Here is an 86,277-nt window from a genome sequence, read left to right on the forward strand (position 1 = left end):
GTGGCGATCAACAAGGACGCCGAGGCCCCGATCTTCGACCTGGTCGACTACGGCGTGGTCGGCGACCTCTTCGACGTCGTCCCCGCCCTGACCGAGGAGATCAACACCCGCAAGGGCTGAGCCTGTTCAGTTCGCAGCCCGGCCACGCGGTATCCGCGCTGCCGGGCTGCGGGCCTTCACCGGAGTCGGCGCAGGGCGGATGCGAGGTCGTCGAGGTGCCGTGACACCGGGCCCAGGGTGAGCAGGCCACTGCCCGCTCCTGCCAACTCGTCGGCCGCCGGAGTCAGTTCGGCGTGGGCGCGTTCCATCGTCTCTTGGTCGTCGACGGCGATCGCCGCCCGGCCCGCCAGACACCACAGGGCTTCGAGCAGCAGGTCACGGGGTGGGTCCGGGAGAAGGCGCAGCGCCTTCGCCGCCTCGCCGCGGCGGCCTTGGGACAGCAGCACCAAAGGGCGGGCCCAGGGTTCGTAGGGCCCCCAGTCCGTGTTCTCGTCGTTCTCGTCGGCCTCGTCGCTCTCGCCGCTCTCGTCGTTCTCATGCAGGCCTCGGTCGCTTCGTCCGTCCGGAGGGAGTGGCTGTCCGTGGCGCAGGCACAGCAAGGCCAGCGGCAGCAGTCCGTCCGTCAGGCCCGGCATACCCGCGCCGTCCAGTCGCGCCGCGGCCTCCCGGTAGGCGGCTTCGGCTGCCTGGGTCCGGCCTGTCGCCGCGAGCCGCAGCGCCGCGTACCACTGGGTGAACACCCCTACCAGCGGCAGCTCATGACGTACCGCCAGGAGTTCCGCGGAGGCCGCGTGGCCGTCGGCGCCCGGGAAGTCCGCGAGCGCGCTGCGGGCCTGGAGACGGATGAGGTGGCCGAGGACCTCGTGGGTGACAAGGCCGTTCCGGGTGGACAGGGCGACGAGTTCGGCGCCGATCGCGTCCCGGTGCGCGGCAAGACCCGTGCGGTGGAATGACTGCATGAAGCGCCCGTTGAGGGCGAAAGCGAGGAGACCGGGATCGTCGAGGCTGCGGGCGATCTCCTCTGCCTGGTGGGCGGCCTGGCGTCCGCGCGCCGATCCGGTGCCGCGTGACTCCAGAGCGATCGTCGCCAGGAGGCGGGCCCGCGCCGCCGGGTGGGCGTCAGGACGGAGCGCGGCCAGAGTGCGTTCGGCCGCCGCAACGACCTGCGCGGCCTGCCGTGGGTCGTCGACGCGGGTCCAGATCGCCGGGACGTCGTACGCGCCGATCACTCGGGCGGTGAGTTCCGCGTCGCCCAGTTCCTCCGCCGCCTCGATGGCCGCCACGCGGTGCTCACGCGCCGCTCCGAGGCCGCCGCCTCCGGTCACCGCCAGGTTGCGCAGCAAGCCCACCGTCGAGTCCAGCCTGGCGCGGGCGCCCGACGCCACGGTCCGGTCGTAGGCGGTGGCGGCCCGGGCCCACACCCGTTCCGCCGCTCCCCCGGCCACGAACGGGCCGGGATCGAGGTGGCGGGCCTGGCCGAGGATGTCCGCCTCCAGGCGGCGAAGACCCGGGCCGGGGTCCACCCCCAGCTGCTCCCCCAGGAGCGCGCGGGCCCGGCGCAGGACCGCGAGCGCGTCGCCCTGGCGGCCGCAGCGGTAGAGCGCGAGGGCGAGGAGCCGCCAGGCGTCCTCGCGCCAGGGGTGCTCGGAGACGTGCGCGTCGAGCTCCGGCACCGCGTCGGCGGCACGTCCCAGGTCGAGGCGTACCTCGGCCCGGCGCTCGACGGCGTGCAGGCGCAGCTCGCCCAGGCGGGAGCGCTCGATGCGGGCCCAGGCCTCATCGGCGAACTCGGCGTAGGCGGGGCCCCGCCACCACCCGAAGGCCTCCTCCAGGCGGTCGAGGGCTTCCTGCGGCGGCAGGGTGGCGGCGTCGGTCACCGCCTGTTCGAAGCGCCAGGCGTCCACCGCACCGGGCTCCGCGCGCAGGGCGTACCCCGGGCCCTCGGTCACCAGCAGCCGGGCGGGTGTGCGGGGCGGGCGCTCCGGCTCAAGGGCGCGGCGCAGCGCGGCCACGAAGGTACGTACGGCCCCTACCGCGTCCTGGGGCGGATCCACCCACAGGTCGTCGACCAGGCGGGCGACCGGGACGACGCGGCGGCGGGCGACGATCAGCCGGGCGAGGACCGCGCGGTGTCGCGGCCCCTTCAGCGCGACGCCGCCCCCGGCGCCGTCCCAGGCCGACACCGGCCCGAGCACCCCGAACCCGACCTGCACGCTTGACCACCCATTCCGCCCCGTCCGCGGGCATCGACCCTGGTCACGGTAGCGCGCTCATCGGATGCTCATCGGCTCCCGGCAGGCTCGGAAGCACCTGTTCCACCGAGTACCCGTTCCGCCACCGCGAAGGACGCGACCATGACCCCTGCCATCGAGAACTTCAGCTACCGGCGTGTGCCCGCCTCGGAAGGCGTCTCGCTGAACGTGGCCGTCGGCGGCTCGGGCCCGCCGCTCGTGCTGCTTCACGGCTTCCCACAGACCCATCTGATGTGGCGACATGTCGCGGCCGACCTCGCCGCTGACCACACGGTGATCTGCCCCGACCTGCGCGGCTACGGGGAGAGCGACAAACCCGCGGAGATCGACGGCACCACGTATTCCAAGCGCACCATGGCCGCCGATGTCGTCGCCGTGGCCCGCGCCCTTGGCCACGACCGTTTCGCGCTGGCCGGGCACGACCGCGGCGCCCTGGTCGCCTTCCGTGCCGGGCTCGACCACCCCGGCACGATCACGCACCTGGCCTGCCTCGACGTGCTGCCCACGCTCGACATGTGGGACGTGATGCACGGCGTCACCGCAGCCGTCGGCTTCCACCTGTATCTGATGGCCCAACCCCCGGGTCTTCCCGAGCGGTTGATCGCCGCCGCGCCGGACGCGTTCTTCGGCCACTTCCTCGACATCTGGACGAACGACCCGCGGGCGATCCCCGCAGACGTACGCGCCGCCTATCTTGACGCCGGCCGCGCCGCGGTGCCCTCGATCGTGGCCGACTGCCGCGCCTCCGCCGGTATCGACGTCGACCACGACCGGGCCGACCGGGACACCGGCAGCACGCTGCGGATGCCGGTTGCCGTGCTCCAGCAGGACTGGGGCGCCGCGCTCGGCTTCGACGCGGCGGCCCTGTGGGGTGCCTGGGCGCCGGACCTGCGGCACACCCCCGTCACCTGCGGCCACTTCATGGCCGAGGAAGCGCCCACCGAGATCGCCGACGCGCTGCGGGACCTCCTCACCCGCTGAGGGCCGGTCCGGTCTCCCCCTCCGCGTAAATGCGTTGGAACCCTCCGGTCCTGCCGCATAGCGTTTCCCGGCCGAGCGACGGACCCGTCGCGCGACGGACTTGAGGAGAAGCGCAATGGGTTACAGCGGATGGGCCGACGAGCGGTTCGGGGCGGTCGCGGACGCCTTCTCGCGGAACTTCGACGAGTCCGGTGAACTCGGCGCGTCCGTCGCTGTGTTCGTCGACGGACGCCAGGTCGTCGATCTGTGGGGCGGGGTCGCGGACGAGCGGACCGGTCGCCCGTGGGACGAGCACACGGTCGTTCCGGTGTTCTCCTGCGCCAAGGGCGTCGTCAGCGTCTGCGTTCACCTGCTCGCCCAGGAGGGCCGTGTGAATCTCGACGCTCCGGTGGCCCTGCACTGGCCGGAGTTCGCACGCGGCGGCAAAGAGGCGATCACGCCGCGCATGATCCTCGCGCACCGCGCCGGGCTCCCCGCCCTGGACCGCACCCTGAGCTTCGACGAGATCGCCCGGTGGGCGCCGGTGGTCGGCGCGATCGAGGAGCAGGAGCCGCTCTGGGAGCCGGGTGCCGCCCACGAGTACCACGGGCACACCTTCGGCTTCGTCCTCGGCGAGCTGATCCGCCGCGTCACCGGCCTCACCCCGGGCGCGTACTTTCGCCAGGCCATCGGCGACCGCCTCGGGCTGCGGACCTGGATCGGCCTGCCCGATGAGGAGGTCGCCCACCTGGCCCGGCTCGTCGAGGCGGAGGGCAGGCCGGGGAATCTCGACCCCGAGTCCCTGGTCATGCGGATCGTGACGATGAACGGCGCCTTCGCCTTCCCCGGCCTCGACGTGCCGCACGGCTGGAACGACCCGGCGCTGCTGCGCGCCGAGATTCCCGGGGCGGGCGCGGTGTCGTCGGCGCGGTCACTGGCGACGCTGTACGCGGCCGCGGCGACGGGGGTCGACGGCTCGGCACGGCTGCTCACCCGGGACACCGTGACGGACGCTGTGCGCGAACTCACCGCGGGGCCGTCCTGGTCCGGCTTCCCCGACCTCGGCGCCCGCTGGGGTTCGGGCTTTCTGCTCGACGCCCCGCGGTTCCGGCCGATGCTGGGCGCGCGGAGCTTCGGCAACGACGGATCGGGCGGTCAATTCGCCTTCGGTGACGACGAGTTCGGCGTGGGCTTCGCCTACACCGCGAACCGGATGATCGGCCATGGCGACGCACGGTCCGCGCGGCTCATCGCGGCGGTCAGGGAGTGCTTGCCGGGGGCGTGAACCGCTGGTCGGCATTCAGCCCCACCGGCCGTGCAGAACCGGTTGATGTCCGATATGCCGGTAAGGAAGCCATGCGTTCCGGCGGCGGCCGGGTGCGTATGCTCACCGACTCGAACCGAAATTCCGTTCGCGGTTTTCTGTTATCTCCGAACGCTCACGCGATCTCCCAGGTGTAAGGCCAGAACGTGCCGACGAAGAAAGCGAGTGAGGCATTCCATGATCGGTGAACACGATCCTCTGGTGACGGCGGCGCAGACCGGGGACCAGCAGGCGCAGGACGAGCTGGTGGCCGGGTACCTGCCGCTGGTCTACAACATCGTCGGGCGGGCGCTCGACGGCCATGCCGACGTGGACGACGTCGTGCAGGAAACCATGCTGCGGGCGCTGGCAGGACTGGGCTCGCTCCGCGACCCGGCGAGCTTCCGGTCCTGGCTCGTGGCCATCGCCATGAACGAGATCCGCAGGCACTGGCAGCAGCGTGCGTCCGGGCAGAAGAGCCCGAGCCCGCTCCACGAGGCACACGATGTCGCGGACCCCGGTGCCGACTTCGTCGACCTGACCATCATCCGGCTCGGTCTGGTCGGCCAGCGCCGGGAGGTGGCCGAGGCCACGCGATGGCTGGACACCGACGACCGCGCACTCTTGTCGCTGTGGTGGCTGGAGGTCTCCGGCGAACTCACCCGGCCGGAGGTCGCCGCCGCCCTGGAGCTGCCGACGCAGCACGCCACGGTCCGCGTACAGCGGATGAAGACGCAGCTGGAGACGGCCAGGATCGTGGTCCGCGCGCTGGCCGCTGCGCCCCGGTGCCCGTACCTGAGCGAGGTGGTGGCCCCTTGGGACGGCACGCCTTCCGCCCTCTGGCGCAAGCGCCTGGCCCGGCATGTCCGTGACTGCGCGGTGTGCTCGGGCCACGGCGCGGGCCTGGTGCTCGCCGAGCGCCTGCTGGTGGGCCTCGCCCTGGTGCCGCCGTCCGCCGCGCTGGCCGCACCCGGCGCGATACGCGCGGTGAGCGCCGCCGACGCGCACCACCTGGCGACCGACCCGCACCACCTGGCGACCGGCTCACCGCACATATCGCCCGACGCGCACCCCACAGCGGCCCACGCGTACGAGATATCCGGCTCCCGGAGCGCCCCGGCGAGACACGCCGCCAAGCGCCGCCGGACGCCGCGCAAGGGCCGGACCGTGGCCGCGGGGGTGGCCGTGCTCGTCGTCGCGACCGGCGTCATCTACTCGGCCACGCGCCCCTCGGACGACGAGCAGACGGAAGCACAGTCGCTCACCGCCTCGCAGCCGCCCTCCCCGGCAGCTCCCTCCACCTCGGCCGCCGAGCCGAGCAAATCCCCCTCCGCCTCTCCCAGCAAGACGCGCAAGCCGTCCCCCAAGCCCACGCCGTCGAAGACCAGGGCGCCGAAACCGAAGGCGACCCCGAAGCCCACCCGCACCAGCAGCGCTCCCCAGGCACCAGAGGCGCCAGAGGCCCCGGCGGGCAACTCGTACAGCCAACAGGTCACCCGGCTCGCCAACGCCGAGCGCGCCAAGAGCGGCTGCGGCCCGCTGACCCTCAACAGCAAGCTGGGCGACGCGGCGCAGGGCCACTCCGACGACATGGCCGAGCGCGACTTCTTCGACCACACGAATCCCGACGGCGAGGACCCCGGCGACCGGGTCACGGCAGCGGGCTACAAGTGGAGCACCTACGGCGAGAACATCGCGGCGGGCCAGCGCACCCCGTCTGCCGTGATGGACTCCTGGATGAACAGCTCCGGCCACCGCGCCAACATCCTCAACTGCTCTTTCAAGGAGATCGGCATCGGTTACCGGCAGGGCAGCGGCGGCCCCTGGTGGACGCAGAACTTCGGCGCGCGCTGACCATGGCTCCCGGGAGCCTCGGACACGGGATTCGACGGGCGCGGGCGCCTTCGTTCGAATAGCGTGAAATCCACAGGAAACTGCCGGAACTGGAGGCCCTCGCGATGGCTGCGTACCCGGAAGGCACGCCCTGCTGGGCGGACGCGATATTCCCCGACGTGGAGGCCGCGAAGAGCTTCTACGGCGAAGTGCTCGGCTGGACGTTCGACGCCGGCTCGGAAGAGTTCGGCGGCTACACGCAGGCACGCTCGGACGGCAAGGCCGTGGCCGCGGTCATGCCGCAGTTGCAGGGGACGGACGGGCCCGCCGCCTGGAACCTCTACTTCGCGTCGCCCGACATCGCCGCGACGGTCGCGAAGATCCGTGACAACGGCGGAACCCTCGCCATGGAGCCGACGGAGGTCGGCGAGTTCGGCACCATGGCGACGGTCAAGGAGCCCAGCGGCGCGTACTTCAGCGTCTGGCAGCCGAACACCCACCAGGGCTTCGAGAAGATCGGTGAGGCGGGCGCCTACTGCTGGGCGGAGCTCACCACGCGGGACCCGGCGGCGACGGACGCGTTCCTCCCCTCCGTCTTCCCCTTCGAGGTGAAGAGGATGGACGTCGACGACGTCGACTTCAGCGTCTTCCAGGTCGACGGAGACACGGTGCTCGGCCGGCTCAGGATGACCGAGGACTTCCCGCCCGAGGCGCCGCCGTTCGTCAACGTGCACTTCGCCGTGGACAACTGTGACGCCGCGATCGTCACCGTCACCAAGCTGGGCGGCCAGCTGCTCTTCGGCCCGATGGACAGCCCGTTCGGGCGCTTCGCCACGGTCGCCGACCAGCAGGGCGCCACCTTCAGCATCATCGACCTGACGACCACCGAGGGCGAGATGCCCTCGTTCAGCTAGAACGCCCCGAAGCTGCGCCTCGTAGCCTCCTGGCCTAATACGCCCGGAAGCTACGGCGTCCGCGTGAACGCACGGCGGTAGGAGCGCGGCGGTACGCCACGGCGGCGTACGAACTGCTCGCGCAGGACGGCCGCGCTGCCGTATCCGACCCGGTGGGCGATCTCCTCCACCGGCAGGTCCGTGGTCTCCAGGAGTTCCTCGGCGCTGCTCAGCCGCAGGTTGACCAGCCAGGCGTGCGGAGTGGTACCGGTCGCCGCGGTGAAGCGGCGGGCGAAGGAACGCCTGCTCATCAGGGCGCGGCGGGCCAGCTCCGTGACGGGCAGCGGCTCGTGCAGGTGCGCGCGGGCCCAGGCGAGCACCTCGGCGAGACGGTCGTCCCGGCAGTCCTCCGGGACGGGGGCGGCGAGGTACTGGGCCTGGCCGCCGTCGCGGTGGGAGGGCAGGACCAGGTCCCGGGCGATGGTGTTGGCCGTCGCCGCACCGTACTCGCGTCTGAGCAGATGCAGGCTGAGGTCGAAGCCCGCGGCGGCTCCCGCGCCCGTGACGACCTGCCCTTCGTCGATGTACAGCGCCTCAGCCTCGACGGTGACCTCCGGATACCGCCCGGCAAGGAGCTCCGCGAAGCGCCAGTGAGTCGTGGCACGCCGCCCGTCGAGCAGCCCCGCGGCGGCCAGCGCGAACGCGCCGACACAGTGACCCGCGACAAGCCCGCCCCGCTCGTGAGCCGCGGTGAGCGCGTCGAGCACGGCGGGGGCGGGCGGCGTGCGGAAGTCGGCCCAGGGCAGGGCGATCACGAGGTCGGCGGTGGCGAGCCGCTCCAGGCCGTGCTCCACGGTGATCGGCACCCCGGCATCGGTGCGGACCTGACCCGGCCGGTCGGTGCACAGGACGAAGTCGAAGCGGGGCAGGCCCGGGCCCCGTTCGTCGAACACCTCGGAGACGATGCCGGCGCCGAGGATGCCGACGCCCGTCGGGGCGTAGGCGGCGATGGTCACGAAAGGCGGCATACGGAAGTGTGGCACGTAGGTGGCACGTTTCCTGCGATCAGTGGCAGAAGGGCCACTCGTCGCGAGGTCCGCCGCCCGGAAGACTCATCGGCATGACGAACACACAGGCAGCCGCACAGACAGCCGCGACAACGGACGCCCCGCTCGGCCGCAGCGCCGTCTACACGATCCTGACCACCGGCTACACGGGCTCCACGGGCCCCGGAGTCGCCGCCACCGTCTCCTACGTCCACGACGCGGACCGGCATGTGATCGTCGACCCGGGCATGGTGGCGAGCCGGGACCGGATCCTTGGCCCACTCGCGGAGTTGGGCCTCGGTCCGGACGACATCACCGATGTCGTGCTCAGCCACCACCACCCCGACAACACCATGAACGCCGGCCTGTTCGGCCGGGCCCGGGTCCACGACCACAAGGCGATCTACGAGAACGACCAGTGGACCGACCGGGACGCCGAGGGCCATGAACTCGCCCCGTCCCTGCGGCTGATCCGCACGCCGGGGCACAGCCGCGAGGACATCACCCTGCTCGCGGGCACGGCCGAGGGGACGATCGCGTTCGTGGGCGACCTGTGGTGGCGGCCGAACGGACCGGTGGACGATCCGGTGGCCCCGGACCACACGACGCTGCGGACGTCACGGCTGCGGGTACTCGCCGCCGCCGATGTGATCGTGCCGGGTCACGGTGGTGCGTTCGAGGCCGACGAGACGGCGCCCCTCTAGCCGACGACACGGCGCCCGTCCGGGAGCCGCACGCCGTGTTCTCACAGCCTCAGACGCCGTGTTCTCACAGCCTGCGCCAGCGCGCCGAGGCGAAGGAGAAGACGCCGAAGAGGATGAGCCCGGCCGCGACGGCGGCCAGGAGCCATGGCCCTGCGGGGGTGTGCGAGAAGCTGCGGAGCGTCGCGTCCACACCCTTGGCCTCGTCGGGGTCGAACTGCACGGCCGCCGTCACGATGAAGATGCCCGCCGCGGTGAACACGGCCCCGCGTGCGACGCCGCCACTCACGCCCAGGGCCGTGACGACCTGGCGTGAGCGGCCCTTGAGGGAGCCGAGGTCCAGCTGCCGCAGGAAGCGGCGCATCATCGCCCGTACGGCAAGGACGACCCCGACGCCGATCAGCACGCAGCCCGCGGCGCCCACCAGGAGGCGGCCCTGGGGAAGTTCCAGCGCGGACTTCGTCCAGTCCTGCGACTTGGCGTCGCCGCTCGAACCCTGGCTTCCGCCGGCGGCGTACACGGCGGTCGCCCAGCAGACGACGGCGTAGAAGACAGCCCTGCCGCCATCGAGGGCCCGCGACGCGGTCTTCCGTCGCGGCCCGTGCCTCCCCACCGCGCGGGCGCCCCGCCACAGCGCCATGCAGCCGAACCCGACGACCAGCGCCCACAGCATCACCTCGCCGAAGGGCTGCTCGGCGACCTGGGCCAACGCGCCCTGCCTGTCGGCCTGTTCACCGCCGCCGCCGAGGGCGATCTGGAGAGCCAGCGCGCCGATGAGGGTGTAGACGACACCTCGTGCGACGAAGCCCGCACGGCCCGCCGCTGTCAGCGATTCCTTCTCCGCCGAGCGGCGGACCGCGGCCTTCTTGGTCCAGCCGCGCGGGTGCAGTCGAGACGGCGTCATCATGTCCTCCCCAGAAACGCGGGCACGCCGTACGCGCCCGATCTCCGAGTGCCCCCGTCAGTGCCGGACCATGCCTGACGGCCCGAGCACGGGGATGTCGGCTGCCGTCTCAGAGCAGCGCACCGCCGGGACCGAACCCCCGAGGTGGAGCGGCGATGTGAGGGCACTCCACGGCTCCCGGCGCGAAGTCGAGACCTGTCTCCTCCGCCATCGCGGCGAAGAACTTCTTGCCGTCGGCGGACTGCCGGGAGGTGGTCCACGCGTAGGCCGGCCAGGGGTCCGTGGCGCGGTGGAGCGCCTCGCGGCCCAGGCCCATGCCCTGCCAGGGGCCCGCGATCGCGATGGTGTTGACGTGGGCGGCACCGCATGGATGGCACACCTGGAAGGCGAGGTGGCCGATGTTCCGGCCGTCTCCGTCGAGGAGCGTGATGACCTGGCAGCCCGCCGCCACCGTCGCCGGGGCGCATCGGTAGGTGACGGCCCGCGGGCAGGGAGGAGGCCGTCTTCGGAAAGACATTGCGAGCACACTAGCCACAGGTATCGACCCCCGTATATCCCCGTACCGGGTGGCTTTTCATGCCAGGAGGGGCACATCGGTCGTAGTCGGGGAGGGGCGCATCGGGCAGGCGTCAGACCGGGCGTCGCGGTTCCATCAGGCGGGCGAGCAGGTCGTCCAGGCTGACCAGGCCCGTGAGCCTGCCCGACTCGTCGCAGAGCACGGCGAGCGAGGCGCGGCGGCGGCGCAGTTCCTCGACGGCGTGGGCGATGGTGTCGTCGGCGGCGAGCTCCGGGACGGGGCGTGCCAGTTCGCGGGCGGTCAGGGCACGGCTGCGGGCGCGGGCCACCAGGGCGTCGCGGGCGTGCACCGAGCCGAGGACAGTGGCGCCGTCCCTGACGAGGAGCCGGGTGCGGTCGCTCGCCGCGGCCACCTCCAGGACCTCGTCGATGCTCGCGGCAGCGGGCACGGATGTGATCTGCGCGGCCGCTGTCCGGAGGTCGCCCACCGCGGTCAGCGGCACGGTGAGCGAGGTGGTGATGAGACCGGAGTCGGCATCGCTGATCAGGCCGAGCCGCCACGACTCCTCGACCAGGTGGGCGAGTTGCTCGCGGTTGTGCACCGAGGTGAGCTCGTCACGCGGGGTGACCCTGCACAGCCGGACGAGCGCGTTGCTGACCTTGTTCAGGAGGGTGAGCAAGGGGCGTACGACCTTGACGACGGCCCGGAAGGGCGGGGTGAGCAGCATCGCCGAGCGCTCCGGGTGGGCGATGGCCCAGGACTTGGGGGCCATCTCGCCGACGACCATGTGCAGGAACACCACGACGACCATGGCGAGCGCGAAGGCGATGCCGTAACTGAGCCCGGCGGGCAGGCCCAGTTTCGCCAGGAGCGGGTCGAGTTCGTGGGAGATCGCGGGCTTGGAGACCGAGCCGAGGCCCAAGGTGCAGACGGTGATACCCAGTTGGGCCCCGGCGAGCATGAGGGACAGCTCGCGCATGCCCGCGAGCGCGGACCTGGCGCCGCGCTGCCCGGCGGCGACCGCGCGCTCCACGCGGTGCCGTTTGGCGGCGACGAGCGCGAACTCCGCGGCGACGAAGAAGCCGCTGGCGATCAGCAGCAGGACGGTGACGAGGAGGGCCAGGGGGAAGCTCATGCGGAGGCCTCATCGGCGGTCGGTGCGTAAGCCTGCGGCAGGCGCTCGATCCGTACGCGCTCGGGGACGTGGCGGTCGAGGGCGAGTACGGCGACGACGACGCGGCTGCCGTCGGGCAGCTCCACGGTCAGGCGGTCACCGATGGCCGGGAAGCGGCCGAGCCGGTCGACGATCAGACCGGCCACGGTGTCGTAGTCGTGCTCCTCGGGCAGGTCGATGCCGGTCGCCTCGGCCACCTCGTCGAGACGGCGGCCCGCGTCGACGAACCAGCCGGCGCCGTCCGCGACCGCGAGTTCGACGACCGTGTCGGACTCGTCGGCGATGTCCCCGACGAGCTCCTCGGCGATGTCCTCGTACGTCACGATGCCCGCCACTCCCCCGTGCTCGTCCAGGACGACCGCGAACTCGTCGTCCCGCTCGCGCATCTGCGCCACCGCGCCCGGCAGCGGCAGGGTGTCGGGCAGCAGCAGAGGGCGGCGGGCCTGTTCGCCCGCCGTGGCGCGGTCGAACAGGCCCGCGGGCAGCAACATCAGTTCACGCACGCCGAGGACGCCCGCGACGTCGTCCGGGTGATCGCCCATGACCGGGTAGTTCGAGTGCCCGTGCTCGGCGATGAGCCGCACGGCCTCGTCCGCCGTGGCGTCCTTGCGCACGAAGGTGACGTCCGCCCGTGGCACCATCACCTCGTCCAGGGTGCGGTCGGAGAACTCCAGGGCGTGGTCGAGGAGTTGGGCGCTCTCGCGCGGCAGCGAGCCGTGCTCGTGGGACTCGCCGATGAGGTGGCTGAGCTCTTCGAGCGTGGCTCCGTGGTGCAGCTCCTCGACGGGCTCGATACCGATCCGGCGCAACAGCCGGTTCGCCGCGCCGTCGAAGACGCGGACGACGGGGCCGACGACCTTCAGATACGTCAGCGTGGAGGCGGCGAGGGACTTCGCGAGCCGGTCGGGCACGGCGAGCGCGAGGTTCTTGGGAGCGAGCTCGCCGAGGACCATTTGGAGCACGGTGGCGACGACGAAGCCGATGACCACGGAGAGGGCGGAGACGACGCCTTCCGAGAGGCCGGTGCCGTCCAGGGCGGGCTTCAGGAGCCCGGACACGGACGGCTCGGCGAGGAAGCCGACGACCAGACCGGTGGCGGTGATACCCAGCTGGGCGCCCGACAGCATGAACGAGAGCCGCCCGAGAACCTGGACGGCGCGGGCCGCCCGCCTGTCGCCCGCTGCGGCCTCGCGGGCCAGGGCGAGGCGGTCCGCGGCCACGTACGCGAACTCCTGCGCTACGAAGTAGCCGGTGCCCGCGGTCAGGACGACGACCGCGAGCAGGCCGAGGAGGGCGGACAGCAACAGGGGCTCCGTTCCGATGAAGGGGCGTGCCGGTCATTCTCGGCGCGGCCGGGGCGCCCCGCCACGCCTCACTTCTACACCCACTGTAAAAGAATCGCAAAATGACCACCCCGTTCCGGTGCGTCCGCGGCCGTGTTCCCTCATGCGTCCCTTCGGCGCAGGCGCCGCCCGGCCACCCCCAGGAGCAGCAGGGTGTACGCGGCGACGACGCCGAGCGAGGGCCAGGCACCGAGGCTGCCGACCGTCTCCGCGCTCGCGTCCGAGGTCTGCGTGAGCTTCTCCAGGGCGGCCGTCGGCGTCGCCCCCGCGACCCAGGGCCGGAGGTCACCGAGCAGCGGGCCGAACAGGGACGGCAGCAGGAGGACACCGACCACCGTGACGACGGCTCCGGCCGTGTGCTTCAGGAGGGTGCCGACCGCCAGGCCGGTGAGTCCGACGAGCGCGAAGAGCCCCGCAATGCCGAACAGCGCGGGCAGCGGCTCCCCTTGGGCGTACGCGCCGTCCTCCAGGACCGCACCGCCGAGCAGATAGGCCACCATGCAGGAGACGAGCCCGGTGGCGTACAGCAGGCAGACCAGCAGCGTCGCCTTCGCGGCGAGCACCCGGCCACGGCGCGGTACGGCGGTGAGGGTGGCGGTGATGGTGCCGCTCGCGTACTCGCCGCACACGGTCAGCGCGCCCACCGTGCCCGCGACCATCAGCGAGACGACGCTGAGGGTGAGACTGCCGCCGAGCACCGTGTCGTCGGGCTGGAGACTGCCGCTCAGGCCGACGAACACCGCGCCGACGACGGTCAGCAGACCGGTCGTCAGGAGCGTCCACCGGGTGGAGCGCAGGGAAGCGAACTTGGTCCACTCGAAGGCCAGGGCTTCACGGAAGCCGGGGGCGGCCGCGGTCTTGGTCGGGGTCTTGCTCGGGGTCCTGGTCGCTGTCGTCGTCATCGGACCGGCTCCTTCGCCTCGGACGTCTCGGCTTCGTACGTTGTCGTCGCCGTGCCCCGGTACTCCACCGCGGCCCGCGTCATGTCGGTGTAGATCTCCTCCAAGGTGGAGAAGGCCGGGGTGAGTTCATGAATGGCCAGGCCTTGCGTGCGGGCCAGCTCGCCGATCTCGGCGGGCCTCAGGCCGCCCACCCGCCAGCCGCCGCGCGCGTCCAGGCGCACGGACGCGCCCGCCGTCTCCAGCAGGGCCCGCATCCGCCGCGCCTCGGAGTCGGGCGTACGCAGCAGGGTGGCGCCCTGGGAGTTGGTCTCGATGAAGTCCCTCATGTCCGTGTCCGCGAGGAGCCGGCCGCGGCCGATCACGATCAGGTGGTCGGCGGTCAGTTCCATCTCGCTCATGAGGTGACTGGAGAGGAACACCGTCCTGCCGTCCAGGGCAAGGGACTTGAGCAGGTCGCGGATCCAGCGGATGCCCTCGGTGTCCAGGCCGTTGACCGGCTCGTCGAGGATCAGCACCCCGGGGTCGCCGAGCAGCGCGGACGCGATGCCCAGGCGCTGGCCCATGCCCAGCGAGAGCCCCTTCGCCCGCCGGTCGGCCACGCTCGTGAGGCCCACCGCCTCGAGGACCTCGTCGGTCCGGCCGGCGCCGATGCCGTTGCTGCGGGCCAGGCCGACGAGGTGCTGTCGCGCGGTGCGTCCGCCGTGTACCGCCCTGGCGTCCAGGAGCGAGCCGACCTCCCGCAGGGGCGCCGCGAGGCGGTCGTAGCGCCGTCCGTTGATCGTGACTGTGCCGCCGCTCGGCGCGTCAAGACCGAGGATCATGCGCATGGTGGTCGACTTTCCGGCGCCGTTCGGGCCGAGGAAGCCGGTCACGCGGCCGGGGCGGACGGTGAAGGTGAGCCGGTCCACGGCCGCCTTGCCGCCGAAATTCTTGGTGAGTTCCCGTGCTTCGATCATGCCGTCGACGCTACGGAGAGCGTGCGCCCCGGACATCTGCCGCCGGGAGTCGGCGACTACTCCCCTGGGAGTAGCGGGCGCCGGGTCAGCTCTCGCCCGCGCGCACCAGGCCCGTCTCGTACGCGAGCACGACCAGCTGTGCCCTGTCCCGCGCCCCGAGCTTGGTCATCGCCCGGCTGACGTGCGTCTTCGCGGTGAGCGGCGACATGAGGAGGCGCGCGCCGATCTCGTCGTTCGCCAGGCCGCGGCCGACCAGCGCGAGCACCTCGCGCTCCCGGTCGGTCAGCGGTTCGAGGAGCCGCAGCGCCTCGGCCTCGGGTGCCTTGAGCCGCGCGAACTCCTCGATGACCCGGCGGGTGACCGCGGGCGCCAGGAGGCTCTGCCCGGCGGCGACGGTACGGATCGCGGTGCGCAGGTCGTCCGGTTCGATGTCCTTGAGCAGGAAGCCCGCGGCTCCCGCGCGCAGCGCCTCGAAAACGTACTCGTCGGCCTCGAAGGTGGTCAGGACCAGGACGCGTACGGCGTCGAGGGTGCGGTCGGCGACGATGCGGCGCGTGGCTTCGAGGCCGTCGGCGCGCGGCATGCGGATGTCCATCAGGACCACGTCGGGGCGAGTGGTGCGGGTCAGTTCCACCGCCGCGACGCCGTCCGCCGCCTCACCGACCACGGCCAGGTCGCCGGTGAGGTCGAGCAGGGCGCGAAAACCCGCGCGTACGACGGTCTGGTCGTCGGCGAGCAGCACTCTGACCCGGTCGCTCACGCCGCTCCTCCTTCAACAGGCGGCATGCCGCCTTCAACGGGCAGCATGCCGCGCACCCGCCACCCGCCGCCCCGCAGCGGGCCCGCTTCGAGGCCGCCGCCCATCGCGGTGGCCCGCTCCCGCATGCCGATCAGGCCGTATCCCTCGCCGGCGCCCCCAGAGGTGCCGGGCCCGTCGTCCGTGATCTCCACGGCGAGGCACTCGCCCGTCACGGCCACGGACACCGCCACGTACCGGGCGCTCGCATGCTTGATCACGTTGGTCAGCGCCTCCTGGGCGATGCGGTACGCCGCCAACTCCACCAGCCGCGGCAGCTCACGGCCACCCGTGTCGGCGTGCAGCGACACCTGAAGACCGGCGCCGCGCGCCGTCTCCACCAGTTCGTCGAGCTGCGCGAGGCGGGGCGCCGGGTCGACGGAGGCCGTCCGCCGTCCCTCGCGCAGCACGCCCACCGTGGCCCGCAGTTCGCGTACCGCCTCCTTGCCGGACGTCCGCACCTGCCGCATCGCCGTCCGCGCCACCTCGGGTCTGCTGTCGAGCGCGTCCAGGGCGAGGCCCGCCTGCACGGTCATCGCCGACACGGTGTGGGCGATGACGTCGTGCAGTTCGCGCGCGACGCGCACCCTCTCCTGGTCGACCTTGCGCCGCGCCTCGCGCTCCCGGTCGGCCTCGGCGCGCTCGGCCCGGTCGGCGTACTCCTTCAGCAACTCCCGTCGTCCGCGCACCACTTCGCCGAGCAGCAGCGGCACGAGGGGCCACAGCATCTCCAGGAGAGGGGCGCCCTGGGGCTGCGCCACGTCTTTGCCCGCGACAATTGAAACCGCCCCCGAGACGAGGGCGGCGACCCCGGCGGTACGCAGCGTGCGGCGCCGGTCTCCCTCCACGGCGAGGGCGTACAGCGCGACCATCACCGGCAGATTGAGCAGCTCCCCGATGTGCCCGTAGAGCGCCCAGCCCGCGCAGGCCGCACCGGTGACCACAGTGACGGCGACCGGCCACCGGCTGCGCACCAGGAGCGTCGCGACGGACACGGCGAACAGCAGCCACGTCAGCCAGTCGGCCTGCCGGTGTCCGGGGCCGTTGACCGCCGCGTCCAAACCCGTGAGGAGCGCGACGACCGCGGCCACGGCCACGTCCGTGAGCTGCGGAGGCAATGGCCGCCGGCTGCGCCCCGGCGAGAAGCGGGAGATGGTCACGGAACTCACGATAGGAGCAGGACACGGCCGATGCGTACGCCGACGGGAGTACCCCTGGCCCCTTTCGAGAGCGTGCTCGGCTACGCGGGCGTCGACTGGTCGATCCCCTTGATGGGCTTCGTCTTCCTGGTCGCGGGTTCTGGAGGGCCTGACCAGAACGGGCGGAGTGATCACCTCGGCGGGCATCGTGCTGGCCGCGACGTTCGCGGTCTTCGCGGGGCTGCCGCTGGTGAACGATGGCGCAGATGGGTGTGCTGGTCGGCATCGGCGTCCTGCTCGACACCTTCCTCGTCCGTACGGTCCTGGTGCCGGCCATCGCCCTGGGCCTCGGCCACTGGTTCTGGTGGCCGGGCCGCCTCTTCCACGACCTGCGCCGGGAAAGGGCCGCCGAGTCCGAGACACCGCGCGCTCAGCACCGCATCCGGCGCGAGAACCTGCCTGAGGGGCACCCAGCCCAGCAGCCGGGGCTCGCTCGACGCGGCCCCGGCCGGTGGGTCTCAGCTGCGCCGGATCCGACCGTGCCGCCGCAGGTCCCAGGCCCCGAACACGGCACGTTCCACGGCGAGCAGCAGAGCGAGCGCGATCGCCGCGGCGGCGCTCCACCCCACGTCGGGCAGCCAGAGCAACGCCATGGGGAGTGTGCCGCCGAGGGTCGAGGGCAGCCACCAAAGGAGCGCCGCGACGCACAGAGCAGCGGTGACCCACGCGAGGGCGGTGGCGATGATCCTGCGTCGGGCGCGGGCCGCGGCACGCCGTCCGCGCAAGCGGAGCAGGGCCGGGGCGACCACGCACAGGAACAGCGCTCCGGCCAGGGCGGCCATGGCCCACGGCAGGGCGACGGCCAGCCGGTCGACCGGCGTGGAACGGGGATCCGCGCCGGACAGCAACTGCGCCGCCCCGACGGCGGCGTCGCCGAACTCCTTGGCCCGCAGCTGGTGGTAGGCGTTCTGCAGGACGATCACGGCCCTGCCGCTGTCGGGCAGCATGACCACCATGGCCTGGAAGCCCGGCAGCGCCCCGTCGTGCCAGACCATGCGTTCACCCGTGCCCTTGAGCGTGCCGACCGACCAGCCGAGGCCGTAGCGGCCCGCGTGGCTGTCGACGTGGCCCCGGTGGGTGTCGGCGATCCCTTTAGCCGACAGCACCCGCCGACCGTCCAGCCGGCCTCCGCCCAGCTCGGCGAGGGTGAACCGGGCCAAGTCCCGTACGCTGCCGCCCACATAGCCGTACGGCACACCCGACGTGTCGTACGGCGCGTCGAACGGCATCTGGGTGCCGAAGACGGAGCGGTGGCCGGGCGCGACCCGCTCCCGCGCGAAGTCCCCCTCGGTGGCGACCGCGTGCTCCATGGTGAGCGGTTCGAGGATCCTCTCGTGCAGGTAGGTGCCGAACGACCGCCCCGACACCTCTTCGACCAGTGCCCCCAGTACGGCGTAGCCGGCACTGGAGTAGGCGTACGAACCGCCGGGCCGGTCGGCGGGCTCGACCTGCGCCAAGTCGCGGACCGCGCCCGAGAGAGCGCCCGGCGCGTTGTCGTAGCGGTCCCCGACCTCGCCCGACGCGGAGGCTGGGATGCCGCTGGTGTGAGTGAGCAGGTGCCGGACAGTGATGCGGTCGGACATGTCACGGTCGGCGAGCCGGAACCACGGCAGATAAGTGCGCACCGGCGCGTCGAGGTCCACACGGCCCGCCTCCACCTGCTGCATCACGGCGAGACCGGTGACCGGCTTGGACAGCGACCCCCAGAGGAAGGGGGTATCGGCCGTGACCGCCCGTCCGCGGCCGTCCTCACCGAAGCCGCGCTGGTGCACGACGCGGCCGCCCTCGATCACGGCGAGAGCGGCACCAGGCGTGCCCGTCGCGTCCAGCCGGCCGCGGACGAACGCGTCCACCCCCGACCAGTCCGACGCGTCGGCCGCCGAGACAGGCGGGGCGAGGCCCACGATCACTCCCACGACGAGCATCGAGCCCAGCAACTTGCCTAATCGCGCACGCCAGTTGCGTCCTAGTGCCCCTACCGCCCTTGCCGTTTCCTCTGCCATGTCCGCGGCCACCCCCTGTCGACGTCCCAATGTTTTCACCATACGAGCATATGGTAAAACGCTCCGCAAGATCCGGCGGATACCCTGGCGGCATGCCGAAGGTCGTCGATCACCAAGCCAGGCGCATCCAGGTCGCCGACGCCGTACAGAAGTTGGTCACCGAAGAGGGGCTCGACCGGGTCACCGTGGCGCGGACCGCCGCGACTGCGGGCTTCTCCGTCGGCCACGTGCAGCACTACTTCGCCACCAAGGACGAAATGCTGCTCTTCACCCACGAACGCGTCATCCACAAGATCCTCGAACGGGTTTCCGCCCTGAGTGAGCGCGCCACACGCCAGCGACTGCCGATCCGTGACGTGGTCGTCGACGGACTCGGCGCATGGCTACCGGCGGACCCCCACCGCCGCTCGGCACACCGCGTGATGCTCGCGTTCCTGGGCCGGACCGTCGACAACCCCCGCCTGGCCCACTCCCACACCGAGACGGGCCGTCTCATCCGCTCCATGCTCGCCGCGGCCGTCCGCAACGGAAAGGAGTGCGGCGAGGTCCCGGCCGACACCGACCCCGACCTCGCCGCACTCGAACTCCACTGCCTGACCGAGGGACTTGCCCTGCAGCTCGGATCCGATCCCGGACCCGCGGACACACGGACCGCCCTCGCTCTCCTCACCGCACGCGTACAGGCCGTCTTCCCCGGCCGCTGCCGCCAGTACGGCTGACCCGCGGCGCGGTCAGTTGGTGAGGGTGACGCAGGGAAGGCCCACGCTGCCGCCGCCCCGGAAGCCCTCCGCGCAGAGCCTGGTGCCCGCGGGGAAGTGGCGCTGCGGGTAGGCCTGGTCCCGGTAGGTGCGGAACTTGGCGACGTCCTCCGTCTTCGTGTTCGCGCTCCAGCCGTTCGTGGTCCACACGCGCGCGCGGATCCGGTTCGGCTGGTTGGTGTTGGTGACCGACACCTCGACCCTGCCGAGGTAGGTGCCGCTGTCGTAGGTCCTGATGCAGACCGAGTGGTTGCACCACTCGCCGTCGGCCACCGCCGACGGCCCGCTGACGATGACACAGCCGAGCGCGGCGGCCATGGTGCCGATCCCCGCGACGATCTTCCTGGTGATGCCGTGCATGATGAGTGCCCCTCAAGCCTTCGTCATGGCCCGGCCTGCGTGCCGGGTCCCGGCCGTCCAACGCGAGCGCAAGATCATCAGTTACGCGGCGTCCCCCGCCCGTCTCCACGGGGAAACGGCCGCGCATCAGCAGGGTCTGCGCCACTCCCCCAGGTTCAGCTTCTTGCGCATGGAGGACAGGCCGAGGCGACGCGACTGGGCACAGAACCTCTCGTTGGGCACGGCGTACTCGACGTGCAGGACCGCCTTGCCCGCCGCGACGAAGGGGGTGAGGGAGGCGCACTCGTCGTACTGGGCGCACTCCTCGTTGACGGCGAAGTCGAAGTCCCGCACCAGCTGAGGGATCTGCGGAAGGTCGTTCTTCAGGCCGACGGACAGACCGCGGTCGTGCGCGAGGCGGGCGACCATCCGGTTGAAGGCCAGTTGATGGCGTGCGGTCAGGGGGAATCCGGTGCGGTTGAGATAGCTGTCGAGCAGGTCCGGCTCGACCGCGTCGAAGCCCTTGCGGCGGCACATGTCGAAGCGCTCCGCGAGAAGTGGACGCAGCGTGTCGAGGCGCCGGATGTCGAGCCACCGCTCTCCCTTCCAGCCGTTGGCGCGGCCGAGGAGGGAGGCGGGGTAGTCGGCGCTGTCGGGGCGGAAGGACTCCCAGGCACCGGCGTTGATGTAGCAGATGACGCGGCGCCCGTCGCGGTGCAGTCGGGCCACGTCGGACGCGCGGTTCTCGAAGCCGTCGATGTCGTAGACCGGGACGTCCACGCGCGGGTCGACGCGGCCGTCGAGCTGCCACTGCCAGGTGGTGCCCGGCCGGGGCCGCCAGCGGTCCGGGGGGCCGCCGCCCCGCTCCGCCGACGAGCAGCCGACGAGCAGTCGGCGAGCAGCCGGCGAGCAGCAGAACGGCGACGAGGAACAGGCCCAGCCGGGCGCGGTGCCTCACGTCGCATCTCCGGCGGCGGCGCGGTGCCTCACGTCGTACCTCCGGCCGCGGCGCGGTGCCTCACGACGTGCTTCCGGCCGTGGCCGGGGGCGGCGGCTGTGTCCAGGGGTTGGGTCCCGCGCCGGGCACCGCGCAGTGCACCCCCGCGCCCCGCTGCACGGCGGTGCGCCCGGCAAGGCGGGCCAGCGCCGGCGGCACCCCGTAGACGAGGTGGCAGAAGCGCTCGGGGGAGTGCCTGGCCGTCCAGGACGGGGCGGCGAACGAGCCCAGATACGTCGTCCAGTGCCCCTCGAACGTGACGAGCAGGTCGGCGGCGCGGGCGTAACCGGGCGCCGGATGCACACCCGGGTTGAGGACCACGGTGTCCGCGCCCCGCCCCCGCGCCGCGCGGACCATGCGCCGGCAGTGCCGCAGCTCGCGGCGGCCGGGGGCGACCCGGTCGAAGAAGCAGCCGTCCACGCCGTACCAGGCCCGGTGCCGCTCCAGGTCGTCGGTGACGGCGCCGAGCGGCCGCTCCCCGTACGCCGTGTCGACGTACCCGAGCACCCGGACACCCGCCTCGCGCAGTGTCCGAGAGGCGGCGGTGAAAGCGGGGTCGGGGGTCGCGCCCGGGCCGTCGGCGACGTTCAGGACGATGCCGTACAGCTGGGGCGCGGCCGCCACGAGCGTCTGCCAGGCCTCGGGGTCCGCGGCCGGGTGGACGTACAGCGGCACCAGCAGGGTCATCGCGGGTCCCCGCCCCCCTGCCCCGGCTTGTGACCATCCTGCCCCGGCTTGTGACCATCGCACCTCGCCTACCTCACCCTCCCGCACGACCGCGGAAGGCACAGGCGCGTCCTCGTCGCCCACGCCCTGGTACAGCGCGTTGCCCCGATTCCGCGTCGGGCGTGCCACGCCCCGCGTTCCCGGGCAGCGAAGGGCCATACCCGACCGCGCGGCGGCGCACGTGCGGGCGCGCGTGCTGCGCTCGGCGCTCGCCCACGGCCCCCGCCCCCGCGGCTGGCCGGGCTTCCTGCAACCGATCCGCCGTCCGGCACCCGCGTCGGCATCGCGAAGGCCACCAGTGCCGAACCTCCGCCCCGGGGAACCCAGTTGCTGTACGCGGGCGTCGTCGGCCGGGACGCCGTCGCGCTGTTCCACGACGGCCGTCGCGTCGTCCGCTACGCGGAGCCCGCCGCCTCGCCGGGCGCCGCGTCGCTGGACATCTCCCGTTCCGATGAATCCGACGTGACCACGGCGGCCGCGCTCGTCGTCAGCCGCACGGCGGGCAAGGTCCGCTACCTGACTGCCCCTTGGGTCGCCGAGGCGCGGACGCGCGACCTGCTGACCCCCGACATCACTCCCGCGCATCTCAGCTACACCCCGCTGCCCGGCAGCGGCGGCGCCCCCGCCCGGCAGCCGCAAGGTCGAAGGGATCGAGGTGACCGGTGATGTGGAGGTGACCGATGAAGGGCGCAGACTGGCCGTCAAGGCTCCCCGGAGCCCCGACGTGAACCGTACGGGCACGTCTCACGGACGATGAGAGACTGGACGAGGTCGGACGGCGTACCGTGCGCTGAGGCGAGCCGGGGGTCGGACGGTGCCGACGGGCAGCCTTGCGGAGGCAACCGCCCCCGTCCGCGTCCGCCGGTCACCGAGATGTCGAGGAGTCGACGTGCCCTTCCGCGATGGCCACCGCCCGGCGCTCGAGCCGATCAGGCCCGTCCAGCAGCCGCGTGCCGCCGTGCTCCTGCTGCACGGCGGCCGGGAACACGGGACCGCCGCACCCCCGGCGTGGAATCTGCCGGGCGCGCGGCTGCGGCTCTTCGAGGGCGCGATCCGGCGGTCGACACAGCAGGGCTCGGTACTGATGGGGCGGGTGCGCTACCGCGTCCGGGGCTGGAACGGTGAGCGGGCGGACGCCGCGCAGGACGCCCACCGGGCCCTGAACGAGCTCGAGTTGCTCACCGGTGGCGTGCCCACCGTCCTGGTGGGGCATTCGATGGGGGCCCGCGCCGCTCTGCGCGCCGCCGGAAGTCCGCTGGTGCGCGGGGTGGTCGGCCTCGCGCCGTGGTGTCCCGCCGGGGAGCCGGTGGCGCACCTGCGCGGCCGTCGCGTGGTGCTGCTGCACGGGGACCAGGACCGTACGACCGACCCGGGGTCCTCCCTGGACTTCGCGGCGCGGGCCGGTGCGGCGGGAGCCGAGGCGGCCACCGTGCTGATGTACGGCAGTGACCACGCCATGCTGAGACGCGCCACCGCATGGCACGACCTGACGGCGAGGGCGGTGGCCGGGCTTCTGGGCATCGCCGAGCTTCCTCCTGAGATCGCCGACCGGTCTTCCCCCACCGGTTGAACGCGTGTCTGCTGCGAGGACGACCGATGGTGACCGCTGGCGGTAGCGTGGAAGGGCTCCGTGAATTCCTCAACTGGAGCATGAGAACAGTCCTGTTGCCGGCATTCGGTGTGCCCAGTACCGCTGCGCCGCCAGGACAGGGTGGCCGGTGCCCTGAGCCTGCTCCACGACCTGCCGACCGCCGGCTCAAGCTCTCCGACGTGGCACACCAGGTCCTGAACGGCGCCGTCGCGGACACGCTGCTCGACCCCGATCGCTGAGCCCGGGCGGCCGAGGCCTCGACCTGCCGCGCGGCCCGTCTTTCCTTACGCTGGAGGCAGAGGTGAGGAGGGCCGTCATGTCCGCCGTCGCCGTGCACGAGGCAGCGCTGCGCGAGGGTCCTGTCCTCCCGTACGCCGAGGTGGGCGACTCATCGGGTACGCCGGTCGTCCTGGTCCACGGCTACGTCGACTCCTGGTGGACGTTCGAGCCGCTGCTGCGGCGCCTGCCCTCCTCCCTGCACGTCTACGCGCCCACGCAGCGAGGCCACGGCGACGCCGACAAGCCGCCGGGCGGCTATCTTCCCGAGGACTTCGCGACCGACCTCATCGCCTTCATGGACAGCGTCGGGATCGAGCGCGCCGTGCTCGTCGGTGCGTCGAGCGGCGGGGTGCAGGCGCGCATCGTCGCGGGCCGGTATCCCGACCGGGTGGCCGGGCTCGTACTCCTGGGCGTGCCCGTCACCCTCGCCGACAAGCCGGCGGCCACCGAACTGTGGGAGATCGTGAGGAAGTTGGAGGACCCGGTGGACCGTGGCCTCGTGGAGCGGTTCGCGCTCGGCATGACGGCCGAGCCCGTCGCTCGCGGCTTCCTGGAGACCGTCGTCGGGGAGAATCTGAAGGCACCCGCCCGCGTGTGGCGTGAGACGCTGCGCGGCCTCCTCGAGACCGATCTGCGGGCGACGCTGTCCGGGATCCTCGTACCCACGCTGGCCGTCTGGGGCGACCGCGACCCGATTCTGACGCGCGAGGAGCAGCAGACGATCCTCGACACCGTCCTCGGCTCCCGGCTGATCGTCTACGAGGGGGTGGGGCACGTCACGTACTGGGAAAGGCCGGAACGGGTGGCGAGGGACATCGCCGCCTTCGCCGACGGCGTCGGCTGATCGTCAGGGCCACATCCGCGGCGGCCCTGCCGTGCTCGCCGTATTACTTGCGGGTGCCATCGGTGGACGCACGTGCTGTCCTGGCCATAGGGCGCCGGGCCGCCGAGCGGCGACTCTCCTCGCCGCCTCATCGCACCCCACACCCCCCCTCATCGCCCCCTCATGACACAAGGAGCGTTCCGCCATGGCGATCTTCATGCATGCTTCCCTGCCGGGTGTCACCACCGATCAGTACGACACCCTCAACGCCAAGCTCCAGGAAACGCCGGAGATCTTCGACGGCTGCATCGCCCACGTCTGTGTCCCGAGCGGCGATGGTCTGGACATCTACGACATCTGGGAGTCCGAGCGGCACATGCGGGCCTTCTCCGAGAAGATCATGCCGGTGGCGGAGTCGGTCGGTCTGTCCGGCCCCGGAGGCGAGCCCGATTCGTCCTCCGTGCACAACTACTGGATCCCCGGAGCCTGAAAGCTCCGAGAAGTCGCCCGCCCGAGCAGGCCCGGACCGCTCGGGCGGGCGAGCGATAAAGCCAATTTCAAAGCTTGACCACAAATTCCACACATCCTCTCTTCATACTGGCGCCAATGGTCTAGATTGACCGTGCTTCAGCTGTTCAGACATGAAGCGACCATTAATGATCTCCAGGCGCGACGCTACGGAATGCCGGTCCACAGGGGTCCTTGGGTGCTGGGGAGCACCCAAAGGTTTCGACGGGTTTCCGCGCACCTCGGGACTTGGGAACAGCTGAGGTGCCGGGTACGGGGGGCTGGGCCTCCCGAGGGGAGGAACAGCGCGGCGCGGGGGGCGGGGGTGCCTCCTGCGGGAACAGTGTTCGGCGAACACGTCGAGCCACTGGTGACCTGTGGGGGGTCCTGTGCAGCAGGGGGAATTAGTCAGCCCGTTTCCGTCGGCGCGCGGGCGTCTGGCGAACGGGGCAATCAGACGACCCGCGAGCGACTGGGAGCAGCGGTACCGCCGCACCGTGATCATCAGCGATACCGCGGCCACGTTTTTCGTGGTGGCGGCGATCGGCAGCTTCTTCGGGGCCCGGGACGCGGCCAACTGGCACGAGAAGTGGGGAATTCTCGCTTTCGGCACCGAGCTCCTTGTACTGGGAGCGCTTGCGGTGAGCCGGTCATGGGCTCCGGCGGTTCTCGGCCAGGGTGCGGAGGAATTCCGCCGGCTCGGCCGCTCACTCTTCACGGCGGTCGTCGTACTGTCGCTCGGCGGCATCGCCCTGACCTCGCGCAACATCAAGCTCTGGATCTTCGTCGCGATCCCGGCGATCGCGCTCATCACCATGACCGAGCGGTATCTGCTGCGCCTCTGGCTGCACAAACAGCGGAAAGAAGGACGGTGTCTGCGCCCGGTGCTCGCTGCCGGGAGCCCGGCCACCGTGCGCGACCTGATCACCCGGACCCGCAAGTCCCCGCACCTGGGCTGGCGGGTGGAGGCGGTCTGCACGCAGGACGGTCTCGGGCTCGATGGTGACCAACTGGACGGGGTGCCGGTCGTCGGCCCACTGACGGACGTCGCGGGCCACGTCAGCCGCGACGGCTACCGCGTGGTCGCGGTGACACCGGACCCGCACTGGTCACCGGACCGGCTGCAGCGCCTTGCCTGGAACCTCGAGGGCAGCGATGCCGAGATGGTAGTGGCCCCGGTCCTCATGGAGGTGGCGGGACCGCGGCTGCACGTCGACGCGGTGCTCGGCATCCCGCTGCTTCGGGTCAGCATGCCGACCTTCACCGGGGGGCGCCGGGTGGTCAAAGGGGTCGTCGACCGGACGGGCGCGGCGCTCCTGCTGATGCTGTTCGCGCCGCTGATGGTGCTCGTCGGGCTGCTCGTCCTCGTGGACAGCCGGGGCGGAGCGTTGTACCGCCAGCGCAGGGTCGGCAAGGACGGGCACGAGTTCACCATCTTCAAGTTCCGCACCATGGTCACCGGGGCCGACGGGGCACGTGCCGAGCTGGCCGACCGCAACGAAGGCGCGGGGCTGTTGTTCAAGCTCCGCCGGGATCCACGGGTGACCCGGGTGGGGGCGGTGCTTCGCCGCTACTCGCTCGACGAACTCCCGCAGCTCTTCAACGTGCTCCTCGGCTCGATGTCACTCGTCGGCCCACGGCCTCCACTGCCGGAGGAGTCAGCCGCGTACGGCCCGGACATCCGGCGGCGGCTGCTGGTGAAGCCCGGGCTCACCGGCCTGTGGCAGATCAGCGGGCGCAGCGACCTGCCGTGGGAGGAGGCGGTCCGCCTCGACCTGCGGTACGTGGAGGACTGGTCGCTCGCCCTGGACACGGTGATCTTGTGGAAGACGCTGCGGGCGGTGCTCCAGGGACAAGGGGCCTACTGATGCGACTCATGCGATGGACGCGCGGGGGCCGTGGTCCGGCCGGCGCACGGAAGGCGGGCCGGAAGGCCGCGCCTGGGGGGAGGAACGGAATATGAGGGTCAGCGTCTTAGGGCTCGGCTATGTGGGCTGTGTGTCGGCCGCATGCCTGGCCGGCATGGGTCACGAGGTCATCGGGGTGGACGTCAACCAGGTGAAGGTCGACCTGGTCAACGACGGCAAGGCCCCGGTGGTCGAGGAGCGAATCGGCGACCTCGTCGCCGAGGCCGTGCGGACCGGAGCGTTGCGCGCCACCGCCGACGTCCGCGAGGCGATCATGGGCAGCGATGTGTCGCTGGTCTGCGTGGGTACGCCGTCGGAGCCCAACGGCAGCCTGTGCACCACGTACTTGGAGCGGGTCACCGAGCAGATCGGCGCCGCCCTGGCCGAGCGGGGCGGGCGGCACACCGTCGTGTTCCGCAGCACCATGCTCCCCGGCACCTGCCTGAATCTGCTGGTGCCGATCCTGGAGAAGTACGTCGGCGGCACGGCCGGGGTGGACGTCGGGGTCGCGGTCAACCCCGAGTTCCTGCGTGAGGGCACGAGCGTGCGGGACTTCTTCGATCCGCCCAAGACCGTCATCGGTGAGCTCGACGAGGCCAGTGGCGACGTGGTGGCGGCGCTGTACGACGGCCTGCCCGGCGAGGTGTTCCGGGTGCCGGTCCCGACGGCCGAGGCCATCAAGTACGCGGACAACGCGTTCCACGGCCTAAAGATCGGCTTCGCGAACGAGCTCGGCGCGGTGTGCCACGCGCTCGGGGTGGACTCGCACCAGGTGATGGACGTGTTCCTGGCCGACCGGAAGCTGAACATCAGCCCGGCCTATCTGCGGCCCGGTTTCGCCTTCGGTGGTTCCTGCCTGCCCAAGGATCTGCGCAGTCTGGTCCACGCGGCGCAGCGGGCCGATGTCTCGGTGCCGATCCTCTCCCACGTGCTGCCCTCCAACTCCGACCATCTGCAGCGCGCGGTGGAACTGGTCGAGCGCACCGGCAAGCGCCGGGTGGGCCTGTTCGGGCTCTCCTTCAAGCCCGGCACCGACGACCTGCGCGAGAGTCCGCTGGTCGAGTTGGCGGAGAGACTCCACGGCAAGGGTTACTCCTTGCGGATCTACGACGCCAACGTGAGCCTCTCCCGGCTGATCGGCGCGAACCGCGAGTACATCGAGACCCGGCTGCCGCACCTCGCACAGCTGATGGCGGACTCCGTCGACGAGGTGCTCGAGCACGCGGAAGTGTGCCTGGTCGGAACCAAGGACCCGGACGTTCTCTCGGCGCTGCCCCATGGCGACGGACCGGTGATCGTCGATCTCATCCGCCTTCCCGACGCCGACACGCGCCGGACAGAACCGGGGTACATAGGCCTTGCTTGGTAACACAGCTTTTGGTGACACGACCGGCGGCGACGGGACGGGCCGTCGGGCGCTGATCCTGGTGGAGAACCTGTCCGTGCCGTTCGACCGGCGGGTGTGGCAGGAATGCACGACGCTGCGCGACGCGGGCTGGACGGTGGACGTCATCTGCCCCCGGGGGAGCAAGCGGGACACGGAGCCGGAGGCGGAGATCGACGGGGTGCGGATCCACCGCTACCCGTTGCGTGCGGCCACCGGTGGTCCCACCGGCTATCTGCGGGAGTACGGATCGGCGTTGTGGCACACGGCCCGCCTTGCCCGCAAGGTCGGCCCGGTCCACGTGGTCCACGCCTGCAACCCGCCCGACCTGCTGTTCCTGCCCGCGTTGCGGCTCAAGCGGCTCGGCGCGCGGTTTGTCTTCGACCAGCACGACCTGGTGCCCGAGCTGTACCTCTCCCGGTTCGACCGCGGCGAGGATCTGCTCTACCGCGCCGTGTGCGCCCTGGAGCGGGCGACCTACCGGGCCGCGGACATCGTCCTCGCCACGAACGAGAGCTACCGCGAGGTTGCGGTACGCCGTGGCGGCAAGCGGCCCGAGGATGTCTTCGTGGTGCGCAGCGCGCCCGCGGTCGAACGGTTCCAACCGGTGCCGCCCGAACCGGAGTTGAAGCGCGGCAAGCAGCATCTGCTGTGCTATCTGGGCGTCATGGGCCCGCAGGACGGCGTCGACTACGCCCTGCGGTCCCTGGCGAAGCTGCGCGACAACCTCGGGCGGACCGACTGGCATGCGGTGTTCGTCGGCGCCGGTGACGCCTTCGACGCGATGGTGGAGCTGTCCCGGCGACTCGGACTCTCCGAGCAGGTGCAGTTCACCGGGCGCATCCCGGATGCCGAGCTGGTGCGCTATCTGTCCACCGCAGACGTGTGCCTCTCCCCCGACCCGCGTAATCCGCTCAACGACGTGTCGACCATGAACAAGGTCATGGAGTACATGGCGATGGGCAAACCGATCGTCTCCTTCGACCTCAAGGAGGCGCGCGTCTCCGCCGGTGACGCCGCCGTCTACGCGCCCGCCAACGACGAGACCGAATTCGCCGAGCTCATCACGCTGTTGCTCGACGATCCGGAGAAGCGGGCCCGGATGGGCAAGATCGGCCAGGAGCGGGTCGGCGGAGAGCTGTCCTGGCAGAACTCCCAGCGATCACTGCTCGCCGCCTACGCCGCTGCCTGCCCCGACCAAAGACGTGTCGGTTGCGCCCCGAGCCGGATGGGGAGGAGGCGGCGACGTTGAGCGACGACACCATACGTCTGGTCACGGTCGGGCGGATCTTCCGCAGGCGCTGGCGGCTGCTGGCCGTCGTCGCCGTGGTGGGCGCACTCGTCGGCTACGGCGCCTCGGTGGTGGTCTTCCCGCCGCGCTACACGGCGTCGGCATCGGTACTCCTGCCGGGGGCCTGGGAAGAACGCGAACTGGTGACCCAGGTGAACGTCGCGACCAGTTCGTCGGTGGTCGACCGGGTGGCCGACACGCTCGACTGGACCGGCGGCGACGGCAGCGAGCTCATCGACCAGGTGAGCGCCAAGGCCGCCGAGGGCAACATCGTCAAGATCTCGGGTACGGCCGAAACCCCGGAGCACGCACAGGAGCTGGCCGACCAGGTCGCCAAGGAATTCGTCACCTTCGCCACGCGCGTCGCGGGCGGCAGCACCGACCCGGCAAGGGCCTCACGGCCCGAGGCGCTGCGCAAGAAGGTCGAGGAGACCAACCGACGCATCACCGAACTGGCCAAGGCGGCGGACCCGGGACAGACCGTGGAGAGCGTGCAGGCCCGCACCTCGCTGGAGAAGCTGCGCAGCTCTCTGGAGGAGGCCATGCAGAAGCTGGAGGAGGCCGACCCGGCGACCGGCAAGGCCGGCATGGTCGTCATGGGTCCCGCGGCCCTGCCGACCGGTGAGGCACCGCCGACCAGGACGCAGCTCATGACCGGCGGGTCGCTGCTGTTCCTTCTGGTCGCGGTCATCGCCCACCTCACCGCGGCACGGTCGAATCGGCGACTGCGCACCGAAGCGGAGATCGCCGCGGCGCTGCGCTCGACGGTGATCGGCACCGTCGATGTATCCGGTGAACGAACCGCGCTCCGGCCGCGAGGCCATGGCCCATGGGCCTGGGCCCGCCGTTTCCTCGGCGTCGACACCCGGTGGGACATACCGACCCCGGTGGCATCCGGCGACGAGGCCGGCAGACAGCTCCGCTACCGGCGGGTGTGCGCCCGCCTCCGGATCCAAGTGCCCGGTGCGCGAGGGCTGTTGGTGGTCGTCCCGGACGGCGACGAGACCGGCCGTCAGGCCGCCGGGCAGCTCGTCGCCGAGGCCAAGAGCGATCCACAGCTGCGGATGGTGGAGGTCTCGGTGGCCCGGCCGACGGTGCCGGACCGGGACACCGAGTCCGGGGCGCTGGTCGTCCTCAGTGCGGGCAGTTGGACCGCGGGTGAGCTCTCCGGCATCGCCGAGGCGTGTGCGGACGGCAGGCACGAGGTCGTCGGCGTCGTCGTCGCCGGCACGGTGAGGACCCGTCCCACGCGGCCCGTCGGACATCCTCCGGAGAAGGCCGCTCCGGCGCTCGCCGCTCGCGGCCAGGCGACGGGAGGTTCGGCATGACGACGAACACGACCTCGGAGTCGTCGACAGCCGCTCCGCTGCTCAACCTGCAGGCATTGGTGGTGTCGGTGCGCAGGCGCCGTCGCCTCTGGTGCACCCTGGCCCTGATCGGGCTGCTGATCGGCGCGGCGGTGGCCGTGCTGCGACCGCCGCCGCCGGCCGCCATGGCCAAGGTACTCGTCGCGCATCAGGACGATCAGCCGAACGACACCGGAACGCTGATCCGCACCGACGTGGAGGTGCTGCAGACCACGCGGATCGCCGAAAAGGCCCTGAAGTCCCTCAAGTCTTCGGTGAAGCCGGAGGACTTCTTGCAGGACTACCGGGGAACCGGCGTGACCAACAACCTGCTGCAGATCGATGTGACGGGTGACAGCGACGCGGAAGCGGTTGCCCGTGCCAAGGCGTTGGCGGACGCGTTCATCGCGGATCATGTGCGGCGGATGCAGGAAACCGCGAAGGCCGAGTCCAAGGCCCTGCGCGATCAGCGCGACCGGATGCGCAAGGAACTCGCCCGGGTCAACGAGTCGATCGGGGGCAGGACCCTGGAGACCGACCCGGAGTCGTCCGCGAGCATGGAGTCGCTCTTCGCCCGCCGGGCCGAACTCACCTCCCGCATCGCCGACTTCGACCAGCGCGCCGAGGACGCGCGCGTGGGCACACCCCGGATCATCGCCGGCACGCAGATCGTGGACGACCCACGCGCGGTGGAGCACTCCGTGCCCCTGGCCGCTGTCACCAACGCCGGCATCGGGCTCGCTCTCGGGCTCGTCATCGGGCTCGCGGTGGCCGCAGTCGGTTCCGTGGTGGCGGACCGTCCGGTTCTGCGCCGGGAGATCGCGGCGAACCTGGGGGCCTCGGTCATCGCCGAGCTGCGCCGCGTACACCGTCGGCCGGTCAAGCTGTGGCAGCTCCGACGGACCCGCGCGGCACGCGAACGGCTCATATCGACCCTGGCCCGCACCGTGCGTGACTCCGGGGAATCGGTGTCGCTCCTCGAACTGGGCTGTGCGCACAGCACGAGTGTGATCGCCCTGGACCTCGCGGGGGCACTGGCGGCGGACGGGCCCGTGGTGATCATCGATGGTCTGCCGGCCCTGGAGCGCGCCGCCCGCGGCCAGGAGCCAGGAGGCCCGGCCGTGGTCAGCGGCGATCGTGCCGCGGACGTGCCGCCTCAGATGCGCAGGCTCGGCGTCGGCTCGGTCGCGCCGGGCACGGCGTGGACCGGCTTGCAGGACCTCGGTTCCCAGACCGTGCTCGTCGTACGTGCCGGGCACGGCAGCACCGCCTGGCTGCACACCGTGGCACGGCAGCTCGCGGACCTTCTCATCCCGGTGATCGGTGTGGTGCTGATCGACCCCGATCCCCGGGACCGGACCGACGGCACCCTGTGGGACGGCCGGCACACCGCGCTGCGCGGCCACAACGAACGCCTTGCCCGGCAGAACGCGGCAGGCCGGCAGCTGACGGAGCAGCCGTCGTGGGCAGTACGAGTTCCGGACAGCGACCAGGAAGCGCGGTAAGACATGTGTGGCATCGCAGGCACATACCGGTGGCCGGACGGGAAGGTCGTCGCCGACCGACTCACCGACACCCTCGCCCACCGCGGTCCGGACGGGGCCGGCCGCTACAGCCACTCCGCCGGTGACGGCGAAGTGCACCTCGGGCACCGCAGGCTCTCCATCATCGACCTGTCCGAGACCGGCGCCCAGCCGATGGTCAAGGACAGCCTCTCCCTCACCTACAACGGCGAGCTCTACAACGCGCCCGAGCTGCGTGCCGCACTGGAAGCCTCCGGAGTGCGCTTCCGCGGCACCTCCGACACCGAAGTGCTCCTTGAGGCCTGGCGGCGCTGGGGCACCGACTGTCTGCCCAGGCTGCGCGGCATGTTCGCGTTCGGGATCTTCGACGAGCGGACCGGTGAACTGGTCCTCGCCCGCGACCAGCTCGGCATCAAACCGCTCTTCCTGCTCCGGCGCGGCGAAGGTCTGATGTTCGCCTCCGAGCTGAAGGCGCTCGCCGCCGTGACCGGCGGATCGTTGCGGGTGGACGACGCCGCGCTGGTGGCCTCGCTGCTCTACTACTGGGTGCCGGACTCGCGGTGCGCGTTCCGCGAGGCGGAGAAGCTGCCGCCGGGGAGCTGGCTCAGGTGCCGGCCCGACGGACGGGTGGAGCGCGGGCAGTACTGGAACCTCCGTGACGTCGCCGCCGAGGGACAGGAGCGGGCCCGCAGCGGCGAACTGCCGGACCTGGCCGCCGTCGTCGAGGAGTCGACCCGGCAGCACCTGCTCTCCGACGTGCCCGTGGCGACCTTCCTCTCCGGCGGTCTCGACTCCAGCTATCTGACCGCGCTCGCGGCCCGCGACCGACCCGGGATCTCCGCGTACACGATCGGATTCCGCGCCGAGGACGCCAAGTTCGAGGCGATGCCGGACGACCTGCGCTATGCCCGGCAGGTGGCCGAGCAGTTCGGCGTCGACCTGCACGAGATCGAGATCGCCCCGAACGTGCTCGACCTGCTGCCGCGGATGACGCACCACCTGGACGAGCCGATCGGCGACCCCGCCGCGATCAACACCTTCCTGATCTGCTCGGCCGCCCGGGAGGCCGGGGTCAAGGTGATGCTCTCGGGGATGGGCGCCGACGAGCTGTTCGCCGGTTACCGCAAGCACCTGGCCAACCTGCTCGCGGTCCGCTACCAGCGCGTCCCGCGGCCGCTGCGGCGCGGCCTGTCCAGGGCCGTGGACCGGCTGCCGGTCGCCACGTCCCGCCGGGGGTTCCGCTCGGTGCGCTTCGCGAAGCGGTTCCTCTCCTTCGCCGATCTGTCGGAGGAGGCCGCGTTCCGGCGCAGTTACACCATGTACGACCAGGACGAGCTGCTCGCCCTGGTCAATCCGGACCTGGCAGGGACGGTCGAGGACGTGCTGACCGAGCACGCGGACATCTACCAGGACAACGAACTCGACGACTTCGTCAACCGCATGTGTCTTGGCGACGCCCGGATGTTCCTGCCGGGCCTCAACCTCGCCTACACGGACCGTTCGAGCATGGCCGCTTCGACCGAGGTGCGGGTGCCGTACGTGGACGTCGAGGTGGTCAAGGCGGCGTTCGCCGTGCCCGGTGACCACAAGATCGTCGGGCGGCAGAGCAAGGCCGTCCTCAAGGAGGCGGCCATCTCGATCCTGCCCAGGGAGATCGCGTACCGGCCCAAGGGCCTGTTCAGCGCCCCGCTGCGGGCCTGGATGAGCCGGGATCTGGCACCGCTGGTGCGCGAGGTGGTCAACGACGGTGTGCTCGTCGGTTCCGGGATCCTGCGCCGCGACGCGCTGGAGCGGATGGTCGCCGAGGACGCCGCCGGGCAGCGGGACTTCTCCAAGCACCTGTGGCATGTGCTGACCCTCGAGTACTGGTATCGCGGCGCGACCTCTGGCTCCGGCCAGCAGCAAGTGGCTTGACGCCGTTGGACGTTGTCGGCGTTGGATTTTGACGGCGTTGGATTTTGAAGCAAGAGGAGCTCGGGTGAAGCAGGTTGTACAGAACTACAAGAGTGGTGAGCTGGCGCTGCTCGACGTGCCGGTTCCGGGGTGCAAGCCGGACGGTGTGCTGGTCCGCAGCGCCTACTCGTTGATATCCACCGGTACCGAGCTCATGAAGGTGTCAGAGGCCGGCATGTCGATGGTGGGCAAGGCCCGCTCCCGGCCTGACCAGGTGGCCAAGGTCATGCAGAGCGTGGCCACCAACGGGGTGCCCGCCACCTACCGCAAGGTGATGGGCAAGCTGGACTCCTACACGCCGCTCGGCTATTCGCTGTGCGGGGTGGTCGAGCAGGTCGGCGCCGGGATCGACGACGTGAAGGCCGGCGACCTGGTGGCCTGCGCCGGCAACGAGCACGCGCTGCACGCCGAGCTGAACTGGGTGCCGAAGAACCTCTACGCCCCGGTGCCGGACGGACTCGCGCCGCGGCACGCGGCCTTCGGCACCGTCGGGTCGATCGCGATGCAGGGCGTCCGCCGCGGCGAGCCGCAGCTCGGGGACGTGGCCCTTGTCATCGGCCTCGGTCTCATCGGGCAGTTGGTGGTGCAGCTTCTCACCGCCTCGGGGGTCCGCGTCGTCGGGGTCGATCCCGACCCGGCGCGCTGCGAGCTCGCCGAGCGCTCGGGCGCCGCGGCCTGCGGAGACCCCGCGTCCGCCGCCGTGGAAGCCGCCGTCGCCGATCTCACCGAGGGCTACGGCGTGGACCAGGTGTACCTGGCCGCCGGCGGTGGCAGCAACCAGCCCGTCGAGCTGGCCGCCCACCTGAGCCGGGACCGCGGCCGGGTCGTCGACATCGGCAAGTGCAGCCTCGACCTGCCGTGGAACGCGTACTACGAGAAGGAGCTCGACGTCCGCTTCTCCCGCAGCTACGGCCCGGGGCGCTACGACCCGGCGTACGAACTGGAGGGCAGGGACTACCCGATCGGCTACGTCCGCTGGACCGAGCGCCGCAACCTGGCGTGTTTCCTCGATCTCGCCGCCCGGGGCCGCGTCGACGTGGAGCCCTTGATCTCCCACATCGCCGCCTTCGATGACGCCGTGGAGACCTACCAGAGCCTGAAGGACGGCGAGTTGAAGGCCGTGGCCGTGCTGTTCCGCTACCCCGAGCAGACGGCGGAAACGGAAGCGGAGGCCCCGGCGGTGGCCGTGCCCGCGGTGAAGCGAGGGGGCGGCCAGGTGTCCGCCACGCCCCGGGCCACCAAGTCGCCCGTACGCCTCGCGTTCGTCGGCGCGGGAAACTACGCGACGTCGATGCTGCTGCCGCACCTGGCGCGGCGCGACGGCGTCGAGTTGTCCACGGTCGTCACCACGACGGCGCTGTCCGCGGCCAACGCCAAGCGGAAGTTCGGCTTCGCCGACGCGACGACCGATCTCGACGCCGTGCTCGGCGACCAGTCCATCGACGCGGTGTTCGTGGTCACCCGGCACAGCTCGCACGCCGACCTGACCCGAAGGGCATTGCTCGCCGGCAAGTCGGTGTTCGTGGAGAAGCCCCTGGCGCTCTTTGAGGACGAGCTGACGGGCGTGCTCGCGGCGGTGGAGGAGTCCGGCAACGACCGGCTGCAGGTGGGCTTCAACCGCCGGTTCTCGCCGCTGCTCCAGGAAGCCAAGCAGCGGTTCGGCGCCCGGAGCGGCCCGGCGAACCTCCGCTATCTGGTCAACGCGGGCCGGTTGCAGAACGGCAGCTGGTACCTCCAACAGGGCGCCGAGGGCTCGCGGTTCGCCGGCGAGGGCGGGCACTTCATCGACACGGCGAGCTGGCTGCTCGGGGCCGACCCGGTCTCGGTGTACGCGGTCGCCACGTCCGGCAACGAAGACCTGCAGGTCGTGCTGCGCTACCCGGACGGGTCCACCGCCACCATCAGCTATGTCACCACCGGTGCGCCCGGCTTCCCCAAGGAGACGCTGGACCTCGTCGGGGACGGCAAGGTGTTGCGGCTCGACGACTTCGTCCGTGCCTCGGTCCACGGCCCCAAGCGGTGGATCAGTTCGCGGCTGCCCAAGGCCCGGGACAAGGGCCAGAACGCCGAACTGGCCGCGTTCGTCAGGGCCGTGCGGACCGGTGGGCCGATGCCGGTACCGCTGGAGTCCCTCGTCGCCACGACGGCGGCCACCCTCGCCGTGCAGACCGGCCTGGTGGGCGGCGTGCCGGTGGCGCTGACGGGGGCGCGATGACCGTGAACTCGGGGAATCCGGTCTGGTACCTGCGGCGGCTGTCCCGGATGGGCCCGCGGGAGGTCGCGGGCCGGGTGGGCGACACCGTGCGCAGGCGCCGGTGGCGCTCGGCGCGGCCGCAGTGCCCGAACGTGCGCGGCGCCCGTTTCACCGCGGTACTGCCCGCCGCGGCGCTCGCCGCGGTGCCGCCGGACGCCGCGAAACGTCTGGTCGACGCGGCGGAGCGGCTGATGGCCGGGCACGCCGAGTACTTCGGGGTGCCCCGCGACGACCTGGTCGACCCTGACTGGTGGTACGACCCGAAGACCGGGCGCCATGCCCCGTGGGGCTATGCCTTCGACCTGCCGTACCGCAACGAGGACGCGGTCGGGGACATCAAGCAGATCTGGGAGCTGTCCCGGCATCAGTACCTCACCGTGCTCGCCGCCGCCTACGCGGTCACCGGCGATGAGCGGTACGCCGAGCGCGTGGCCGAGCACCTGCGGTCCTGGTGGGCGGCCAACCCTCCGCTGCGCGGCGTGCACTGGATCAGTGGCATCGAGCTGGGCATGCGGCTGCTCTCCTGGGTGTGGGTCCGCAGGCTGCTCGACGGCTGGCCGGGCGCGGCCGGTCTCTTCGAGGACAACCCGGTGGCGCTGAACCAGATCTGGCACCACCAGCGCTGGCTGGCCGGATTCCCCAGCCGGGGCTCTTCGGCGAACAACCACATCATCGCCGAGGCCGCCGGGCAGTTCGCCGCGGCCTGCGCGTTCAACTGGTTCGCCTCGTCGGAGCGCTGGCGGGACGACGCGCTGCGGTCGCTGGAGCGGCACCTGCGCGGCAACACCTTCCTCTCCGGGCTCAACCGCGAGCTGGCGAGCGAGTACCACGGGCTTGTCCTCGAGCTCGGCCTGGCCGCGGTGGCCGAGGCCGATGCCGCCGACGTGCCGGTCCCCGCGACCGTCCGCCTGGTGCTGCTGCGGATGACCGACGCGCTCGCGGCCGTCGTGGACAACCGGCTGCGGCCTCCGCGCCAGGGGGACGCGGACGACGGACACGGTCTGATCGTGGACGGCGCGGGCACCGACCGCTGGTCCTCGCTGCTCGCGACCGGGGACGCGGTGTTCGGCCGGCTCGCCTGGTGGCCGGCGGTGACCGGGACCGACGTGCGCACCCCGCTGCTCGCCGCGCTCATCCGGCCGTACGCGAAGGACGGGACCGCACCGGCCGTGGCCCGCCCCTCCAGCAGACCGGGCCACTTCGCGGACGCGGGCATGACCATCCTGCGCGGTCCGGACGAGATCTGGTGCCGTTGCGACGGTGGTCCGCACGGCTTCCTCTCCATCGCCGCGCATGCCCACGCGGACGCGCTGTCGGTGGAGGTCCGGCAGGACGGGGTCGACGTACTCGCCGACCCGGGGACGTTCTGCTACCACGGGCAGCCCGAGTGGCGGCAGTACTTCCGCTCGACCCTCGGCCACAACACCCTGGAACTGGCCGGCGCCGACCAGTCCGTCTCCGGCGGCCCGTTCCTGTGGATCCGGCACGCCCGCAGCCGCGTCCTGGCCGCGGGCGGCACGGACACCTCCGACGGGGGTGTGACCCGCTGGAGCGCCGAGCACGACGGATACCGGCGTGCCCATGGCGCGGTGCACCGCCGCCGGGTGGAGCTGACCGCCGCGAGCCAGGAGCTGCGGGTGATCGACGAGGTGCGCGGCGGGCGCCGGGCGGCCGTGCGCCTCGCGTTCCACCTCGGCCCGGCGATCGCCGCGGACCTGGTGGGGAACTGGGCGGTGCTCACCTGGACCCGGGAGGGCGAGGACCGTTTCGCGGTGCTCGACCTGCCCGAGCAACTGTCCTGGCACGCACATCACGGCGAGAGCGATCCACCGCGGGGTTGGTACTCCCCCGGCTTCGGGCGCAAGGAACCCGCCACGACACTGATCGGCACCGGCTTCGCCGACGGCACGCAGGGGTTCACGACCGTGCTCAGGTTCCGGGGCTAGGGGGCTGTGGGGATGAAGGGGAGGAACTGGGTGTTACCGGCGGCGGCGCTCACCGTGCTGCTGGTGACGACCGGCTGTGAGAGCTCGCCGGGCGACCGGGCGGAGCCGACCCCTGCGTCGGCCAAGTCCGGGGCCCGAGCCGTGGCCCGGGTGTGCGCCGAGCCCGCGGCCGGGCCGACGAAGGCGCCGGCGGGCGCGGTGACGGTCGACCCCAAGGTGGTCAACGACCTGGCAGCGAAGACCAAGAGCAGCCCCGCGAACACCACGTTCTGGCTCCGCCCCGGCAAGCACACGCTCGAAGCGGGCCGCCACGCCCAGGTCATCCCCAAGAAGGGGAACCGCTATCTCGGCGCACCGGGCGCGGTGCTCGACGGCCGGAAGAAGAATCAGTACGCGTTCGGCGGCGATGCCCGTGACGTCACCGTCCGCCACCTGACCGTGCAGGGTTTCGTCGCGCCGCACGACCAGGGCGTGGTCAACCACGACTCGGCCGACGGATGGGTGATCGAGCACTCGACGATCCAGTACAACTCCGGCGCCGGGCTGATGGCCGGTGCCCGACAGCAGGTCCGCGCCAACTGCCTGCGCAAGAACGGGCAGTACGGCATGAACGCCTACAAGGGCACCGGCCCTCTTCGCGACCTGGTGCTCGAGGGCAACGAGATCGTGGGCAACAACACCGGTGACTGGGAGCGGCGGCGGGAGGGCTGCGGCTGCACCGGGGGCGTCAAGTTCTGGGCCGTCGACGGCGCCGACATCCGTGGCAACTGGGTGCACGACAACCGCGGAACCGGACTGTGGGCGGACACCAACAACAACGACTTCCGGATCGAGGACAACGTACTCGAGGCCAACGACGGTGCCGCGCTGATCTATGAGACCAGCTACAACGCGGTCATCCGGAAGAACACGATCCGGCGGAACAACTGGGTCGAGGGCCGTAAGGGGGCCTCCGGCGGCGACGACTTCCCCTTCGCGACCCTCTACCTGTCCGAGTCCGGCGGCGAACCACGGGTCCGGGCCCGCACGGACAAGATCGAGGTCTACCGGAACCTCCTGGAGAACAACTGGTCCGGGATCACCCTGTGGGAGAACGCCGACCGGTTCTGCAACAGCCCCGCCAACACCTCGTCCGGCGACTGCACGTTGCTGGAGAAGAACACCGACCGCTGCGCGCAGCCGAAGATCGCCACCGCGCCGCTCTACGCCGACTGCCGGTGGAAGACCCAGCGGGTGGACATCCACACCAACCGGTTCGTCCTCGACAAGTCCGTCCTCAAGTGCACGGCGATGTGCGACCGCATGGCGGTCCTCGCCAACTACGGCACGTATCCGAAGTGGTCGCCGTACAAGGGCGAGCGGGTGGCCGACGCGATCACCCACAAGCAGGGCAACCGCTGGCGCGACAACGTCTACATCGGACCGTGGAAGTTCGTCGCCCACGACCCGAGCCGGGTGCTCGACTTCAGGCAGTGGCAGGGCACGCCGTACGAGCAGGACACGAGCAGCACCCTCCGTGTACGGGCCGGTGATTGAGATGCGTCAGGACCTGCGGCGCGGTGGACTGCCGGGCGGAGCGGACACCACGGGCACGCGGCCCGGCGTCGAACCGCGCTCCGGCGTCGAACCGCCCCCCGGCACGCCGAAGCTCGTCGGGACCGTGTGGGGGTTGCTCATCCTCAACACGCTCGGCTCCGCAGGGGCGGAGACCGTCATCCCGCTGCCCCGCTCCCTCATCCAGCTGGTCACGATGGGCGCGCTGGTCGGCGCGTTCACGCTGGCGCTCGCGCTCAATCTGCGGCTGCGCATCCACGCCAGCGCCTTCCTGCTGCTGCTCACCCTGCTGCTTGTGCCGAGCGTGATCTCCAGTCTGCAACTGGCGTCCGGGTTCGGCGCGTTGTTCCGCTGTACCCGCCTTGCTCTCTTCGTCGGCACGCTGTGGCTGCTCAGCCGCTGGTGGGACGGCAGCGAGACGTTCGTCCGGCACCACATCCGCAGCTACTTCGCGGTGCTCGGGTCGGTCGCCGCCGGCGCGGTCATCTCACCGGGCGCGGCCATGCCCGACGTCTACGGGGGACGGCTGGTCGGCGCGTTGTGGCCGCTCACCCCGCCGCAGATCGGTCAGTACGCCGCAGTGATCATCGGGCTCACCGTGCTGCTCCTCCTGGGGCGCAGGACCGACAGGGTCAGCGCGGCGGTCATCATCGTGCCCTCGCTCGTCCTGCTCGCGCTGACCCATACCCGCACGGCCACGCTCGGCATGCTCATAGGACTCGTGCTGGCGATCGGCTCGCTCGTCTTGACCAGCGCCGCCGCCCGCCGGTTCTTCACCTGGTCGGTGGTCGTCGCCACGGTGGCCGCGGTGGGGTTCGCCCCCCTGCTGCGGGCGTGGTTCCTGCGCGGACAGAGCCAGGAGTACCTCACCAGCCTCACCGGCCGGGCCAAGGTGTGGGACGCCCTCCTCGCCGCACCCCGGACGACCGCGGAGAAGCTGTTCGGCATGGGTCTGGGCGACAAGTCCTTCGGCGGGCTGCCGATCGACAACAGCTGGCTGGCCGTCTACCACGAGCAGGGCTGGGCGGGCGTCACTCTCGTGACGGCGTTCATCACCATCCTCGGCGGCGTCGCGTTGCTGCGACCGCCGTCGTTCGCGAGGGCCTGCGCGATCTTCCTGATCAGCTACTGCGCGATCGCGTCGTACACCGAGGCCGGTCTTGGCGACGCCTCGCCGTATCTGCTGCATCTGGCCCTGGCCGCCTCGCTCCTCGCGACCCCCGCGGCGGCCACGCCCCTGGCGAAGCCCGCGGTGCCCCGGCGACGTATCCCGCGATGGGCCCAAGATCGGAGGCGACTGTGAGCATGCACGTCCTCGTGGTGCACAACCGCTACGCCTCGGCGCAGCCGAGCGGCGAGAACAAGGTCGTCGACCAGGAGGTGGCGCTGCTGCGCGCCGCCGGCCACCGGGTCGAGGTGTTCGAGCGGCGCAGCGACGACATCGGCGCCCGCTCCCTCCCCTCCAAGGCGGCGGTGCCGCTGCTCGTGCCATGGAACCCTGCGGTCCGCAAGGAGCTCGCCGCCCGGCTGCGCGCCGAGCGGCCGGACGTCGTCCACGTCCACAACGTCTTCCCGCTCCTGTCGCCCTCGGTCATCGCCGCCTGCGCCGACGCCGACGTGCCCGTCGTGGCCACGCTGCACAACTACACCCAGGTCTGCCCGCCCGGCACACTGCAGCGGGACGGCAGGCCGTGCACCGAGTGCGTCGGGGCGGTGGCGCCGCTGCCCGCCGTCCGGCACGGCTGCTACCGGAACTCCCGGCTCGCGACGGTGCCGCTCGCGCTCAGCCTTCTCGTCAACCGGCGGCGGTGGTGGTCCGGCGTGGAGCGGTTCTTCTGCATCTCCGCTGCGCAGCGCGACGTCCTGGTGCGGTCCGGCATGCCGGCCGAACGCCTCGCGGTGAAGCACAACTTCGTGCCCGAGCCGGAGATCCGCCGCGAGGGCGCGGGCGAGCATCTGCTCTATCTCGGCCGCCTCGCGGAAGCCAAGGGCGTGCGGCTGCTCATGGCCGCGTGGGACGAGCTCGCCGCGGACGGCGGCGTGGGCGTGCCACTCGTGGTCGCCGGTGCGGGGCCACTGGAGCAGGAGATGACCGCCTGGGCCGCGGGCCGGGACGACGTGCGCTGCGTCGGCCTGTACGACACGGCGGAGAGCCAGAAGGCCATCGCGCGGGCGGTGGCCGTGGTGGCTCCCTCGACGTGGCTGGAGGCGTTCGGCCTGGTGGTCGTGGAGGCGATGGCGGCCGGGGTACCGACCGTCGCCGCCCGTCACGGCGCCTTCGTCGAGCTCGTCGAGGACGGCGTGAGCGGGCTGCTGCACCGGCCGGGCGATGCTGCCTCGCTCGCGGACTGCGTACGCCGGGTCACGGCCGATACGGCCCGCAACCAGGAAATGGGCCGGGCGGCCCGGCGCCGTTACGAGCAGGGGTTCAGCCCTGCCGTCGGCCTCGAGCGCCTGGTGGAGGGGTACCGCTCCGCGATCGCGGGTCGGTCAGCACTGGCTCGCGGCGGGGACACCCGCGCGAGCAGGGGGGATGGGGACAGCAGATGACACGATGCCGACTCTGCGGCTCGGAGGCGATGGCGAGCGTTGTCGATCTCGGGGCGACGCCACCATGTGAGAGCTTTCTCGCCGCGGACCAACTGGACAAGGCGGAGCCGGCATACCCGCTGCACCTGCGGGTCTGCACCGACTGCTGGCTCGCGCAGATTCCTCCGCTGATCACGCCGGAGGACACGTTCAGCGAGTACGCGTACTTCTCGTCCTTCTCGACCTCCTGGGTGGAGCACGCGCGCACGTTCGTCGCCGACGCGGCGGCGCGGGTGGGGCTCGGCCCCGACGCCTTCGTCGTCGAGGTCGCGAGCAACGACGGCTACCTGCTGAAGCACGTGGTGGACCGGGGGATCCGCTGCCTCGGCATCGAGCCTTCGGTGAACGTCGGCGCCGCGGCGCGCGATGCGGGTGTCCCCACGCTCACGGAGTTCCTCGGCCCGGACACCGGCTCGGCCGTCCGCGCCGAACACGGCCCGGCGGATCTGGTCGTGGCCAACAACGTGTACGCGCACATCCCGGACGTGGTCGGGTTCACCGAGGGGCTGCGCGCCCTGGTCGCCGACGACGGCTGGGTCTCCATCGAGGTGCAGCACCTGCTGACCCTGATCGAGGAGAACCAGTACGACACGATCTACCACGAGCACTTCCAGTACTACACGGTCGCGTCCGCGATCCGGGCGCTCGCGAGCGGTGGACTCGCCCTGGTGGACGTCGAGTTGCTGCCCACGCACGGCGGCTCCATCCGGCTCTGGGCCCGGCCCGTCGAGGCGGCGGGCGAGCCCACGCGGCGGGTGACCGACGTGCTGGCGCGGGAGAAGGCCGCCGGACTGCAGGAGCTGTCGGGCTACACCGAGTTCTCCGCCCGGGTGGCCAAGGTGCGCCGCGATCTTCTCAAGTTCCTCATCACGGCGGCCGAGCGCGGTGAGACGGTCGTCGGCTACGGCGCACCGGGCAAGGGCAACACCCTGCTCAACCACTGCGGCATCCGGCCCGACCTGCTCGCGTACACGGTCGACCGCAACCCTTACAAGCACGGCAGGTACACCCCGGGCACCCGCGTCCCGATCCTGGCGCCCGAGCAGATAGCCGCCGACCGGCCGGACTACGTGCTCGTCCTGCCCTGGAACCTGCGGGCCGAGCTCGTCGAGCAGCTGTCCTACGTACACGACTGGGGCGGCCGTCTGGTCTTCCCGATCCCGGAACTCAGCATCGTCGAGGCCCCATCTGGAAAGGCCACAGCATGAAGGTCGTACTGTTCTGCGGCGGTTACGGGATGCGGATGCGCAGCGGTGCCGCCGACGACGTGCCCAAGCCGATGGCTATGGTCGGCCCCAGGCCGCTGATCTGGCATGTCATGCGCTACTACGCGCACTTCGGGCACACGGAGTTCATCCTGTGCCTCGGATACGGCGCCCACCACATCAAGAACTTCTTCCTCAACTACGAGGAGACGACGTCCAACGACTTCGTGCTGCGCGGCGGGCGGACCGAACTGCTCTCCACCGATATATCGGACTGGACGATCACGTTCGCGCAGACCGGCATCGAGTCGCCGATCGGCGAGCGGCTGCGCCGGGTGCGGCACCACCTGGACGGCGACGAGATGTTCCTCGCCAACTACGCCGACGTGCTCACCGACGCCCCGCTGCCGCAGATGATCGACCGGTTCGCCCGGCGTGACGCCGGCGCGTCGATGATGGTCGTGCCGCCGCAGTCCTCGTTCCACTGCGTGGAGCTGGGCGAGGACGGCCTCGTGGGAGGCATCACCGCGGTGAGCGACCTGCCGCTGTGGGAGAACGGCGGCTACTTCGTGCTCCGTCAGGAAGTCTTCGACCACATACCTGAGAACGGCGACCTGGTCGCCGACGGGTGCGCCCAACTCGCCAAGCAGGGACGCCTTGTCGCGCACCAGCACCGCGGTTTCTGGAAGCCGACCGACACCGTGAAGGAGCGGGCCGCGCTCGACTCCGCCTACGCCCGGGGCGACCGTCCATGGGCCGTGTGGGAGCGGGACAGCGCCGGGGTGGGCGCGTGATCCGGCTCGGGTCCGGGCGCCTGGACCGGATCGTCGCGGTGGGCGCGCACTGTGACGACATCGCCATCGGCGCCGGCGGCACGCTCCTCACGCTGTGTCTCGCGAGGCCGGGTGTCCGCGTCGACGCGCTGGTGCTCTCCGGCGGTGGCGGAGAGCGCGAGCAGGAGGAGCGTGCCGCGCTCGCAGCCTTCTGCCCGGGCGCCGACCTGCGGCTCACGGTGCTCAAGCTGCCGGACGGCCGGATGCCCGTGCACTGGGACGAGGCCAAGGCCGCGGTCGAGGAACTGCGCGGGCAGACCGAGCCGGATCTGGTCCTCGCCCCGCGCACCGATGACGCACACCAGGATCACCGCGGCCTGGCGCGGCTGATGCCCACCGCCTTCCGCGACCACCTCGTACTCGGCTACGAGATCGTCAAGTGGGACGGCGATCTCGGCCGCATGACGGCGTACCAGCCGCTGTCGCCGGAGACCGCCGAACAGAAGGTGCGGCTGCTGCAGGAGCACTACCCCTCGCAGCGGCACCGGCCCTGGTACGACCGGGAGGCCTTCCTCGGTCTCGCGCGGATTCGCGGCATCGAATGCCACGCGCGTTACGCCGAGGCGTTCGCCGTCACCAAACTCACGCTCGATCTCGGCACATTCGATCTGGGGGAATGAACCTTGCGCGTACTGCTCACCGGCCACCAGGGGTACCTGGGCACCGTGATGGCCCCGGTCCTCACGGCCGCCGGACACGAAGTCGTCGGCCTCGACGCCGGTCTGTTCGCCGACTGCGTGCTCGGCCCGCCGCCCGCCGACCCGTCGGGGCACCAGGTGGACCTGCGCGACGTCACGGCCGAACATGTCGCCGGCGTGGACGCCGTGATCCACCTGGCCGCGCTGTCCAACGACCCGCTGGGATCGCTCGCGCCGGAGCTCACCTACGACATCAACCACCACGCGTCCGTACGCCTTGCCCGGCTGGCCCGCGACGCCGGAGTACGGCGCTTCCTGTACGCGTCGACCTGCTCCGTCTACGGCGCGGCGGGGGGCGGCGATCTGGTGGGCGAGGACGCCCCGCTGCGCCCGGTGACGCCGTACGCGGAGTCCAAGGTGCGGGTGGAGGACGATCTGCACGCGCTGGCCGACGGCGACTTCAGCCCGGTGTTCATGCGCAACGCCACCGCCTTCGGCTACTCCCCCAGGCTGCGCGCCGACATCGTGCTGAACAACCTGGTGGGTCACGCGCTCCTGTCGGGTGAGGTGTTGGTGCTGTCCGACGGCACCCCCTGGCGCCCTCTGGTGCACGCCGCCGACATCGCACGGGCCTTCGCGGCCGCACTCGCCGCGCCGCAAGAGGCGGTGCACGACCGGGCGTTCAACATCGGCAGCGAGGTCAACAACGTCACGGTCGCCGAGATCGCCGAGCAGGTCGCCGACGCGGTGTCCGGCGCGAAGGTGGTGATCACCGGGGAGAACGGCGCCGACCCGCGGTCCTACCGGGTGGACTTCTCGCGGTTCCGCGCCGCGATTCCCGGCTTCGACTGCGCGTGGACGGTAAAGCAGGGCGCTCTCGAACTCGCCGACGCCTACCGGAAGTTCGACCTGACCCGGGAGGACTTCGAGGGGCGCTTCACCCGCCTCGCCGTACTGCGCGCGGCGTCCGAGGCCGGCGCCGTCGACGACACCCTGCGGCGGCGCCGGTGACACATGTACAAGAAGGCACCGGCGAGGAGATGCACGCGCTGGTGGAGCGGCTCTACCCGCTCTGCCGGAGCATCACAGGCGACGGCGTGCGCGCCACCCTGGACATCGTCGGCGAGTACGTCCCGCTGCAGGTGCACGAGGTGCCGACCGGGACGCAGGTGCTCGACTGGACGGTGCCGCAGGAGTGGAACATACGAGACGCGTACGTCGCTGACAGCGCCGGCAACCGGGTCATCGACTTCGCCGCGTCCAGCCTGCACGTGCTCGGCTACAGCGTGCCGGTGTCGGCGACCATGCCGCTGTCCGAGCTGCGCGAACACCTGCACACCCTTCCGGACCACCCGAGTTGGGTGCCGTACCGCACCAGTTACTACAAGCCGGAGTGGGGTTTCTGCCTGGCCCAGGAGACCCTGGACGCGCTGCCGGACGGTGAGTACGAGGTGCGCGTCGACTCGACGCTCTCGGACGGCCATCTCACCTACGCCGAGCACGTGGTCCCGGGGCAGGTCCCGGACGAGGTGATCGTCTCCTGCCACGTCTGCCATCCGTCGCTGGCCAACGACAACCTGGCCGGTATCGCGGTGGCGACGTTCCTGGCAAGGGAGTTGGCCAGGACGACGCCGTACTACACCTATCGGTTCATCTACGCGCCCGGCACGGTCGGGGCCATCACCTGGCTGGCCCGCAACAAGGAGCGGGTGGAGCAGGTCAAGCACGGCCTCGTGCTCGCCTGCGCCGGTGACGCGGGCCAACTGACGTACAAACAGAGCAGGCGCGGCGACGCGGAGATCGACCGGGTGCTGCGGCACGTACTGCGATGCTCCGAACGTCCGCACCAGGTGAAGGAGTTCACTCCGTACGGTTACGACGAGCGGCAGTACTGCTCCCCCGGGTTCAACCTCGGCGTGGGCTCGCTCAGCCGGACCCCGTACGCGGACTACCCGGAGTACCACACCTCGGCGGACAACCCGGGCTTCGTGCTGCCGGAGGCGATGGCGGACACGCTCGCCGTCTGCCGCGAGGCGTTCGCGGTCCTCGACCGCAACCGGCGCTATCTGAATCTCAGCCCTTACGGCGAACCGCAGTTGGGCCGCCGCGGGCTGTACGACGCGCTCGGCGGGCGCAGCGACACCAAGCAGGCGCAGATGGCCACTCTCTGGGTGCTCAACCTCTCCGACGGCGAGCACAGTCTGCTCGACGTCGCCGAGCGGTCCGGGCTGCCGTTCGACGCCGTCGCCGTCGCGGCCGACGCCCTGCACGGCGCCGGGCTGATCAAAGCGTGACGCCGATGACCACCGGGGAGGAGAAGACGGCCCGGCCCGCAGCCCGGCGGGCCATCCTCGGCCGGCTGTCCTGGGGCCTCGCCGACCAGGCGGCCTCCAGCCTGTCCAACTTCGCGGTGGGTATCTACGTGGCCCGCTCGCTGGGGCTGACCGCGTTCGGCGTGTTCAGCCTGGCCTGGGTGACCTACGGAGTGGTCCTCAGCGTCTCCCGCGGCCTGGCCACCGACCCGCTCGTGGTGCGCTTCAGCGGCGTGTCCGACACGTCCTGGCGCGGGGCGGTGGCCCGCTCATCGGGTACCGCGCTGGGCGTCGGTGCCGTCATCGGCGCCGCGTGTCTGGTGATCGGCCTCGCTCTCGGCGGCCAGGTGGGGCCCGCGTTCGCCGGGCTCGGCCTCATGCTGCCGGGGCTGCTGTTGCAGGACGCCTGGCGGTACTCGTTCTTCGCCGCGGGCAACGGCCGAAAGGCGTTCGTGAACGACGTCGTGTGGGGCGTCGCGCTCGTGCCTGCCATGGTGGTGGCGGCCCGCGCGGGCAGCGTGACCGCTTTCGTGCTCGCCTGGGGCGCGTCCGCCACGGTGGCCGCCGTGTACGGCTGTTTCCAGTCCGGCATCCGGCCCCGGCTCACCGGAGCGCGCGAATGGCTGCACGAGCACCGCGACCTCAGCTACCGGTACCTGGTCGAGAACGTCGGCGTCAGCGGTGCGAGCCAGCTGCGGGCCTACGGACTCGGCGCGATCGTCGGGGTCGGCGCGGTGGGTGTCATCCGGGGAGCCGAGCTGCTGCTCGGCCCGTTCCTCGCCGTACTGATGGGGCTGACGCTGGTCACCGTCGCGGAGGCGGCGCGGATGCTGCGCCAAGCCCCGCACCGGCTCGGCAGGTTCTGCCTCTTCCTCGGCGGTGGGCAGGCCGTCGGCGCGCTGCTGTGGGGCTCGGTGCTGCTGCTGATGCCGGACAGCCTCGGCGAGTTCGTGCTCGGTGACGTCTGGAGCTCCGCTTCGGCGATCATCGTGCCGGTCACGCTCGGCGTCGCGGGCGCCGGCCTCGGCACCGGCGCGGCGGCCGGGCTTCGGGCGCTCGCCGCGGCCCGGCGCAGCCTGCGCTGCCAGCTGTTCGCCTCATCCTTCTACGTCGCCGGCGGGCTCGGCGGGGCGGTCCTGGCCGGCACGGTCGGCTCGGCCTGGGGTGTCGCCGCCGCGGCCGCCTGCAGCTCCGCCGTGTGGTGGCTGCAACTGCGGTCCGCTCTGCGCGAGCGCCGCCAGAACCCCCTTCCCGAAGTGAGGACGCAATGACCGCCCATCCCCGGTTGAGCATCGGCCTGCCCGTCTACAACGGCGAGGAGTATCTCGCCGAATCGCTCGACGCCCTGCTCGGCCAGACCTACGAGGACTTCGAGCTGGTCATCACCGACAACGCCTCGACCGACAAGACCCAGGACATCTGCCGCCAGTACGCAGCGCGGGACTCGCGCATCCGGTACATCCGGCTGCTGCGGAACATCGGCGCCGCGCCGAACCACAACTACGTCTTCACCCAGTGCCACGGCGAACTGTTCAAGTGGGCCTCGCACGACGACCTGTACGCCCGGGACCTGCTGCGCCGCTGCGTGGAGGCGCTCGACGAACGCCCTGACGTGATCCTCGCCCACGCCGACCAGGCGGTCATCGACGGCGAAGGCAAGGTGACGGTCCCCTACGAGTACACGCTCGCCACCGACTCGCCGCATGCACCGGAGCGCTTGCGCAGCATGCTGTTCGAGCCCGGCGGCGACGACTTCTACGGGGTGCTGCGGGCCGACGTGCTGCGCCGGGTGAAGCCGCACGACAGCTACCACCACGCGGACCGCACGTTCGTCGCCGAGATCGCCCTGCACGGGCCCTTCCACCAGGTGCCGGAGCTGCTGTACTTCCGCCGCGACCACCCCACCCGCGCCGAGCGGGCCAATCCGTCCAAGCGATCGAGGTGCGTCAACCTTGACCCGCGCAGGGCGGGCCCCCTGCACCCGACGCCCCGGCTCCTCGCCGAGTACGTCTGGGGCTTCGTCGCGGCGATCCAGCGGGCCCCGTTGTCCGCCGCCGACCGGCGCGCGTGCCACCGCCACCTGGCCGCGTGGATGGCCAGCCGGGTCCGGCCGGACGCGGGTGAGCGGGTCGAGGACCGTGCCCCGGTCGATCCGGACCTGATCACCGTCTCCGTCGACGCCCTCGTCGCCGGCCGAGAGGGGAGGCAGGCGTGACGTCCAGAGACGAAACTCCCACGCGCGTCGGGGTGTTCGGTCTGCTCGGCTCCGGAAATGTCGGCAACAACGGGTCGCTGGAGGCTGTGCTCGGGTACCTGCGCGCCGAGCACCCGGACGCGGTCGTGGACGCGATGTGCGGCGGACCCGAGGACGTCGCGACCCGGTACCGGATCCCCGCGACGCGGTTGAACTGGTACCGCGGGGAGTACCGGACCGCGTCACGTGCGGGCGCGATCGCGGCCAAGGGTCTCGGCAAACTCGTCGACGCCGTCCGCACCGCCGCCTGGGTACGCCGGCATGACGTGGTGATCGTGCCGGGCACCGGCGTCCTGGAGACCACGCTGCCGCTGCGGCCGTGGGGCTTCCCCTACTCGTTGTTCCTGCTCTGCGCGACCGGCCGGCTGTTCGGCACCCGGGTCGCGCTGGTCAGCGTCGGCGCGGGGCCGATCGGCAACCGGCCGACCCGGGCCCTGGTGCGCCGGTCGGCACGGCTTGCCGCATACCGGTCGTACCGGGATGACCAGTCCCGCGACGCGATGCGGGCGATGGACGTGGACACCGCGCGCGACAAGGTCTACGAGGACCTCGTGTTCGCCCTGCCGACCCCGCCGGCGAGCGTGCCGTCGGGCACGCCGGGCCCGGTCTGCGTCGGCGTCATGGACTTCCACGGCAGCAACGACGAACGCGCGAGGGCCGTTCGGATCAACCGGCGCTACCTCGACGGGATGACCGCGTTCGTCCGCGCGCTGGTCGAGGACGGCAGGCCGGTCCGCCTTGTCACCGGCGACGAACTCGACCGGCCTGTGGTCGACGCGATCCTCGACGCGGTGGACTCGCCGCTGGTCACCGCCGCCGAGACGGCCTCCCTCGACGACCTGATGAAGGAGATGGCGGCCGCCGACACCGTAGTGGCGACCCGGTACCACAACCTGATCTGCTCACTGAAGGTCGGCACACCGTCCCTCGCCATCAGCTACTCGGCGAAGAGCGACGCGCTCATGGCCCGGATGGGTCTCGGCGCGTACTGCCACCCGGCCCGCGACGTGGACGCCGAGCGGCTGCTCGACAAGTTCCGGGCGTTGGAGCGGAGTTCGGCAGAGGTGAGGCGGACTCTCGCCGAGCAGAACCTGCTCGCCGCTCGGCGCCTGGAGGACCAGTTCACCGCGTTGACCGCTGCCTTGTTCCCGGCGGCCGACCACACCCTGCGGGGGGCAATATGAAGGCGACCGAAGTCCCGGCGATCGAGGGCGCGTACCTCTTCGAGCCGACGCCGTACGCCGACGAGCGCGGTTTCTTCTGCCGCACCTTCGACGCCGACGTGGTCAGCTCGATGGGCATCGATCCGTACGCCTTCATCCAGGACAGCCTGTCCCGCTCGGTCCGGGGCGTGGTGCGCGGTCTGCACCTGCGCTCGGGCGCGGGAGAGGCCAAGCTGGTGCGGTGCTCGAACGGGAGCGTCTTCGACGTCGTCGTGGACCTGCGGGCGGGCTCGCCGACCTACCTGGGCCGGGCCTTCTTCGAGCTGTCCGGCGAGACACAGGCGACCCTGTACATCCCGGCGGGGTGCGCGCACGGCTTCCAGGCCCTGACCGAGACCGCCGACACCTCGTACCGGATCGACCGCCCGCACGATCCTGCCGAGGACGTGACGATCGCCTTCGACGACCCGGAGCTCGCCATCGACTGGCCGCTGCCGGTCACATCGATGTCCCAGCGGGACCGGGAGGCGCCGAGCCTCGCCGAGGTTCTGAAGCGGAAAGAGGGCTGAAGTCTCCGTGGACACCGAAGAGTTGCATCTCCCCAAGTCGCGGCTGGCGAACGAGCGGCTGCACGCCGTCATCCCCGGGGGCGCGCACACCTACGCCAAGGGCGACGACCAGTACCCCGAGAATCTGGCCCCGGTCATCAGCCACGGCCACGGCGCCCACGTGTGGGACGTCGACGGCAACCGCTACATCGAGTACGGCTCCGGTCTGCGGTCGGTCAGCCTCGGCCACGCCCACCCGCGCGTGATCGAGGCGGTGCGGCGCGAACTCGACCGCGGCAGCAACTTCGTCCGTCCTTCCATCGTGGAGGCCGACGCCGCGGAACACTTCCTGGCCACGGTGCCGACCGCCGAGATGGTGAAGTTCGCGAAGAACGGCTCCGACGCCACCACCGCCGCGGTACGCCTCGCCCGCGCCGCCACCGGGCGCCCGCGGGTGGCCATCTGCGGCGACCATCCGTTCTTCTCCGTCGACGACTGGTTCATCGGTACGACACCGATGTCCGCCGGCATTCCCGCGGCGACCACCGATCTCACGGTGTCCTTCCCGTACGGGGACCTGGCCGCGACGGAAGAGCTCCTCACCCGGTACCGGGACGAGATCGCCTGCCTGATCCTCGAACCGGCCACCACCCACACCGAGCCCCCGCCCGGCTACCTCGCGGGCCTGCGCGAGCTGGCCGACCGGCACGGCTGCGTACTGGTCTTCGACGAGATGATCACCGGCTTCCGCTGGTCCGAGGCGGGCGCCCAGGGCCTGTACGGCGTCGTCCCCGACCTCTCCACGTTCGGCAAGGCGCTGGGCAACGGGTTCGCCGTCTCCGCGCTCGCCGGGCGCCGCGAGCTGATGGAGCGGGGTGGGCTGCGGCACTCCGGCGAGCGGGTGTTCCTGCTGTCCACCACGCACGGGGCCGAGACGCACTCACTGGCCGCCGCGATGGCCGTGCAGACCACCTACGCCGAGGAGGGCGTCACCGCCCAACTGCACGCCCTGGGCGCACGGTTGGCCGCCGGCGTCCGTGAGGCCGCGGCAGGCATGGGCGTCGGCGACCACGTCGTCGTCCGGGGCCGGGCCAGCAACCTGGTCTTCGCCACCCTCGACGAGTACGGACAGCCGTCGCAGCAGTACCGCACCCTGTTCCTGCGCCGGCTCCTCGCGGGCGGAGTGCTCGCCCCGTCGTTCGTGGTGAGCAGCGCGCTCGACGACGCCGACATCGACCGCACCGTCGAGGTGGTGGCCCAGGCATGTGCGGTGTACCGCAAGGCACTTGACGCCGGTGACCCCGCTCCCTGGCTGGCCGGGCGACCGGTGAAGCCGGTGTTCCGCCGCTTGGCCTGAGGTCAGCGCGGCTCGCGTCGACGGCCCTCGGCACACCGGTCGATGAGCCACGCGCTCACCGGCACCACGGCCAGGGCGGTGCACCAACCGCCCAGCACATCGGTCGGGTAGTGCGCGCCCAGGGCGACCTGCGCCCAGCCCATGGCGGCGCCGGCAACCAACGCCGCGACGAGCACCAGCAGCGCGCCGGCCGTCCTGCCCAGACCGAGCCAGCCGACCGCGAGCAACGCCACCGCGAGGGCGAACGCGGTGAAGAAGGCGGTGTGCCCGCTCGGATAGGAGAGGTTGCCGTCGCCGTGGATGGTGCGTCCCACCAGGGGCTTGACCCACGACGTCGTCGCCACGGTCACGCCGACAGCGGCAACGACGAGCACCCCTGCGCGGAGCCACCGAAGCAGCAGGCAGCCCGTCACGGCGGCCACGACGAGCGTGGCCGCTCCGGCGGGCTCCCCCAGGAAGTCCGTGGCGAGAGCGACGTGCCGCCACGGGGGCCGCACACTGTCCGCCGTCGGCTGGACGATCCATCGGTCCACCCTGCCGGGCCGGCTGTGGCCCGCGTACATGACCCCGAGCACGACGACCCCCAGCACGGCGAGGGCCGCGACCGCCCCGAGCCAGGCACGCAGCGCCGGGGGCAGCACTCCGGGCACCACCCGCCCCCTCACACACCCACCGCATCCGGCCGACCCCCGGTCGACTGCCGAGCCCCCGCCACTACCGCGATGCCGCACCCCCGAGTACCGTCCGCTGCCACCGCCGACATCACCCTGAGCAGCCCAGAACTCGTCAGCCTCCGCATCACCCTAACCAACAAGCCGGTCGAGGCACGGCAGTTGGCCGACGCCGAGAGGCCGGTCCCGAACAACGCCCGGTAGGTGCGGCCGCGAAGGGGGCAGCCGGGTGGATTATTGTGCCCTCCTATGAAGATCCTGATCCTCGGCGGCAGCGGCTACCTCGGCAGGGAGGTGACCCGGAGGGCGCTGGATGACGGGCATCGGGCCGTGGCGACCTACGCGACCCGGCCCGGCGATGTCCCGGGCGCCCATTGGCAGTTCGTCGATCTTCTCCAGGACGACTCGGTGACTGCAGTGGCCGAGGTCGTACGGCCTGAAGTGATCGTCAACGCAGTTCACCGTCGGTATGAGTGGGCCACCACGGCCGAAGGAGCGGTGCGCGTCGCCCGGCTCTGCGCAGCCCGTGGGATACGCCTGGTCCATGTCTCCAGCGACGCCGTGTTCTCGGGCGACCGGGACCATTACGACGAGAGCTGCCCGCCGGATCCGATCACTGCGTACGGCGCGGCGAAAGCGGCGGCGGAAGCCGCGGTCAAGGTCGTGGCACCGGACGCGGTCGTGGCCCGTACCTCATTGATCATGGGCGACGGCAACAGCGGAGAGGAGACCAAGGTGCACGACCTCGCGACCGGTCGCCGTGACGGGGTTCTGTTCACCGACGACATCCGCTGTCCGGTCCATGTGTCCGATCTGGCCGCTGCGCTCCTTGAGCTCGCTGCGTCCTCCCGCCGGGGGGTGCATCATGTGACCGGCACTGACGCGGTCAGCCGTCATGAGCTCGGTCGACTCATCGCCGACCGGGACGGGTTGAACGCCTCAGCACTGGTTACGGCCCGCCGTGCCGACAGCGGCATCCCCGGTCCGCTCGATGTACGGCTCGACTGCAGTTCCACTCAGCGGCACCTGCGCACCCGGCTGCGCGGGGCGCGTGAGTTCCTCGCTGAACCGTTGACCGGCACAGCCGCGTCGCCCTACGGGTGAAACCGCCACCGGCCTTCGGAAACGACGTCTACCTCTGATCCCCTGACGCGCACAGCTGTCTCGTCGTCGAGGAAGTAGAGGGGGAAGTCGGCGCGCGCGACGATGCGGTCGGCCCAGACATCGTCACGTTCGGGAAAGTCCTTCGAGTGCAGGTGCGGCTTCAGATACCAGTCGAAGAGGCCGAAGGGCGGCTGCACGGTCCTCGCGCCGAGCCTGTGCAGGTCCACGGCGTCCCCTATGACGTCGGCGGAGTGTGCGGTGAGATTGCGGCTGAAGATCATCGATCCGGCACTGACTCCTACGTAAACCCTGTCCTCCAGGGCCGCCAGGAAGTCGTCGGCCAAGCCGTTGCCGGTGATACTGCGCGCCAGGTGGTACTGGTTGCCGCCCTCGGCGTAGACAACGTCAGCGCGGAGCAGCCGATCACGCACCATTTGCTTCGGCAGACCGTTGAGTTCGAGGATGTCGAACTCCCGCCAGCCAAGAGCATGCAGGTGGCTCATGCTCCTGACGAACCACCCGTGGTCCCCCGGTTCGGCGACGGACGCGGTGGGGATGTGGACGAGGTGCGCCGACTCGAACGGCTTCCCCAGCATGTCCCGCAGCGCTTCACGCAGCGACGCGTTGCGCAGGCCGCTCGCGGTCAACATGAGCTTCACCAGATGGTCCCATCCCTGTGGATGTCACGATGCGCGGATCATGAGCGCTGAAAGGTGGCGCCGGGCCGGGCCGGCCGGGCGCTCGGCGCCTGCCTCGGCGAAGAGGGCGGGTCAGCTCGTCTCGTCCGGGACCACAGCAGCAGTCCTACAACGGCGAGGAGGAATCCACTGGCCGTCAACGTCACCGTCACCGAGCTGATCTCGGCGACAGCGGCGACGGCCGTGGCGCCCACGGCGCCGACGACGGCTGACGCCGAGCGATAGAACTGCCAGGCTCGGCCCATGTCCTCAGGTGCCGTGTACGTCTGTGTGACCAGGAGCCGCTGGCGCATGGCGAAGGCCATGTTCGCGGCGGCGGACAGCGCAAGCAGTATGGTCGCGGCGAGGAACGAACCCCACAGCGCAGCGGCGCTGTAGGCCCCGCCCATGAGGACGAGTTCCAGTCCCAGGGAGGTCGAGGTCCGCTCGGCTGCCCGCGCCGTGAGCAGCGAGCCGACGACGAGTCCCGCGGCCATACAGGCCTCCAGGAAGGAGTACGAGCTGGCGGTGCCGTCGAGTTCGGTGAGTGTCCAGACGACCAGGAGTCCGTTGAAGGCGTTGATGGGCAAGTAAGCGAGCGGTGCGATCAGTACCGCTGATCGGCCGGCACTCGCAGGGAGATCGCGTACCCAGCGCAGTGTCGAGCCGCGTGGACGTTCGGTCTGTTGCGGTGCCGGGTCGTCCGCGATGCGGCGAGTGGCGAACCAGAGCAGGATCGCGCTCACGGCGAAGCTCGTCGCGTCCACGGCCAGTGCCGTGGTGAGACCCCACATGTCATAGGTGACACCCGAGAGACACAGGCCCGCGGTCAGCGCGAGGGTCGTCACGACCTGGTCGGTCTTGTGGGCCCGTGTCCGGTCTGCGGCGCAGTTGTCGACCAGCACGATGCGCGCCGGTGAGTAGTAGAGCTGGACAGCCTCGATCAGGGCGATCAGGGCATAGACAGCGGCCATGCCGTAGGCGAGGGCCGGGAGCATGCCCAGGACCAGGACAACGCGACAGGCGTCACCGCCGACGGCGATAAGCCGTTGCCGGCGCAGGGACCCCGAGCGGTAAACGAACATCCCAAGGGCATGGATCAGGCCCCGCATACTCAGGACTGCCACAGTGGCCACGGGTGATCCGGTGCGGTCCCACACAGCGACGCCGAGGGCCACGACGTAGAACTGGTCGCCGACGGTCGAGGTCAGGCGGCTGAGACTGAGGAGGGAGAGCTCACCCTTCACCGCGTGCCTCCATGGACCAGCGGGCGCACACTGTCTCGACGCGCCGGGCCAGCTGGTCGCCGTCCTGACCAGTGACGACGAAGTGGGCGGCCGCGTCGGTGGAATGCTGGGACTGCGTCATGACGTCGCCCTCGGCCACGTAGATCCGGCGGTGCGGGATCCACTTCTCGGGGAAGTCCTGCAGCGAGTTCGCGGCGATGACAGTGCCCGTTCTTCGGTAGAAGGTGATCCAGGCCGCGAGTTGGTGGGCGTAGCCGCTCACGGCTACCTGCTGGCCGCTTTCCAGGCGTAGGAGTGAGTGGAGCAGGTTGACTCCATAGGCCGCCTGTACGGAGGGGATGACGCCCGCTCCGCCGGGCCGGCATGCCATTTCGCAGAACACGATGTCGCCGGAGGGGGTGACGAAGACCTCCAGATGCCCGACGCCGTGGTGCAGGCCGAGTGCCTCGACGACCTTGCGGTTGATCCCCTTGATGCGGTGGATCAGCTCCGAGTCCTGCTCCATCACCGATACCAGGGCGTCTTGTGTGGTGAAGCCGGTAGTCGGTGTCCGATAGGCGCTGACGGAGGCGAGGGCCACCTGTCCCTCGACCACGAGTGAGTCGCAGTGGTACATCGGCCCGTCGATGAACTGTTCGATCTCGAAGTCGCTGGGGTCGTCCACCAGTTGGCGAGAGATGCTGTCAGCGGTGGCGGGGAGGTCCACGACGTAGGTCTGCGCCGATCCGCTGCCCCGTCGGGGCTTGATCACGCAGCGACCGTGCTCGGCGACGAACGCAGTGGCCTGGGCGGGCGAACGCAAGGCGGCAAAGGAGGGGACCTTGACGCCGTGGGCGGCGACACGTTCCTTCATCACCACCTTGTCCCGGAATCCGAGAGCGTGTTCAAGGCGCATTCCTGGTATGTCCAAGGCGTCGCGGATCCTGGCCGCGGTCAGGACGCGGTCCTCGGAGACGGTGGCGATGCCTCCCAGCGGGTGGGCTCTGTGCCAGTTCCGCGCGGTGGTCAGGCAGTCGTCGTCGTTCCATTCGGTCACTGACGACAGCGCGTGGTAGTCGGAATCGGGAATCGCTGCCGCGAAACGCTTGTGGGTGATGACGTGAAGGCGATGGTCGGCGGGGTCGAGCACCGGCCCGTCGGGAGTCAGGTAGTTCCGGTAGCGAATGGAATTGAGCAGGAGGAGGTTCACGCTCGTCTTCACCTCACCGTTTCGAGTTCGAACAGCTGGGACACGGCTTCGGCGCTCTTGCGCGCCTGTTCCTCGGTGTCGGTGTGCAAGAACACCACTCCCGCCATGCGTGAGGAGTGGATGGTGCCCGTGACGGTGTCGCCCGGCCGCAGGCGGATGTCGACGCCGATGACATGGTCCAGCGCGTGGAACTCGGCTTCGGTGGTCATGCGCGACACGTGGCCCAGCCTGACGGGAAGTTCGCAGGTGCTGACGATGCCGCCACGATGCTGCGGACGGACGTGGACGGGCCGGTTCAGTTCCGTCTGGATGAAGGCCTCCCACAGGTCGACCCCGTATTGCAGGGAGATCTGGGCGGCAACTCCTCCGCCGCCGGGCCTGCATGCGATCTCACCGACCACGAATCCGGTGCGGGTCCGGAAAAGCTCGAGGTGCGTCACTCCGCGATCCAGTCCGAGCGCGTCGACGGCCGCGTCGTGGAGTGCAGTCGCCTCTCGGTGGACCGGACTGTCCTCGGGCACATGCATGGACCCGATGATCCGGTCGAGGTTGTGCAGCAACGGATCGAAGTACCGTGCCACGGAGAGGAACTGAGTCTGGCCGGCCTCCACAACGGCGTCGCAGTGGTATTCGCCGTCCATTTCCACGAACGACTCGACCAGCAGGGGGCAGTGAACGCCCCGCAGGCCGACGCCACTTGGCGAGTCGAGCAGGTCGGCGAGAGCCTCCGCGGATGCCACAGCGAAGGTGTTGACCGATCCGGAACCGCGAACCGGCTTGACCACGACCGGCCAGCCGAGCTCTGCGGCCGCCCGCTCGATCTGTTCGACGCCGAAGACCCGGCGGTGTGGCGCGATCGGCATGCCCGCGTCTGCGAGTTTCCTCTTCATGGCGTACTTGTCGGTGAAGACGTTCACTGTGTCGAAGGAGGTGCCCTCGAGGCCCAGGGTGGCGCGCAGATAGGCGGCTATGGGCAGGGCTCGCTCCGAAGCGCCGATCACGGCGTCCACGGGCCGTTCACGGGCCAGCCGCAAGGCGGTGCTCTGGACGCGGGACAGGTCGTCGAGGGTGTCGAGGACGTGCACTTCGGTGGCAGCGGAATAGAGGCCGGCGTACTGCGGCTCCGTAATGACGCGCAGCCGGGTGTCCGGGGTGTTCTCGATGACGGATATCGGCTCTGTCTTCGAGGAGTTGACGAAGAGGACCTCAGTGGTTTCCGGCATGGCTCGACAGGCTCTCCGTTCGCGGATGGACGGCTGCATGGATGTCGCGTTCGAAGCGGGCGGAGGCACACGCCTGCAGGAACCTCGTCACGTCCCCTCCCAGGACGGCCGCATCGACACGCAGGGACGCGGTCCCGATCCAGCCGTCACGGGGTGTGAGGGGCGTCAAGGTCGCAAAAGCGGGGACGTTGGCCGGAGTGCGGTAGTACGGGAATTCCAGCACCGTGGTACACGCCCCGATCTCGCCCCTCTTCCCGTGTCCTGTCAGCGCCCCGGACAGCAGGAGTTCGTAGGGATTGACACGCGTCGCGGACTGAAGCATGGACGTCGAACCGGAGAAGCGCGCGTTGATCTCCAGGACGGTTACGGTTGCGTCGTCGTGGAGCACGAGGTCGATGTTGGCGACGGCAGTGCTGCCCACCGCTCGTGCGGCCGCAACGGCCGTCCGTACGAGAGCCGCATGGTCGGCCCCGTCCCACGGGTAGGGGCAGATCTTCAGTTTGCTGCGCGGATGCTGGGGCGATGTGCCGAGCTCGCCTTTGTGGATCGGCGGATAGACGGCCTCCCCCTCCGGGTGAGAGACGACGTCGATGGAAACCTCGGTGCCCGAGAGCAGTTCCTCCTGCAGCACCGGAAAGGACAGCGTGGAGGTATCGAGCTGCTCGCCGGGCCGCACGACACGGTTGAACTCGCCCGATGCCCCGGTAACCGGCTTGACGTAGGAGGGCCGGTCGGCGCGTCGCAGGGCGCGGTTCAAAGAGCGCGCGCTGTTGTGCAGGGTGCCGGGCGCCACCCGCAGGCCCGCGGCACCGAGCACCGCCTTGGTCCGGCTCTTGTCCGCGCAGAGCTCGGCGGTCACCGTGTTCTGGCCGATGAAGGCGACGCCCGCTTCGGCGCATACGGACGCCAAACGAGAATCGCGTACGGTCTCCAGGTCGTATCCCGCTGTGCTGAACAGAGCACGAACATCGCCCGTGCGCAGGGCCAGGGCCGTCACGGACCGGCGGGCGGCCGCGAACGCCTCCTCCCCGGCCGAGGCGGCACCCGGTGGATCGCTCTTGTTGAACAGGACGCGGGGCTCGCACCGCAGTGACGCCGCGGCCTGCTGGATCAGGTCGAGACGGTCCGGACGGGTGACGAGGATCTGGCCCCGGTTCATGCCTGGGCCGCCCCGTCGTCCAGCAGCCCGAACTGGAGCGCGTACAAGAGAGCCACCGAACTCAGGCAACCGGGGACCAGCCCCTTTCGGATCAGGCCTCCGATCTCGTCGACGGGGTGCCACTGTTGGCTGCTGGACTCGTAGGAGTCCCGGGGCTCGCCCAGGTAGCGGTCGGCGCGGGCCAGGACGAAGTGGAACTTCTGGTCGGACACGCCGTCCGAGGCGTTACCGGTGTAGAAGTGACGCAGCTGCCCGGCCTGCCAACCGGTCTCCTCCAGGACTTCGCGCGCGGCCGCCTCCTGGATACCTTCGCCCGGGTCCACCCCACCGGCCGGCACCTCGAACCCAATGGTGTCGGTGATGAAGCGATGACGGTGCAGGAGCAGGACGCCCTTGTCCGGGTGGACGAGCACCACGGCCACAGCCGGAGGAACCGACACCACGTGGTGGCGATAGGCCTCTGCCTGCGGCGGAGTGACGTCGACCAGGTCGAGCGAGACCCATCGGCTGGAGTACAAGGAGCGGCGGGCACCGGCTCGCCAACGTTCGGCTGCGGGCAGGGCGTGCGCATCGTGGTCCACGGGCAGTCCAAGGGGTCGGTGTCGGAGGGTGGGGGTGCCGATCAGGCGAAGAGGGCCCGGGCGACCACTCGTACGGCGTCGTCGGAGGTGAGCCCGGGTTTCCATCCGTGCGCCGCCAAGGCCTTGGGGAACACGCGCACGGTGGGAACGTCACCGCTCCAGCCACGCTCACCGCCCGTGAAGGAGACAACGGGGTCGCCCCCGGGCTGCTCTTGGCCCACGAGGCGGGCGACCTCGGCCGCGGTCGTGGTGTCGTAGTTGCAGACGTTGAAGACGGGACACCGCGGGGTAGCGTGCTGCGCCGCGGCCATCAGGGCGTCCACGCAGTCCTCGACGTGCAGGTAGCTGCGCTCCTGCGTGCCGTCACCGAGCACCCTGATTTCGTCCGGGCGGGCCGCCAGTTCGCTGACGAAGTCATGGATGATGCCCCGCCGCATGCCGTCGCCGATGATGTTGGACAGTCTGCAGATCGCCGCGTTCAGCCCCAGTTCATCGGCGTACGCGCGCAAGAACGCCTCCGCGGCGACCTTGCCGGCGGCGAATCGGCTGGTGGGTCGCAGCGGGCTGCTCTCCTCATCGAGGAGCCCGTCCCGCGCCGCCTGTCCGTAGACGAGTTGACTGGAGGTCAGGACGACGGTGGTGCCGGGGTACGGGACGAGTGCCTCCAGAAGTGCCACCGTGCCGCCCGCGGTGATGTCGAAGTCCGCGGTGCGCGCGGCTCGATCGCCTCGGTTCTCGGTGTTCGACGAGAGGTGGTAGACGGTCGGGTGCCCGGGCACGAGGTCGGCGAGGCGTTCTGTGTCGCGGATGTCCGCCTGGTGGTAGGCGAGTTGGGCGCCGAGGTCCAGGTCGTGCAAGCGGGTGGCTTCGTTCCATGGGACCTGGTCGACGACGGAGACGGGATGCCCCTGCCGGACCAACTGGTGTGTGAGGGCCGCGCCGATGAGTCCCGCGCCACCGGTGACCATGACGTGTGAGGTTGCTCTGGACATGGAGTGTCCTTTCAGGGCTGTGTGAGGTTGCGGTGCCAAGGCCGGCCTCAGGGACGGGACAGCCGGTGTCCGGCAGGGTCGAAGCGAAAGGGTTCTTCGATGAAACCGGCGGCCTGCGCCAGGGTCCGCACCTCGGCCTGCGCGGACGGCGGAACGTGGAGCAGCACATATCCGCCGCCTCCCGCGCCGAGCAGCTTTCCCCCAGTGGCCCCGCAGGCCCGGGAGTCCGCGTAGAACGCGTCGACCTGGGCCAGGGAGACCTTGGCGCTCAAGCCCCGTTTGAGTTCCCAGTGCTCGTGGAGGATGGCCCCCACGGCGTCGCAGTCACCGGCGGACAGCGCCTTGATCATGTGTCCGGTCAGTGCCTTGATGGCGTGGAGCCGGTGGAGCACCCGCTCGTCGTCGGCGCGCGATCCGCTGTCCTGCGCCTTGAGTATCGAGCTGGCGTCCCGCGTGACGCCCGTGAAGAACAGCATCAGTTCAGCGTCGAGCTGCCGGCGCGTGCGGGAGGAGACCTCGATCGGCTCCACCGTGGTGGTGCCGTCCTGGTGAAAGCGCATGAGTCGGAAGCCGCCGAGGGCGGACAGATAGTGGTCCTGTCTGCCGACGGGCCTCCCCAGCGCGCCCATCTCGATCTGGGCAGCCGCCTCGGCCAGGTCAGCAGGGGTGTCGGCGGTTCCCGGGGCCAGGGCGCCGACCATGGCCACACAGAACGCGGCCGAGCTGCCGATACCGGTGCCTCCGGGGGCATCTCCCATGGAAACGATCTCCAACGGGCGGCCGTCCCAGTGTCGTTCGACGGCTGCCCGTGCGAAGGGGTTGTCCAGCGACGTCAGATCCGATGACCCGGCACACTGGTCCAGGCAGGCTCTGGCACCGCTACGGACGGCGGCCGTCGTCCGGGACAGAGAGGTCATGACCGCGACCCTGCGGTCGATGGCCCCGCCCAGGACCAGTCCCTCGTACCGTCGCGCGTAACTGGGGAGATCCGTGCCACCGCCGGACAGGGAGATCCGCAGCGGCGCGCTGCTGATCAGCATGGCCGGGGTGACGTCAGACAAGCGTCGAGCAGGGCGAGGCGAGAGGGGGTGCCGATGTCGTAGCACTGTGCGCCCACATCCAGGCCGGCCAGCCTGTGCCGCTCGAGCAGGAGGTGGAAGACCGTGCCGAGATCCAGCGGCTCGGCGCTTCCGCGGAACTGCTCGATGACACGGCGCCGGATCACGGCTGTGCCGGTGTCGATCAGTCCGCCGGGAATCTTGCGGGACTTGTCGTACCCGTGCACGCGCCCGTCGCGCAGTGAGACGTTCGGTTGGACGTCGGGAATCGACGCCGTGAGCGCCATCAGCGCATCGGCGTCGGCAGGAAGGTGCGCTGCGAGCGAGGCGTGGTCGAAGGGGGCATAGGTGTCCCCGAGCAGGACGAGGAACACCTCGTCCAGAAAGGGCAGGGCGTCCACCAGGGCTCCCGCCGTACCCCGGGCCGTCGCCTCAACACTGACCGTCGCCTTGAGGAAGGGGTAGGCGTCGCCCACGTGCCGTTCCACGGTGTCGGAGAGATGCCCCAGGCAAAAGTGCACGCGGCTGAAGCCCTGTTCGACCAGAGGGTCGATGATGTGGTCCAGCAGAGGGCGTCCGGCCACGGGTTGAAGGGCCTTGGGAGTGGTGCCCGCCAGGTCGCCCAGGCGCGTGGCCCGTCCACCGGCCAGGACCACGGCCTGCAACCTGTCGGCCGTCACTGGGCTCCTCCGGGGGTCTGCCCGCGTGGTCGCGGTGAAAGGCGTCGTTGGGGGATTCATGCGAGCGCCGTCAGGAGTTCGGCCGCCTGGGTGAGGTCGGCGACGGAACCGAGGTAGCCCACGGGGGGCTCAAGGGGCGCACTACCGCGGCCGGTTCGCACGTGTACGGACCTGGCGCCGGCGGCGGCTGCCGCGCGGAGGTCGCTCTCGTGGTCGCCGACCATGGCCGCCGCGGCGGGAGTCTCCTGCAGAGTGGCGAGCGCATCGAGAAGCAGTCCCGGCATCGGCTTGCGGCAGGCGCAGTCCGATTCCGGTGTGTGGGGACAGTGGTGTACGGACTCGATGTGCGCGCCCGCCGACCGCAGTCCGGCCCGCATGCGAAGGTGAATGTCGTGGAGCCCCTGCTCGTCGAGCAAGCCGCGTCCGATGGACGCCTGATTGGTCACGACGGCCAGGCGCAGCCCCGCCCTGTTCATGCGGCGGCATGCGGCGCGCGCTCCGGGCAACCACTGCCAGTCGGCGGCTCGGCGAATGTGCTCGGGCCGGTTGACGTTGAGGACCCCGTCACGGTCCAGCAGCACGGCGCGCAGCCTCATCCGACCGTCACCAGCTCGGGTGAGCTCACGGCGGCGTGGGCACGCAGCGCTCGGGTGAACGCGTGACAGATGCCCAGGTGCAGGGTCTCTATGATCCCCGGGTCGGCACTGTCGACGAGAACCGCGGCGTCCACCTGGTCCCCCACCGCCCCGCCGTCGTGTCCGAGCAGACCGAGGACGGACATTCCGACGCGGCGGGCCGCCCGCACCGCCTCCACGATGTTCGGCGAGCGCCCGCTCGCGCTGATGACGACCAGTACGTCCCCGGGGCGGGCCTGTGAGTCCAGTTGACGGCTGAACACCTCGGCGTAGGAGGTGTCGTTGGCGTAAGCGGTCAGCACGGCGATGTCGTTCAGGGTGGCCGCCCGTAGGCCGTGTCCCCGTTCGGGCTTCGTGTTCTTCGTGATGTCGCACACGAAATGTGAGGCGTTGCTGGCGCTGCCGCCGTTACCCACCACGAACACGGCCGCATCGCGGTCGTATGCCTCACGGAGCAACTCAAAGGCGCGCTCCTGGCTGTCGAGTGTGCTGGCGAGCAGCGACGCCAAGAGCTCGGTGGAGAAGTCCTCGAGAAGGCATGCCGACATCTGATGCATGGGCGAAACTCCTGCGCTCGGGGGCACACGGCCCTGGGGCAATCGGAAGTGGAGCAGACGGACGGCGGGCCGGGGCCATAGGCCTCACCGGCAACACCTTCACCATAGAAACCGGCCGAACGACAGGTCAAGAGAAACCGGTCGACTGGCTTAAAATTTTGAACACCCAACTTCCTTGCGCACAAGGCAACTTGGGTGCCCGACGATGATGAAGGTCACCGGCTCCGGGTGGCGCGGATCAGCCAGAGCGTGGCCGCCAGACACATAACCGAGACGGCACACAACAACAGCGGCACCATACGAACCCCGGCCCCCTCGATGCCCTTGCCCAGCAGCGGCCCGGCCGCCACACCGCCCACCATGGATGCCGCGATCACCACGGCTCCGGCTCGGCGGGCCCGCGGCGCCGCCTGGTGCAGCCAGGGCAGCCCCGTCGGGAAGATCGGCGCGATGAACAGGCCGACCCCCGCATAGGCGTAGGGAGCCAGCGCCGGCACGGCGGCCAGGAGCAGACAGACCGTCATGCCCACGCAGGAGACGGTGATGATGGCCGGTGCGGAGAAGCGCAGGGCGATCGGCACCACGAGAAACCGCCCCACGGTCATCATCAGCCAGTACACGGACGTGGCTGTCGCGGCGACACCCGCGCTGTATCCGACGGTTTCCAGGTGCGTGGGCTCCCAGCCCCCGACACCGGCCTCAATGCCGACGTGCAGGACGTACAGGGCGACGAACACCGCGAGGACCGACATCAGGCTGCGACCCAGGGGCGAGCCCGCGCCCGGGTCCCGGGCGCGGCCCGGGGCGTCCGCGAGGCGGTCCCGAACACCCCTGAGACACAGCAGCAGCGGCAGGTTGGCCAGCGCGAAGCCGAGGAAGACCGCCGCGTAATGCCCGGACCCCACCGCGCCGATGAGACCGGGACCCAGGATCGCGCCCACGCCGAAGTGCGCGTTGAGCACGTTCAGCATCGCGGTCGAGCGCCGGCCGAAGCCGACGGCGAACAGCTGGTTGAGCCCATAGTCGACGCCGCCGAACCCGAGACCGGCACACAGGGCCGCCGCCAGAGCGACGGGCCAGTTCGGGGCCAGTGCGAAGGCGGCGGCGCCCAAGGACATCAGCAGGTACGAGGCGCCCAGGAGGCGCCGATTACCGACCCGACCGAAAAGCCGATCAAAGAGCAGCACGCCGGTGACGCCGCCGATGAAGTGCGCACTCAGGCCCAGCCCCGCAGCGGACGGCGACAGCCCGAACTCCTCGCGCAACGCCGGGATCGAGGGCCCGTACAGCGCCTGGAGCGCCCCGATGAGAACGAATCCCACACACGAGGCGATCACGGCGGACGGACTGAACATGGGTTGCCCGAAGTCTCGTTGAGAGGTCCCGGCTGCGGTCTGCTGGTCGGTCACGCGGACTCCAGGTGACGGATCACGTTGTCGAAACTCTCAACCTCAGGGTAAAAACCGGTCGAACGGTATGTCAAGCCTACGGTCGAACGGCTTGAAGGCGAGCCATGGCCCCCTCCGCACCCCGAGACCACCCCGGCCGGCCCCCTTGCCGCCCTGCGCTCAATATTGCCATGTTTGGCAATCTGAAGGCACACTATTTGCCATGACTGAACCGACCTTCAGCATCGTGATCCCCTACAAGCAGCGGCTGACCAATCTCCGCCTTGCCCTGTCGGCGCTGGCCGAACAGACCATGGACCCTTCGCGGTTCGAGGTCGTCATCGGCGCGACGGAGTACAGCCCGGAGTTCGTCTCGCTGATCCGGGAGTTCTCCGAGCGCCTCAGCGTCGTGTCGGTGCTCAGCGCCGAAGACGGCTGGAACATCTGCCGGGCCAGGAACCTTGCGCTGCGCCATGTGCGCGGGCAGGTCACCCTCTTCCTGGACGCGGACATCGTGCTGCCGACTCGCTTCCTGGAGAACCTGTACACCCGGCACTACGCGCACCGGCAGAACATCTGCGTCGTCGGCCAGACCATCGGCTACGACGCCGATGATGAGGTCGGGGCCGCCGAGGTCGCCTCCTTCGACCACTACCGGCACCGGCTCGCGCAGCTCGAGACGCAGGACCGGGTGGTCATGGACGTGCGATGGAACGCCGATCACCAATCCGCCATCGCGCGATTCCCCTGGGTCTTCGTGCGCGGCGCGGTCATGGCCATCCCCACCGCGACCATCCAGGAGCACGGGCTCACATTCGACGGAGGCTTCCAGGGCTGGGGGCCCGAGGACCAGGAGTGGGCCCTGAGGGTCTGCCTGACCGGGACGCCCATCGTCCTTGGACAGGAGGTGTACGGCATCCACCTGCCGCACCCGCGCTCCATCGGCGACAACGGGGATTCGGCGTGGCGCAACAACCGCTACTACCTGGCCAAGTGGCCCCGCCGGGAACTGGAACTCGCGCTGGCCTTCGGCTGGCTCGAGACGGACCGGATCATGCCCGAGGTCCTGGATGAGCTCGACGCCGTCTCCGCCGGGCTCGGCGCGGGCCTCACCCTGGGAGCGGTCAAGGGCACGGAGGACGGCCGCACGACACTGGTACTTGGTGCCGCGGTTGACCACGGCACCAAGACGCCGGCTCCTGCGACCGCCGCGCTCTTCGGTCCCCGCACCCCGCTGACCGTCCTGCCCCTCGTCGGGTTCGGCCTGCCGTGGGCGGACGGCGAGATCGACGAGTGTCGCATCCTCGCCCCGATCACCTCACTGAGCGAGCGCCTTCGCAAGGCCGTGGTGCGCGAGGCGGAACGCGTCGCACTGCAGGTCCGCTTCTAGAGCGCCGCACGGTACACCGAGACGTGGCTGCGGCTGGCCGGGCCGAACGGCGACCGGTCCCAGTCGGCATAGCGTGCCTCCAGGCGCAGCCCCGCCAGCGAGGCCATCAGGTCAAGCTCATTGGGCCAGCAGTACCGCTCGGAGTGGGGGCGCAGGTGAACCCCATCCGCGTCGAGGGTGATCGTCTGCCGCAGGAACGTCTGCGCGTTGCGGTCGTGGGTGTGGACCGAGAGGGTTGCGGAGTCCTCCGTCACCTCATTCACCGTCAGCGGCTTGGTGCGGTCATGGCGAGGCGGGTCGGGGACGTAGCACTCGATGACGAAGGCGCCGCCCGGCTCCAGCACCTTGGCGACGTTGCGGAAGCAGGCGGCCTGGCGGTCGGCGTCGCACAAGTTGAAGAGCGTGTTGTAAACGAGGTAGACGAGCCGGAACGGCCCCTCGGCCTGTACCTCGGCCATGTCGCCGACGGTGGCGGTCACACGGTCGCCGCCCGGTTTGGCGAGCATCTTGTCGATCATCGCCGCGGAGGCGTCGATCCCCTCGGTCTCGACCCCCTTCGCCGCGAGCGGCAGCGCCACTCGACCCGTGCCGACGGCGAGTTCGAGAGCACGCCCGCCCGCGGCGAGGGGAGCAAGGAACTCCACCGCCTCCGACGGGTCCAGGTCCGTGTTCTCGTCGTACGTCTCCGCCCACAGATGCCCGAAGAATGCCGGGTCATCGAACCGGGACATAAGCTCCCTCACTTCTCCTCAGCGGTCGGGCGGCTCTTGCCTCACCCGACAGTAATTATTGTCAACAGATTGGCAATTGACAATGTCAACACGGCCACACCTCCAAGGGACCTCACAAGCCTGACGCACACTCAGTCAGCAGCCTTTGAGGGTTTGACGATGCATTGCCAAACCCTCCTCGGTTATGGCAACGTTTGGAAGCATCGGGGCCCTCACCGCTGCCAACCAGGAGGCGACACGTCCATGACCAACCCAGCAAAGACGCAAGCAGCGGAAGCCGTCCCGTGTCGGCGGATACTGGTCGGCGTCTGCGGCATGGGGATCGGCCACGCATCCCAGCAGTGGAATCTGATCGCCCAGTTGCGGCGCCGGGGGCACCGTGTCGCCGTCATCAGCTTCAGCGACGGAGCCACGGCGCTGCGGGACGCCTTCCCCACCGTGCCGATCATCGAGCCGACCCACTTCCCCGGCGGCTGGCTGACCGTCGGCGCGGCCGGAGTGGACATCACCGCGAGTGCGGCGGCGGGCAGGACACAGGATCCGCGCGGTGACGCCTGGGGCTTCGGGGTCTGCGAACAGGTCCTCGAGCAGCTCGGCGGAGTGCCGGACACCGTCTTCACCGACTACGAGCCGGCCAGCGCCCAGGTCTCGTACATGCTCGGAAGCCGACTGATCACCACGGAGCAGCAGAGCAAGTTCCTCCTGTACCGCACCCCGGACGTCGGCGCCTTCACACGCCTCGAGGAGGCGGCTCGGCTGCGCTACTTCTTCCCGGCAGCGGACGAGCGGATCGCGTCGTCGTTCTTCCCCATGGAGTGGGATCGGGACGAGCGATTCGAGGGGCAGGTCCTCGAACCCATCCTGCGCCCGGACGTCCTGGAACTGTCTCCCTCGGTCGACTCGTCGTCCGTACTCGTCTACATGTCACCCTACGGCCCCATGCGCCAGAGCCCCGAGGAGGCGTTGCGGGTCCTGGCTCGCTTCCCCGAGATCAGGTTCAAGGTCTTCGCGAAGACACTGCCCCCCTCGGGCCCTGCCAACGTGGAGCTCATCCCCTTCGACCGGGCTGAGTTCACCAAGGCCCTCTCCTGCGCCTCGGCCGTCATCTCCACCGCCGGGCACCAGCTCCTGTCGGAGTGCGTCCACCTCGGCAAGCCGGTACTCGGCGTTCCCTTCGACAACTACGAGCAGAGCTTCAACGCGAAGATGCTGGAACATCTCGGCATCGGGATGCGCACCCGCTCCATCGACACCGAGGTGATCCGCGAATTCCTCGGTCGGCGCGAGGAGTTCTCCGAGCACACGGCGAAGCTGGCCGCGCGGCAGTTCGACGGCGGATCGGCCAGACTGGTCGAGCGGCTGGGGCTCTGAGTCGCAGGGGCCCTCTCGCCCCGCGGAACGGACCGGCGCGACGGGCTGTGCGGGCGACCGCGCAGCCCGTCCGTTTGCCGGCACCACCACCCCACTCCACGCACCGGACCAGCTCAGGAGGATCTCTTGACCATCGCAGTCCCCGCGGACTTCCGCCCCGCCATCGACACCGCCCTAGTCCGCGCACTGGTCGACGCCCAGTTCCCCGAGTGGGCCGACCTGCCGCTGAAGCGCGTCGAGCCGGGAGGGTCGGACCATGTGATCCATCGGCTCGGGACGGAACTTGCGGTGCGCATGCCCTGCCACGCGGGCCCACTCGGCCATATCGCCAAGGAGTTCACCTGGCTCCCCCGGCTCGCCCCGCACCTCCCCCTGACCATCCCGGCCCCCGTCGCACAGGGGCGCCCAGGCTTCGGCTACCCCTGGCCCTGGTCGGTCTTCCGCTGGCTGGAGGGAGAGGACGCCACCGCCGAGGCGCTCGGCGACTCCCTCCCCGTCGCGGCTGAACTCGCCGAGTTCCTTGGCGCTTTGTGGGGGTTCGGGGAAGTATGCCTACCCACGCCGGACGCCGCCAGGGATCTGGCCCAGCAACCACTGGCCACCCGCGACCGCTCGACGCGCGCCGCGATCGCACAGGTCTCCCACGTCTTCGACGCCGACGCGATGACCGCGGTGTGGGACGCGGCCCTGACAGCTGATCCCTGGGGCCGACCGCCCGTGTGGTTCCACGGCGACTTCCACACCGGCAATCTGCTGACCGTGGACGGGCGGCTCAGCGCGGTGATCGACTTCGGCGGCCTGGGGTTCGGTGACCCGGCGAGTGACCTGATGATGGCCTATACCCTCCTGACCTCCACCACCCGGGCAACATTCCGCGCGGCGCTGGGCACGGACGACGCCACATGGGCGCGGGGGCGAGGATGGGGCCTGACGAGCGGACTCGGCTCGTACACAGCCTATGCCGAACAGTCACCCCGGATCGCTGCTGTGACGTCCCGTCAGATCGAGGCGGTCCTCACGGACTGGGCCGAGAGCTGAGTCCCCGGTCGCCCGTACCGGAGGGGCCGGCCGCACCGGCCCCTCCCCCTACCAGTCCACCGACCCCTCGTCGCCGATGAAGGCACCGGTGGGGCCTGTGTCCGGGAGTGTGGCGAGGTCGACGATCGCCCGCGCCCCGTCACGGACATGGCGATCACCGCGGTGTCCGTTCATGTCGGTCGCCGTGTAGCCCGGAGTGGCGGAATTGACCTTGACGTGGGCGTACGCCGGGTCACGGCCGAAGGCCCGGGCGTACTGGACGGTCAGCATATTGAGTGCGGCCTTGGAGCTGGTGTATGCCATCCTCACCTCCGCGTCCCCTGGCAGATCCGCGCCGGCTGCCGTCAGCGTCATGGAGGCCGTGGTACTGGAGACGTTGACGATGCGCGGCGCGGGGGCACGGCGGAGCAGAGGCAGGAAGGCGTGAGTGACCGTGACCACGCCGAACACGTTGACCTCGAACTGCGCACGCAGATCAGCCGCGGTGGTCTCCACGGCCCGGCTCCCGGCGAAGACCCCGGCATTGTTGACGAGGACGTCGAGGCGCCCGTGACGCTCACCCACGGCCTGGGCGAGGGCCCGGACCCCATCCGGATCGGTGACGTCGAGCGGGACGACGTCGGTCTCGGCCCCCTCCTCGGCAAGGGCCCGCCGGGCCGCCTCGCCGCGCTGTGCCCCGCGGCTGCCCAGCAGTACTGTCAGCCCCAGGTGGGCGAGTTGGCGCGCGATCTCCCGGCCCAGGCCCCGGTCGGCCCCGGTCACCAGCGCCACACGGCGGGCGGCAGCACTCACCGCGGCACCGACGCCAGCGAGACGCCGCGAAGTTCGTCGGGGTGGCTCTCGAACCAGTCGATGGTCCGGCGGATGCCCTCCTCGAGGCGGACCGTGGGACTCCACCCCAGGATCCGCTGGGCCCGTTCGATGGTGGGGCGGCGGCGGGGCGGGTCGTCCTGAGGCAGCGGATCGTGCTGGATCGCTGTGCGCGACCCTGTCAACTTCATGACGACGTCGGCTAGTTCACGGACCGTGAACTCCTCGGGGTTGCCGAGGTTGACCGGCCCGGCGTCAGTGGAGTCGAGCATCGCCAGCAGCCCTCGGACGAGATCGTCGACGAAGCAGAAGCTGCGGGTCTGGGCGCCGCCGCCATAAACGGTGAGCGGTTGCCCGTCGAGGGCCTGGGTGATGAAGTTGGTGACCACGCGGCCGTCCTGCGCGCTCATCCGAGGCCCGTAGGTGTTGAAGATGCGCACGATCGCGGTGTCGGTGCCCTGGCTGCGCCGATAGGCCGTGGTGAGCGCCTCCGCGAACCGTTTCGCCTCGTCGTAGACGCTCCGTGGGCCGATCGGATTGACGTGACCCCAGTACTCCTCCGGCTGCGGGTGAACCGCGGGGCTGCCGTAGACCTCGCTGGTCGAGGCGAGCAGGAACCGGGCTCCGTGGGTGCGCGCGAGGCGCAGTGCGTGCTCGGTGCCCCGGCTGCCGGCAGCCAGCGTCTGCAGCGGGCGGCGCAAGTAGTCCGGTGGCGAGGCGGGGCTCGCCAGATGGGCTATGGCGTCCACCGGTCCTGGGATGTCGAGCGCCAGGCTGACATCGCACTCCACGAAGCGGAAGGACGGGTGGTCTTGCAGGTGCCGCAGGTTCTCCGGTCTCCCGGTGGACAGGTCGTCGACACAGACGACGCTGTCACCCCGGGCGAGCAGGGCGTCGCACAGATGCGATCCGAGGAATCCGGCCCCTCCGGTGACGATGACTCGCATGTTGCCCTCCATGGTCGGCTGTTCACTGTTCCGCAGCGGCTGCGGGCTGCCCTGTTCGGCGTAGTCGCGAGACGTTGACGGGACGCGTCGTGGCTTGCGTGCGGACGCGTCAGGCCAGGGCGGGAGTCACGATGCGCGGCACCTGCGCAGCGAGACCATCGCCCGGTCGCGGAGCCCCGTCCGGGCGCCAGCGGACGCGAGCAAGGTCCAGGCGGGCCGTACCTTCGGTGTAGAGCATGAACGGCACGTCCACATGACGCAGCTCGCAGCCGACGTCCTCCAACACGCGCAGCGGGATCTCGACCCTGGCCCACTGCCGCTGCTCCGCGTCGGCCAGCAGCGAGGTGAGGTTCAGCGCGGGCTGGCCGGGAAAGTCGTCGTGGCAGGCCAGGTAGAACGGGTGCGTGGGCCGCTCGAGGACCCGGACGTCGAACTCCATGACGCCGTTTTCCCCATATCCGCGCAGATCGGACGGGGCGCCCGAGGTGGCATGCGCGTAGACGAAGGCTGGGTAGTCGCGCCCCTTGAACCACAGGGCGAGCGCGTCGGGTCGGTCGGGGTCCCCGAGCGGTTGGCTGCGTACGACGAGCGAGTCTGCGGGGTGCTCGAAGGAGACGTACGGTCGCGACCAGGTGTTGTGCCCGCCCACCCGGAAGCGGAAGGCCTCCCGCCCCGCGCCGAGTACCTCCAGGGGGCCGGCGGCCACGGGCACCGGCGTGCGGTCCTCGAAGGTGTCCAGGGGCAGTGGTTCGGGCGGGGAGGCGGGGCCTTGGTAAAGGCGCAGCCCGTGGCCGTAGGGGAACAGGGGTGCGTGCTCGCCCTCGGGGGCCTGCTCCTCAGCGGGGACTTGGTACGCCGGGATGTGCGCGGGAATGCGGTTGACGGCGTACGAACGGGGGGTGCGTGGCCAGGAAAACCCGAGCTGCCCCTGAAAGTCGTGGTGTTCACCGCCCGTGGGAGACGCGAAGAGCAGGTCGGTGATGCCCCCGCCCTCCGAGCCCGGCAGCCACGCGGCGACGAAGGCGTCGGAGAGGTTGATCTCCTCGGTGACGTACAGCGGGCGTCCGGAGAGGAAGACGGTCACCACGGTGACCCCCGCGGCGCGGAGCCTGCGCAGGATCTCCAGGTCGCGGGCGTAGGCACTCTTGAGGCGCGCATAGGCCAGAGTGCCCCAGGGTTTGAGTGTGCCGCGCATCTCGGCGTAGGAGTCCTCCCCCATCACCACCACCGCCACGTCGTGCTGAGCAGGGTCGGCGGCCCTCAACTCCACGTCGACGGTGCACCGGTGCTCCCCGACGACCTCCCGGACCGCGTCGGCCACGGTCACCGCTCCCGGGATGTCATCCTTGGTCAGGTCATGTCCCTGCCAGCTCAGTGTCCAGCCGCCGACCTGCTTACGGATGTCGTCGGCTCCGCTGCCGGTGACCAGGACCCTCGCATCGCGCGACAGGGGCAGCGTGCCGGTGTCGTGCTTGAGCAGGACGAGGGACTTGCGCACCGCCTCGCGCGCCAGGGCCCGATGCTCGGTGCACCCGAGCACCCGGTGCCCGCCGGTCACCAGGGACCTGGCCCGTGGCCCCGGCTTGTGCCACAGGCCCGCCCGCATCTTCAGACGCAGCATGCGCCGCGCCGCGTCGTCCACCCGTTGCTGGGGGAGACGCCCGGCCCGGACGTGTTCGACGGTGGTGCGGTGCACGGACTGCCAGGCCTCGCGCCCGGCGATCATCAGGACGTCGATGCCGGCGCTGATGGCGTACAGGGCGTCGCCCGGCGTGCAGCCGGCGACCTCCGCGTGGGCGTCCCAATCGCTGATCACGACGCCGTCGAAGCCCATCTTGTCCTTGAGGACGTCGGTGATCAGATAGCGGCTGCCGTGCAACTTGTGGTTGTAGGGCGGGTCCTCGTGCGGGGCGTGATCATAGTTGGCCGGGTGCTCCCAACTGCTGAAGGAGACCATGACGGACTGGGCACCGGCCGCCAGGCCCGAGAAGTAGCCCGGGGCATGGATGTTGCGCAGCAGGTCCTGCGTGCACCGCGCGGCCCCCCGGTCGCGTCCCTCTACGGTGGCGCCGTCGGCCACCCAGTGTTTGACGCAGGCCACCACCCGGGTGTCGCCCTTGAGTTCGTCGGCGGCGCCCTGCAGTCCGCGGACCATGGCGGCGGCGTACGCGTGGACGACCTCCGGGTCTTCCGCGTACCCCTCGTAGTGGCGGCCCCAGCGCACGTCACGCGGCACCGCCACGGTGGGGGCGAACGTCCAGTCCATGCCCGTGGCGGCGATCTCCCGGGCGGTGGCCGAACCGATCCGTTCGACCAGGCCAGGATCACGGGCAGCGCCGAGCCCGATGTTGTGGGGGAAGACGGTGGCGCCGTAGGCGTTGTTGTGGCCGTGCACCGCGTCGGTGGCCCACAGGAACGGGACCCGTACCGGCCGCCCCTCGTACGCGCTCTCGGCCGCCTCCCCGAGTGCCGCCACCGTCTCCACCCAGTCCTGGGCAGTGGCACGGCGGTTGCCGCCCGGCCAGATCCCCGCGCCGTTGAGCGCCGAACCGATCTTGTAGGCGCGGATGTCCTCCGGGGTGATCTCGGCCAGCTCCGGCTGGATCATCTGACCGACCTTCTCCTCGAGGGTGAGCCGGTCGAGGATGTCCTCGACGCTCCGCTCGATCTCGGGGTCGGCGGGTATGGCGGAGACGATCGCCGGCCAGTCCGGCTGGTAGGTCAGTGCATCCATCGGCTTCTCCTGTGAGCGCCGTGCTGGGGACGGTGGTCGGGTCAGTGATCGGCGGCGTCGGCGGTCTCGGCGACCCAGAACTGCTCGATGTCGCGGTCGCAGACGCGGGCCACGAACTCCGGGGGGACGACGGGGCGTTGCTGGCCCGGCGCGTAGAGCGAGACCTGGGTGCGGTGTTCCTGGAGCGCGGCCAGCTTGGTCGGGAGCTGAGGTGCGATGTCCCGGGTCAGCAGGCGCTCGGCGACGTCGTCGGCGTCCTTGGGGGTGTCCCGATTGGTGAAGACGAACTCGGCCTCGGTCTGCTCGTCCCACACCACGTACTTGTAGAGCTTCGGGGTCATGCCGAGGGCCCGCAGGGCGTCCACGACGACCTCGCCGGTGAGCCGGTGGTCGGAGTGTCGCTCCAGGCGGTTGTGGGGCAGGTAGACCTCGTCGACCTCTCGGTGCTCGGCGAGCAGTTTGAGGACGGCGGTACGGAAGTCGGGTATGGAGTCGGCCAGGCGGGTGTCGGTGAAGCGCAGGAACCGCAGTGCCTGAGGACCGACGCCGAGCACCCCGGCCGCGGCCTCGGCCTCGCCCTCGCGGATCGCCACCAGTTCCCCGGGCGTGGGATCCGCGTCGATGCCGAGAACCGCCTCGTGCGAGCGTGAGCCGTCGGTGACGTAGACGAGGCCGATCCGGGCACCCTGTGCGGCCTTGCGGGCGATGGTTCCGCCGCAGGCGATGACGTCGTCGTCAGGGTGCGGCGAGAAGACCAGAACCTGCGGTGGCCGCGCGGCGGGGGTGGTGAGGTGGTCGGCGCACAGCGGCAGCCCCTCCTCGCTCACCAGCCTGTTGATGGTGAAGAAGTGGTGGTGAGGGACGAGCCGGGTGATCGGGGTGTCGTACTTCTGGGCGAAGTAGCGGTAGTTGGCTGCCGCGGAGCGCATGTTGTCGTCGTAGCTCTTGGGGTGCGGGACATGGATGGCCGCCGCCGTTCGGCTGAGTGTGACCCGAGCTCCGGCCCTGTGCAGCCGGTACCCGAGGTCGATGTCCTCCGCACCCCAGCTGCGATAGGCCTCGTCAAATCCACCCAGCGCGCGCAGCTGTTCGGTGCGGGCGGAGACATTGCAGGTCCACCACAACAGCCAGGGAGCCGGCAGGCCGGCGAAGTCGTCGCCGTGCTCGGCATAGAACTCCTCGCGAATGTCGAGCCATTGGCCTCGCTCTGCGAGTTCGGCCATGGTGGAGTCCGGTTCGGCATAGTCGATGGACCGCTCGATGACGGCGCCGTCCTCGTTGTTCTCGTTGAAGCAGTAGACGTATCCCAGGACGGCGGCCGGTCCCTGTGTGCTGTCGTGGCTGTCGAGGTGGGCTGCGAGGGCTCCGGAGTGCAGGATCACCCCGGCGTCGACAAAGACGCACACGGGCGCCGCGGCCTGCCGTATGCCCAGATTGCGGGCAGCGGCGACGCGGTACCCCTGGTCCTCCTGAAACAAGTGACGCACCCGCAAGCGGCCTTGGAAGGCAGCGACTTCCTCGGCAGTGCCGTCGGTCGACCCGTCATCGGCGACGAGGACCTCGAAGCGCTCATTCGGCAGACTCTGCCTTGCCAGCGACTCCAGTGTCAGCCTCAGCAGACTCCGGCGGTTGTAGGTCGGAACGATCACGCTGCACAGCGGCGTGGACGGTGTCATGGCCCCTCCCGAGGGCGAGCAGCAGGGTGGCGGCGGCTGAGAGCAGCGCGCACACCCAGAAGATGTTGGTGAATCCCGCCCACTGGGTGACAACGCCCGTGGTGGCACCGCCGAGCAGGCCGCCGGTGTTGAACGACGCTGTGTACAGGGACGATGCCGAGCCGACCTGGTGGGACATGGCGTTCTGAAGGATGGTCACTGGAATGCTCAGCAGGACCGCGGTCCACAAGGCATTGGGGACCTGCAGCAGCAGCACGGCCATTTTGGAGTGGGCCAGCGGCAGGGCGCAGAAGAAGAGCGTGGCGCAGACCGCGGCCCAGGTGACCAGGCGCCACTTGCCGAACCGGTCGGCCCGGGAGCCGAGGTACATGATGATCGGCACCTCGAGCGCCGCGGACAGTCCGAGCACCAGGCCGGTGAAGCCCGCGTCGAAGCCGAGGTCACGGGTGATGAAGAGTGCGATGTCGATCTGGTAGGCGCTGTTGACCGTCATCAACAGGACGATGGAGGCGAGCAGCAGCCAGATGTGCCGCCCAACGCCGGCGAACGGGCTGCCGGTGCGGGCGGCGGCCTTGGCCTGCGTCCTGGCGAGGTTCGGCAGCAACCACAGGCACAGGCATCCGGACGCCAGATAGAACGAGCCGGCCGTGAAGTACAGCACGCCGAACCCGTGGGCAGCGATGAGCATGAAGCCCAGGGGCGGGCCGACGATCCAGGTCAGTGAGGTGACGGCCCGCAGTACCGAGTTGAAGAACGTGGGGTTCATCTTCCGGTGCTCAGCGAAGTCACGTGTGTAGGCGAGGAGTTGGGAGAAGCAGGCGCTTCCGAGACCGAAGAGGACGGCTCCGATGCCGAGCAGGAGGAAGTAGTCGCGCAGCAGCATGTATCCGAAGGCGCCGGCCGCCGACAGGAAAGCGCACAGGGCGAGCAGCAGACGACGGTTGCCGATCCGGTCGGAGAACGCACCCAGGGTGAGCCCTGCGCAGATGTCGAGCACGCCGCGCGACGCGGCGAACAGACCGATCATCAGCGGAGTGGCACCGATCTCGTCGGCGAGGAACAGGCTGGTGGAGGTGCTCATCATCGCACCTGCGACCCCGATCAGGGCGGTGGCGCCGACCAGGCCGCTCAGGGGTCCGTCCGACAGCACGGACACGGCCGCCGAGCGTGCCGGTCGAAGGGCCCGGGCACCAGGAGAAGGGGCGTTCACGATGCGCCCTCCGGTGATGCGGCGCGGGCACGATAGGGCAGCCAGGGTGCGATGCGCCGCCCGGGGGGCACCTGCCGGGCCCCGGCCTCGTCGGCCTCGGTGATGTGCCCCTCCACCAGCAGACGGGCCCGGTCCTCCTGGGGCAGTGCCGCAAGGACGCGCCGGCGCAGCTCCAGGGGGTCGAAAAGGGCTTGGTCGTAGGCGGCCGGCTCGAAGTCGGTTCGTCCCGGGCGCAGATGGCCCGGGTCGACCTGGCTGGAGACCAGGGACCAGTACGCGTCGAAGCGCCGCGCGGGGTCGGGCACGGTGCCGGCGAGAAGGCCGATCCGAATGGTCTCCAGCCAGCAGTCGTAGTAGCGCCGGTCGTGCAGCCGGTTCATGTGGGCATCGCACCACGCCGTCCTGGCCTCCTTGTCGGGCAGCCGGAAGCGGCCGGTGATGACACGCAGGGCCCAGCCGGCGATGGCCTCGAAATAGGGACAGGCTGTGCCGAACGCCTCCGTGTCGACCGGGGTGTTGATGACGGTGAGAGTCGGGTCGTCGCGGTGGAAGAAGTGCTCGTACAGGTCCTCGCGGCGCAGGTCGGGCAGGAAGCTGTAGTCGGGCAGCCCGTAGCCGAGGCAGAGAACAACGGAGTCGTAGCGCTCCTTCGCCCCGTCGGCCAGGACCACCCGTCCGTCGGCAAGGAACCGGTCGAAGGCAGGGCGCACGCCGACCACGCCCCGGTGGACCGCCGGGATGATGCGGTCGTTGATGTGGACGGCCCCGTGAAAGCCGTCGTCGGGCAGCAGCCCGGTGGCCCGGTAGAGGGCGAAGTAGTCGGGCAGCAGGTGCTCGAGCCACTTCAGATAGTCCTGGTAGGGCAGCTCTTCCACGGCAACGCGACCGACGTAGGACAAGAGCGCGTCGTTGAGGACGCCGTCGCAGTCGCGCGGCAGGAACAGTGCCCGCCGGCGCACCGACCACTGCACCTCGACACCGTCGGCGCCCAGTTCGGCGGCGATGTCCGCGCCGCTGACCCCGCCGCCCACGACGAGCACCCGCTGCCCGGTGAACTCCCCCGGCTCGCGGTATTCCTTGGCGGTCAGCACCCGTACTCCGCTGGAGGCGGGCGGCACGAACGACGGACGACGCGACTCCCACAGCTCGCCGCTGGCCACCATGACCGCATCGAACTGCTCGGTCCCGGCGCCCGCCTGCGAGCGGGCGGTCACTCGCCAGGCCCCATCCTGTTTCACCACCTTGGTGACGGTATGACCGAAGCGCGCTACACCGCTCACGCCGAAGGATTGGGCGTAGTCGCTCAGATAGGCGTGCATCTGGTCGAGGGTGAGGAAGTCGTCGGGGCAGCTGGAGGGGAAGTCGGAGAAGGGGAAGCTCATCCGGGAGCTCTGCAGCCGCACGCTGCGGTACGCGCCGCCCGATGCGGGGTTCCAGATCCCGCCGACGGCGTCAGTGCGTTCGTAGAGCACGACCTCGTGCCCGTCAGCCAACGCCTGTTTGGCACTGGTCAGTCCGGCCGGTCCCGCTCCGATCACGGCGATACGCATGACCACTCCCCGTGGTTCGTCCGGTAGGTGTGCAGCCGCGGGGCGAGCCCGAGTTGGTCCAGGCAGGCCCGTACGCACGCTGCGGTGAGGTGGTGGTCGGCGCCGCTGTCGCCCTGGCGGGGCAGGTGTACGTCGGCGGGGCGGACAGAGCGCAGTATGTCGGCCACCTCGTGGTGCAGGGCGGCTCGATGGGCACCGAGGCCGGTACCGGGCAGTCCCAAGAACCGAACGGCGAGAGCAGTGCCGGGCTGGGCCATCGTGTGGTCGGGAGCGGGTAGGCCGGTGGCGAAGACGACACACACCGGGGAGTCCCGGCACGCGGCACGGGCGAGCCCCTCGCCATACGCGAGGACAGCCTGATCCGGGTGCGGTGCGAAGACCAGTACGTCGCCGATGGAACGGGCCGCCTGCCGGCACTGTGCCATCCACATGCCGAGCACCGGGCTCATCCCGCCGCCCCCGTGCGCTCCGTCGGAGCGGTCCGGTCCTCGGAACAGGAGAGTAGTTGGCGGTCCCGGATCTCCTGCTCGACCAGAAAGATGTCTGTGTCCGGCACGAGGTGGGCGACGGGGGTGTCGTATTTGGCGGCGAAATAGCGGTGGTTGGCGTCGGCGCTGCGCATGTCTTCCTTGGCGTGCGGGTAGTGGACTCCGATCGCCTCCCGGTTCAGCTGGAACCGGGCCCCGGCCCGGTGCAGCCGGTAGGCGAGGTCGATGTCCTCGCCGCCCCAGGTGGTGTACGCCTCGTCGAACAGGCCGACCTGCCGGATCTGCTGCGTGTCGGCGGAGACGTTGCAGGTCCAAAACATCAGCCAGGGCGCGGCCAGGCGCCACAGCTGTTCGCCGTAGCGGTTGTAGTACCAGTCTCTGCCGTCAGTCCACTGCCCCTCCTGTGCGAAGGTCGCGACAGTGCTGTCCAGGTTGTCGACATCGATGCCCCGGGCGAGGTCTCCACGGTCCTGGTTGAAGCCGTAGATGTAGCCGATCACGGCGGCAGGGCCCTGCGTCGCCTCGTGGACGGCGCAGTGCGCGGCCAGTGCGCCGGAGTGCAGAAGCACTCCGGAGTCGACGAAGACGCTGACCGGTCCGCGGGCGTGGAGCACCCCGGTGTTGCGGGCTTTGGCGACCCGGAACCCCTTGTCCTCCTGGAAGAAGTACCGCAGGTCGAGCCGGTCGTGGTAGGTGGCCACCAGCTGCTCGGTCCGGTCCGAGGATCCGTCATCCACCACGAGGACCTCGTAGGCGTCTCGGGGAAGGGACTGCCGGACGAGGCAGTCGAGGGTGTGCCGGAGCAGGTTCTCCCGGTTGTACGTCGGCACGATCACGGAGCAGCGCGGTGAGGAGGTCATGGTTCCTGCCTTCGGGGGGTGGGCGCCGGGTCCAGGCGGGCGGGCCGCGGTCAGATGAAGGGGTCGAAGTCGTCGACCAGTTGCGGGGCCCCAACGCGGTCCGGCAGATCGGCCACCGCGAGGTTGGTGGCGTGGCGCGCGCACATGAACCTGCAGTCCCGGCTCGGGTCGATCACGGTGGTGTCGGCTGCGGCCCAGATCTCGGCGAAGGAGGACTGGGAGATGTCACCGATACGCGCACGGTCGTTTCCCCGGTGGTAGGGGCAGATGTAGACCCCGGTGGGGGTCACCGTCGTGCGCAGCTCGGCGACGTGACAGCGGTGGTAGTCCTTCTCCTGCACCGGCTCGGCGCCCGCCCGTACGGTCTCCCAGTTGGAGGAGCCCAGCAAGTGGAAACCGGAGTCCTCCAGTTCGCGCAGTCGGCTCAGCTGTTCCTCGACCAGGGCGATGTCCTCGGCACGCTGATTGACCGTGAAGTGGTCGTCGTCGAGCATCGCCTTCAACTCGAAGTAGTCGCAGCCGATTTCGCGCGCGAGCCGACCAGCCTCGTAGACCTCGTGGTAGTTGGACTCGGTGACCCGGCCCTGGTCGTCGAAGCGCTGCATGAGCAGGAACGAGTAGCCGACGCGACCAGCGCTTCGCTCGGCGAGCCGCCTTATGTTTTCGATCACCACAGGGAAGAGATTCCGGCCGCCGCGACCCGGACGGAAGCGGGGGTAGGTGGCCTCGGTAGCGGCGTCCACCGAGACGCGGACCCAGGAAACCGTCTGAGCGAGACGCTCAAGGTGGCGGCCTATCTGCGTGCCGTTGGTGACCAGGCCGATCTGGATGCCGGCCGCGTGCAGCACTTCCAGGACCCGGTCGATGGAGCGGTGCAGCAGAGGCTCGCCGCCGCCGATCAGGATGACCGCGCGGACCTCCGAGTCGACCAGCTCCTCGGCGAGTTCGACGATGCGGTCGCGGCCGATCTGCCCGTTGTTCAGGACGTTGGCGCTGATGCACTCGGGGCAAGCCAGATCGCACACCGTGGTGGGATCGAGATCGACCACCAGGGGCGAGGACAACCGATTGCCGTGCGCGACGTCGAGTACGGACGGGTGGATGGAGCGCTGGTAGATCTTTCCCACCAGGTCGAGGTTGCGATGGACGTGCTCCGTCCCCAGGGGGGCCTGCAGCACCGGCGCGGGTGTGGTGGACATGGAGTTCGTCTCCTCTACGCGGGCAACACCTGGGACGATCGAATATTGCCAGACAGGACAACCTTTTGGCAATGTTTTGACAGCGCTCGGCAAGCATCTGGGGCGTGGCGGATCAGCCCACGACGTCGGCCACCGCCTCTTCCAGACGCGTGGCCATCAGGTCGATGCCCTCGGTGTCGACCGTCAGCGGGGGCGCGATCAGGACGGAATTGCCGTGGGGACCCTGGCGGCGCAGCAACAGCCCTCGCCTCTCGGCCCGTTCCAGGACCTGTTCGGCCAGGGCGCCGGAGGCCATCTCGACGATGACGGCAAGGCCGATTCCCCGCACGTCGGTCACCTCGTCGGCCGCGGCCAGCGGTGCCAGACGGGCGCGCAACCGGTCGCCGTGGTAATCGGCGCGGACGACCAGGTTCTCGTCCTCCAGGACATCAAGCGTGGCCAGGGCGGCGGCACACCCCACCGCGTGGCCGGAGTTGGTGTGCCCGTAGCGGATGCCGCCGATGACCGGGTCCCGGCCGAAGCTCTCGTAGATGCGCTGCTGGACCGTCACCGCGGCGAGCGGAACGTAGCCGCTGGTCATGCCCTTGCTGGTGATGAGGATGTCGGGTTCGACATCCTCGCGCTGACAGAGGAACATCCGGCCGCTGCGGCCGTAGGCGGTGAAGACCTCGTCGAGGACGAGGAGCGTACCGGCCGCGTCGCAGCGCTCGCGCAGCGCGCGCAGGAAACCCGACGGCAGGACCACGCCACCGCCGACGTTGAGGAAAGGCTCGACCACTACGGCGGCCGGCACGTCGGCCGCATCGTCGCCGATGGCCCGGTCGAAGGCTTCCATCAAGAGCGGGAGCGCCTCGGGCGTGCGGATCTCGCGCGGCGTCAGCGGCAGTTCCACACGGGTCACGGGCAACGGCGAACGGAAGGGGTGGGCGACGCGCGGCAGAGCGGACAGGTCGCGGCTGAGCAAGGTCGCGCCGTGGTAGCCGAGGGCGAAGGTGACCATGCGCGAGCGGGGAGCACCGAGGTGAGTCCAGTAGTCGGTGGCTATCAGCATCGCCGCGTCGAAGCCCTCGGAACCGCTGTTGACGAACAGCGTCCGCGACAGGCCCGACGGCAGGTAGGAGGCGAGGCGTTCGGCCAGCAGCCCGGCAGGCTCGTGGCTGCCTCGGGAAAGGTCGAAGTGATGCAGCCGACCGAGTTGGCGCACGATGGCCTCAATCACCCGGGGGTGGGCGTAGCCGCAGACGGCACTCAGCGCCGAACTGGTGCCGTCGAGGTATTCCTTGCCCGCAGCGTCCCAGACCCGATAGCCCTTGCCGTGGGTGAGCATGAGCTCGGAACGGTCGGCCTTCAGAGGCGTCCAGGTATGCCAGAGGTGGCGGCGGTCTCTCTCGCGCGCCACGTCAGTGATCTCGAGCATGCCGCTTTCGGTGTCCATGCTTGCCTGCCTCCGCTGAGTCGTCGTGTCGGTGGACGGATGGGATGTCACACGGGCGTCATGACCCGGCGCGCAACGCGCCTCGCCTCGCGCAGCACCGTCTGCCGGAACGGCTCGCCGAGCCCCAGGGCTGCCGGCAGCAGCCTGCACTGGGCAACGCTCCGGTCGTCGAGCGGCAGTGCGAGTCCGACCAGCGGCAGTACTCGGTCCGGGGCATTGCCGTCGAAGAGTTGGGCGTGCTCGGCCTCGCGCGGCCGCCCCCGCCCGTCGAGCGGAACGCCCACGAGGAGGGTGTCGGTGCCGTCGACGGCGCCGCGGGCGACCCCCAGTGAGCTCCCGGCCCCGCCGACCGCCGCGGAGACCTCGCGGCGAGCCGCCTCGTAACGGAGATTGGCGTCCCAGCAGTCGTAGGCGCGGTAGAGCTCGACGTCGAGGACGGGCCACTTGGCGAGGAAGTAGTCCTTGTTGGTCTCGAAGGAGCGGAAGTTCGATGCCACGTCGCGGGCGTGCGGCAGATGCAGCCCATAGACATCCTGTCCGCGAACGATCTTCGTGCCCGAGGCGGCGATGCGGTACCCCCACTCCTGGTCCTCGCCGCCCCAGCCCCGGAAGTTCTCGTCGAAGAACAGGCCGTGACGGCGCACGGTCGAGGTGGGCAGGGCCAGGAAACCGGTCCATACGAGGGTCCAGGGCAGTACGACCGGGTCGAAGCGCCAGCGCTTGTCCTCGCGCAGGCCGGGGGTTGCGTCCAGCTCGGCCAGCAGTTCGGCGTGGCGTGTGTGCTCGGCGAAGTCGCCGTCGACAGTGTCGGTACGGCCGTCGTGGCCGACGAGCTGGCCCAGGACGCAGGCGTCCTGCCCGTCTGCGAAGTAACGGCCGTGGAGCGACTCCAGACAGCGGGGCGGCAGGGCCACGTCGGCGTCAAGGAGGACGACGATCTCGCCACGGACCTGACGCAGGGCCATGTTCCGGGCCCTGCTGCGACTCCACTCGGCGTCGGACATCACCGTGACCACGTTCAGGCGTCCGGAGAACTCCCGGCACAGAGCGAGGTACTCATCGGCGTACTCCATCGCACCGACGACCACTTCGAGCCGCGTACCGGGGATTGTCTGCGCGGCGAGCGAGGACAGTGCGATCCGCAGGTTGCGCAGCCGCTGCTTGTAAGGGATGACGACGCTGAACGTCACTTCGCCCATCTGGTCCGCTCCTTGTCCGGCGACCGAGTTCGGTTACCTTCCCCGCAGTATTGCCAAAGATTGCCTCACGTGGCAATAGTTGTCATCACGGCAAGGCGGTCAGCTCCGGCCCCGGCCGGCTCCCGGAAAGGACAGCGTTATGCCCCAGGACTCCATCGGCGTCGTCACGGTGACGCGCGGGCGGCCGCACATACTGCGCCGCGCGATGATCTCCGTCTACCGGCAGGACCACACAGGGCCCTTGGAGCACGTGGTCGTCGTGGACGACGATCACGAGACGGCCGCCGTCGCCGCCGCGGCGGCGACCCGGCCGGGACTGCGAGTCGCCGTCCATGACATTCCGCGTCCGTCCGCCGAGATGAACGAGCCGCCCGGCGACCGGCGCCGGGTCTACCCGCGGCTGTCCCGGCTCTTCAACGCCGGTGTGCGCGCCTCGTCCGCCGAGTGGATCGCCTTCCTCGACGACGACAACGAGTACGAGCCCAATCACCTCAGCAGCCTGCTGAGGACCGCCGAAGAGCATGCCGTGGACGTGGCGCACTCGGGCCGCACCATGTGGCTCCCGGACGGCCACCCCTACCTCGACGAGCGCTGGCATACCGTCGACGACCCCGCGGAGTCGGCCCGGATCTACCAGGTGATGCGCGACAAGGGGGTGCGCGTGCACGGCACCAACATCCTGCTCGACCGGGCCGATCGCCCACGTCCGGGCGCGCGCTTCAGGACGAGCAGCGTGCTGCGGGCCGAGGACCCGGTGGCACTCGTCGACCAGAGCGTATGGCTGATACGCCGCGAGGTGCTGCTGCGGCTGCCGATCCCGGAGACCTTCACCGAGGAGGAGCACGCCGCCAACACCGCACCGGACGACAAGCTCCTCAAGACCCTTCTGGACAACGGAGTCCCGCTCGTCCCCACCGGCCTGCCCACGGTCCGCTACTCCCTGGGCGGCGTCTCCAACAGCCACCTCCGCGGCCCCCTGGCGCAAAGTTCCTGACGCCCCCTCATACGTCCGTGGCGAAGGCCATTCCCCTCCCCCCTTCGCCGCGGACAGCACCTCCCTGCAGGTATCTGTACGGCCCCACGCGCACCATCCACCCCACTCAGCAACACCCCTACGAGAGGTATATGCCATGTACGGATCACGAGCTGCCCGTCGTTCCCCGCGTCGCGTCCTGCGGTCGCTGGCCGCCCTCCCCTTGGCCGGCGCCCTCGTGTGGGGGGCCGGATCGGCGCAAGCCGGCGCCGCTCCGGCCGCCGGGGACTGCTCCTTCACCGGCACCCTGTGCCTCTTCGAGAACGCCCAGTACGGCGGCGAGCGGTTCACCGTGAACCCCCTGGACCCGGCGTCCTCCGCCTGCGTCGACCTCGTGGAGCACGGCTGGGCCGAGCGCGCGCACTCGGCGGTCAACACCAGCAGCCAGAACGCCGTGCTCTACACCGGTACCGACTGCACCGGCACGGCGCTGAGCGTCTCCGGTGACGTGCCCTCGTTCGACTTCGCCGCGCGGAGCGTGCTTGTCCGCTGAGGTCGGACGAAAGAAGGTGGCGGGGGGCCGACGGGGCGGCGCCCCCCTCCTTTTTGTCTGTTCGCCCCACGCGAAGTGGGGGTTGTGCACCAA

The 86,277-nt window shown here is 70.5% G+C and carries 76 protein-coding genes and 2 pseudogenes; 39 read left to right on the top strand and 39 right to left on the bottom strand.

Annotated features, from left to right (window positions below):
- Positions 1 to 120, top strand: a pseudogene (locus ACZ5WE_RS24930) (electron transfer flavoprotein subunit alpha/FixB family protein); the annotation flags it as partial.
- 56 nt (positions 121 to 176) lie between these two features.
- On the opposite strand, the gene ACZ5WE_RS24935 reads toward ACZ5WE_RS24930, so the two are convergent.
- The gene (locus ACZ5WE_RS24935; RefSeq protein ID WP_467692799.1) at positions 177 to 2,213 is read right to left on the bottom strand and encodes an AfsR/SARP family transcriptional regulator; all 2,037 of its coding nucleotides are present in this window, start codon (positions 2,211 to 2,213) and stop codon (positions 177 to 179) included.
- Between the two features lie 141 nt (positions 2,214 to 2,354).
- Here ACZ5WE_RS24935 and ACZ5WE_RS24940 point away from each other — a divergent pair, with 141 nt between their 5' ends.
- The 4 genes from ACZ5WE_RS24940 (at position 2,355) to ACZ5WE_RS24955 (ending at position 7,262) form a co-directional block, all read left to right on the top strand.
- A complete protein-coding gene (locus ACZ5WE_RS24940) occupies positions 2,355 to 3,233 on the top strand; it encodes an alpha/beta fold hydrolase (RefSeq protein WP_467692797.1) in 879 nt (292 codons plus the stop codon).
- Positions 3,234 to 3,348: 115 nt separating this feature from the next.
- On the top strand, positions 3,349 to 4,497 hold the full coding sequence (locus ACZ5WE_RS24945; RefSeq protein ID WP_467692795.1) for a serine hydrolase domain-containing protein: 1,149 nt from the start codon (positions 3,349 to 3,351) through the stop codon (positions 4,495 to 4,497).
- Positions 4,498 to 4,713: 216 nt separating this feature from the next.
- Positions 4,714 to 6,369, top strand: a complete 1,656-nt coding sequence (locus tag ACZ5WE_RS24950; protein WP_467692793.1) for a sigma-70 family RNA polymerase sigma factor — start codon at positions 4,714 to 4,716, stop codon at positions 6,367 to 6,369.
- A 104-nt stretch (positions 6,370 to 6,473) separates the two neighbouring features.
- On the top strand, positions 6,474 to 7,262 hold the full coding sequence (locus tag ACZ5WE_RS24955) for a VOC family protein (protein WP_467692791.1): 789 nt from the start codon (positions 6,474 to 6,476) through the stop codon (positions 7,260 to 7,262).
- A 50-nt stretch (positions 7,263 to 7,312) separates the two neighbouring features.
- Here ACZ5WE_RS24955 and ACZ5WE_RS24960 read toward each other — a convergent pair whose 3' ends face one another.
- The gene (locus ACZ5WE_RS24960) at positions 7,313 to 8,269 is read right to left on the bottom strand and encodes a GlxA family transcriptional regulator (protein WP_467692790.1); all 957 of its coding nucleotides are present in this window, start codon (positions 8,267 to 8,269) and stop codon (positions 7,313 to 7,315) included.
- Between the two features lie 92 nt (positions 8,270 to 8,361).
- On the opposite strand from ACZ5WE_RS24960, the gene ACZ5WE_RS24965 reads away from it, so the two are divergent.
- A complete protein-coding gene (locus tag ACZ5WE_RS24965) occupies positions 8,362 to 8,991 on the top strand; it encodes an MBL fold metallo-hydrolase (protein ID WP_467692788.1) in 630 nt (209 codons plus the stop codon).
- Between the two features lie 64 nt (positions 8,992 to 9,055).
- Here ACZ5WE_RS24965 and ACZ5WE_RS24970 read toward each other — a convergent pair whose 3' ends face one another.
- The 8 genes from ACZ5WE_RS24970 to ACZ5WE_RS25005 form a co-directional block, all read right to left on the bottom strand.
- Positions 9,056 to 9,892 carry a DUF1206 domain-containing protein gene (locus ACZ5WE_RS24970; protein ID WP_467692831.1) on the bottom strand — a complete coding sequence of 279 codons (837 nt, stop codon included), beginning with the start codon at positions 9,890 to 9,892 and terminating at the stop codon, positions 9,056 to 9,058.
- A 109-nt stretch (positions 9,893 to 10,001) separates the two neighbouring features.
- A complete protein-coding gene (locus tag ACZ5WE_RS24975) occupies positions 10,002 to 10,409 on the bottom strand; it encodes a GNAT family N-acetyltransferase (protein ID WP_467692786.1) in 408 nt (135 codons plus the stop codon).
- 112 nt (positions 10,410 to 10,521) lie between these two features.
- Complete coding sequence (locus ACZ5WE_RS24980; RefSeq protein ID WP_467692784.1) at positions 10,522 to 11,544, bottom strand: CNNM domain-containing protein; 1,023 nt, start codon at positions 11,542 to 11,544, stop codon at positions 10,522 to 10,524.
- A complete protein-coding gene (locus tag ACZ5WE_RS24985) occupies positions 11,541 to 12,884 on the bottom strand; it encodes a hemolysin family protein (RefSeq protein ID WP_467692829.1) in 1,344 nt (447 codons plus the stop codon). The genes ACZ5WE_RS24980 and ACZ5WE_RS24985 overlap by 4 nt, the downstream gene beginning before the upstream one ends.
- A 143-nt stretch (positions 12,885 to 13,027) precedes the next feature.
- Positions 13,028 to 13,828 (bottom strand): ABC transporter permease subunit, encoded by an 801-nt coding sequence (locus ACZ5WE_RS24990; protein ID WP_467692782.1) that lies wholly within the window; start codon positions 13,826 to 13,828, stop codon positions 13,028 to 13,030.
- Positions 13,825 to 14,784 carry an ATP-binding cassette domain-containing protein gene (locus ACZ5WE_RS24995; protein WP_467692780.1) on the bottom strand — a complete coding sequence of 320 codons (960 nt, stop codon included), beginning with the start codon at positions 14,782 to 14,784 and terminating at the stop codon, positions 13,825 to 13,827. The genes ACZ5WE_RS24990 and ACZ5WE_RS24995 overlap by 4 nt, the downstream gene beginning before the upstream one ends.
- An 85-nt stretch (positions 14,785 to 14,869) precedes the next feature.
- Positions 14,870 to 15,544 (bottom strand): response regulator transcription factor, encoded by a 675-nt coding sequence (locus ACZ5WE_RS25000; RefSeq protein ID WP_467692778.1) that lies wholly within the window; start codon positions 15,542 to 15,544, stop codon positions 14,870 to 14,872.
- Complete coding sequence (locus tag ACZ5WE_RS25005; RefSeq protein ID WP_467692776.1) at positions 15,541 to 16,740, bottom strand: sensor histidine kinase; 1,200 nt, start codon at positions 16,738 to 16,740, stop codon at positions 15,541 to 15,543. The genes ACZ5WE_RS25000 and ACZ5WE_RS25005 overlap by 4 nt, the downstream gene beginning before the upstream one ends.
- Positions 16,741 to 16,803: 63 nt before the next feature.
- Here ACZ5WE_RS25005 and ACZ5WE_RS25010 point away from each other — a divergent pair.
- Positions 16,804 to 17,165, top strand: a pseudogene (locus ACZ5WE_RS25010) (MMPL family transporter); the annotation flags it as partial.
- Positions 17,166 to 17,237: 72 nt separating this feature from the next.
- On the opposite strand, the gene ACZ5WE_RS25015 reads toward ACZ5WE_RS25010, so the two are convergent.
- Positions 17,238 to 18,704 carry a serine hydrolase domain-containing protein gene (locus tag ACZ5WE_RS25015; protein ID WP_467692774.1) on the bottom strand — a complete coding sequence of 489 codons (1,467 nt, stop codon included), beginning with the start codon at positions 18,702 to 18,704 and terminating at the stop codon, positions 17,238 to 17,240.
- A gap of 170 nt (positions 18,705 to 18,874) precedes the next feature.
- Here ACZ5WE_RS25015 and ACZ5WE_RS25020 point away from each other — a divergent pair, with 170 nt between their 5' ends.
- Entirely contained in the window at positions 18,875 to 19,501 is a 627-nt protein-coding gene (locus ACZ5WE_RS25020) for a TetR/AcrR family transcriptional regulator (RefSeq protein WP_467692772.1), read from the top strand.
- A 12-nt stretch (positions 19,502 to 19,513) separates the two neighbouring features.
- Here ACZ5WE_RS25020 and ACZ5WE_RS25025 read toward each other — a convergent pair whose 3' ends face one another.
- From ACZ5WE_RS25025 to ACZ5WE_RS25035, 3 genes are all read right to left on the bottom strand, one after another.
- On the bottom strand, positions 19,514 to 19,900 hold the full coding sequence (locus tag ACZ5WE_RS25025; protein WP_467692771.1) for a hypothetical protein: 387 nt from the start codon (positions 19,898 to 19,900) through the stop codon (positions 19,514 to 19,516).
- Between the two features lie 126 nt (positions 19,901 to 20,026).
- Positions 20,027 to 20,770 (bottom strand): endo alpha-1,4 polygalactosaminidase, encoded by a 744-nt coding sequence (locus ACZ5WE_RS25030; protein WP_467692827.1) that lies wholly within the window; start codon positions 20,768 to 20,770, stop codon positions 20,027 to 20,029.
- A 127-nt stretch (positions 20,771 to 20,897) separates the two neighbouring features.
- The gene (locus tag ACZ5WE_RS25035; protein ID WP_467692769.1) at positions 20,898 to 21,563 is read right to left on the bottom strand and encodes a spherulation-specific family 4 protein; all 666 of its coding nucleotides are present in this window, start codon (positions 21,561 to 21,563) and stop codon (positions 20,898 to 20,900) included.
- A 366-nt stretch (positions 21,564 to 21,929) separates the two neighbouring features.
- Here ACZ5WE_RS25035 and ACZ5WE_RS25040 point away from each other — a divergent pair, with 366 nt between their 5' ends.
- The 25 genes from ACZ5WE_RS25040 to ACZ5WE_RS25160 all read left to right on the top strand — a co-directional run bounded on the left by ACZ5WE_RS25040 (position 21,930) and on the right by ACZ5WE_RS25160 (position 52,859).
- A complete protein-coding gene (locus ACZ5WE_RS25040; RefSeq protein WP_467692768.1) occupies positions 21,930 to 22,268 on the top strand; it encodes a hypothetical protein in 339 nt (112 codons plus the stop codon).
- Between the two features lie 223 nt (positions 22,269 to 22,491).
- Positions 22,492 to 23,172: an alpha/beta fold hydrolase gene (locus ACZ5WE_RS25045; RefSeq protein ID WP_467692766.1), complete on the top strand. Its 681-nt coding sequence runs from the start codon at positions 22,492 to 22,494 to the stop codon at positions 23,170 to 23,172.
- A 337-nt stretch (positions 23,173 to 23,509) separates the two neighbouring features.
- Positions 23,510 to 24,316, top strand: a complete 807-nt coding sequence (locus tag ACZ5WE_RS25050) for an alpha/beta fold hydrolase (protein ID WP_467692764.1) — start codon at positions 23,510 to 23,512, stop codon at positions 24,314 to 24,316.
- Between the two features lie 184 nt (positions 24,317 to 24,500).
- Positions 24,501 to 24,785 carry a hypothetical protein gene (locus ACZ5WE_RS25055; RefSeq protein ID WP_467692762.1) on the top strand — a complete coding sequence of 95 codons (285 nt, stop codon included), beginning with the start codon at positions 24,501 to 24,503 and terminating at the stop codon, positions 24,783 to 24,785.
- A 406-nt stretch (positions 24,786 to 25,191) separates the two neighbouring features.
- The gene (locus ACZ5WE_RS25060) at positions 25,192 to 26,670 is read left to right on the top strand and encodes a sugar transferase (protein WP_467692761.1); all 1,479 of its coding nucleotides are present in this window, start codon (positions 25,192 to 25,194) and stop codon (positions 26,668 to 26,670) included.
- 91 nt (positions 26,671 to 26,761) lie between these two features.
- Positions 26,762 to 28,078: a nucleotide sugar dehydrogenase gene (locus tag ACZ5WE_RS25065; RefSeq protein WP_467692759.1), complete on the top strand. Its 1,317-nt coding sequence runs from the start codon at positions 26,762 to 26,764 to the stop codon at positions 28,076 to 28,078.
- Positions 28,068 to 29,345, top strand: a complete 1,278-nt coding sequence (locus ACZ5WE_RS25070) for a glycosyltransferase family 4 protein (RefSeq protein ID WP_467692757.1) — start codon at positions 28,068 to 28,070, stop codon at positions 29,343 to 29,345. The genes ACZ5WE_RS25065 and ACZ5WE_RS25070 overlap by 11 nt, the downstream gene beginning before the upstream one ends.
- Positions 29,342 to 30,712: a Wzz/FepE/Etk N-terminal domain-containing protein gene (locus ACZ5WE_RS25075; RefSeq protein ID WP_467692755.1), complete on the top strand. Its 1,371-nt coding sequence runs from the start codon at positions 29,342 to 29,344 to the stop codon at positions 30,710 to 30,712. Before ACZ5WE_RS25070 ends, ACZ5WE_RS25075 begins: the two co-directional genes overlap by 4 nt.
- Positions 30,709 to 32,235, top strand: coding sequence for a Wzz/FepE/Etk N-terminal domain-containing protein (locus ACZ5WE_RS25080; protein ID WP_467692753.1), 1,527 nt, complete (start codon positions 30,709 to 30,711; stop codon positions 32,233 to 32,235). Before ACZ5WE_RS25075 ends, ACZ5WE_RS25080 begins: the two co-directional genes overlap by 4 nt.
- Before the next feature lie 3 nt (positions 32,236 to 32,238).
- Entirely contained in the window at positions 32,239 to 34,167 is a 1,929-nt protein-coding gene (asnB, locus tag ACZ5WE_RS25085) for an asparagine synthase (glutamine-hydrolyzing) (RefSeq protein WP_467692752.1), read from the top strand.
- Positions 34,168 to 34,231: 64 nt separating this feature from the next.
- Positions 34,232 to 36,421 (top strand): bi-domain-containing oxidoreductase, encoded by a 2,190-nt coding sequence (locus tag ACZ5WE_RS25090; protein ID WP_467692750.1) that lies wholly within the window; start codon positions 34,232 to 34,234, stop codon positions 36,419 to 36,421.
- Positions 36,418 to 38,406: an alginate lyase family protein gene (locus ACZ5WE_RS25095; protein WP_467692748.1), complete on the top strand. Its 1,989-nt coding sequence runs from the start codon at positions 36,418 to 36,420 to the stop codon at positions 38,404 to 38,406. Before ACZ5WE_RS25090 ends, ACZ5WE_RS25095 begins: the two co-directional genes overlap by 4 nt.
- 12 nt (positions 38,407 to 38,418) lie before the next feature.
- Positions 38,419 to 39,942: a right-handed parallel beta-helix repeat-containing protein gene (locus ACZ5WE_RS25100; protein ID WP_467692746.1), complete on the top strand. Its 1,524-nt coding sequence runs from the start codon at positions 38,419 to 38,421 to the stop codon at positions 39,940 to 39,942.
- Between the two features lies 1 nt (position 39,943).
- A complete protein-coding gene (locus ACZ5WE_RS25105; protein ID WP_467692825.1) occupies positions 39,944 to 41,263 on the top strand; it encodes an O-antigen ligase domain-containing protein in 1,320 nt (439 codons plus the stop codon).
- Between the two features lie 2 nt (positions 41,264 to 41,265).
- Positions 41,266 to 42,510 carry a glycosyltransferase gene (locus tag ACZ5WE_RS25110; protein ID WP_467692824.1) on the top strand — a complete coding sequence of 415 codons (1,245 nt, stop codon included), beginning with the start codon at positions 41,266 to 41,268 and terminating at the stop codon, positions 42,508 to 42,510.
- Positions 42,507 to 43,757 (top strand): methyltransferase domain-containing protein, encoded by a 1,251-nt coding sequence (locus ACZ5WE_RS25115; protein WP_467692744.1) that lies wholly within the window; start codon positions 42,507 to 42,509, stop codon positions 43,755 to 43,757. Before ACZ5WE_RS25110 ends, ACZ5WE_RS25115 begins: the two co-directional genes overlap by 4 nt.
- Complete coding sequence (locus ACZ5WE_RS25120; RefSeq protein WP_467692742.1) at positions 43,754 to 44,548, top strand: glycosyltransferase family protein; 795 nt, start codon at positions 43,754 to 43,756, stop codon at positions 44,546 to 44,548. The genes ACZ5WE_RS25115 and ACZ5WE_RS25120 overlap by 4 nt, the downstream gene beginning before the upstream one ends.
- A complete protein-coding gene (locus ACZ5WE_RS25125; RefSeq protein WP_467692740.1) occupies positions 44,545 to 45,207 on the top strand; it encodes a PIG-L deacetylase family protein in 663 nt (220 codons plus the stop codon). Before ACZ5WE_RS25120 ends, ACZ5WE_RS25125 begins: the two co-directional genes overlap by 4 nt.
- A gap of 3 nt (positions 45,208 to 45,210) precedes the next feature.
- Positions 45,211 to 46,236, top strand: coding sequence for an NAD-dependent epimerase/dehydratase family protein (locus tag ACZ5WE_RS25130; protein ID WP_467692738.1), 1,026 nt, complete (start codon positions 45,211 to 45,213; stop codon positions 46,234 to 46,236).
- A 29-nt stretch (positions 46,237 to 46,265) separates the two neighbouring features.
- A complete protein-coding gene (locus ACZ5WE_RS25135; RefSeq protein WP_467692822.1) occupies positions 46,266 to 47,519 on the top strand; it encodes a DUF4910 domain-containing protein in 1,254 nt (417 codons plus the stop codon).
- Between the two features lie 5 nt (positions 47,520 to 47,524).
- Positions 47,525 to 48,808, top strand: a complete 1,284-nt coding sequence (locus ACZ5WE_RS25140; RefSeq protein WP_467692736.1) for a hypothetical protein — start codon at positions 47,525 to 47,527, stop codon at positions 48,806 to 48,808.
- Complete coding sequence (locus tag ACZ5WE_RS25145) at positions 48,805 to 49,752, top strand: glycosyltransferase family 2 protein (protein WP_467692734.1); 948 nt, start codon at positions 48,805 to 48,807, stop codon at positions 49,750 to 49,752. The genes ACZ5WE_RS25140 and ACZ5WE_RS25145 overlap by 4 nt, the downstream gene beginning before the upstream one ends.
- The gene (locus ACZ5WE_RS25150; protein ID WP_467692732.1) at positions 49,749 to 50,975 is read left to right on the top strand and encodes a polysaccharide pyruvyl transferase family protein; all 1,227 of its coding nucleotides are present in this window, start codon (positions 49,749 to 49,751) and stop codon (positions 50,973 to 50,975) included. The genes ACZ5WE_RS25145 and ACZ5WE_RS25150 overlap by 4 nt, the downstream gene beginning before the upstream one ends.
- Entirely contained in the window at positions 50,972 to 51,523 is a 552-nt protein-coding gene (rfbC, locus tag ACZ5WE_RS25155; RefSeq protein ID WP_467692730.1) for a dTDP-4-dehydrorhamnose 3,5-epimerase, read from the top strand. Before ACZ5WE_RS25150 ends, rfbC begins: the two co-directional genes overlap by 4 nt.
- A gap of 7 nt (positions 51,524 to 51,530) precedes the next feature.
- Positions 51,531 to 52,859 (top strand): glutamate-1-semialdehyde 2,1-aminomutase, encoded by a 1,329-nt coding sequence (locus ACZ5WE_RS25160; RefSeq protein WP_467692728.1) that lies wholly within the window; start codon positions 51,531 to 51,533, stop codon positions 52,857 to 52,859.
- Positions 52,860 to 52,861: 2 nt separating this feature from the next.
- On the opposite strand, the gene ACZ5WE_RS25165 is transcribed toward ACZ5WE_RS25160, so the two are convergent.
- Positions 52,862 to 53,524 (bottom strand): phosphatase PAP2 family protein, encoded by a 663-nt coding sequence (locus ACZ5WE_RS25165; protein WP_467692726.1) that lies wholly within the window; start codon positions 53,522 to 53,524, stop codon positions 52,862 to 52,864.
- 255 nt (positions 53,525 to 53,779) lie between these two features.
- Between ACZ5WE_RS25165 and ACZ5WE_RS25170 the strand changes: the two genes are divergently transcribed.
- Positions 53,780 to 54,634: an SDR family oxidoreductase gene (locus ACZ5WE_RS25170; RefSeq protein WP_467692724.1), complete on the top strand. Its 855-nt coding sequence runs from the start codon at positions 53,780 to 53,782 to the stop codon at positions 54,632 to 54,634.
- On the opposite strand, the gene ACZ5WE_RS25175 is transcribed toward ACZ5WE_RS25170, so the two are convergent.
- From ACZ5WE_RS25175 to ACZ5WE_RS25230, 12 genes are all read right to left on the bottom strand, one after another.
- Positions 54,625 to 55,293 (bottom strand): Type 1 glutamine amidotransferase-like domain-containing protein, encoded by a 669-nt coding sequence (locus ACZ5WE_RS25175; protein ID WP_467692722.1) that lies wholly within the window; start codon positions 55,291 to 55,293, stop codon positions 54,625 to 54,627. The two genes, ACZ5WE_RS25170 and ACZ5WE_RS25175, sit on opposite strands and share 10 nt — an antisense overlap.
- 38 nt (positions 55,294 to 55,331) lie before the next feature.
- Positions 55,332 to 56,558, bottom strand: coding sequence for an MFS transporter (locus ACZ5WE_RS25180; RefSeq protein ID WP_467692720.1), 1,227 nt, complete (start codon positions 56,556 to 56,558; stop codon positions 55,332 to 55,334).
- Positions 56,548 to 57,747 carry an ATP-grasp domain-containing protein gene (locus ACZ5WE_RS25185; protein ID WP_467692718.1) on the bottom strand — a complete coding sequence of 400 codons (1,200 nt, stop codon included), beginning with the start codon at positions 57,745 to 57,747 and terminating at the stop codon, positions 56,548 to 56,550. The genes ACZ5WE_RS25180 and ACZ5WE_RS25185 overlap by 11 nt, the downstream gene beginning before the upstream one ends.
- A gap of 8 nt (positions 57,748 to 57,755) precedes the next feature.
- Positions 57,756 to 58,970 (bottom strand): ATP-grasp domain-containing protein, encoded by a 1,215-nt coding sequence (locus ACZ5WE_RS25190; protein WP_467692716.1) that lies wholly within the window; start codon positions 58,968 to 58,970, stop codon positions 57,756 to 57,758.
- Positions 58,954 to 60,129: an ATP-grasp domain-containing protein gene (locus ACZ5WE_RS25195; RefSeq protein WP_467692714.1), complete on the bottom strand. Its 1,176-nt coding sequence runs from the start codon at positions 60,127 to 60,129 to the stop codon at positions 58,954 to 58,956. The genes ACZ5WE_RS25190 and ACZ5WE_RS25195 overlap by 17 nt, the downstream gene beginning before the upstream one ends.
- The gene (locus tag ACZ5WE_RS25200; protein ID WP_467692712.1) at positions 60,126 to 60,710 is read right to left on the bottom strand and encodes an NUDIX hydrolase; all 585 of its coding nucleotides are present in this window, start codon (positions 60,708 to 60,710) and stop codon (positions 60,126 to 60,128) included. Before ACZ5WE_RS25200 ends, ACZ5WE_RS25195 begins: the two co-directional genes overlap by 4 nt.
- A gap of 41 nt (positions 60,711 to 60,751) precedes the next feature.
- Positions 60,752 to 61,702: an NAD-dependent epimerase/dehydratase family protein gene (locus tag ACZ5WE_RS25205; protein WP_467692710.1), complete on the bottom strand. Its 951-nt coding sequence runs from the start codon at positions 61,700 to 61,702 to the stop codon at positions 60,752 to 60,754.
- A 47-nt stretch (positions 61,703 to 61,749) separates the two neighbouring features.
- A complete protein-coding gene (locus tag ACZ5WE_RS25210) occupies positions 61,750 to 62,763 on the bottom strand; it encodes a GHMP family kinase ATP-binding protein (protein ID WP_467692708.1) in 1,014 nt (337 codons plus the stop codon).
- Positions 62,736 to 63,440: a nucleotidyltransferase family protein gene (locus tag ACZ5WE_RS25215; protein WP_467692706.1), complete on the bottom strand. Its 705-nt coding sequence runs from the start codon at positions 63,438 to 63,440 to the stop codon at positions 62,736 to 62,738. The genes ACZ5WE_RS25210 and ACZ5WE_RS25215 overlap by 28 nt, the downstream gene beginning before the upstream one ends.
- 56 nt (positions 63,441 to 63,496) lie before the next feature.
- Positions 63,497 to 64,036, bottom strand: coding sequence for a D-glycero-alpha-D-manno-heptose-1,7-bisphosphate 7-phosphatase (locus tag ACZ5WE_RS25220; RefSeq protein WP_467692704.1), 540 nt, complete (start codon positions 64,034 to 64,036; stop codon positions 63,497 to 63,499).
- Positions 64,033 to 64,632, bottom strand: a complete 600-nt coding sequence (locus tag ACZ5WE_RS25225) for a D-sedoheptulose-7-phosphate isomerase (RefSeq protein WP_467692702.1) — start codon at positions 64,630 to 64,632, stop codon at positions 64,033 to 64,035. The genes ACZ5WE_RS25220 and ACZ5WE_RS25225 overlap by 4 nt, the downstream gene beginning before the upstream one ends.
- Before the next feature lie 215 nt (positions 64,633 to 64,847).
- Entirely contained in the window at positions 64,848 to 65,987 is a 1,140-nt protein-coding gene (locus ACZ5WE_RS25230; RefSeq protein ID WP_467692820.1) for an MFS transporter, read from the bottom strand.
- Between the two features lie 256 nt (positions 65,988 to 66,243).
- On the opposite strand from ACZ5WE_RS25230, the gene ACZ5WE_RS25235 reads away from it, so the two are divergent.
- Positions 66,244 to 67,410 carry a glycosyltransferase family 2 protein gene (locus tag ACZ5WE_RS25235; RefSeq protein WP_467692700.1) on the top strand — a complete coding sequence of 389 codons (1,167 nt, stop codon included), beginning with the start codon at positions 66,244 to 66,246 and terminating at the stop codon, positions 67,408 to 67,410.
- On the opposite strand, the gene ACZ5WE_RS25240 is transcribed toward ACZ5WE_RS25235, so the two are convergent.
- A complete protein-coding gene (locus ACZ5WE_RS25240; protein WP_467692698.1) occupies positions 67,407 to 68,141 on the bottom strand; it encodes a class I SAM-dependent DNA methyltransferase in 735 nt (244 codons plus the stop codon). The genes ACZ5WE_RS25235 and ACZ5WE_RS25240 overlap by 4 nt on opposite strands.
- A gap of 243 nt (positions 68,142 to 68,384) precedes the next feature.
- On the opposite strand from ACZ5WE_RS25240, the gene ACZ5WE_RS25245 reads away from it, so the two are divergent.
- Together ACZ5WE_RS25245 and ACZ5WE_RS25250 are read left to right on the top strand one after the other, a co-directional pair.
- Complete coding sequence (locus ACZ5WE_RS25245; RefSeq protein ID WP_467692696.1) at positions 68,385 to 69,512, top strand: glycosyltransferase family protein; 1,128 nt, start codon at positions 68,385 to 68,387, stop codon at positions 69,510 to 69,512.
- A 126-nt stretch (positions 69,513 to 69,638) separates the two neighbouring features.
- Entirely contained in the window at positions 69,639 to 70,550 is a 912-nt protein-coding gene (locus ACZ5WE_RS25250) for an aminoglycoside phosphotransferase family protein (protein ID WP_467692694.1), read from the top strand.
- Between the two features lie 48 nt (positions 70,551 to 70,598).
- On the opposite strand, the gene ACZ5WE_RS25255 is transcribed toward ACZ5WE_RS25250, so the two are convergent.
- The 11 genes from ACZ5WE_RS25255 to ACZ5WE_RS25305 all read right to left on the bottom strand — a co-directional run bounded on the left by ACZ5WE_RS25255 (position 70,599) and on the right by ACZ5WE_RS25305 (position 84,658).
- The gene (locus ACZ5WE_RS25255; RefSeq protein WP_467692692.1) at positions 70,599 to 71,342 is read right to left on the bottom strand and encodes an SDR family NAD(P)-dependent oxidoreductase; all 744 of its coding nucleotides are present in this window, start codon (positions 71,340 to 71,342) and stop codon (positions 70,599 to 70,601) included.
- A complete protein-coding gene (locus ACZ5WE_RS25260) occupies positions 71,339 to 72,307 on the bottom strand; it encodes a UDP-glucuronic acid decarboxylase family protein (RefSeq protein ID WP_467692690.1) in 969 nt (322 codons plus the stop codon). The genes ACZ5WE_RS25255 and ACZ5WE_RS25260 overlap by 4 nt, the downstream gene beginning before the upstream one ends.
- A 109-nt stretch (positions 72,308 to 72,416) precedes the next feature.
- On the bottom strand, positions 72,417 to 75,041 hold the full coding sequence (locus ACZ5WE_RS25265; protein WP_467692688.1) for a glycoside hydrolase family 3 protein: 2,625 nt from the start codon (positions 75,039 to 75,041) through the stop codon (positions 72,417 to 72,419).
- Between the two features lie 41 nt (positions 75,042 to 75,082).
- Positions 75,083 to 76,717: a PIG-L family deacetylase gene (locus tag ACZ5WE_RS25270; protein WP_467692686.1), complete on the bottom strand. Its 1,635-nt coding sequence runs from the start codon at positions 76,715 to 76,717 to the stop codon at positions 75,083 to 75,085.
- Positions 76,611 to 77,873: a sugar efflux transporter gene (locus ACZ5WE_RS25275; RefSeq protein WP_467692684.1), complete on the bottom strand. Its 1,263-nt coding sequence runs from the start codon at positions 77,871 to 77,873 to the stop codon at positions 76,611 to 76,613. The genes ACZ5WE_RS25270 and ACZ5WE_RS25275 overlap by 107 nt, the downstream gene beginning before the upstream one ends.
- Before the next feature lie 50 nt (positions 77,874 to 77,923).
- Entirely contained in the window at positions 77,924 to 79,477 is a 1,554-nt protein-coding gene (locus ACZ5WE_RS25280) for an FAD-dependent oxidoreductase (RefSeq protein ID WP_467692682.1), read from the bottom strand.
- On the bottom strand, positions 79,462 to 79,926 hold the full coding sequence (locus tag ACZ5WE_RS25285; protein ID WP_467692681.1) for a PIG-L deacetylase family protein: 465 nt from the start codon (positions 79,924 to 79,926) through the stop codon (positions 79,462 to 79,464). Before ACZ5WE_RS25285 ends, ACZ5WE_RS25280 begins: the two co-directional genes overlap by 16 nt.
- On the bottom strand, positions 79,923 to 80,825 hold the full coding sequence (locus ACZ5WE_RS25290) for a glycosyltransferase (protein ID WP_467692679.1): 903 nt from the start codon (positions 80,823 to 80,825) through the stop codon (positions 79,923 to 79,925). The genes ACZ5WE_RS25285 and ACZ5WE_RS25290 overlap by 4 nt, the downstream gene beginning before the upstream one ends.
- Positions 80,826 to 80,875: 50 nt before the next feature.
- Positions 80,876 to 82,024, bottom strand: a complete 1,149-nt coding sequence (locus ACZ5WE_RS25295) for a radical SAM protein (protein WP_467692677.1) — start codon at positions 82,022 to 82,024, stop codon at positions 80,876 to 80,878.
- Positions 82,025 to 82,136: 112 nt separating this feature from the next.
- Positions 82,137 to 83,459: an aminotransferase family protein gene (locus tag ACZ5WE_RS25300; RefSeq protein WP_467692675.1), complete on the bottom strand. Its 1,323-nt coding sequence runs from the start codon at positions 83,457 to 83,459 to the stop codon at positions 82,137 to 82,139.
- A 47-nt stretch (positions 83,460 to 83,506) separates the two neighbouring features.
- A complete protein-coding gene (locus tag ACZ5WE_RS25305; RefSeq protein WP_467692673.1) occupies positions 83,507 to 84,658 on the bottom strand; it encodes a glycosyltransferase family 2 protein in 1,152 nt (383 codons plus the stop codon).
- Between the two features lie 139 nt (positions 84,659 to 84,797).
- On the opposite strand from ACZ5WE_RS25305, the gene ACZ5WE_RS25310 reads away from it, so the two are divergent.
- Positions 84,798 to 85,652, top strand: coding sequence for a glycosyltransferase family 2 protein (locus tag ACZ5WE_RS25310; RefSeq protein ID WP_467692671.1), 855 nt, complete (start codon positions 84,798 to 84,800; stop codon positions 85,650 to 85,652).
- 136 nt (positions 85,653 to 85,788) lie between these two features.
- Complete coding sequence (locus ACZ5WE_RS25315; RefSeq protein ID WP_467692669.1) at positions 85,789 to 86,184, top strand: peptidase inhibitor family I36 protein; 396 nt, start codon at positions 85,789 to 85,791, stop codon at positions 86,182 to 86,184.
- Positions 86,185 to 86,277 lie beyond the last annotated feature (93 nt).

This window comes from Streptomyces sp. NPDC033180, assembly GCF_055577645.1.

What these genes read in the sequence shown, in the direction of transcription:
- ACZ5WE_RS25240 (WP_467692698.1), bottom strand. Translation starts at nt 68,141, where the DNA reads ATGTCCCGGTTCGATGACCCGGCATTCTTCGGGCATCTGTGGGCGGAG.
- ACZ5WE_RS25245 (WP_467692696.1), top strand. Translation starts at nt 68,385, where the DNA reads ATGACCAACCCAGCAAAGACGCAAGCAGCGGAAGCCGTCCCGTGTCGG.
- ACZ5WE_RS25170 (WP_467692724.1), top strand. Translation starts at nt 53,780, where the DNA reads ATGAAGATCCTGATCCTCGGCGGCAGCGGCTACCTCGGCAGGGAGGTG.
- ACZ5WE_RS25310 (WP_467692671.1), top strand. Translation starts at nt 84,798, where the DNA reads ATGCCCCAGGACTCCATCGGCGTCGTCACGGTGACGCGCGGGCGGCCG.
- ACZ5WE_RS25235 (WP_467692700.1), top strand. Translation starts at nt 66,244, where the DNA reads ATGACTGAACCGACCTTCAGCATCGTGATCCCCTACAAGCAGCGGCTG.
- ACZ5WE_RS25145 (WP_467692734.1), top strand. Translation starts at nt 48,805, where the DNA reads ATGACCGCCCATCCCCGGTTGAGCATCGGCCTGCCCGTCTACAACGGC.
- ACZ5WE_RS25100 (WP_467692746.1), top strand. Translation starts at nt 38,419, where the DNA reads ATGAAGGGGAGGAACTGGGTGTTACCGGCGGCGGCGCTCACCGTGCTG.
- ACZ5WE_RS25050 (WP_467692764.1), top strand. Translation starts at nt 23,510, where the DNA reads ATGTCCGCCGTCGCCGTGCACGAGGCAGCGCTGCGCGAGGGTCCTGTC.
- ACZ5WE_RS25025 (WP_467692771.1), bottom strand. Translation starts at nt 19,900, where the DNA reads ATGCACGGCATCACCAGGAAGATCGTCGCGGGGATCGGCACCATGGCC.
- ACZ5WE_RS24975 (WP_467692786.1), bottom strand. Translation starts at nt 10,409, where the DNA reads ATGTCTTTCCGAAGACGGCCTCCTCCCTGCCCGCGGGCCGTCACCTAC.
- ACZ5WE_RS25065 (WP_467692759.1), top strand. Translation starts at nt 26,762, where the DNA reads ATGAGGGTCAGCGTCTTAGGGCTCGGCTATGTGGGCTGTGTGTCGGCC.
- ACZ5WE_RS25105 (WP_467692825.1), top strand. Translation starts at nt 39,944, where the DNA reads ATGCGTCAGGACCTGCGGCGCGGTGGACTGCCGGGCGGAGCGGACACC.
- ACZ5WE_RS25015 (WP_467692774.1), bottom strand. Translation starts at nt 18,704, where the DNA reads ATGCTCGTCGTGGGAGTGATCGTGGGCCTCGCCCCGCCTGTCTCGGCG.
- ACZ5WE_RS25230 (WP_467692820.1), bottom strand. Translation starts at nt 65,987, where the DNA reads ATGTTCAGTCCGTCCGCCGTGATCGCCTCGTGTGTGGGATTCGTTCTC.
- ACZ5WE_RS25095 (WP_467692748.1), top strand. Translation starts at nt 36,418, where the DNA reads ATGACCGTGAACTCGGGGAATCCGGTCTGGTACCTGCGGCGGCTGTCC.
- ACZ5WE_RS25225 (WP_467692702.1), bottom strand. Translation starts at nt 64,632, where the DNA reads ATGCATCAGATGTCGGCATGCCTTCTCGAGGACTTCTCCACCGAGCTC.
- ACZ5WE_RS24960 (WP_467692790.1), bottom strand. Translation starts at nt 8,269, where the DNA reads ATGCCGCCTTTCGTGACCATCGCCGCCTACGCCCCGACGGGCGTCGGC.
- ACZ5WE_RS24945 (WP_467692795.1), top strand. Translation starts at nt 3,349, where the DNA reads ATGGGTTACAGCGGATGGGCCGACGAGCGGTTCGGGGCGGTCGCGGAC.
- ACZ5WE_RS24940 (WP_467692797.1), top strand. Translation starts at nt 2,355, where the DNA reads ATGACCCCTGCCATCGAGAACTTCAGCTACCGGCGTGTGCCCGCCTCG.
- asnB (WP_467692752.1), top strand. Translation starts at nt 32,239, where the DNA reads ATGTGTGGCATCGCAGGCACATACCGGTGGCCGGACGGGAAGGTCGTC.
- ACZ5WE_RS25205 (WP_467692710.1), bottom strand. Translation starts at nt 61,702, where the DNA reads ATGTCCAGAGCAACCTCACACGTCATGGTCACCGGTGGCGCGGGACTC.
- ACZ5WE_RS25290 (WP_467692679.1), bottom strand. Translation starts at nt 80,825, where the DNA reads ATGACCTCCTCACCGCGCTGCTCCGTGATCGTGCCGACGTACAACCGG.
- rfbC (WP_467692730.1), top strand. Translation starts at nt 50,972, where the DNA reads ATGAAGGCGACCGAAGTCCCGGCGATCGAGGGCGCGTACCTCTTCGAG.
- ACZ5WE_RS25120 (WP_467692742.1), top strand. Translation starts at nt 43,754, where the DNA reads ATGAAGGTCGTACTGTTCTGCGGCGGTTACGGGATGCGGATGCGCAGC.
- ACZ5WE_RS24950 (WP_467692793.1), top strand. Translation starts at nt 4,714, where the DNA reads ATGATCGGTGAACACGATCCTCTGGTGACGGCGGCGCAGACCGGGGAC.
- ACZ5WE_RS25300 (WP_467692675.1), bottom strand. Translation starts at nt 83,459, where the DNA reads ATGGACACCGAAAGCGGCATGCTCGAGATCACTGACGTGGCGCGCGAG.
- ACZ5WE_RS24995 (WP_467692780.1), bottom strand. Translation starts at nt 14,784, where the DNA reads ATGATCGAAGCACGGGAACTCACCAAGAATTTCGGCGGCAAGGCGGCC.
- ACZ5WE_RS25285 (WP_467692681.1), bottom strand. Translation starts at nt 79,926, where the DNA reads ATGAGCCCGGTGCTCGGCATGTGGATGGCACAGTGCCGGCAGGCGGCC.
- ACZ5WE_RS25135 (WP_467692822.1), top strand. Translation starts at nt 46,266, where the DNA reads ATGCACGCGCTGGTGGAGCGGCTCTACCCGCTCTGCCGGAGCATCACA.
- ACZ5WE_RS25295 (WP_467692677.1), bottom strand. Translation starts at nt 82,024, where the DNA reads ATGTCCACCACACCCGCGCCGGTGCTGCAGGCCCCCCTGGGGACGGAG.
- ACZ5WE_RS25080 (WP_467692753.1), top strand. Translation starts at nt 30,709, where the DNA reads ATGACGACGAACACGACCTCGGAGTCGTCGACAGCCGCTCCGCTGCTC.
- ACZ5WE_RS25035 (WP_467692769.1), bottom strand. Translation starts at nt 21,563, where the DNA reads ATGACCCTGCTGGTGCCGCTGTACGTCCACCCGGCCGCGGACCCCGAG.
- ACZ5WE_RS24970 (WP_467692831.1), bottom strand. Translation starts at nt 9,892, where the DNA reads ATGACGCCGTCTCGACTGCACCCGCGCGGCTGGACCAAGAAGGCCGCG.
- ACZ5WE_RS25140 (WP_467692736.1), top strand. Translation starts at nt 47,525, where the DNA reads ATGACCACCGGGGAGGAGAAGACGGCCCGGCCCGCAGCCCGGCGGGCC.
- ACZ5WE_RS24955 (WP_467692791.1), top strand. Translation starts at nt 6,474, where the DNA reads ATGGCTGCGTACCCGGAAGGCACGCCCTGCTGGGCGGACGCGATATTC.
- ACZ5WE_RS25280 (WP_467692682.1), bottom strand. Translation starts at nt 79,477, where the DNA reads ATGCGTATCGCCGTGATCGGAGCGGGACCGGCCGGACTGACCAGTGCC.
- ACZ5WE_RS25055 (WP_467692762.1), top strand. Translation starts at nt 24,501, where the DNA reads ATGGCGATCTTCATGCATGCTTCCCTGCCGGGTGTCACCACCGATCAG.
- ACZ5WE_RS25115 (WP_467692744.1), top strand. Translation starts at nt 42,507, where the DNA reads ATGACACGATGCCGACTCTGCGGCTCGGAGGCGATGGCGAGCGTTGTC.
- ACZ5WE_RS25315 (WP_467692669.1), top strand. Translation starts at nt 85,789, where the DNA reads ATGTACGGATCACGAGCTGCCCGTCGTTCCCCGCGTCGCGTCCTGCGG.
- ACZ5WE_RS25020 (WP_467692772.1), top strand. Translation starts at nt 18,875, where the DNA reads ATGCCGAAGGTCGTCGATCACCAAGCCAGGCGCATCCAGGTCGCCGAC.
- ACZ5WE_RS25220 (WP_467692704.1), bottom strand. Translation starts at nt 64,036, where the DNA reads ATGAGGCTGCGCGCCGTGCTGCTGGACCGTGACGGGGTCCTCAACGTC.
- ACZ5WE_RS25270 (WP_467692686.1), bottom strand. Translation starts at nt 76,717, where the DNA reads ATGACACCGTCCACGCCGCTGTGCAGCGTGATCGTTCCGACCTACAAC.
- ACZ5WE_RS24965 (WP_467692788.1), top strand. Translation starts at nt 8,362, where the DNA reads ATGACGAACACACAGGCAGCCGCACAGACAGCCGCGACAACGGACGCC.
- ACZ5WE_RS25260 (WP_467692690.1), bottom strand. Translation starts at nt 72,307, where the DNA reads ATGCGAGTCATCGTCACCGGAGGGGCCGGATTCCTCGGATCGCATCTG.
- ACZ5WE_RS25305 (WP_467692673.1), bottom strand. Translation starts at nt 84,658, where the DNA reads ATGGGCGAAGTGACGTTCAGCGTCGTCATCCCTTACAAGCAGCGGCTG.
- ACZ5WE_RS25110 (WP_467692824.1), top strand. Translation starts at nt 41,266, where the DNA reads ATGCACGTCCTCGTGGTGCACAACCGCTACGCCTCGGCGCAGCCGAGC.
- ACZ5WE_RS24980 (WP_467692784.1), bottom strand. Translation starts at nt 11,544, where the DNA reads ATGAGCTTCCCCCTGGCCCTCCTCGTCACCGTCCTGCTGCTGATCGCC.
- ACZ5WE_RS25265 (WP_467692688.1), bottom strand. Translation starts at nt 75,041, where the DNA reads ATGGATGCACTGACCTACCAGCCGGACTGGCCGGCGATCGTCTCCGCC.
- ACZ5WE_RS25195 (WP_467692714.1), bottom strand. Translation starts at nt 60,129, where the DNA reads ATGAACCGGGGCCAGATCCTCGTCACCCGTCCGGACCGTCTCGACCTG.
- ACZ5WE_RS24990 (WP_467692782.1), bottom strand. Translation starts at nt 13,828, where the DNA reads ATGACGACGACAGCGACCAGGACCCCGAGCAAGACCCCGACCAAGACC.
- ACZ5WE_RS25190 (WP_467692716.1), bottom strand. Translation starts at nt 58,970, where the DNA reads ATGCCGGAAACCACTGAGGTCCTCTTCGTCAACTCCTCGAAGACAGAG.